Genomic DNA, 115343 nt, shown 5'->3' with positions numbered 1-115343 from the left:
ACAGGATGTTATTTATCACAGCTCATCATTTAATTGTTGATGGTGTTTCCTGGAGAATTTTGTTGAAAGATCTTTATACTACGTACAAAAGTCTGAAGAACAATAGCCCGGTAAAATTCCCCGCTAAAACAGCAACTGCCAGAGAGTGGTACGATGCTTTGCTGCGTTATCCGCATGTTGAAGGCAATGCGGCGGAACTGGCATTCTGGCAATCAGTGGCCAATGTTCCATTTTCACTTCCCCTGGATAAGCGTCCGGCAGACTGGCGCACGATGAATGCCGCAAGTGAAAAACGTACGATAGATAAAGCAGGCACGCGGGCGTTATTGAAGCTCGCACACCAGGTATATAAATCGGACATAACCATCCTGTTAAATGCGGCTTTAGCGCTGTCTGTCAGGGACTGGACGGGAAAGAATGTATGTGTTATCGAGCAGGAAAATCATGGGAGATATCTCGATGGTCTGAATATCTCCAGGACTGTTGGCTGGTTTACTTCTATGTATCCCCAGCAATTGCAACTCCATGAGGGGGCCCTTGAAGCTGTTATATGGGAGGTCAGGGAACAGATGACCCATGTTCCCGGCAATGGGCTGGGATACGGTATTTTCAGGTACCTGCATCAGACCCTGCAGGTTAGCAGGGAGAAATTGTCTGAAATCAGGTTTAACTACCTCGGACAATTTGACCAGGAATTCGACAATGATCTGTTTGCTTATTCCGATGACGCCAGGGGAAGTAACACAGACCCGGACAATGTGATGACAGCTAAGCTGGAACTCAATGTTATTGTATTAAAGAATGCACTGGAAATAGATATACAATATAATCGTTTAGCCCATGAAAAGGCTACCATTCAGTCATTTGCAGACAACCTGGTGAAATGGCTGCTGCATATGATGGCATATAATAAATTCCGGGAAGAGTTACCAGTTACTTCCTTTTCCCTGGGCGCCCGGGCGGATGGACTTGACGACGATGAGCTGTCAGTTCTTTTTAATTAATACTTACCGGTTATTTCTTCAAAAATATTACCCACTTAAATCTTATTCCCTTGAAAAAGAAGCTTGAGAAATCAAATGTGCAGGAGATCAGCGAGCTTAGTATGGTCCAGAAAGGCATGTTGTATCATTATTTGAAGGAAGCAGATTATAATCTTTACAATGTCCAGATATCCTTTGCGGTATCGGGACCGCTCGATATGAACATCCTGAGACGGGCATTCTCCCTGGTACAATCGGAGAATGATGTATTGAGATCTGTGTTCAGATGGGAGGAAATAAAGGCTCCTATACAGGTAATTCTGAAGTCCTGTGATCTCGACATTAAATATTACGACTACTCAAAAGAGAGCCCTGAGACAGCTGCGGGTATAATCATGCGGGAGCTGTTGAACGATCAGCAGAAGAAATTTGATCTGACAGCATTACCCCTGCGGGTTAGTGTATTTCAGAAAGCAGCGGAGGATTTCATCATTGTCATCACACATCATCATATTTTGTACGATGGATGGAGTACGGCAATAGTGATAAAAGATTTGCTCCGGTATTATAATAGCCTTAATAAAGGGGCTACGCCTGAACAAACTGATAAACCTGCCTTTGGCGCTGTTTATGCGGATAGCTGGCAACGGGTGGATCACGAGGCGTCGGAAAATTACTGGAAGAACTACCTGGAGGGATATGAAATTGGACACCCTTTGTCGGACGCTGCTAACCAGGGAGAACTGTCGCAGGATGTCAGCAAGCTGAGGATCAATAAAAACCTGGATGGCCTTGATGAATTTGTGAAAAAGAATAAAGTTACCAAAGCGGCAGTTATTTATACCGCTTATGGTCTGCTGCTGCAACAGTATGGTAATACAAATGATGTGGTGTTTGGAACGACCGTATCTAACAGGAACCCCTTTGTGCAGGGAAGCCAGGCGATAGTGGGAAATTTTATCAATTCTATTCCAATCAGGGTTCATATTGATGAGCGGATAACGCTCGGAGAGCTGGTAAAAAGTGTGAATACGGGATTGATAGAGAGAAGTCAATTTCATCATTCATCTTTGCATGAAATTAACCAGGCAGTTGGCATCACCGCAAATGAGAGCCTGTTTCAGTCGAGTATCGGCTTTGAAAATTATCCGGTTGATCAGCATATTCTCGACAGCGTAGATGGATTAAATATCAAGCTGCATGGCTATTATGAGAATACAAACCTGCCGCTGTCTATCCAGGTATTTACCGATGAGGCATTGGTGATCGACTTCAACTATAAGAGCAGTATTTTTTCAGCGGACTATATAGAGAGATTTTCAGGCTACTTCATTCATCTTATCGGGGATGTGCTAACTTACCCGGATAGGCTTGTCAGTGAGGTATTGCTGTTAAACGCGGCTGAAAAGGATGTCATCCTGTATGCCTTTAACGATACAAAGTCCGGTATACCACCTTATCAGTCTGTTATTGAAATGTTTGAGCGGCAGGTGGCTGCTTACCCGGATAATATTGCGGTAGTTTTTGGAGAAACCAGGCTTTCCTATGCCGCATTAAATAAACGGGCCAATCAGGTGGCGGCCGCGGTACTAAATAGTCATCCGGGCCTGGATATCATCGGTTTGCGGGTAGAACCCTCCGTTGAAATGATGATCGGCATGCTCGGGATATTAAAAACCGGGGCTGCCTTTTTGCCTGTCAACCCTGAAACATCCGTATCCAGGCTGAAGAAAATTTGTGAGGAAGCAGGCTGCCGGTTAATATTAACGCAGCAACAACTGTTGGTTGATGTTCCTGTTGGAATTGATCAGCTGACACTGGATCATCCGGACCTGGATAACAGTTCCCCGGAAAACCCGTTAGTGACCATTACGCCTGGTGATCTGCTGTATGTGATATATACTTCAGGAACCAGTGGCATACCTAAGGGCGTGATGATTTCAAATGAGAATGTGATTAATTATGCCACCTGGATCAACAAATTCGCAAAGATAAACCATACCGATAAAACTGCATTGGTAACATCATTTGCATTTGATCTGGGTTATACAGGAATATTTTCCTCCATATTGTCCGGTGCGGAATTGCATATATTGCCTGCGGAAGTTTACATGCAGCCCGCCTTTTTTCTACGGTACCTCCGGGAAAACCATATTACTTACCTGAAGCTGACGCCTTCCCTGTACGGCGCTGTAACAGATCATCCTGATTTTAAAACCGCAACCGGCTTAAGGCTGGTGATACTGGGCGGAGAAAAGATCAGGGTGCGGGCAATAGAACAAACATCCGTACTGCATCCATCCATAGAAATTATCAATCACTACGGACCAACTGAAACAACTATTGGCGCTGTAGCGAGATATGTTCACCGCGATCAGCTGCTGGACTTTAAGAAAGCGCCCACTATTGGAAAACCAATCAGCAATGCCCGGTGCTATATATTGAATCAACACCTTATGCCTGTTCCTATCGGCATGAAAGGAGATTTGTATATCGCAGGAGCAGGCGTGGGCATTGGATATCTGGGGCAACAGGACTTAACTGATGAGCGGTTTATCGCTAATCCTTTTGAAAGCGGTGCCAGAATGTATATGACAGGAGATATTGCCCGGTGGCTGCCGGATGGGAATATTGAATTTTTAGGAAGAAAGGATCACCAGGTAAAAGTAAGAGGATACCGGATAGAGCTGTCAGAAATTGAAACGGCGATGCTGTCGCTTGATGGTGTGGACCAGGTATTGGTAAAGGCCGAAACGCAGGATGACGATACTGTTTTGGTTGCCTATTATCTCTCTGAAAGTCTGTTGAGCGAAGTGGCCATCAAAGATTTTCTTGCTGATGTGTTGCCGGACTATATGATTCCTGCGTTTATTGTTCATCTGACAGCATGGCCTTTAACTGCGAATGGCAAAATCAACATGAATGCCTTGCCTGTGCCGTCTGTAAATCAACTTGGTTATACTGCTCCCGCCACAGAAACAGAAGAAAAATTGATTGAGATCTGGTCTGATATTCTGAAGCGGAATAGGGAGGAGATTGGTATCGATCGTACGTTCACGGAGCTTGGCGGTCACTCCCTGCACATTATAGTGCTGGCGAGCAGGGTTTATAAGGTATTTCAGGTATCTGTTTCCATAAAAGACTTCTTCCAACACCAGACAGTAAGGAGCCTGGCGTTATTACTGGCACAGTCGGAAACCCGTAAGCATATAGATATTCAAAAGGCGCCAGTGCAGGAATATTATAAGCTTTCATCCGGGCAAAACCGCCTTTATTTCTTATATCAGTATGATAAGCATTCCATTGCTTACAACGGTGGTATTGTGATGATGCTGGAGGGGGCCCTCGACAAACCGAGGATTGAACAGTCATTAAAAGCGCTCGTATCCCGTCATGAAATTTTACGGACCGGTTTTTTTGTAAGAGATGGAGAGCCGGTGCAGCGTGTGTTTCCGGATGTAGCGATGAATTGTGTATATTATAAAGCACGGTTTCCGGATGTGGAGGAGGTGGTAAAAGACTTCATTAAACCATTTGATCTTGAAAATCCACCATTGATCAGGGTGGGTATTATTGAGTTGTCAGAGAAGGAGCATATCCTGATGGTAGATACCCATCATATTGTTAGTGACGGTGTTTCCCAGCAGGTGCTTTTTGATGAGTTTATGTCCTTGTATAACGGGGTGCACCTTCCCGAACTAAAACGTCAGTATAAAGATTTTGCAGTTTGGCAGGCCGGCGAAGTGCAACAGCGCCAGATGCGTACCCAGCGGGACTTCTGGTTGAAGGAGTTTTCAGAACCGCCTCAGCAGCTGGATTTGCCGGCAGATTTTCCAAGACCTGTAATTAACAGCTTTAACGGACATGCGGTTGATTTTTCTATCCCCGTCCGGGAAACACAGCAATTAAAATCAATAGCAGAAAAGGCCGGCGCTACCATGTATATGGCAGTAATGTCCGTCTTTAACATCTTTTTGTGCAAACTAACGGGGGAAGAGGATATTGTTATCGGAACAGGGGTAGCCGGGCGACAGCATGCAGACCTGGAAACGATGGTAGGTATGTTTGTTAATTCATTACCTATACGGAATCATCCTGCAGGCGGCAAATCTTTCAACGGATTTTTGCTGGAAGTGAAAAACAAGATGTTGTCCTGCTTTGATCACCAGGACTATCCATATGAACAGTTAATTGATGATCTCAGTATTGAAAGAAAGACGAACCGCAATCCCTTGTTTGATGTGGCACTTTCTTACGAGAACTACAGAGAAAAGGAGCTGGTACTCCCTGGTCTGAAGATTTCTGTTTTTAAAACAGCACATGCTATCTCAAAATTCGATATTACCCTACGGGCATACGAGAAAGACAATCAGCTATTCTTAAGTTTTGAGTACGCGACAGATCTGTTTAAGGAAGCCACCATAAAAAGGTTTGTGCAATTTTTCACAAATGTAGTATCGGCGGTTACCTCCAATAGCAGCATCAGTATCGCTACGATCCAACTGATTAATCCTGTTGAGCAGCATCAGATCCTGCACGAATTCAACAGTATTGCACCTGCCGGCACACCGGCGGCTACCGTGCTGGAACGGTTTAAGCAACAGGCAGCACAGCATCCGGATGCCGTGGCCATCCGGGATGAAGTAGCTAACCCGATGGAGCTATGGCCTTCTACGGCAGAGTATTTTATTTATGACGACATGTTGTATCATGCGATGACGAACGATATAAGACGAAATGCATGGTATGAAAAGGAGATCAGAAGACATGTGAAAGGAAAGGTGGTGGTGGAAATAGGAACAGGCCCCAATGCTATATTGTCGAGGTTATGCATAGAAGCTGGTGCAGAGAAAGTGTATGCAATAGAAATACTGGAAGAAACCTATAATAAAGCAAAACAGTTTTTAAAGGATGCCGGATTGGATCAAAAAATTCACCTGATTCACGGGGATGCCATGCTGGTGAATTTACCCGAGAAAGCTGATATATGTTTGTCGGAGTTGGTAGGCCCTATAGGGGGCTGCGAAGGCGCCGCCGTAGTGTTGAATAATGCCAGGCGTTTTCTGAAGGAAGACGGTATTATGATCCCCGGCAGAAATCTGACCAGGATTGCACCGGTTAGCTTACCCGGATATTTTATTGATACACCCGGTTTTTCTGATGTTTCTGCTCCTTATGTCCGTAAAACATTTGATTACATTGGCAGAACTGCAGATATAAGGCTTTGTTTGAAGAACTTTTCAAAGGAATATCTTTTATCCGGCGCTGAAACATTTGAGGACCTGGATTTTAACGAAGGAGCGGTAAAACCGGAAGATAGCCATGCTGTGAAATTTTATATCCGGAGGGAGGATACTATACAGGGATTCCTGGTATGGTTAACGATGCCGGGCGCAAATGGGGAAGTACTGGATACACTTGAATATGAGTATTGCTGGCTGCCGGTATTCGTGCCTGTTTTTTACCCCGGGCTTCCGGTTGGCAAGGGCGATATGATTGAGATGGTGATTGACAGGCGGCTGAATGATAACGGAGTTAATCCCGACTTTAGCATCAAAGGTTGTCTGACCAGGACCTCCGGTGAGAAAATTGATTTTGATACTGACTTGCCTCATTTCCCGCAACGTTTCCGTAGTGAACCATTCTACCATAAAATCTTTAATGAAGAGGGCGCCGTTGCAACAACAGGCAACCGGAAGCTGTATGAAAGCATGACCTATAAACGGCTGGATGAGAGGTCTGATCAGGTGGCCGGGGTACTGATGGAGAAAGGGGTATCGCGTGGTGACATTGTAGGCATCCTGCAGGAATGCTCTGCTGCTACAATTGCCAATATACTGGGCGTGATGAAGGTCGCAGCCGTTTACCTGCCGCTGGATCCGCGTTGGCCGGCGGGGAGGATCTGGTCAATCCTGGAAGAGAGTAAACCGGGCTATTGCATTACTGACAGGCCATACCGTGACTTTCTATCCGGAGGCACAGGAGTTATAACAGGCCAGGAACGCCTGCCAGACAGCTTCCTGCCGGATTTTTTATTACAGGATGATTTGTTCATCGAAGGAGATCTGTTTTCCGGTACGCCTGGCCAGGAAGTGCAGGAAAGGGATAATGCTTATATTATTTATACATCCGGATCTACCGGCAGGCCGAAAGGCGTGCTCCTGGGGCATAAAGGTCTGTCTAACCTGGCAACTGTTTTTACAAACGTATTGGCACTCGCTCGCGAAACCAGGTTGCTACAGTTTTCGTCCCTGGGATTTGACGCGTCGGTTGCGGAAATTTTCCCGGTGCTATCTTCCGGAGCTACATTAGTCATCTTCAAAAGATCTGATACTTTTTCTACAGATGTTCTGTATTCAGTGCTGAAAGAACAGGCTATTAATGTTGTTACGCTTCCTCCTTCTGTTTTAAGGGTGCTGCCCGCTGAGGGCCTTCACCAGCTGAGGGCCATCGTTTCTGCAGGAGAGGCATGTGACAGGAAGATTGCATTGCAATGGACCCCTGGGCGGACTTTCCTGAATGCATACGGACCTACGGAATATACAGTTTGTACTTCCGTTCTTGCTATGAAAAATGAGGCGCCGGCGCAGATTACTATTGGAAAGCCGATAGCAAATACCAGGATATTGATCCTTGGATTGAATAATGAATTGCAACCTGTTGGCGTACCGGGAGAACTTTGCATTTCCGGGTATGGACTGGCAAAGGGGTATCTGCATAATGAAAATCTCACGTCGCAGAAGTTTGTGCCAAATCCTTTTTATCCCGGTGAAATGATGTATAGAACAGGGGATTTTGGGATGTGGGATGCTGACGGTAATATCGAATTTCTGGGCAGAACAGATGACCAGGTAAAATTGCGTGGCTTCAGAATAGAACTGGGTGAAATTGAAAACTGCCTGCTGGAACACGAAGAGATTCAGGGAGCAGCGGTGATCATCAGGGACGGGAACGGAACAAAATCACTGATCGCCTATTACGTATCAGCGTCATCCGTTCCCGTAGCTTCGTTGCGTGCTTTCCTGCAACAGCACCTGCCGGATTACATGATCCCTGCCCTGTTTGTACAACTGGAATCTATGCCTTTGACTTCGAGCGGAAAGATCAACAGGCGTGGTTTACCTGATCCTGAAATATCTTCAGCCGGAGAGTTCGTGTCAGCTATTACACCGGAAGAAAAACTGTTATCAGAAATATGGTTAAGTGTACTGGGAATCACAAGGGTAAGTGTAACGGAGAACTTCTTTTCAATGGGAGGTGATTCTATCAAATCCATACAAATCATGTCCCGGCTTCGTTCGGCAGGATATGAAACAACGATCAGGGATATCTTCGACAGTCAGACCATCAGGGGATTATCGTTAAAGCTGAGACGTTTATCAACCACCTCTTCCCAAACAGCAGTAACGGGAGACGTTGGACTGACGCCCATCCAGCAATGGTTCTTCCAGAATCCATTTGAACAACGGCATCATTTTAACCAGTCGGTAGTGCTTCACTTCCCCGGCAGGATCGGGACAAACCGTGTGCTTGACATATTCAGGAAGCTGACTGATCATCACGACGCTTTACGCATGGTGTTTGAAGAACAGGGAGGAACAATTGTTCAGCGTAATCTGGGTATTGGTGTGCCGGTGTCCCTGGAAGTAATTGAACTATATAAAAAAGACGACTGGCAGGCGGATTTCATATTACATTGTAATGTCCTTCAGTCAGGTATCAACCTGGCCACAGGCCCGCTGTTGAAGCTTGGATTGTTTTATACGCCGGACGGCAGCCGTCTGGTGGTGATTGTTCATCATCTGGTCATTGATGGTGTTTCCTGGCGGATCCTGTTCGAGGATATTGAAACGCTATATCGTCAAACCGCGCAGGGAGAAACACTATTGCTACCATTGAAGACGGATGCTTTTCAGCAATGGTCTGCTACTTTGTTGCGGTATGCAGAAAGTGATGCCTTCCGTTCGGCCAGTGTGTACTGGTCCCGGATCGATGAGCAGCCTGTCTTCCGGCTGCAGCGGGACCACCCTGTTGGGCCGGGGAGACGCACTTCCTTACGCCGTGAAGCCTTTACCTTAGACAGTAATACTACTGTAAAGTTACTTCAACATGCACAGCACATGCAGGTGAATGATATGTTGTTAGCCGGTCTTTACCTGAGTATGCGCAGGCAGTATGCGATGCCGGTATTACGTGTTGACATGGAAGGACATGGCCGTTCAGATATTGGCGATATGGTCAATGTAAGCCGCACCATAGGCTGGTTTACGACTATTTACCCCGTAGTGCTAACAAGCGATAGCGATGACCTGGGCGTATTGATCCGCGATATCCGGCAAACGCTCAGTAGTGTTCCAAACGGAGGCATCGACTACCTGCTCATGCAACAGCGCAGTTCAGCTCCGGAAAGGCAGGACAAGTACACCGGGATCAGCTTTAACTACCTGGGACAATTCGACAGCGACACCATGGGCAGATCTTATGGTATCTCTTCAGATCCGCACGGAGAAACCATCTCGCCGGAAGAAATACGGTTGTATGATTGGGACATCATCGCGATGATCAGCTCTGGTCAGTTGCAGGTACAGCTGAATTATAGCACGTCACAGTATCGTCCGGATACAATAGCCGCGTTCATGGATGTATACAGGGAGTGTTTGAGTGAAGTCATTGATTACTGCACCTCGGGAAAGAAGGTGTTACTGAGCCCTTCTGATCTCACCTGGAAAAGCATCCCGGTAAGTTTGCTGGATGAGTTACAGGAACAACAGGAGGTGGAAGACATATACCCGCTGTCTCCCACACAGGAGGGACTTTTATTTCACGCTTTGCTGGATAAAGAGTCCGATCATTACTTTGAACAGATGCTTATCCATATGGATGGCGAACTGGATATTGCAGCGGTTGAATCGGCCATGAATGTGCTGGTCGCACGTTATGCTGTACTGCGGACGCGGTTTGTGCATGATCGTTACCATCGCCCGCTGCAAGTAGTATTAAAGAGTGGAAAAATCGACTTCCAATATCACGACGTTCGTGAAGAATGCCTGGAATCAGGCAGAAAGCAGGTGCTGGAAGCTTACCGGCATCTTGACAGGCGCCAACCCTTCCTGTTAGAGGAAGGCAGGTTAATGCGGCTGACAGTTCTCCAAACGGGGCACAGGGAGTATGAGCTTTTATGGAGTCATCACCACATACTGATGGATGGTTGGTGTATTGGTATTATCGTCAGGGATTTTAAAGAAGTTTATACCAGGATGTTGTCAGGTGAATCCATCTCAATGGGTATGGTAACGCCATATTCCCGGTATATAGAGTGGTTAGAGAGGAGAAACAAAAATGAATCGGCCGCCTATTGGAAGGAGTATCTCCGGGGATATACCCAACAGGCAGATTTGCCTGGGAAAGCGTTGCGTATTTCAGAGAATTCATCCTATACTATCGTTACACATCAGGCGCCTATCAGTGCGGAGCTGACAAGATCCATTGAATCACTTTCCGCAAAAATAGGGGTAACCATTAATACCATATTTAAAGTAGCCTGGGGAGTAATGCTCGGTCGCTATTGTAATTTGGACGATGTTGTATTTGGTACGGTCGTATCCGGCCGCCCCGGTGAAATTGCCGGCGTGGAATCTATGGTCGGTTTATTTATTAATACTGTGCCGGTACGAATCATACTGGATAATGCAGCGGTAGTGGAAGAACTACTAAAAGATACACAGCAGCAGGACCTGGTGGCGAATTTGCACCATTATTACCCGTTGTCAGAAATACAGGGCGCAAATGAATTGGGCAGCCGTTTGTTCACCCACATTATGGCCTTCGAAAATTACCCGCTTGATGAAGACGTGAAAAATATCAGTGATGGACTCAGCATCACAGCGGTAGAAACATACGAGAAAACGAACTATGACCTTTGGGTAACGATATATCCCGGCAAAGACATCCTGCTGAAAATCAGTTATAATAGTAACGCATATGCTGATGAGATGATCAGAAATATGTTGCACCATTTACAACAGGTACTTAGCCGGATGGTAGCTGCGCCTGCATTAACCCTATCCGGAATCGAGCTGCTTTCTGAATTGGAGAAAGCAGCACTGGTAGATAGCCTGGACTATACCAACAGCCACTACCCTGCAGATAAAACGATACTTGACCTGTTTGATGAACAGGTAACAAAATGGCCGGGGAATACAGCCGTACAATATGAAGGCGTCGCTATTACCTATGCACAGCTGGATGAACAGGCCGGTCAGGTGGCCGCGCAGCTAACGGCACGTGGAGTGAAACCGGATGCCGTAGTAGGTCTTTTGATGGACCGTTCGATAGAGATGGTAGTAGGCATGCTGGGTATCCTGAAAGCCGGTGGCGCCTATTTGCCGGTTGATATTACCTATCCGGAAGAAAGGAGGAATTATCTGCTGGATAATAGTCAGACCCGGTTGGTACTGACAACAAATGAATTTGCCGGCCTGGTAAAGCCTGGTATACCGGTGGCACTGATAGAAGACAGGGAGCCGTTCAACGGTGTTTTGCCTGACAAGCCGTTACCATCGAACTTATGTTATGTAATTTATACCTCAGGAACAACAGGTAATCCCAAAGGAGTGATGGTAGAACATCGTAATGTAGTGCGGTTGCTCTGCAACGACGATTTCCAGTTTTCCTTTGGTCCCGCAGATATTTGGACGATGTTCCATAGCCATTGCTTTGATTTCAGTGTATGGGAGATTTTTGGGGCATTGTTAACAGGAGGTAAGGTGATTATCGTTCCGAAGATGACAGCCCGTGATACGGGTTTGTATCTTAAATTATTGCGGGAAGAAGGGGTAACGGTGTTGAATCAGACGCCCAGTGCTTTTTATAATCTTTTGCAATTGTCTGTAACGGGTCTGTCTTTACGCTATGTTATTTTCGGGGGAGAAGCACTGAGCCCGGGGAAATTGCATTCGTGGCGGGAGATGTATCCTGGTGTTAAGCTGATTAACATGTACGGGATTACAGAAACGACGGTGCATGTTACCTATAAAGAGATCACAGAAAAAGAGATCGGCAGTAATATCAGCAACATCGGCAAACCTATCCCTACTTTATCAGTTTACCTGCTGGATGAGCATCAGCGGCTGGTTCCGGCAGGCATTACCGGAGAGTTATACGTAGGCGGATCTGGCGTTTCGCGGGGGTACCTGGGTAACGAAGCGTTAACATCTGCAAAGTTTGTCCAGGATCCGTATAAAACCGGTGGTCGGCTTTACCGCACCGGCGACCTTGGCCGTCAGCTGCCGGGTGGTGAAATTGAATACCTTGGCAGGAAAGACCACCAGGTACAGTTACGGGGTTTCCGTATAGAGCTGGGCGAAATAGCGTATGCCTTATCAGGTAACAGCCGTATTGGCGAAGTGGTGGTGGAAGCCCGTGAAAAGGAAGATGACAAATACCTGGTGGCCTATTATACTGCTGAGGAGGAAATAAGCAGTACCGCATTGCACACCTACCTGTTGGAGAAAATACCGGACTACATGGTCCCTTCTTACTTTGTTTACCTGGATCACTTCCCGCTAACCTCGAACGGCAAGCTTGACAAAGCAGCGTTACCCGTGCCGGGGGCTGGAAAACAGGATGGCAGTACTTCACCCGAAACAGAAAGTGAGAAAATAATGCTGGATGCGTGGGAAGAAGTACTTGGTACGCGTGCCATCTCTTTAACAGATAATTTCTTTGCTATAGGGGGCGATTCCATCAAGGCGATAAGGCTGCTGCCTGCCATCAGGAAACGGGCCGCCACGGGTATCGGGTTAATCGACATATTTGAATGTCCTACAATCTCCCTGTTGGCTAAACGGTTGGAAACAAAGCAGCAGGAGCCTCTTGCTGTTGCTGCTGCCAGCCAGGTTATGCAGGAGCTGGATGAGCTGAATGCCAGGTTTATGGACCGTGAAAATGTAGCGGAAGTTTTTCCGATGAGTGATATCGAAAAAGGAATGATCTATCATTCTCTGTCTGCCAGTGAAGGCGCTTTGTATCATGATCAGAGTACATTCAATGTTCGCTATATCTCATTCAATACGGATTTGTTTCAGCGTGCCTTGCAGTTGATGGTTGAAAAGCATGGAGTGCTCCGGGCTGCCTTCAATATGAGTGATTATGAAGTGCCGTTGCATGTTGTGTACAAACACATTGATGCAGCTATCCGTTTCTCTGATATCTCACACCTGGAAAAAAATGAGCAGCAATCCACTGTAATTGAATTTATGGCGTCCGACAGGCAGGCGCCCTTCAATTATGAACAACCTCCTCTCTGGAGAATGAATATTTTCAGGTTGTCTTCCGAAAATTATTTCCTGGTATGGGTATGTCACCATTCGATTATGGATGGATGGAGTGTTGCCTCATTCATGACGGAACTCAATAACACTTATCTGAAATTATTGGCGGACCGCTCATTCCGCCCGGCAGCCATCAACGTTTCCTATAAACATTATGTGATACAGGAACTGCTTGCCAAACGTAATAAGGCGATATCCCAGTACTGGCAGGAGGAATTGCATGACGTCGCCAAACAGGAACTGGCGGATACAGGGCATGTAAAACGGCATAGTGTAGGACAGGAACAGCAACGGCTTTCAGGCGAGCTATATGAAAGACTGACCTTCTTTTCCAGGGATAAAGGGATTGGTATAAAAACAATCCTGGTGTCGGCTTACCTGGCCGTCCTGAAGATGTTTACTTATAACGACGAGGTAATTGTAGGGCTGGTATCCAGCAACCGGCCCGCGGAAGAAGGCGGAGACCAGGTACTGGGCTGCTTCCTGAATACAGTGCCTTACAGGTTCAGGTTCCCCAATGAGCTTTCCTGGAACGGATTGCTGCAGCTGGTCGATAAAAAGATGACTGATGTTGGCAGGTATCAGCAGTTGTCATTATTTGATATACTTAAACTCATTGACCGCGCAGGATTTAATGAAAACCCGCTATTTGATTCGATCTTCAATTATGTGGATTTCCATATTTACAATGAGGCTTTATACGAGACTGACAGGAATGCTCCCGCAGCGATATCCGCCGACCTGGATATCAAATCTTATGCAGTTACAAATACCGATCTCGATTTTAACATCAGTACCAGGAATGGGAATTTTGAAATCAGCATAAACTACTCGACACAGAAATTCAAACAAACCTTTATTCAACGGTTCATTCAATATTTTGAAAGCGCACTGAATAATATTGTAACGTCTCCCCAGTCCCTGGTAATTACAGGCAACCTGATGAATCAAACGGAAACAGACCAGTTGCTGGTTGAATTCAATGATTCCGCTGTTGACATTGATCAGGAAGAAAATATTATTTCACTGTTCGAAAAACAGGTCGCAAAAACGCCGGATAATATTGCAGTCACATCTGGTAACATAGCCGTGACATACCTTGAACTAATGCACAAAGCCCGTCGGATCGGACTGTGCCTGAATAAAGAGCATGGTATTGGCGTAAATCAGGTGGTAGGGGTACTGATGCAAAAATCGGAACGCCTGGTGTTTACTATCATGGGAATTCTACGGTCGGGCGCCTGCTATCTTCCGATTGATCCAAAAACACCTGTTGAAAGGATCAGGTTTATGGCCAGGGATAGCAAAATGAAAGTACTGATTACTGATATTCCGGAAGAAGGCGTATATAGCATAACTGATACAAACATTTTGCGGTATGATGCACTGGAACAAAGCATAAAGGATGTTTCTGTGACCGGGACTTTCCCACGGGCTTCTGCCGACGATCTGTTTTACGTGATTTATACTTCGGGGTCTACCGGAAACCCGAAAGGTGCCGCCATTAAAAATATTTCGTTCCTAAATCTGGTGAACTGGTATGTGAGGGCGCTGGATACAACCACAACGGATAACTTTCTGCTGATAGCCCCAATCGCTTTTGACCTGGCACAGAAGAACTTTTTCGCACCTTTAGTAACAGGAGCGAGGTTGACTTTGGCGGAGGAGATACAGCATGATTATCTTAAAATGTCAGCTACAATAGCGGCTGAAAAAGTAACCGTGGTAAATTGTGCGCCTGCAGCCTTTTATCCTTTACTGGAAGAATGTGCTCCCGATGAATATGATCGCCTCAAACACATCAGATATGTTGTATTAGGAGGAGAGAATATCAATATGGGTGCTTTTGCCGGCTGGATAAAATCCGGCCACTTCCAGGCAAAGGTCATGAACTCTTACGGCCCTACCGAATGTACGGATGTAGTGTCCTACTATGTAGTGGAAGATTATGATGTACAGAAGAATCACATTATACCGATCGGGAAGCCGGTAGACAATACCCTGTTATACATACTGGATAGTCGTCAACAGTTGCAACCGCCTGGCGTAAAAGGAGAAATTTGTATTGCAGGTATCGGTGTGTCAAAAGGATACCTGAATAATAACGATCTGACCAGCACGAAATTTTTACCCGATACCATCAGCGGGTCGGGATTAATGTATAGAACAGGCGATTTTGGCGTGTGGCTGCCTGATGGTAACATCGAGTTCCTGGGCAGAATAGACAACCAGATAAAGTTGCGTGGGTTCAGAATAGAACTGGGTGAAATCGAGAACTGCCTGCTGGAACATGAACAGGTTCAGGGAGCGGCGGTAATTATCAGGGAATTGAATGGAACAAAATCCCTGATTGCGTATTACGTATCGGCTTCACCTGTTCCCGCGGCTTCATTGCGTACTTTCCTGCAGCAACGGCTGCCGGATTATATGATTCCTGCCTTGTTTGTGCAACTGGAATCCATGCCTTTAACTCCGAACGGAAAAATAAACAGGCGTGGTTTGCCTGATCCTGAAGTTTCATCATCAGGAGCTTTTTTACCAGCCGTTACGCCGGAAGAGAAACTGCTGTCAGAAATATGGTTAAGTGTACTGGGCATCGCGCAGGTAAGCGTTACCGACAACTTCTTTTCATTGGGTGGCGATTCTATCAAATCCATACAAATTACCTCGCGTCTTCGTTCCGCAGGATATGAAACAACAATCAGGGATATCTTCAGTAGTCAGACTATCCGTGAGTTGTCGTTGAAACTGAGACGTTTGTCCGCTATCTCTTCTCAGGCAGCGGTATCCGGGAAAGTTGGGTTGACGCCGATCCAGCAATGGTTCTTCGATAGTCCGCTGGAACAAAAGCATCACTTTAACCAGTCGGTGGTGCTTCACTTCCCGGAACAGCTGGCCGCAGACCGGGTGCTTAAAATATTCAGGAAGCTGATGGATCATCATGATGCATTGCGTATGGTGTTTGAAGAACAAGAGGGTACAGTGGTTCAGCGCAACCAGGGTACTGGTATGCCAGTATCACTGGAGGTGGTTGACCTGTACAGGAAAGATGACTGGCAGGCCGATTTCATATCACATTGTAATGCCCTTCAATCGGGTATCAACCTTGTCACGGGCCCATTGTTAAAGCTCGGGCTGTTTCATGTACCGGACGGCAGCCGCCTGGTGTTGATTATTCATCACCTGGTAATCGATGGTGTTTCCTGGCGGATACTGTTCGAGGATATCGAAACATTATATCGTCAGGCTGCGCAGGGGGAGACCTTATCACTACCGTTGAAGACGGACGCCTTTCAGCAATGGTCCGCTGCTTTGTTGCAGTATGCGGAAAGTGAGGTCTTCCGGTCAGCCTGCAGGCATTGGTTCCGGATCGATGAACAACCAGTCTTCCATTTACCTAAAGATTATCCAGGTGGCCGGGGAATACAGGCATCCATACATCGTGAGGTTTTTGCCTTAGACAGCAACATTACCATGAAGCTAATACACCATGCGCAACATTTGCAGGTAAATGATATATTGTTAGCCGCTCTTTACCTGAGTATGCGCCGGCAGTATGCGGCGCCGGTACTACGCATTGACATGGAAGGTCACGGCCGTTCGGATATTGGTGGTACGGTCAATGTGAGCCGCACTATAGGCTGGTTTACGAGTATCTACCCCGTAGTACTAACCAGCAACAGCGATAACCTGGGTGTACTGATCCGCGATATCCGGGAAACACTCAGAAATGTTCCGAACGGAGGAATGGACTATCTGCTCATGCAGCAGTGCAGGCCAGGTCCGGAAGGGCAGGAGAAAGGCGGCGGAATCACGTTTAACTACCTGGGCCAGTTCGATAGTGATATTGCGGGCAGATCTTATAAGATATCTTCGGATCCTCACGGACAAACGATCTCGCCGGAAGATGTGCGATTGTATGATTGGGATATTGTTGCAATGATCAGCTCCGGCCAGTTACAGGTACAGCTGAACTATAGCACATCACAGTACCGTCCGGATACGATAAGCTCGTTCATGAATGCGTACAGGGAATGCTTAGGTGAGATAATTGATTACTGCGGCTCCGGACAAAGGCTATTACTGTGTCCTTCGGAACTTACCTGCAAGAGTATCCCGGCAGGTCTGCTGGACGAACTACAGGAGCAGCAGGAGGTGGAAGATATTTATCCGCTGTCTCCCACACAGGAAGGAATTTTGTTTCACTCGTTATTAAATCCTGATGCAGAGGATTATCATGGTCAAACTGTTATTCATATTGAAGGTGAGCTGGAAATTGCTGCGGTTGAATCGGCCATGAATGTGCTGGTCGCACGTTACGCAGTGCTACGGACACAGTTTTTACATGACCGGTACCATCGCCCGCTGCAGGTAGTACTAAAAGAAAGGAAGATGGACTTCCATTATCACGACGTGCAGGATGAATGCCTGGAATCGGGCAGGGAGCAGGTTGTGGAAGCCTACCGGAACCACGACAGGTTGAAACCTTTCCTGTTGCAGAAAGATATGCTGATGCGACTGACCGTGCTCCAAACTGGTTACAGGAAATATGAATTGATATGGAGTCACCATCATATACTGATGGATGGCTGGTGTATTGGTATTATCGTAAAGGACTTCAACGAAATTTATACGAAGCTGCAATTAAGTGAATGCCTTATCAATGCTGCTGTTAAACCATATTCCCGGTATATAGACTGGCTGGAGAGCAGAGACAGGAACGAATCTGCACATTACTGGAAAACTTACCTGGAAGGATACGATCTGCTGGCATGTTTACCTGAAAAAGAAATTGCTGCCGGTGAAATGGTGCAGGGCAGTCATCTGATCAGTGAGTTAAAGCTGCCACAGGAAGTGGTCGCATCACTGGCGAAGGTTTCGGCCGGATATGGTGTAACAATTAACACCATTATAAGAGTGGCATGGGGTATCCTGCTTGCCCGCTTTAACAATGTAAAAGATGTCGTTTATGGCGCGGTGGTTTCAGGTCGCCCTGCGGAGATTGAAGGGGTGGAAACCATGGTTGGATTATTTATTAATACAGTCCCTGTCAGGCTTAAATTAGACCAGGACTGCAGTTTGAGCGAATTGCTGAAGGTAGCGCAGGAGGACGACCTCCGGAGCGAGCAGTATCACTACCATTCCTTATCAGAACTTCAGTCTTTCAGTAAGTTGGGCAGAAAACTGATAGATCATATCATGGTATTTGAAAATTATCCTGTTGCCAGGCAGCTGGAAGACATGTCAGCTGCAGAGAAGGACGGGAAAGGCTTTGATATCATCTCCGCAGCCTATAATGTCAAAACCAATTATAACCTTATTGTACGCATACTGCCGCAAAATGACTTTACCATACAACTCGATTTTAACCAGCACAGGTACGATCAGGCTACTATTGACCAGGTGCTCAGTGGGCTGGAACATATTATTCACAGTATCGCTACCCGTCCGTTGTCCGCTCTGAGCAGTATCAGTGTGTTCGATGAGGCGGCTGAGGCCGCGATGAAAGCAACGTTTTCAGCTGACATAGAAGTAGCGCATGGCAGGATGACCATACAGGAACGACTCCACACATCATTCCGTCAACATGCCCTGAACGATGCGGTAGTATATAACGGCGTTGCGCATTCCTATGCGGAAATGGAATCAACCATCAACAGAATCGCCAATGCTATTTCGTCGTTGAGGTTAGCGCCCGGTTCATTTGTGGGTGTTTTTTGCCGGAATAAATACCTGCAGGTATGTTCGATGGTAGCACTCTTAAAAGCCAGGCTGGCATTTGTACCACTGGATCCGGCTTTGCCGGATCACCGGCTGGCTGCAATGGTGAACAGTGTGCAAATGAAATTGATCCTCACTGATCAGGAATCAGAGGTGGTAGCGCAGTTACCTTTTGCCGGCTGCCCGGAGTGGCTGTCTGTTACCGGAGAGGAAGCTGAGTGTGCTTCTTCACTGTTTGAGCGGGCAAACGATTATACAATAGAGGATATTATATATGCTTACTTTACCTCCGGCACAACCGGTACCCCTAAAGGAGTGGCGGGCAGGAACGGAAGCCTTTCGCATTTCATCGGTTGGGAAATCAGTACATTGAAAGTAGAGCAGTCCTGCAGGATCAGTCAGTTCACCAGTCCGGGATTCGATGCATCCATGAGAGATATTTTCGTGGCGCTTTGTTCCGGTGGTACGCTTTGTATTCCGGATGAAGACGTCTTTGCCGACGGGGATAGCCTCATTGCCTGGATAGAGCGCGAGCGGATAAACCTGATTCATTGTGTTCCCAGTCTTTTCAAACTGATTAGTACAGGCGATCTGTCCGGACCGGTTTTCCGCCAGCTGGAATGGATATTGCTGGCCGGCGAAAAGATTTTACCCTATGAGTTGAGTGACTGGTATGCCAGGTTTGGAGACAGTATTCAGCTGATCAATCTCTATGGTGCTACAGAAACAACACTGGTAAAAGGATTTTATTTTATCAAACCAGCAGACCACCTTGCTTCCTTCATACCTGTAACTGCTATGCCGGGAGCCCAGTTTATGGTATTGGACGATACATTGAACGTTTGTCCGGAAAAAGTAAGGGGAGAAGTATATATACGTACGCCATATAGAACCGCCGGCTACCTCGCGGATACCGGGATATCCAATGCCCTGTTTATACAAAATCCGTTTGCTGTAAGCAACAATGACCTGATATACAGAACAGGGGATATTGGTCGCCTGCATGAAGATGGCAAACTTGAAATTCTGGGTCGTACAGACCAGCAGATTAAAATACGCGGTATACGTATTGAGCCGGATGACCTGAAACATAATATTCTCCGGTATGATGGCATAACAGATGCAGTGGTCATGGTGAGAAGCGACAATGGTGCAGCGCCTTTTTTATGTGCGTATTATGTTACCGGACAGGAAACAGATAAATCAGACCTGAGAAAATATTTAAGCACCCTATTGCCGGGATATATGCTTCCAGCGTACCTGGTTCAACTGGATCGGTTCCCCCTGTCTTCCAACGGAAAGGTGGACCGCAATGCACTGCCTCCTCCTGAAATACAACAAACAATGGATTTTGCAGCGCCTGCAGATGACGTGGAAAGAGCGCTGGTGATCATATGGGCAGAAGTGCTGAAACTGGATGAGCAACAGATAGGGGTAAGAACAAGCTTTTTTGAGCTTGGAGGACATTCTTTGAAAGCAATTACCATGTTAAACAGGCTGAATAAAACTTTGGGGGTACGGATTGCGCTAAAAGAAGTTTTTGTCAGACAAACCATAGCAGAGCTTGCATCTTATATTGGCACCATACTGCCGGCCGAACATGCGTTCGAAGGCGATGATGACGTAATTGAAATATCGTTATGAGAATAGATGAGTACATTACCCGGTTAAGAAAAGAGAATAACATTGTAATTTCTGTTGCTGATAACGATGTAAAAGTTCGTGGCGATAAGGCGGCCCTTACACAGGAAATTATTGCATCTATCAGGCGCCGGAAGCCAGAGATACTTGACTTTTTCAGTTCAGTACGTTCAGGTGAGGTGGCGCCTCCTGTTCGCATAATGTCCGGTACCGGCTGTTACCGGCTGTCGGCTGTTCAGAAACGGCTTTATTTTCTCCATGAAATGAACAGGACGTCCCTTGCTTACAATATGCCGCAGGGCGTTAGGATTGTGGGTACATTAGATGTGCTGAAGCTGGAGGATAGCTTCAGGCAGCTGATTGACAGGCATGAAGCTTTACGGACACAATTTGACGTGGTGGATGGAGAAATAGTGCAAAGTGTGTTGGCGGCACCCGTTTTTTCCATAGAACACTATAAGCAGGAGCACAACGATATGCAGACAAAGGTACAGGGATTTATCCGGCCCTTCGACCTGAAGCATGCCCCTCTTATCAGGGTGGGGCTTTTTGAATCTGAGGTGGAAAAAATACTGATTGTAGATATTCATCACATCATTTCTGATGGAATATCCAACAGTGTGCTTATGCAGGAATTCCTCTCCCTGTATAATGATCAGCTGCTGCCCGGGGTGAGATTGCAGTATAAAGATTATGCGGAATGGCAACAGAATAAGATAAAGGAAGAGCAAGTACAGCAGCAGCGGGTGTTCTGGAGTAATAAATTTTCGCCCGTTCCCCCGGTGATCGATCTGCCGTACAATTTTTCAAGACCGCTTCATAAGACCTATAAAGGAAGCGCAGTCATTTTTCAGTTAGATGAACTGCAGTCGGCCAGGCTGAGGAGTATAGCCAGGGAGGAGCATACTACTATATTCATGCTGCTGCTGGCTGTGTATAATATTCTGCTCAGTAAACTGACGAACCAGGAAGATATCGTAGTAGGTACTCCAACTTCCGGCAGGTTTCACGAAGACGTGGAAAGGACAATTGGCCCCTTTGTCAATACGATTGCATTGAGAAACTTTCCCCGTGAGGATCGCTCTTTCCGGGACTTCCTGCAGGAGATAAAATCAACAGCAATTGAGGCTTTCGATCACCAGGACTGGGATTATGAAATGCTGGTAAGAGACCTGGAGATAGACAGGAGCAGCGGCCGTAATCCCCTGTTTGATGTTTTTATGGCGGTGCAGAACTTTGAACAACAGGAGTTTTCACTGCCAGGGATGAAATTGTCGAGGCTCAAAGCAACAAAGGAAATTTCCAAATTCGATCTCTCTCTATTAGTGACAGAACACCAGTCCATATTTACTTTTGAGTTTGAGTATGCGGCAGATTTATTTGAAAGGCAGACGATTGAAAGATGGGCAGGCTATTTTCAGCAGATAATCAATGAGGTAGTCAATAATGTCAACATCAGCCTGGCAAACATTGAAATGGTTCCCCCTGATGAGCAGCACCTGCTGCTTCACCGGTTTAATGATACCGCCACAGCCTACCCCAATAAGACCATTACCGCGGTATTTGATGAGCAGGTGAGAAAAACGCCGGATAATATTGCGCTTCGTTTTCATAATGGGAGCAATACTTACCAGGAACTCCAGGAAAGAGTTGACAAAACAGCCCGTTACCTGAGTGAAGTAAAAGGTCTGAAGAAAGGAGAGCTGGTTGGGGTAATGATGGATCGCAATGAGTGGCTGATACCGGCTGTATTTGGTATCCTTAAAGCTGGTGGTGTGTATGTTCCGGTTGATCCGGGCCATCCTGCGCAAAGGATAAAATCTGTTTTAAAAGACGCAGGTATTCACATGGTATTGGCCTGGAACCCTTCCGGCGACATGCAATGCAGCAGTGACTACCAGCTGCTGGATCTGAACAGGGTAATTCCTGAGATACTTTCACAACCGGCCGGATTTGAAAATGCGGGGTTATCAGGTCAGGATCTTGCCTATATTATATTTACATCTGGTTCTACCGGAAAACCCAAAGGGGCGATGATTGAACATCATTCAGTTATCAACCGCCTATACTGGATGCAAAAGGAATACCCGCTCCGGGAAGAGAGTGTGCTGCTACAGAAAACGCCGCTGGTATTTGATGTTTCCGTTTGGGAACTCTTCTGGTGGGCATTTACCGGTGCTTCGCTTTGCCTGCTGGAGCCGGGAGCAGAAAAGGAACCCGCGAAAATAGTTGCCGCCATATCCGAAAATGGCGTGACAACCATACATTTTGTTCCATCTATGTTGAGTGCCTTTCTCCCGGTGCTGGATGCCTCATTCGATTTTACCCGCCTGCATACCCTGAAACAGGTATTTTCAAGTGGGGAGGAGTTGAAGGCCGAACATGTTGGCATGTTCCGGGATTCTTTATTCAGGAATTGTGGCAGCTCACTGATTAATTTATACGGTCCTACAGAGGCAACGGTGGACGTTACGCACTACAACTGCACGATGGAGGAAACATCGAAGCCTGTGCCGATAGGTAAGCCCATTGATAACACCAGGCTATATATACTCAGTGCAAATGGTAAACCTGCACCGGTAGGAGTTGCCGGTGAACTGCACATAGCAGGTGCAGGACTGGCCAGGGGATACCTGAATAATCCGGAGCTGACAGATTCAAAATTTATACAGCACCCTGTTATAAAAGGGGAAAGGATTTATAAAACAGGAGACCTTGCAAGATGGACTCCCGATGGTAATGTGGAGTTTTTGTGCAGGATCGATAACCAGGTAAAGGTGAGGGGGATCAGGATAGAACCCGGGGAAATAGAAAATCAACTGCTTTTGCCAGGTATGCTGAAAGAGGTAGCGGTGACCGTAAAAGAAAGAGGAAACGACAAAATCCTGGTAGCTTATTATACTGCAGGAGATCAGATCAATGAAACCCAGTTAAGAGACTTTTTGAAAGGACAGTTGCCTGGTTATATGATCCCGGGGGCTTTCGTACAGCTGGAACAGATGCCGCTGACAGCCAGCGGCAAATTGGACAGGAAGGCTTTGCCGGATCCTGAATTCCTGCCATCAGAAGGCTATGCGCCGCCGGCGAATGCAATGGAGGAAAAAATGATCGTAGTTTGGGCGGATGTTTTGCACCTGGAGAAAAATAATGTGGGGGTGGAAGACAACTTCTTCGCTATCGGCGGACACTCCATTATCGCCCATCGCTTAATTAACGCCATTAACAGTACATTTTCTTCGGTAGTTACTTTAAGGGATATTTTCGAACATCCCACCGTAAGAGAGCTTACCAGCCTTATTGAGAACCATCATAAAAATCTCCTGCCTGCTTTTATAAGAGCCGGTGAAGAACCTTTTTACCCGGCTTCTGCGGCGCAGCGCCGGTTGTATTATGAACAGGTGTCCCGGAGAGACAGCCTTGCTTATAACATCAACAGTGCCTACAAGCTGGAAGGGGAGGTAGATCCTGACAAATTACAGAAGACGTTTGAATACCTGATCCGGCGACATGAGGCATTGAGAACCTGCTTGTTTATTGCAGATGATATAGTGGTTCAACAAGTGGAAGAAGTGGTAACGTTCAGGATTTCCAGGCTGGACGCAGGGAAGTATAACGATGCCGCCGCTGCGTTGGCTGATTTTGTCAAACCGCATGATTTGTCCAGCCCTCCGCTGCTAAGAGTAGGTCTGTTAGAGGACGAAAGACTGGGGAATATTTTGTTGATTGACATACATCATATTGTGTGTGATGGTATTTCGCTTAACATTTTAATGAATGAATTTAAGTTGGCGTATAAGGGTGAAGAACTGAAACATCTCCCCTACAGGTATATCGACTACGCAGTATGGCAGCACGCTGATGGAGGTGCGCATACGGCTCAAAGGGAATTCTGGAAGAGGCAGTTGTCTGGTGAGCTGCGTGCTCCCGATCTGCCGGTGATGATGAACAGGGATAAAGTGACTGTTTACACCGCCGCCAGCAGCGAGCTGGTACTTGATCATGAACTTTATGCCCGGATCAGGGAATTTACTGCCAGTGCAAACGTATCGGAATTTATGTTCCTGCTCTCCGTGTATTATATCCTGTTAGCAAGGGTGTCGGGTAATACCGATATGATAGTCGGGTCTGACGCAATTGGCAGGAACAGACCTGACTTTCGCGATATAGTCGGCACATTTGTAAATGAGCTGCCACTGAGAGTGCAGGTAGAAAGGGAATTACCATATGACAGATTTTTAGCAGCGGTGAAGGATTGCGTTCTAAATGCATTTGACAACCAGGATTTTCAATTTGATGAGATGTTGTCGCTGATAAAAAGAGATAAACATGAAAAGCTTATTCATATTCATTTTTCCTATGCAAACTTTCTTGACAATGAGGTGGAGTTGGATCAGCTGGCGTTCACTACAATAGACACGAGGAAGGAACGGAGACTAACCCAGTACGAACTCAAAGCGGAAGTATACCCCGATAAGGGAGAAGGTATCCGCATTGTATTTGTGTACAGTAGAGAGTTGTATGAACATGCCACTATTCAGATATTTATGCGGTACTACCAGAATATCCTGGTGAATGTTCTCAATAATCCCCATGGTCGTATCCTGGATATAAATATGAAAAAATCCTGAATGTACCTGTTGCCATTTCTATTTAAACTCACAAAAAATTAAATTCTTCAGCAAATGTGTGGTATCTGCGGATTTATAAATTTTAAACGCCCGGCATCCGGAAATGATCAGGCTATTGTTCAGCACATGAATGCGCAGTTGATCCATAGGGGGCCGGATGCGCAGGACACGCTGGTGTCCGGAAACCTTGCCTTCGGATTTAGCCGGTTAAGTATTATTGGATTGGAAAACGGGATGCAGCCCATTCACAATGAGGACAACTCTGTTGTACTTATATGCAATGGGGAGATATTCAATTACATTGAAATCAGGAAGGAATTGATGGAGAAAGGGCATCGTTTTGCCACCGGTTCCGATGTGGAGGTGATCGTTCATTTGTATGAGGAATACGGCATGGAGTTTCTGAATATGCTCAATGGACAGTTTGCTTTTGCACTTTATGACAAGAAGTCCGGCTCGCTGTTCTGTGCCAGGGATCATATGGGTATTATTCCTTTCTTCTATACAAAAACGGGTAACAGTTTCATTTTCGGATCGGAGATAAAAGCCATTTTAAAACATCCGGATGCTCCACGCCAGGTGGATTTTGTAGGGCTTGACCAGGTATTGACGTTTGCGGGATTAATTAGCCCCAGAACCATGTTCCGGGATATTTACAGCCTGGAGAACGGACACTACCTGGAAATTGGTGCCAGCGGAAGTTTGACAAAACACGAATACTGGGACCTTGTTTATCCTGAACAGCATGCAGACATCCCGGTTCAGCATGAAGCATGGTATATTGACCAGCTGGAGTCGCTGTTCGAGGCTTCCTTAAAATTGCGCTTGCGCTCCGATGTTCCTGTTGGACTCTATCTCAGCGGGGGACTGGATTCTTCCATGATCCTGATGAAGATGCGACACCTGCAGCCTTCGATGCACATAGATGCGTTTTCAATAGATTTCGTGGAATCCGGTTTGTCAGAGTCAATGTACCAGCGGTTGGTGGCGGATCGTGCCAATGCCCGGCTGAGCCAGAAGACTTTTTTTTATGATGATATAAGCCAGCGCCTGAAACATGCGGTGTATCATTGTGAATGTCCTGTAAAGGAAACCTATAATACAGCTTCGCTTTCCTTATCTGAGGCTGCGGGTGGGGCAGGGGTAAAGGTCATATTATCCGGTGAAGGTTCGGATGAATTGTTTGCCGGCTATGTGGGTTACCGTTTTGATAAAATGAGGCAGGAGAACGGAGGTGGAAGCCCTGCTACGATGGCTGAAGAGCGCTTGAGGCATCATGTCTGGAGTGACAGCAATTTTTTTTACGAGCGTGATTTTCTCCAGTTTAACAAAGTGAAGAAGCAATTATATTCCGAAGAACTCAGGGCCATTTTTGACGACATTGACTGTCTTCAGCACCCTGTTGTGAATACAGACCGGATCAGGAACAGGGATGTGCTGCATAAAAGGGCCTACATAGATTATAAGCTGCGGCTGGTGGATCATCTGATCTCAGATCACGGAGACAGGATGGCGCTGGCGAATTCAGTGGAAGTAAGATATCCGTTCCTGGACAAAGACCTGGTGGAGTTTTCTACCAGGATACCCGCTCAATTGAAATTAAAGGATTATACGGAGAAATATATACTGAAGAAGATGGCGGAACGGTTTGTTCCGCAAAAGGTGGTGGACCGGGAGAAATTTGGTTTTGTGGCGCCCGGAAGTCCCTACCTGATACAACGGAATATCGCGTATATCAATGAACTGTTGTCTTTTGAAACAATTAAGAGACAAGGTGTTTTTGATCCGGCAGAAGTGCAGCGTCTTGTCAATATTTACAAACAACCAGGTTTTTATGTCAATGCGCCATTTGAAGATGATTTGTTAATGACCGTTATCTCATTTGGCATTTTGCATGATTTATATTTTTAGTGTCAGTCCAACTTTAAGCGGACTATGAAATCGCCTGTTCATCACCATCAAAATATATAATGCTATGAAAATCGCAGGAAACATCGACACCGTCAGCGTTTTATCTGACGCAGATTTTAATACATTCTACTATAACAGGAAGCCGGTAGTAATCAAAGGTGGCCTGGAAGGCACCACCTGCTTCAGTAAATGGTCAGTTAATTATCTGAAGGAAAAGATCGGATCAGCCACGGTGCGGGTGGCCTATACGGAGAAGGGCAGTTATAACTATGCTATCCGGGAAGTTAAGTGGATCGGTGGCCCTTTCGATGAAGTATCCGATTTATTTACTTTGCCGGCCAGCAAGGGAACCTCTTATTACCTGGCGCAGTTATCAATACCGGGATTTTTTCCAATGCTGATGGATGATCTTGAAATACCTGCATTCATCCGGGATGGAGACATCCTGGATAAGGTAAATTTATGGATGGGAGGAGCCGGTTGCGATTCAGGACTGCACTATGATAACAGTCATAATTTCTTTTACCAGGTTTGCGGTAGAAAAGATATGGTGTTATTTTCTCCGGAAGATACACCGTTATTGTATCCAAGTCAGCTGCCGGGTAAGTGGCATATGAGTGAAGTGGAGCTGCATGATGCAGATGTAGAACAATTTCCGCTCTTTTTACAGGCGCAGCCTTATCATTGCATTGTTGAACCGGGTGATATTATTTATATACCCACAGGCTGGTGGCACAATGTGTTATCACTTGATATGTCCGTCAGCGTTAATTTCTGGTGGCACCGGTTTGACATTCCTATTGGAAAGGGCATTGATATGTTTAGTGTTCCGGAGTTGTCATCTTTTCTGCAACGCTTCCTGCAGAAAGGGGTGGATATAGATCAGCCTGATGCTGAGGGCGAATCATTGTTGATGCGCGCAGTAGATAAAGGGCATGTGAATTTCGTTGATGCCCTGCTTCGTAACGGCGCCAGCCTGGCGTCTGTTAACCGCAAAGGGGAGTCTCCTGTTGAATGTGCGCAGAAGAATGGGCGCAGGGATATCGCAGTACTATTATTGAAACATGCTGAGCAGGAAGCGAATATAAAAAAATTAGAAAAGCATTAAAATATTTTCGAAAACCTGAAGTAAATAATTATATTGTGAAAAGATAGGCAAATACTTTTCATTGAGTCCTTATTTTTGTTTTGTTGTTAACTGTAACTTGTGACAACCTTTAGCGAAGCTATATTTGCCTGAATATTCAACTGAAACCTTATTACTTTATTAACCCGGGACTATGCCAGGCCAAACCTGCCTGAAGCTGTCGCACACGCTTCTCTTTACAGACGCAACATACCATGTTGCTGAAAGTTTGTAAATCTGTTTTCCCATAATAATTTTATCATGATTCTACAAGCGGAATTAAACAAAAGTCTGCGTGCCCATGCAGGCAAAATTGCGATTGAAGTAGACGGGGAGAAAATATCATACTCCAGGTTGTTATCCATCTCTGATAAAATCTCCAGCTTTTTTATACAGCAGGCATGCCCGGCTGACACCATCGTTGCGGTGGTAACCGATAACAGGCTGCTGAATATTTATGCCATGATTGGCATATTCAATGCCAGATGCGTGTATGTTCCTATCGACGCATCGCTTCCCCGGAAAAGAATGCAGGCCGTCCTGGATGAGCTGCAACCTGCTTTTCTGATCACTTCCACCACAGATAACATCGCCGCCACGTTTGGCAGTTATTGTTCCGCCCGGGTTATCCTTGCGGAAGAACTGCTGGCATCCACCACGGACAACATTGGGCAGCCATTGCACTACCCGGATTTTCAGGAAAATGACAGCATATATGTATACTTTACGTCTGGCTCTTCCGGGATACCTAAAGGTATTGTTGGCAGGAACGGCAGCCTGATACAATTTTTGCAGTGGGAAACAGGCACGTTCCAGGTTACTGCAGGCAGCAGGTTCAGTCAGTTCATCAGTCCCTACTTCGATGCATATCTCCGGGATATTCTTGCACCGCTGCTGACAGGTGGTACGATCTGCATTCCGCCTCCTAAACAGGACATTTCATTGCCGGAACAAATGGTTGCCTGGATAAATGATGCCGGTATACAGTATATTCATTGTGTACCCAGTTTGTTCAGGATAATAAGTTCAGCGGCATTATCACCGGATCTTTTCCGGCACCTGAAATATTGTTTGCTGTCGGGAGAAAGAATTAACCCATTGGAATTGCGGGGATGGTATGAGGTGTTTGGCGTCCGCATCCAACTCGTGAATTTGTATGGTCCAACAGAAGCCACCATGATAAAATCCTGCTACCGGATTACGCCAGAAGATGTAAACGCTGCAAGGATTTCAGTGGGTACTGCTATGGACGGTGCAGCACTGTTGATCCTGGATGAGAACCTGGAATCTTGTGATCCGCTTATAGTGGGCGATCTGTACATTGCTTCTGCTTATCTCACAAAAGGATACCTGAATAATCCGGAGTTGACTGCGCAGAAATTCCTGACTTTCAGGTCTGCCGCCGGAGACGAAACTGCCATCTATAAAACAGGAGACAGGGCACGGTTGATGCCCGATGGAAATATAGACCTGATTGGGCGGGAAGACCGCCAGGTGAAAATAAGAGGAATCAGGATTGAACTGGATGAAATTGAGTATATGCTTCTGACAAGCCCCTTTATAAAGGAGGCAGTAGTGACAAAGCATGCAGGAGAAAATATTGATGATACACTGGTTGCCTATATCACCAGGAAAAATTTTCAGGAAGATGCACAACAGCTCTCTGACGCTGCCATGAAACATTTGCAGGAACTGATGCCTGCATCCATGCTGCCCGCGTCTATTGTAGAAATAAGTGAGCTTACGTTGCTACGCAACGGAAAGGTAGACTACCAGGCGCTGCAAAGTAAAATAGTAACCCGGGAAATTTCCGTCCCGGAGAATGAACTGGAAGAAAAAATACTGGAAATATGGAAAGATATTTTAGCAGATAAATCGATATCTGTTAATGAAAATTTTTACCGCATTGGGGGAAATTCATTAAGTATAATGAGATTGTCATCCAGGCTCTTCAAAGAATTTGGTGTCAGGGTTTCTTTAAGTGAGCTGTTTGAAAATCTTACGATAAAGAAACAGGCAACCCTTGTCGGATCACTGATGAAGGATGATGTATTAATTATACCCAAAGCAGATGTAAAGCCGGCCTATCATGCCTCTGCCGCCCAGCGCCGTGTTTATGCCAGTTATCAGCTGGATAGAAAAGTGACGTCCTATAATCTTCCTATGGCCTGGGATGTTTCCCAATCATTCGACCAGGACAGAATTGAACAGGCGCTGCACGCACTTGTGAAAAGACATGATGGCCTGAGAACCGAATTCCATATCAGGGATGGGGAGCTCTATCAGCATCTCCATGATAAAGTAAATTTCTCCCTGGAGCATATTACCACATCTGCTCCCGACCTTCATAATATTATTTTAAAACTTATACTTCCGTTTGAACTGGATAAAGCCCCCCTTTTCCGCTGCACACTTATTCACCAGGAAGGCGGCCGGAAAATACTGGTAATAGATTGTCATCACATCATCTGTGACGGCATCTCAAAGAAAATTCTTCATCACGACTTTTTGAACAGCTATTACGGTAAGCACCTGCCCGAACTGGAAATACAGTATAAGGACTATTCCGAATGGGAGCATAAATTCCGGCTTACGGAAGAATACCTCTCGCACAGGGAGTTTTGGCTGAAGACATTTGAAGACGGTGTACCGAGACTTACGCTTCCTGTAACAAAAGAGATCATCGATGGAGTATCTCATTATGGAGGAAATGTTACGCTCAAAATTGACAATGATCTTTTAAAGCCGTTTACTGATTTTCTGAAAGAACAACATGTAACCGCATTTTCAGGATTTTTTACTGTATATTTTTTGTTCCTCTCCCAGCTCTCCGGCCAGGAAGACATCGTTGTGGGAACCGCTGCTTCCGGCAGAATGCAGGAGGAAACAGAAAATGTGGTAGGCATGTTCGTGAAGATGCTGCCGGTCCGCTACCAGATAAATCCGTATACCCCGTTTAAAGATGCAGTCGCTGAATTACATAATTATATGCTGCAAGCCAACAGCAGGCAGATATATGATCTGGGAGATATTGTAAGAGAGCTGAATAATAACAGGACCAATCCGGTTAAGAGCCTTTTTGATGTGGCTTTCGTTTTCCAGAACTTTGAGGACAGGAAGGACCGGCAGCAAGACGGGTTTGTTATATACCCGTTTGAAAACAACAGCTCCAAATATCCACTGACACTGTATGTATATGACAGCGATCAGTCATTTACTTTCCGTTTCGAATATTCTTCTGACTATTTTACAAGACCCGATATAATATTGCTGGCCCAACAGTTCAAAGCATTGCTGGAGAACGTGGTGGGCAGGCTGGATGAAGATCTTGCCAGTATCATTCAAAGCTCGGATCAGGCAATAGATCTGATGGAGGATGATATATCTTTCAATTTTTAACCCGGTACCCCTCTCTCTTTGCCGCAGTTTATCCTGGCTGCAATGTGCTTTACCCTAAAATGTATCTGGCCATGTCTGAAAATTCTATGTTAAATATTAAAGCTTTAGAGTCCAACAAAAATATATCTGCCAGGAATTACTGGAAGCAGCGATTAAAGAACTTCAGGGCTGAAAACTGCTTCGATGGCGCTACCGACGATCAGCAGCTGCCTTCAGGGAATACCTATGGGGTTTATACAGTGGAAATACCCCGGCATGTCAGCGGGAACCTGAACAGTATTGCCTCGTCAGATAAAGCGAAGCATATTGTGCTGTTGTCTGCGCTGTCAGTACTGATACAAAAATATTCATCGACCGGCCAAGTATTGCTGTTTACCCATACTTATTCGGAAGAAGAGAAACAGGATGCAGGAAAAGGCATCATACCCGTGGGTATTGATATTGCCCCCGACACAGATTTTAGCACGCTGGTCAACGCTGTTAAGGAAAATTTATTCAGCGATTTCCGGCACGCCAGGTATCCGCTGGAAAGAATCCTGGCGGGTAGTCCGGCTATCAAACGCATATCAGGTGTAGGTTTGGGTATGAAAGGTATTGCTTTACCAATCGATGTCAATGGCTGCTCACTGGACCTTTACTTTTCTTTTCATGCAGAAGAAGACCAGAAGCTGGATGTGTGGTATCATCATAGCAGGTTCACTTACAACTTTGTTCAGAATATTACGGCTGTTTTTTTGAGCCTGCTTTCCAGGATTACGCAGAACAGCAGGAATTCCCTGCAAAACATCCCGCTGCTCACTGAACAGGAGCGGTTGCAGGTATTCAATGAGTTGACGGTGTTCGGCAATCATGCTTCCCAGGCAGAGTCAGTCCTGGTACGCACATCTTATCACCAGGAAAGATTATGGTTTATTGATAAATTCGAGAAGGACTACCTGTACAATGGAAGCCCCGTTTATCATAATATTCCTTTAGAGATTGGCCTGAAAGGAACGTTGAATGTTGAATGGCTGGAAGAAAGTATTAATAGCGTAATAAGACATTATTCCGCACTCCGTACCTGTTTTGTTGAGGTGAAAGACATCATCTTCCAGCAACCTGTAAATGATGCCGGTATACAGCTGGAAAAAAGGACCCACCGGCACAAAGGCAGCTCCCTGGAAGCTGAAATTACATCGGAAAGAGACAAGCCTTTTGATCCGGCCACCCCCCCGGTAAGGGCCGTGCTGTTTGAAACAGACACAGATAGCTATAAGCTGCTGCTCATTTTTCATCACCTGGTAGTGGACAGGCACGCTACGTTACAGGTAGCGCGGGATATTTTAGAAAACTACCGCAGAAGATCACAGGGGGAACTTTTCCTGGAAGAAACAGAGAGATTGCGCTATGCACAGTTTTCAGAATGGCAGCGGGGACCCTTATCTAAATTGTATTTTTATCTTTTCCCTTACTGGAAACAACGGTTGGGAACAAGGCTTAAAGCATTGGAGTTACCAACAGACCGTCCACGGTCTGCCGTACATATTTATAAGGGGGCGGCAATTGATGTCAGTTTATCTCAGCACATTTCTTCCCAGGTGCTGCGTTATGCAGAGCAGCGGCTTATTTCACCCCGGCTGATCTTAATGGCGGCTTTTAAAATCTTACTCTATAAATATGTTCAGCACGAAGAAATTGTTATTGGTACCAGTACTGATAGCAGGAACAATGGCGTATTACAGGACGTTGTAGGGCCGTTGGCCAATCTGCTGCCCGTACGTAGCCAGATATTTCCCTCAGATAGTTTCCAGGAATACCTGACAAGGCTTAACAACCAGTTTAATGCGGATCTGTCGCATAGCGATATCCCTTTTGATAAGCTGGTAAGCTATCTGGCTCCTGAAAAAGATATGAGCAGAACAGCATTGTTTGATGTGTTGTTCCAGTATGAAAATAAATCTTACGAAATTCCCCGGATTGACGATCTGCATATCGATTTATTCGAGAACAACTATGGGTATGGCAAGTATGATCTCAGTCTTTTGCTGCTTCAATCAGAAGATGGGGTTGAAGGTAAGATGCTGTATAACTCGGAATACTTCGACCAGGCTTCCGTTGAGTTAATGATGCAACGCTTTTCCAGGTTGTTGGGTAGCTTGCTCCTGCAACCTTCGCGGCAATTATGGGAGATAGATATCCTGGATGATGTGGAAAAGAAGGGCTTGCTGGATAGCCTGGACTATACCAACAGCCACTATCCTGAAGATAAAACGATACTTGACCTGTTTGATGAACAGGTAACAAAATGGCCTGGGAATACAGCCGTACAATATGAAGGCGTCGCTATTACCTATGCACAGCTGGATGAACAGGCCGGTCAGGTGGCCGCGCAGCTAACGGCACGTGGAGTGAAACCGGATGCCGTAGTAGGTCTTTTGATGGACCGTTCGATAGAGATGGTAGTAGGCATGCTGGGTATTCTGAAAGCCGGTGGCGCCTATTTGCCGGTTGATATTACCTATCCGGAAGAAAGGAGGAATTATCTGCTGGATAATAGTCAGACCCGGTTGGTACTGACAACAAATGAATTTGCCGGCCTGGTAAAGCCTAGTATACCGGTGGCACTGATAGAAGACAGGGAGCCGTTCAACGGTGTTTTGCCTGACAAGCCGTTACCATCGAACTTATGTTATGTAATTTATACCTCAGGAACAACAGGTAATCCCAAAGGAGTGATGGTAGAACATCGTAATGTAGTGCGGTTGCTCTGCAACGACGATTTCCAGTTTTCCTTTGGTCCCGCAGATATTTGGACGATGTTCCATAGCCATTGCTTTGATTTCAGTGTATGGGAGATTTTTGGGGCATTGTTAACAGGAGGTAAGGTGATTATCGTTCCGAAGATGACAGCCCGTGATACGGGTTTGTATCTTAAATTATTGCGGGAAGAAGGGGTAACGGTGTTGAATCAGACGCCCAGTGCTTTTTATAATCTTTTGCAATTGTCTGTAACGGGACTGTCTTTACGCTATGTTATTTTCGGGGGAGAAGCACTGAGCCCGGGGAAATTGCATTCGTGGCGGGAGATGTATCCTGGTGTTAAGCTGATTAATATGTACGGGATTACAGAAACGACGGTGCATGTTACCTATAAAGAGATCACAGAAAAAGAGATCGGCAGTAATATCAGCAACATCGGCAAACCTATCCCTACTTTATCAGTTTACCTGCTGGATGAGCATCAGCGGCTGGTTCCGGCAGGCATTACCGGAGAGTTATACGTAGGCGGATCTGGTGTTTCGCGGGGGTACCTGGGTAACGAAGCGTTAACATCTGCAAAGTTTGTCCAGGATCCGTATAAAACCGGTGGTCGGCTTTACCGCACCGGCGACCTTGGCCGTCAGCTGCCGGGTGGTGAAATTGAATACCTTGGCAGGAAAGACCACCAGGTACAGTTACGGGGTTTCCGTATAGAGCTGGGCGAAATAGCGTATGCCTTATCAGGTAACAGCCGTATTGGCGAAGTGGTGGTGGAAGCCCGTGAAAAGGAAGATGACAAATACCTGGTGGCCTATTATACTGCTGATCAGGAGATCAAGGTATCAGAGCTGCGTACGTACCTGTTAGGGAAAATACCGGACTACATGGTCCCTTCTTACTTTGTTTACCTGGATCACTTCCCGCTGACCTCAAACGGAAAACTGGACAGAGCAGCGCTTCCGGAGCCTCATGTATCCGCTACGGATGAGTATATACCACCATCCGGAATAGTAGAAACGAAACTGGTGGAAATATGGGCTGATATATTGAAACTGGATAAAGATTCCATCAGCGTAAATTCCAGCTTCTTCGACCTGGGAGGACATTCGTTGAGGGCAACTGTACTGGTGAACAAAATATTGAGCGAGCTGGGAACAGAGGTGCCACTCAAAGAAATTTTTGAAAGACGTGTGGTTTCCAGCCTGGCGGAGTATATCCGGCAGGTGGGGGCAATGCAGGTGTCCCGTGTGCCCAAAGCAACCCCCAAGCCTTATTATAGCCTCTCGCCGGCACAAAAAGCGATATACTACTTCTCAGAATACGACAAACAGACCCTCGCTTACAACATGCCCAGGGTAGTGGTGATGGAAGGAAACCTGGATAAAGACAAGTTGAAACAGGTAATGGAGCAACTGGTAGCCCGGCATGAGGCATTCCGTACTTCTTTCCAGGTGATAGGGGAAGAGGTGGTGCAGCAGATTGCAGATAGTGCTGTGCTTACCATAACACATCATGTGGCGGCAGAGGAAGATGTCAAACAGCTGGTACAGCAGATCATTGCACGTTTCGACCTTTCCAGCGCACCCTTGTTAAGAGTAGCATTAATTGAAGTGCAACCGGAAAAGCATGTACTGGTAGTAGATACCCATCACCTGGTAATGGATGGCACGTCCTGGGGAATATTTATCAGGGAGTTTAAGACACTGTTTAATAATGGCACACTCGCGCCGTTAACCTTACAGTATAAGGATTATGTGGAATGGCTGGATACCGAGGAGAGAAGGGCCGAAATGGATAAACAGAATGATTTCTGGTACGGGGAGCTTTCCAGGAACATGCCGCAATTAGATTTGCCGGTTGACTTTGAACGGCCGGAGCAAAAGAACAATCATGCAGGAAACGTCAACTTCAGAATTGAAGAGGAACAAACTGGTCATCTCAAGGCAATTGCCGATAAAGAAGGAGCTACCTTGTTCATTGTACTGCTTTCCGTTTACAATATTTTGCTTGAAAAAATTACCAATCAGGAAGATATCATGATCGGTATCCCTGCATCAGGAAGGGATCATAGTGACCTGCAGCATATGTTGGGCATGTTTGTTAAAATACTGCCCTTCAGAAATTTTCCGGCAGAACAACTAAGCTTCCGGCAGTTTATGAATGAGGTGAAGGAAAGGACATTCGCTTTCCTGGAGAATCAGTCCTACGAATATCACCGGTTATTAGACAGATTAAAGATCAGGCGGGCAAGAGCGCACAGCGCATTGTATGATGTCATGTTCGTATTTCAGAATTTTGAAGAAACGAGGTTTGTTATTCCTGATTTAAAAATATCCTCCTACAAAGCCAGCCATCTCGTAGCTGAATTTGATATGTCTTTAACTGCGTTTGAAAATAATGGTGAAATAAGACTGGCTATTGGCTACCAGGATAGCCTGTTTAAACCGGAAACTATCTTGAAATTTGCCGCTTACTTCAAAAAAATAGTAGCAGCGGTGGTAGCAGATCCTGACATTAAAATTTCCGATATTTATGTAGTCAGCGAAGACGAACGGAAAGCACTGTTGGACCGTTTCCAGGGAAATGGAAATAATATACAAACAGAAACGATTCTCTCCCGGTTCGAAAAATCAGTTAGCCGTTTCCAGGGAAAAACCGCTATAAGATACAAGGATATTTCCTGGAGTTATACGGATGTTGACCGCATCTCCAATCAGATCGCATATCACCTTAAAGAAAATGCGGGTGTCGGGAAATCGATGCTGGTTGGTGTAATGATGGAGCGGGATGAATACCTGGTTCCCACTATATTAGGTATTCTCAAAACCGGTGCAGCCTTTGTTCCATTAGATCCCGCTTATCCTCCCGGTATTTCCGATACGCTTATCAGCAAGGCAGGTGTTGGGGTTTTAATAACGGGGAATACCACGTTCGATGTGTCAGCTATAAATGTAAAGGTCCTTAACATACAGCAGGAGTGGAACTCCATATTGGAAAGCAGGGAACTTCCACTGGCTTCCGGTGTAACCGCTGATGATCTGGCATACGTCATGTATAGCCTGGAGTCTTTATCAAATCCTGTTGGATTCATGTTCAGTCACCAGGCACTCTTCAGCGCCCTGGCAGGAATGCAGGATACATACCCTGTACAGGAAACAGGGAGCTACTTATTAAGAACGAATACCAGTGTGCAATCTGCCCTGCAGGAGATATTCAATTGGTGTTTATCAGGAGGATGCTTATCCATTCTTCCTCCGGAAAACGAAAGCGAAATAGATAAGATCATAAGCTGGATAGAAGCTTATGGCATCACACACGTACATTTTGAAGCGCCGGTATTCAGTGCGTTTACTGACGTGTTAACACGCCGGGGGCGGGAGAAAATTAAATCCCTTCAGCATATCTTTCTCACCGGTATGGGCACCTGGGCAGATCCTGTTCGCAAATTCAGCCAGCTGAATACGGGTATCCTGCTGGAAGACATGTTTGGAGTACCGGAGTATGCAATTTTTGCCTGCGGACGTACGCTTCCTGCACCTGGAGCTACAAATGCCAGGATACTATACCAGGCTTTACCGGGAGCTGCTTTATACATCGTTGACAGGAACAACAAGTTACAGGCTGATGGCTTATATGGCAGTTTGTGTATAGGTGGTACCGGCCTGGCCAGTGATTATCTGACGGAAGAAGAACTTTGCCACCAGCTATATTTTCCGCTCCCGGAACTGGAAGTCAGTGTAATCAAAACTCCCTGGCAGGCAAGATACTTAGCAGAGAACGGAATCGAATTTTCCGCAAGGGAAGCCGGGCCGCTAATGCTGAATGGACACCGGGCAGACTTATCAGAAATTGAAGCTGTGATCATGCGGCATGGAGAGGTAACCAATACTGTAGTCATTATTCCCGGGAATCAGCTACCTGGCAAGAGACTGCTGGCATTGGTGGAGCTGCCTGATAAGTCAGCGACGGTAGGAAAGATTAAAAAGTATTTGAGAAGCCAGCTACCCAGGCATATGATGCCTACCGACGTCATAAAATTTGGACATCTGCCATTGACAGCGGCTGGAACAGTGGACCGGGATGCCATTCCTGCATTGCTGGAAAGATCAGCCATTGTGATAGACGAAGCCGCTCAGCCACAAACAGCTGTAGAAAAACAGATTGCACTGATATGGAAGGAATTGATGGGACTGGAACAGGTGACACTAAATGATACCTTTTTTGGTTTGGGTGGACACTCGTTGTTACTGGTGACCAATAACGAAAGAATGAAGAAACAATTTAATGTGGATCTCCCCTTCAGTATATATTTTAATTGTACCCTGAAACAGATTGCCGAAAAAGTTAGCCAAACCTCACCGCACAAAGTAGCAGAATGAGCAAATTCATCGCATCTTTTATCGTGACTGCCTTAAGATCTATACCGGTTTTTGTTTTTTTACTGGTATACTCCGGCCACCTTTGTTTTGCCGGCCCCAGGGCTGATACTATTCCACTATATGCGGTAGACTCCATTGTGGGTAAGCTGATGAAAGACGGCAGCATTCCGGGACTTAGTGTTGCTATTATCTCGGGGAATACAACCGTTTTCAGAAACTATGGGTTTGCTGATTTGGATAAAAAAACACCGGTCACCCCCGCCACATTATTCCAGATAGGTTCATGCAGCAAGGCTTTCACTGCATTGGCTGCACTTAAGCTGCAACAGGCAGGATTGCTCGACCTGGATGCTAATGTCAGGGACTACCTGCCCTGGTTCCAGGTGAGCTACAACGGCAAGCCGGCGCAAATAAAGATCAGGCATTTATTACATCATACGAGTGGGTTGCCCTGGAAAACGATCTCACTTATTCCGGAAAGTGACAGCAGCAATGCCCTGGAAAAGACCATACGGAATATTTCCGGTGTCAAACTGGCGAATAAGCCGGGCCTGTACTTCGAGTACGCCACAGTGAACTATGATATACTGGCTTACATTATTGCGCTGCGCAGCGGAGGTTCCTTTGAGGACTATCTGCAGAAAAATGTATTGGATTCCCTCGGCCTTGCCCAAACTACTATTGGGGCGCCGAAAGACAGCACCTTCATGTCGGCCGGTTATAAGATTGGCTTCTTTAGACCCCGGAGATATGATGCACCTGTGTACAGGGGAAATAATGCGGCGGGATACATCATATCCGATATACGGGATATGGCGAAATGGCTGAAACTGCAAATGGGGCTGCAATCTTCAAATCTTTATCCGCTGATAGCAAAAACACATGAAGGGGACGTGACTGTGCCGATACATGATATGTCTTCCTATGGAATGGGCTGGCAGGTTTCATTGATGGGAGACGGGGCTGTTTATCACGGAGGACTGAATCCTAATTATACTTCTTACGTAGCATTTGATCCCGTGGAGAAAAATGGTGTAATAGTGATGGCTAATTCAAACAGTGGCGCTACGCGTATTATCGGCGCCTCACTGCTGGACCTGGTGTCAAAAGAAATAAGAGACAGGGAATTTACGGTTGCTGATGGTAATGATAAAGCCTATAGTATTGTATGTGCGGCACTGTGTATCTACCTGGTGGTGCTGCTCGGCTTCACGGGAATGGTAATATACCAGATATTCACCGGCACGAGGCGCCTGGAAGGAGCGAACGTCAGGACAGTGGGACGGATGGTACTTTCAATTGTGCTGGCATTACCATTTTTATATGGATTTTATATGTTACCGCACGCCCTGTTAGGGATGAGCTGGCAGCCCGTTATTGTCTGGAGCCCGGTTAGTTTTGTGGCAATGGTAGGTCTTGCGTTATTATCGCTGGTAACAACCTACCTGGCATACTTTATCACATTGCTGTTCCCGCAGCAGAACAAGTACAAACGGGTGATTCCAAAAATATTGCTGGTAAGCATCGTGTCTGGAATGTCTAACATGGTATTAATACTTTTGATTGTATCTGCCATCAACAGTAAGGTAGAATTACAGTACCTGGTGTTTTATTTCCTGTTAACCGTTGCTGTGCATATGTTCGGGAGGAAGTTTGTGCAATCCAGTTTAATTGATCTCTCCAAGGGTATCGGATTTGAATTGCGGATCAAAGTCTTTGAGAAAATATTTTCCACCTCTTACCAAAAATTTGAAAACATGGACAGGGGAAGGGTATACACCTCTGTAAATGATGATGTGGACACCATCGGCAATTCTTCCAATATGGCCATTACGCTGGTGACCAGTGTATTCACTGCTGTGGTGGCCTTCCTGTACCTGGCTACCATGGTTTTCTGGGCAACGCTCATGACATTGATACTTATTGTTGCGCTGGCGACGCTATATTATTTTGTCAGCAAAAGCACCAATAAATATTATGAAGAGGCCCGCGATACCAGGAATATTTTTATGCGACTGACCAATGGCATGATCGACGGGTTTAAAGAGATCTCCCTGCAACGGAAAAAGAAACTGGAGTACTATAAGGATATTACAGATGCAGCGGATAGCTATCGCCAGAAAATATCATTCGCAGCCATGCGTTTCCTCTACGCATCTTTGCTGGGAGAGTCCATGCTGATACTTTTGCTGGGTACGGTGGCATTTATTATCCCGCGGTTGTTTACAGACACAAAGTCAGGTACCATCATGAATTTTGTGATCGTACTTTTATACCTTATCGGACCGGTAAACAGGTTACTGACGGCAGCACCTTCTATATTACAGTTGAGGATTGCCTGGAACAGGATCCAGCAATTTTTATCTGAAATACCGTCTAATCTCGACTTACATGAACTTTGTCCTCCTTTGGAGCCCGAAGTGATGAGCATAAAGGCGCAGGGTTTGAAGTTTGCCTATAACAGTCAGGAGGGCTTCCAGGTAGGGGCCATTGATCTTGAAGTGAAGAGCGGGGAAATACTCTTTATCATTGGAGGAAACGGCAGTGGTAAATCCACGTTGGCTAAACTGCTCACGGGTTTATATGAGCCCTCTGAAGGAACGATCACTATTAATGAAAAAGAGCTTAAAAGCTGTGACCTGAGCGAATACTATTCTGCCGTATTTTCCCCGCTGTACATCTTTGGAAAACTTTACAATATTGACACTGTCAGTAAAAAAAATGAGATTGAAAAATATCTGCGTGTGCTGAATCTCGAAAATATTGTAGGTGTCCTGGACAATAAATACACCACTATTAACCTGTCTGGCGGACAGCGAAAGCGATTGGCGCTGTTGCAATGCTACCTGGAAGATGCCCCCATCTATCTCTTTGATGAGTGGGCAGCAGATCAGGACCCTGCATACCGTAATTTTTTTTACAGAACACTATTGCCACAAATGAGGGAAGCGGGAAAGATCGTTATAGCCATTACTCATGATGACCATTATTTCGATGTGGCGGATAAGATCCTGAAAATGGAACATGGTAAGCTGGAAATTTATAATGACGAACGTTCCTTTACATCGCTCACCATGAAAATAGAGAAATTCTAAACGGCCCCAGGCAATCATTCATCTTATTAATTTTTTATGAGAATATTTGATTTTTCAGCAGCATATGCCCGGAAGTTTTTGAATGCAACGGTGGTATCAATGTTATTGCTCACCGCTTGTTTTCAGTATAGTCTGGGTCAATCACCGGAATACTTTAAAACCGGCGGCAGAAAGGTGAATATACACGCATTTAATGCTGAAGTAAACCGTATGATGGAAGAGGTGGGGATTCCCGGTATATCCCTGGCCGTTATAGAGAATAATAAAGTTACTTTTTACCATACCTATGGTTACAAGCAGTCGGGGCAACCTGAAACCGTAAATGATGAAACGCTTTTTGAGGCTTGTTCACTGTCGAAAAATTTCATGCTGTTCATGGTATACCAGTTGGTGGATCAGCATAAGCTTGACCTGGATAAGCCCATGTATCAGTACCTGGAATACGATCGGCTTAAACATGATCCGCGGTATCGACTGATAACTCCCCGGATGATTCTGGGTCATTGCTCCGGCATTGAGAACTGGAAATCCGATTTTAACCCCGATACCCTCGATATTGTTTCCAACCCGGGTGAGAAATTTGTTTATTCAGGAGAAGGGTTTCATTACCTGGCCCGGGTAATTGAAACCATACTTAAAGAGCCTTACCAGGATATTGAAAAAAGGATGGTTTTATCCCGGTTGGGGCTGGGAAGAACCTTTACCAGTTTTAAAGATACGGTTCCGGGTAATTATTCAAATGGACATGATGTGCTGGAGAGAAAAATTCCAAAATGGAAAAATAAGTCGGTTTTTCCGGCTGGCGGGGTTAACACTACTGCCCTGGACTACGCCCATTTGCTGATAGGCATGTTCAATGGTAAATATTTATCACGGGATCGCATAAACGATATCCTGCACAAAACAACCAGCCTGGATGATTATTTTCCTCCCAACCATTACTTCGGAGGAGGGTATGAAGTTATTTATACGCCAAAAGATACCATCATCGCACACGGAGGCAGCAATCCCGGTTATAAATGTCAGCTTTTCTATTCTGTTGTTCATAAACGGGGCATAATATTTATGACCAACTCTGACCGGGGTAAGCTTATTTCCCAGCGACTCGTGGATATGTCTGTCCGGTTGGATATCAAATCGGAGTTTGCCAAACAATACTATGAACAGTATCCCAGTAATGCGATTACATTGTTGAAAAAGTACAAACAGGCTGGAGGAGATGCAATGATAGCAGATGCCGGAAGATTAAAGAGCGAACAAAAGCTGGGTGTAAATACGTTGAATGAGCTGGGACATATTTTTATCGGAATAGATACTGCCGTAGCCCGGAAGTTACTAACGGAAAATACCATCCTGTACCCGGATGCATCCAGGGCTTTCTACCTGCTTGGCACACTGGATATGAAACAGAAAGATTTTAACGCGGCCTACCAGGATTTTATCAAAGCAAAAGCCCTCCATTCAGAAGAATTTACATTGGATTTTAATTTGAGAAAATGTGAGAAGGAGCTTCAGAAGCAGGCCGTTTATTCCGGCAGCAGCAGCGGAGCCGCTTCAAATGATTAATCCACCGGTAATTTTATTTTCTATGAAGACCAGGACATATGAAGAAATCACAGCGAGGGCCGATGAAGTGAAAACCCGTTTGGCACTCATTAACCACGAGATAGAGAAGGAACTCTCCCGGCCATTTCTCGACAGATGCCAGTTCCGGTCACGGGTACTGGACCAGAATAAAAAGATATGTACAGCAGCTTTAGAACAATTGAACTGGATTTTAAATGCGTGAAGAAATTATTGTAGTTACCTGGGGAGGCATTGGTGATCTGATGCTCTGTACCCCCGCTTTGAAAGCCCTTAAAGAGGAAAATCCCCGCTCAAGGATCATTGTGTACTACCAGCACTTTCATCCCGGACATAAGCAGGTGTTACTGAACAATCCTCATATTGATTCATTAAGGGAATTGCATGTTACATCCATGTGGAGGTATCCCCGTCACTTGTTTGTATATCTTTTTAAAAAGAAAAAGTGGATCAAAGACAGAAAGTATTATCACATGTATCTGAATCATGTTCCGGCTACATGGATATACGAAAAGAATTATAAAGAAGTAGCGGCTGATGTTTTCGATGTGAAACTGAATGGAGATCGTAAGATACAGCTGTTTTTCACAGCAACGGAGGAACAGCAGGCCCGGGAGCGGATCAGGCTTTTTAAAAACGTTGTTTTTATTCATACCTATTCCAAATGCTCCGTTAATCATTTATGGGATATTAAAAAATGGAACCGCCTGGTAAAAGAGTTACCGGAGTTGACGTTTATCCAGATTGGGATGCCAAATGAACCAACCGTGGAAGGAGCCATTGACTGGAGGGATAAATTATCGCTTCGTGAAACACTTTGCCAGCTTAAATATGCGACTTCATTTGTAGGGGTGGAATCAAGCTTTGCGCATGCAACCAATGCTTTCAACTTACCCGGTGTGGTATTGTTTGGCGATACCAGTCCTTTACACTGGGGACATGAAAACAATATTAATATTTATAAAGGCGTGGCTTGTTCTCCCTGCTTTCACTATTTGTGGGGCCGGTCATGCCCGCTTGGTAATGATTGTATGAAGCTAATTGAAGTGGAAGAGGTAAAGGAAGCCCTGATCAGGCAGGTGAGTGCCAGCAGTGCCGGTTTCCCGCAGGAAGCACCGGCTGGGGAACTGATCGGGAAATTAATTTCATAATATTTATTGTAACAGATATGAAGCCCGGACGAAACAAGGTAATTGGTATAGTAGGCGGAATGGGGCCTGAGGCAGGGCTTGCCCTTTTTAAGAGCATTTTGCTGATGACACCCGCAACGCTTGACCAGGAACATTTGCCGGTTATATTGATGTCATTTCCTGATGCTATCGGCGACAGGACTCAATACCTGGACGGATATATCTCAGTAAACCCTGCATACAGTATTGTTAAGATGATCCGGAAACTGGAGGCGGCCGGTGCGGAGGTGGTGGGCCTGGCTTGCAATACGGTGTATTCGCCTGCCATATTTGATGTAATTTCCGGCAGGATACAACACCCCGGCAGTAGTATTGCTTTGCTTAATATGCCTTTTGAAACCTGCCGGCATATTAAGGATAACCTGTTGGGCGTACGGCGTATCGGGCTTATGACCACCAACGGCACTTACAGATCCGGTATTTATAAAACCGTCCTGGAAACAATGGGGTTTGAAGTGGTGATACCGGATGCACGCTTTCAGAATGATATTATCCACAGAATGATATATGATCCCCGCGATGGTATCAAAGCTTGTCCCGGTAATATAACAAACCAGGTAAAGCAATGGAGCGGGCAGGCACTCAGTTATTTCAAACAGCAACAGGTGGATGCCATTATCCTGGGGTGTACTGACTTATCCCTGGTATTTACAGAAAGTACGGTAGATGAGATGATTATAGTTGATTCCACGGCATCTTTTGCCCGGGCCCTTATCAGGGAGGCATTGGCTGAGAATCCGTTTACAGGAGCCGGTAAACAGGAAATCTGACCGAAGCATGCCCTGTATTTTAAGCCATAAAAAAGTAATTTTTGAACGCTGCAACTTTTTAGGTTTTATTGGTGTCTACTGGGGGAAGATCATCTTATTAAACGAACTGACATGCATCCTAAAACTTTGGTATTTCTTTTACCGGTAGCGCTTTTTATAACAATAGCGGTGGTGATAGTGGCTTATTTCAACTATAAGTTGAAAAAACATATTATAGATTCAGGTATAACAGATGCCGCCGCAGTAGAGTCCCTCAGGCAGCTGTCTGCCTCCCGCCGGGAGGCACTTAAATGGGCGCTGGTACTTTTTTTTGGAGGGCTGGGCCTGGTGGTGATCGGGTTCCTTTCTTTTGCTGATGCCGAATCCCCGGTACCCTATGGTATCGAGGCTATTTTCATTGCATTGGGTTTTGGGCTTTATTATCTTATCGTACAAAAGGACAGTTAATTTGTTCATCATCAGTTCTAAACTCAAAGCCATGAATAAATTAACCCGGAAAACCTGTTTGTTCTTTACTGTATGTTGCTTGTTTGTGCTACCCGTATTTGGTCAGGCTCCCCTGAATGATTCAACTATCACTGGTATTGTGGTTGATTCTGCTACAGGATCACCTCTTGCTTATATCACCATCGGATTAAAAAATGATACCGGTATTATTAAGGCCGCAGTGACAAAGGAAGACGGTTCTTTTATATTTTCTGATTTGAAACCGGTCAGTTATTCATTAACGGTAATGGCTATGGGTTTCCGTAAGCAAACGCTCCAGGTGAACCTCGCTGCGGCAAACGGACATGCCGGGCTCGGTAAAATAAGTATTGTAAGAGCATCAAGTACCCTGAAAGAAGTAAAGGTGACAGGGGAGAAACCCATCATTACCCAGCAAATTGACGGTATTTCTTACGACTTGCAGGCCGATCCGGACAGTAAGGGCAGTAGTGTGCTGGAGATGATGCGGAAAGTACCGCATATTTCGCTGGATGCTGATGATAATATTTTGCTGAACGGAGACGCAGGGTACAAAATTCTGATCAACGGTAAACCTTCCAGTATGGCTGAAAGAAATCCGAAAGCCATTCTGCGATCCATGCCAGCCTCCACTATTCAAAGGATTGAAGTGATTACAACGCCTTCCTCAAAATATGACGGTGAAGGCTTTGCCGGAATCATTAATATCATCACCAACAAACGCCCGGCGGATGGATATAAAGGCACCATCAACCTCAACGGGCGCGCCCCGGTGGGCGGCCCCGGAATGGGCGGCTCCCTTTCCCTGAAAAGTGGGAAATGGGGCTTATCAGCTTCCGGCGCTGCGGGCATCTATAATTCCCCGGAAACGAAAACTACGATAAACAGATCGGCGACCGGCGCCAAAAAAGACCATCTGCTTCAGAACGGAACACAGAAATCCAATAGCAGCAATGGTTATATTGGAGCGGAAATCAGTTATGAAGCGGACAGTCTCAACCTGGTATCGGTGCAGCTGAATATCAATGGCAACAAGGATAAGGATAATAATAAGCAACAATCCGTGCTGACGGCAAGTGATGGCTATCTGCAAGGTTACGATATAGCCGGAAAGGGAGACACACATGGTGACGGAAAAGATATTTCCCTGAATTATCAGCTTGGATTCAAAAGAAATAAAAAAGACCTGCTGACATTCTCTTACCGTTATTTTACATATGACTCGAGGCAGCATACAGATGTATCAGTATTAGATACCATTAACTACCCGTTATCAGATTATAAACAATCGAACAGGCAAAGTGCCTCAGAGCAAACAGCGCAGGTGGATTACGTGTTCACGATAGGTAAAGTGGCTGTTGAGTCAGGGGTGAAAGCTATTTTCAGAAAAAACGAGGGGGATTTTCAAACAAGCATATTTGACCATTTAACAGGTGATTTTAATCAGGACACCAGCCTCGGTAACGTACTCCGCAACCGGCAGAATATACTGGCCGCTTACAACACATATGAGTATGGAATTAATGGCTGGTCCTTTAAAGGAGGGGTGCGGATTGAACAAACTACTATCGATGCAGACTTTATTTCCAATGCCTCAAATGTTAAGCAGAATTACTTTAATGTGATGCCTGCAATTTCCATAGGCAAAAAGTTAAGCAAGAAAAGTATGATGACGCTGGGATTCAGGCAGCGGATAAAGCGCCCGGGTGTTAATCAGCTCAATCCTTTTATAGACCGTTCTAATCCTAATGTGGAACATACCGGTAATCCGGAGCTCAGCCCGGCGTTGCTCAACGGCGTTCAGCTGGGTTACACTTATTCCGGTAAAGTGGTCATTGTAACAGGCGTGGACTATGCCTATTTTAATAAACTGGCGATACCGGTATCATTTCTTATTCCCGAAACAAATGTAGTGCGGACAAGATTTGAAAACGCCGGCAGCGGTAAAGGATTAAGCGGAAGCCTGAATATCAGCTATCCTGCAACGAAGCGATTGAGCTTAACCCTGAATAATAATTTTGTTTATATATGGACAAAAAGTGTTTCCAAAGGAGCCAATATTGATAATCAGGGTTTCATGTACACTATTGCCGGCTCAGCAGGCTATAAGTTTGATAAGGGATGGCGCGTAAGCGGTAATGTAAATGTGATCAGTCCGAAAGTGACCTTTCAGGGAACTTCTAATTCCGTTGTTACATCTTCATTTGGCTTAACAAAATCCCTGCTGAATGATAAACTGTCCCTGTCAGCCGCGCTCATCAACCCTTTCGGCAAATTCCGGAACGATATCAGAAGCACTTTTGGGAATGATTTTGAACAAAATATTACCAGACGGTTGTATTTCAGGGCAATTAGTTTTAACTTAAATTATAATTTCGGAAAACTCAGAGAAACGATCAGGAAGAATAAGCGTGGAATTAAGAATGATGATGTATCCAATGAAGACTTTAATCAATAACATCCATATGATGATACCCATAACCACCAAAGCTGAATTCCAGAGAAATTATGGTTGATGAAAAAGAACTGGTTCCTGTTATCTTAAAGGGCGATTTACACGCATTTGAGATACTGGTGAAGGAATATCAGCGGCTTGTATTTTTTATAGCAGGTAAAATAGTAACAGACAGGGAAGAAGTAGAAGATGTCTGCCAGGAAGTATTCATCAAGGTGTACCGTCATCTGGGTAGCTTTAAATTTCAGTCGAAACTGTCAACCTGGATAGCCCGCATTGCCTGGGTTACCGCTGTTAACCATAATAGAAAACAACGACGGGAACACAGACAAAAAACCACAGAAATAGAAACCATTGAACACGCCAGCGAAAACCCGGAAGTACTTTTAGATAGAAAAGATGTAGCAGCTTATCTGAATCAGTTAATAGATCAAATGCCGGAACAGTATCGGACAGTGATCGTATTATATCATCTGAACGAATTTTCTTATGAAGAGATTACGCAGATAACAGGAATGCCATTGGGAACGATAAAGAGTTATCTTTTCAGAGCAAGGAAGCTGTTGAAAGATAAATTAACGGGTAGTTTAAAAAAGGATATAGTATGAGCAATACAAACGATGAAAGTATCCAGAGAATGCTGGAAGAAAAGGGGGAGAGGGCCGGTGAACAGGCGCTTTACAATGATCCCCGATTCAGTGTGGATGTAAAGCTGTACCAGTTATTATTTGATGAATTGAAAAAACTGCCTGAAGCTGATCCTCCACCGGATTTTGCCCGGAATGTCACAGCCGCATTAGCCGCTTCCGGTAAGAAAGTGAAGGCTGGAAGGGAAGAACTTGTTATTGTAGTTTCCCTCTCCGTTATTGGGGTATTGCTGGCTGTAGGCATGATAGGATGGATAGGTGTGGATACGATCCCATTGGCCTCCGTTGCTTCGCCCGGTATGTTGTTTATTTCCGTATTTGTATTGAGCTGTTTTCTGATCATGCAATCGCTTGAGAGCAAGTTGTTGAAGAAGAAGTACCGTTAAAATCACGTATTTACTAAAAATTGTTGCCACCTAAAAGACCATTATTGAATAAGCGCGATTTAGTATAAGTAAAAAGTACCGTTAGTTAATCCATCTGCTATATTTGATTAGCCCACCTATATTCCATCATCAAAAATGGGGATTGACTCAATTTGCCGGTAGCATTATTCTTTGCCAGCATATTCATTTACTCAGCATAAAATATACCCTATGCGCGAATTAGCACTTCAGCAAACTGTATGCAGTTGGTATGTCGTTTATACATACCCGCACTATGAGAAGCGAATTCTCAATCAATCCAAAAAGATAGGTATCCACTGTTTTTTGCCTACAAAAAAAGTTGTCAAGCAATGGAGCGACAGGAGAAAGATTGTAGATGAACCGCTTTTTCCGAATTACGTTTTTGTATATGTGGAAGAACAGGCAAGGTTCAGGTTGTTGGATATTACGGGAGTGTCACGTTACGTGGCCTTCGATGGAAAGCCTGTTGTTGTATCGGAAGAAGAGATGAACACCATTAAAAAACTAATGATTGAACCGGAGGTGACGGTAGAGCGGGAACTGCAAAGTGGCAGTAAGGTGTTGATCACAGAAGGACCTTTCATCGGAATAGAAGGTGTTATTTTTCAGAAGAAAGGAAAAACAAGATTTGGGGTGAGAATTCCGGTGCTCAACCACTCCATTTCTGTGGAAATACCAGCCTCCTCATTCAGCAGGATCTGATGGCATGTAATACTCAAATTTTTACCATTTATGAAGAGAAAAATAATAGTGCTGTATCATCGTCAGCCATATGAAGAGGTGATGGTTAATGGCAGCACCATTTACAGACGGGATGCTGGTAAACCAAATGGTATTATTCCCCTGCTGAAGGGATTTTTTTCTGTAGTGCCTGACGGTATGTGGATTGCCGGAAGTGAATTCGCGGATAACCTGTCCGTTCCGGTTTATGAAAGGATTGATATGCCGGAAGCCGGGGCGGCTTGTACGCTTAAACGGGTGCCTATTACAAAAGAAGAGCTTAATTGCTTCTATCATAAAACATCGAAGGAAGGATTTTGGCCCATATTGCATTCATTCCACGAAAACTTTGACTGCCAGAAGATCAATTGGGAAAATTTTGTAATGATCAACAAAAGGTTTGCTGAGGCTGCATTGGCAGAAGCTGATAGCAATACCACTGTCTGGATCCACGATTATAATTTGTGGCTTGCTCCATACTTTATAAGAAAGAAGGCGCCGGATGTGAAAATTGCTTTTTTTCTCCATACGCCTTTCCCCGGACCGGATATCTTCAATGTTATATCATGGAGGGAAAAAATCATAGAAAGCCTGTTATGCTGTAATCATATTGTTTTCTCTATCCCCAGGTACATCGAGAATTTTATAGCGGTTGCCAAATCAGTGACCAATATTTCGATTAAGCAACGTAAGAAGGTAACACCTTATTTTTCACAATCCGGTAACGCCCTGAGCGAGCCTGTGGTAACGTCGAAAGTGTTGTTTGATAACAGAACTGTTCAGCTGGATGCTATTCCGGTGGGTACCAGCTGCGCCCGTATTGACCAGCTACTTAAAGACCGGCGCATAAAGAGCAGGATATCAGCTATCAGGAGCCAGTTCAAAGACAGGATACTGATTTTCGCGGCTTCAAGAATGGATTATGTAAAAGGAATGGACAAACTGTTGGAATGTTACAGCCGTTTGCTGGACAGGCGGCCGGAATTAAAGGGCAAAGTGGTGCTCTCCCTCGTAGCGGTACAACCGGCAGCCGGCATAACCGCTTATGATCAGTTTCAGGTAAAGATCAGGCAACTGGTGGCCCGGATTATCGACGCCCATGGCGCCGCAGATTGGACCCCGGTTATTTATTCGGAAGCAGCCCTTTCTTTTGAGGAAATGGTGAGTTGGTTTTCCGCTACAGATATCATGTGGGTATCCTCGTTGCGGGATGGCACTAACCTCGTGTGCAAAGAGTTCCTGGCCGTAAAAAAAGGCGGGAAAGGCGTACTCGTCTTGTCTGAGTTTGTTGGCGCTGCTGTTGAGCTTCATGAAGCAGTACTTACAAATCCTTACTCTTACAACAGCATGGACAATGCGATAGATCAGGCATTGGAGATGTCAGTACAGGATCAGGAAGCGAGGAATCGTAAACTTTACCTGAAAGTCCGGCATTCGGATGTGCGACGTTGGTCGAAACGCCTGACGGATCTTGGTGGAAAAAAATTGAACAATCACCAGTCTTTCGCTTTGAAAACAAGTTAAATATAGCATCATGAACAAAAAGGCGCCCAGCATCAGTATTATTATTCCAACGTACAACAGGGCATATCTGTTAGACTACACATTAATGAGTATCAATGCCCAGACACTGGATAAATCCCTGTTTGAAGTGATCGTAGTGGATGACGGGTCCTCGGATAACACCAGGGAGACTGTCGGTAAATACGAGGGCAATTTTCCTTTGAAGTACCTGTTCCAGGAGGATGACGGCTACCGGGTAGCAACGGCCAGAAACCTGGGAATTGCCAATGCAGAAGGAGAGATCCTGTTGTTTATTGATTCGGGCATTGTACTGGACCCCGGCTGTATCAGCGCACACCTGGCATCTCACGCAGACCAGAACCTGGTCGTGATCGGCTATGTGTTGGGTATTGAAGAAGTATATGATCCCGGTGAAACACTTCTGAAAGAGATTGATCTGCTGAACCCCAGGGATACAATCAACAGGTTTATTGCCGGAGATAAATACCTGGATATCAGGGAGTCTGTTTACGCTGCCTGTGGCGATGATATTATGGCCCTGCAGGCGCCATGGGCTATGTTCTGGACTGGAAATTTATCCGTGAGATCGGCGGAATTGCAACGGACGGGTGTGTTTGATACGGCTTATGATCAACGATGGGGCGTGGAAGACATCGATCTGGGTTACCGTATCTATAAGAATAATGTTCGCTTTGTACTGAACAGGAAAGCGGCTTCACTGCATTGCCCGCATTTCAGCGACACAACGGAGAAACTGCGTCAGGAGCATCACAACAAGTTGTATTTCCTCCAAAAGCACAACATTCCGGAAGCGGAAGTGTTTATGTCGTGTACCGCAAGAGACCTCAATTTTGAACTGAAACAACGCAGGGCAGGTATTCCCCTGACCTAATCCAGGTTATTTAAGAAGCTTTTAATATCGGTTTGGCTATCGCCGGTCATCATCTCCAGTATCTCTTCAAATTGCGCTGCCAGGAGTTCAATAAGTGTCCGGTTGAAAAATTGAAGATGATAAGACCATTTCAGCACCACGGTATTCTTGTATTCAAACGCCTGGCAAACTAAGGGTGATTCTGCCCAAACATTGCTGCTAAAGGCGGGTTCCTTATAATTATACAGGGAATTATTCTGCATTTCCTTTGGCAGAAAGTTAAAGAACAGGAAGTTGCCTGTAGTAAGCTCAAGAGGATTCAGTTTTTCTGAGCTGAATATAATATGAGAGGTGGCTTCCTGGTAACGGCGGCCTGTTTGGTTCATCAATGCAGAAATGCTTTCATCAGGATGGATGTCGGTAAAAATAAGGAGCTTACCCAATAAATTGCCTATGATATTCGCAGTAATAGCTTCCTGCCGGCAGGCATGATGACATTGTATCAGTATTTGCCGGTTATTGGTCAGCTTTGCACCCAGCAGGTTAATGGCAGTAAGCAGGATATTCAACATGCTGGATTTTTCATTATAGCGAAGTTGCTGTAGCTGTTCATAGAGATGTTCGCTGATGGCAACGGTATATGCTTCTCCCGTGGGGTTCGCGATAAGGTCTGTGCCTGTCAGTCCCTTCCATGGAAAAGTCCGTTCGGCTGGCGGAGGCGACAGCAGGTTCCTGTGAATGATATCATAGTCTGAATGCCAGCTTTTTGTTTCCAGTTTTGATTCCCAGTAACTGATTACGTTGTCGTGATGTTCATTGTAGAATGCTGTTTTGGAAAGTATATAGGCGCCGAGCTGTTCAGATGGTATTTCATTATGTGTTGCCTGGTTGTTGGCATGTTTGAGGTACAATTGCTGCAGGTCATTTTTGATGATGTTGACAGACCACTGGTCCGAAATGATGTGATGGACGATAATGTGTAGCCTGTAAAGACCGGCTTCTTTTTTACAGGCTATTCCCCGGATCAGAGGTCCGTTTTCCAGGTCCTTCATTTCCCTGATAACCATTTCAGAAAGCGTATGCAGAGAGGAAGGCGTATATTCATCCACATACATCAGTTCAAATTTGCCGGAAAGTTCTTCTACCTGTTGTATAACCTGGTTTTCAATCACCCGGAAGGTGGTGCGCAGACTTTCATGTTTTTGTATTAACGAAGAGAATGCGGATTTCAGCGTGCCGATATCGATGCCGGCCAGATCAGTTTCAATTCTCATGATAGTGGGTGGAACACCGGGCTTCAGGTTATAATTATATTTCCAGTCTTCCAGCTGCCTTGGGGATAGAGGGTATTGTTTCATGGTGTGTTGATTGAAACCTATGGGTCTGTTTTTTAAACAAGTAATATCTCCGAAATCTAATAAAAAAATATGTCAAATAAATACCTGGAGCATCTTATTCCGGAATTCAAAGTGAAGGTTGAAGCATTGATCGGGAAATGCCTCGACAGAAATGTGGTAATGCGCCCTTTCGAAGGTATCCGTAATCCCATTGTCCAGGCAAAGTACTGGAGGCAGTCAAGATCTGATGAGGAAGTCAGTAACAGGTTGAAAGAACTGGAAAAGGAGGGAGCATACTTTCTCGCAAGCTGCATCGCTGTGGTGGGACCACAAGCCGGAAGAAAGTTAACCAACGCAATACCGGGCTTGTCGTGGCACCAATGGGGAGAAGCCGTGGATTGTGTATGGATAGTAGATAACAAAGCGGTATGGGATGTTGACGGGCTGATTGACAATGTGAATGGTTACCATGTTTATGCAGAGGAAGCGAGGGCCCTGGGGTTGGAGTCCGGGTTGTTCTGGCCGGGGTTCGTTGATGCCGTTCATGTTCAGTTACGGACTGCTGCCAGTCCGCAGGAACTCTTTTCCCTTCAATACATAAATCAGTTCATGGAACAGTGTTATTCCAGGTTGGTGGATAATGTTAAACTAAAAGATCATTAATTATTTCATCGTATTTCAGTCATATGTCAGGAACGCAGTTATTTGTTATACACTTTGCCGGCGGCAGCTCCTATTCGTTCAAGCCTATTCTCTCTTTGCTGGAAGATATAGATATTATTCCCGTAGAATTGCCAGGTAGAGGCAAGCGGATGGCTGAACCCCTTCTGGTTGATTTTGAAGCTGCTGCCCTTGATCTTTTTAATAAGGTACTGGACAGCGTAGAGTATCCCGGTTTCCTGTTATATGGGCATAGTATGGGCGCCTCTCTCGCATTTAAAGTATGCAGTATGCTGGAAGAGGTAGGAGAATCGCCCGGGCATCTTATTGTAAGCGGCAATGCCGGCCCGGGGGTAAAAGCCCGGCAAACTAAAAGCCTGCTGGCGGATAAGGATTTCATAGAAGCGATCAGAAAGATGGGAGGGATACCGGCAGAGTTGCTCGATAACAGGGATTTCCTGCATTTTATATTACCCATTTTGAGAGCAGACTTCCATTTATCTGAGAATTGCCAGCTAAACAGGATTCCACCTGTTAATACACCTATCTGGGCTATCATGGGGGACGAAGAGGAGAATGCCGGGAATATCACCAACTGGAAAGCGTTTACCAGGGCGGAGTTTAAGGATAGTATTTTGCCCGGTGGGCACTTCTTTATCGATCAGCATCCTGAGAAAATGGCGGAAATAATCACAGACTGTATTAAATCATCCTCTTCTATTTCAAAATAAAAGAGTCTACAACTTATCAAATCGTATGAGTAAACCAATTTATGTACTTGGTACAAACCTTTCACACGATGGGTCAGCCTGCCTGCTAAAGGACGGGGAGATTTGTGTTGCTATTGAAAAGGAGAGGATAACAAGGAAGAAGCATGACGGAATGAATGACACCGCTGCCATTCAATACTGTTTGAATGCGGCAGGCATCACCATAAATGAGGTGGACCTGGTTGTTCAGAATGCGCTTTATGGCGGAAGCTTCGATTATGGTAACGGAAGCTTCAAAGGTCCCAGGATTTTTACGGACGACGTAAAAGTTCCTGTTGTCACCATTTCTCATCACCTGGCGCATGCCTATAGTACCATTGGCACCAATCCGTTTGAGGGAGATTTTAATGTACTGGTGATAGATGGATCGGGAAGTCCTTTCTGTGAATGCATAGACCTGGAAGGAGCATTCATTCCTGACAGTGAAAAAATTCATGCAGATGTATCCCACTTGTACTTTGAGAAAGATAGCTTTTATACCTATCAGAACGGGTGCCTTACTCCTGTCATAAAAGATTTTTCCCCTTACGGGGTTTTCTATAAAAATGCGCCGGTAGAACCCTACACCATGCATTCTCTGGGAAGTGCCTATCAGGCTATCAGTCACTATTGCTTCAGGAATATGAGTGACGTCGGAAAGCTGATGGGACTTGCGCCATACGGGAAACCAGGTGTGATAAAAGAGGACATATTTCACCTGCGGGACGGACGGATTTTTATTAACTATGATTTGATGAAGTCACTGAACAGACCGGCCGGTACGCATAGTGAATTTAAAAGAAACTTCACCTACTATGCCAATATTGCGTATAAAATGCAGGAGGAGATAGAAAGGGCAATTTTATACCTGGTGGAAGACCGGCTAAACAGGGGAGTGGGAAACAAATTATGCTATGCCGGCGGAGTAGCATTGAATGCGGTAGCCAATAACCTTATTTTAAAAAATACCAGTGTCAGTGATTTGTATATTCAGCCTGCCGCCGGTGACAACGGTATTGCTATCGGGTGTGCTTATTATGGCTGGCTGGAAGTAATGAAAAGGGAGCGGAAAATAAAAGCATCCAGGTCTACCTGCTTTGGCCAAACCTATTCGCAGGAAGAAGTAAAGAAAGCCATCTATTCCTATTCCAATACGCATCACCGGGATAATATCAGGACGCGCATCGACAACTTTTTCCGTTTGATAAAACAACATGCTGCTACCGGGAAGGCGAAGGGAGCGGTAAGCCTGATTGAATTCAATATCAGTGATTACTGCAGGTACCAGCTGAAGGTCAGTGACAGCGGGGTTTATATAGAAGTGGATGGTGAAGGCCGTGCGGATTGCATTGTAAACATTGATGCGCATCAGTTGGGGGCTGTGATTATGGATCCTTTATATTCCGGTATTTTACTGGACGCAGGCAATGTACGGGTATCCCACCCTCCGTCTATTGGCCTCCTGGGTAAAGTGGTGGACCTGGGAAAAGTATTTGGCAACAAAGAGCTTTTTAACGGAACGCTCCACAGAAGTATTATAGAGCAGGTTATTTACAGTGATAATTATATCAAGCAGGCAGCACAACTGCTGGCAGCAGGGAAGGTGATTGGCTGGTTTCAGGGAGGGGCTGAATTTGGGCCGCGCGCACTGGGCAGACGCAGCATATTAGCCGATCCCCGGAATAGTGGCGTACGGGATTATATTAATACGGAGATCAAGTTCAGGGAAGACTTCCGTCCTTTTGCTCCTGCTGTATTGCGTGAAGATGTAGGAACATATTTTATTACCGACCGGGAGAGTCCTTATATGATCCTGGTAGATGATGTAAAGCCGGAATGGCATCAGCAAATACAAAGTATTGTGCATCGCAATAATACTTCCAGAATACAAACCGTAACAGCAGATTGGTCACCTGAGTTTTATCAGCTCCTGGTTGAATTTAAAGCACTAACCGGTATTTCACTGCTGCTGAATACATCCCTGAACAAACGGGGAATGCCTATTGTGGAAACGCCGGCAGAGGCCATTGACTTCTTTTATTCCTGTAAGTTGGATCACCTGGTAATCGGCAATTATATTATTGGAAAAGAGCTGCAACCAGCTAACAATGGTTCGGCTAATCATTTATTGGCAGTAAACAGCAGCGTTTCGGAATAGTATGATCTGCTGTATTAAAATCTAAAATATGCTGGAGAACGAGCTTGTTAAACAAAGAGCACTCTCTGAATATGGTCCGTGGAAAATATCATTCTGCATTATCTGTATGAACAGATTATACCATTTAAAGGAAACATTGTTAAAGAATCTTACTAATAATACCGGGTATCCGGGGCTGGAAGTATTGTTGCTTGATTATAACTCGGGCGACGATATGGAGCAATGGGTAAAAAACAATTTATCGGACTATATAGAAAGGGGAGCATTAGTTTACTATAAAACATTTGATCCTTCGGAGTTCAATCATAGCCATGCCAAAAACATGGCGTTCAAACTTGCTTCCGGTGATATTGTTTGCAACATAAATGCGGACAATTTTACAGGAAACAGGTTTGTATATTATATAGACGAGGTTTTCAGGACGAATAAAAAGGTGTTTATGAGACCTTTGAGATTACATCCTGGTGTAGCGGGCGTTGTATGTGTGAACAAGGCCGACTTCCTGCATGTAGGTGGTTTCGATGAAAGGATGTCTGTTTACGGATGGGAAGATGTAGACTTCAGAAACCGTCTCAGGCTTGCGGGCGTAGAGGAATGGAAGATCAGGGAGAAATTTTACCTTGATGCCATTGATCATGAAGAGAAGTATGACAGGCGGAAACTCCTTTCCAGGATAAAAGCTGCTTATGTAAGTGAGGCCGATCCAGTTAATGCGTTTACCACAAAGGTGTTGATATTATTTGAGGATTACAGATTCAAATATGGTACCGTGATAAATAATAAAAGGAAAGGTGGGAAATTCGAGTATCTGTTTGATCTCGAAGAAATTTATTGGACAGAAGGGTATTGGAAAAAGGATGGCCGCGATCTGAAGTTGCTGGATGAAGCCCGCGATGTTGTATATGATGCAACTGTATATGATGACCGCAATATACGATTACCTGGTAATAATGCCGGAAGTGTGTTGTTGTACCACGTGGCAAACGAGTATGTACTGAATATGATAAGCTATTTTGAGATGGATTATCGAAATCGTACCATTATGATTAATAATATGGAAAGTAAGGTAGTTGCGGTGAATAATGGGAGGTTTGGACAAGGAAGTGTTTTTAAAAACTTCAATTACGAAGTGAAGATAGATATGGGGTAAATAATTTAAAAAGACAATTGATTTCATGAAACAGGTCTTGAACTTTTTGAGGACGGAGAGTGGAGTTATGTTTGAGATATCGAAATGTCGTTGGTAAGACCCGGTGAATATACCAGATTTTTGATCATCATTAAAGTAAAATAATGGAAAACAATTTTTTGGACAACATACCTTCAGGTCCGGCAACGACCATAGACACCGCCATTTCCGGTGCGAACAGATCATACCTTAATGACGGAACCAGGCTAATGCCTCTCGTAATCAGTTCTTTGCAGCCTAAGGGAGATCTTGTAAGCTGGATGAACGCCAATAAGGAAGTTTTTGAAACAGATCTGGTAAAACACGGAGGTATACTGTTCAGAGGTTTTAACATCAGCACTTCTTTGGACTTTAAAGAATTCATGAATTGTTTTAATACCGATCCGCTTCCTTATTTGTTCAGGTCTTCCCCAAGAAAAGAACTTTCATCTGATATCAGGAATATTTACCTGTCTACAACGTATCCACAGGAGAGACCCATTAACATGCATAATGAAACTTCATACAGTCGCGTATGGGGAAGAAAGATCGTTTTCTGTTGTCTTGTGCCTGCTGAAAAGGGCGGGGAGACGCCTCTGGCAGATTCTCGACTTGTACTGTCCGATATTCCTCCGGAGCTGCTGACCAGGTTCCGGGAAACAGGGGTGAAGTATCGCCGGAATTTGTCGGAGGGACTTGGAATGCCCTGGCAGGAAGTGTTTCAAACAACCGACAAGGAGGTGGTTTTAGGTATATGTAAAAGAAATGACATTACCTGCGTTTTTAGGGGCAGGAATGATGCTGTTATAGAATGGGTGAAACCTGCCGTTTACCGTCATCCTGTTTCCGGAGAGGAACTGTGGTTCAATCATGTGCTTTTCTTTAATAAATATGCCCGTTACGAGGAAGTAGGGCTTGATGGTGATAGTTATCTGCCGGAAGATTATCTCAGCTCTGATACCTTTTTCGGGGATGGTTCAGATATCAGCTATAACCAGTATCGGAGTATATGGGAAGCGTATGAAAAAAATAAAGTAGTATTTTCTTATCAGCAGGGAGATATCATTTTTCTGGATAACATGCTTACCTCACATGGGAGAAATCCGTATTCTGGCGAAAGGATAATAGCTACTGCCATCATTGAAGCCATGTATGATGACGGATACTCAGCTGTATCTTTTAGCGTGTAGTATTCTCTTTCGCCGGCTTAATACGCCGTGCTGCGTTTTTCATGTTCAGTTCCTGAAGGCAGGGTTTTCCAGTGTTGACTAGATAGCTATTCAAATGACGCACTTCTTTCAATACTCCCCATAATACTGATACTGCTGCCTTTGGCCAGCTCAGGACTTACCTTCCCAATCTTTTGAGCTATAAATCTAAACGAGAGTATGTTGACCTGGTGCGTTGGATTATCAAAGGTTGACTTAGATATCACATGACGCCCTTCAGAATGAATGCTGATCGTATCCGGCATATGCTCTTCGTAGGTAGTAATATTCGGCTCCTCCTGTTTTTTTACCTTCAGGGTTCTTGCGATGGCCAGGTAATTTACGCCGGTCAGTTCTTTCCAGGTTATTTCATAATCCTTATTTAAATTCCCTGTTTCTGTATAACTGATGTTTTGACCATTCACCAGGTCAAGGGCATCCACCTCGGCCAGGAATGATTTTTTACCATCCGGAAGCACTATTTCAAAATTGAATTGATTGTTTTTGGGATTAGCACTATCCTTTAAATAATAGGTGCTGGATGTGTAATAGAGCCCTTGTCTGACCGTGTACTTTACTTCCGCGCCGTTCACATAGATTTTGATGGAATCTTTTTTAATGGTCTTTCCTTCTTCATCGAACAAACTGACCACCACCTGGTTTTCGATCTTGCTATGTAAACGTTGTGTGATATTGATTTCTGCGCGAATGAGCGAGAGGCTGTTTACGGGGCCTTTAGACAATTTTGATTCATCGCACGACAGCGCAGCGATCAGCATGCAGCATATAGGGAATAGTTTTTTCAATTTTTCCATGATTGTGCCGTGTTATTGTTAAAATAATCGCTTTTGTACCGGTAGCGGCAGCGCTGATTATTAAAGTTGGTAAATTAGGGTACGAGTTTGGCCAATGGCTAAAAATGTAATAAACGCTCACCGCTATCAAACACAGATTCTACACGACATTACGAAGATATAAGTTCCCCCGGTGGATCACTGGATTTTAGAAAAGCCCGTCTCTACATAGTAGAAGCGGGTTTTTTGTTTTTACGCTGTAATTCATTCTATAAAGCCGGAGAGACCGTTGTTTTCTTAATGTTATCAGGTATTGCCGGAGACCGGTGGCTTTTCCCCAACGACTTCTCATCATAATTCCTGTCGATAGGAAACCTTATCCACGATCAGCCATTTCCAGCTTTATTTTACAACTTCACTCACTAAAATGACGGGAACGACATTGGTGTAGTTTATAAAATCTGCACGAATCGCATCTCTGTTTGGCGCAATAGCCGCCTGATATTCACTTAAGCTTTTTACATAGAATATACCAATAGCCATAAAAGGTAAAGGTTGATTAGGAATACCGCTGGAAAGCCCTTTTTCAATAGTATATTTCACCAGATTTGCTCCTAAAAAGCCAGCCACCATGGGCATATGCTTAGTTTCATAATACTCCATATTGAAAGTTTTACCCTCGGCATATGGATACATGACGGATACCTTTATTAAGCCTTTTTCAGTAGCAGTAATGTCGTGATTTTGAGATTTTCCAGATGGCATATCCTGACTAAATGAAACAAAACAGGTGGTTAAAAGAAAAAACGATAGAATTAGTTTAAGCTTCATGATCAGTGAACTTTAAGTTACAAAATATTAAGTTGTCAATTACTTCCGTTTGTGGCAACTAGCGGGGGAATTAAACATAACGGGGGTTTGCCAGGAACAGAACTATCATTGTCAATTTACGATTTTTGCTGATGCAGGTATAGTTTTTTGGTTGAGGCAGGGAAAATTCCACTCCTGAATTGCATTTTTATAGCTTGAATTTTTGATTATTTTTACATTTCAACTAAAATCGGGGTGCAAACTTGTCGCGGAAATCTTTTTATAATGAGTTTCAGCTTTTGCGGGGACTGACTTCGGGGGATACATTGCATTATTCTTATATCTTTAAAGAGTATTACAATGCGCTTTGCCATTACGCCGAATCTATTATCGGGGAGCCCGGGCATGCGGAAGACATTGTGCAGGACGTTTTTGAAAAATTATGGCAGAAGCCATATGCCTTCGAGGATCTCCGGCATCTGAAGGATTTCCTGTACAAGGCTACACGTAATGCTGCCCTTAATTTCCTGAAAGGGGCGCAGCATAGCAAGGAACGCCAGGCCAAATTTCTCCATGAGCAGGAAGAGGAGGCGTCAGTAGAGGACCAGGACATCATCCGCATGGAGGTTTTCAGGATGATTTACCGCGAGATGAGCAACCTGCCTGAGCAATGCGGGAAGATCGTCCGCATGAGTTATATTGAAGGGCTGAAAAACGAACAGATCGCCGAAATCCTCTCCATTTCACTTCAGACAGTTAAAAACCAGAAAACCAGGGGCATGAAGCTGCTGAGAATGCGCCTGTCGCCGGCTGTCATTGCCTTATTCTTATTGTTTTCCTCCCACTCATAATTTTTTTTTGGTTCCTTTAGTACGATCGGAATACCATGTTGTAATAAGATAAACACATTAGACATGGGGTCTTCTTCAAACGATCCATTCATCACTGCAACGCTTATTTTCCGTTCGCAACAGGGCATGCTTACGGCCGATGAGCAGGATAAGCTGGATGCGTGGATCGCTGCCAGCGACGAAAACCGGCAGTTATGGGTGGAGTTGAACAATCCGGATGTACAGCAGCAAAACGTGCGCGCTATGGCCCGGTTTGATGAAACCGCTGCGCTGGAACGTTTTCTTTCCAATAAACCTGCAAAATCAAATATACGCCGGATGCGGTTCCTTCATACATGGAAATGGGCGGCTGCGGTGCTTGTATTGGCGTTAGGCGTATCCACTTATTACCTGCTGACACCTGGTGCGCAAAATGGGGACCATTTTGGCGGGAAATCCGCCCTGCACGACATCCCACCGGGTAAAAACGGCGCCATCCTGACACTTGCAGATGGTACACAACTGGTGCTAGACAGTTTGGGCGAAGGAAAAATCGCTACGCAGAACGGAACACAAATTTCACTGAACAATAACGAGCTTAAATACGATGCTACCGCCGCTACAGACGATGCGGCCCGTAATACCATTACCACACCTAAAGGTCGCCAGTACCACGTCGTTCTTCCTGATGGAACGGAAGTGTGGCTGAATGCAGCGTCTTCTATACAATATCCGGTCGCTTTCAAGGGACGGGAGCGAAGGGTGAAAATCAGCGGGGAGGTTTATCTTGAAGTCGCCGCAAAGAGCTGGCAGCCTTTTATCATAGAAACCGATCAGATGAAACTGGAAGTACTGGGTACTTCATTTAATGTGAACACGTACAATGACGAAAAAACAATCCGCACAACACTGTTGACCGGTGCCGTGAAAATAACACCTATGCATACCACTCAGCCCAAAGTGCTGGTGCCGGGCCAAACAGCAGTTTTAAGCAAACCGGATGCATCGGAGGGAGCTACGCTGACCATAACGGAAACGCCTGATCCGGATAAAATTATCGCATGGAAAAACGGCCTGTTTAATTTTGACGGCCTGGATTTATACAGTGTCATGCGCCAGCTGGAAAGATGGTACAATATAGATGTACAATACATTGGAAAACCGGATAATGTAATCTTCAAAGGGAAAATGCACCGCAATACCAACTTGTCTGATGTATTAAAAGTGTTGGAAACAATGGATGTGAATTTCGAACTGAAGGGAAATATTTTGTATGTAAGATAGCAAGTAATAAAAGAGGTTGCTTAAACGAAAACCGGAAGTGCTTGCGACACTCCCGGTAGATGTTCAAGTAATGTAATCATCACAATCAGGTTAAAGACTGCTTATTTATTCACTTAAACATTCCGCCCTTTATGAAAAGGACGGACGATGCAAAGCTATGCTAATTATTTCTTATTGCATACGGGTTCCCTATGGATGGAAACGTGGCTCAACCAAATCTCTGTTAGTCATGAAGCTAACATTCATTCTCCTTACCGCTGCCCTGTTGCAGGTATCTGCCAGAGGCCTTTCACAGACTATCAACTTTAACGGTAAAAACGTTGCACTGGAAAAAGTTTTTGCAGCTGTAGAGTCGCAAACCGATTATGTTTTCCTGTACAAGGCTACCGCCTTATCAGTGGCAAAACCGGTCACCATCAGTGCCAGGGGAGTTGACCTGGGGGCCTTTCTCAACAAGGTATTCGAGAACCAGTCACTGACCTACAAGATCATCGACAAAAACATCCTGGTATCCCAGAAGGAGTTCAAACAGGCCGCAGCCAGCCAACCCGTTGATACGGTGCAGAAACAGGAAATGATAAATGTCTTTGTCTATTCTTCCGGTTTTACACCGTTGGTCAGCGCTACTATCAGCAATCTTACCGACAAACGGAACTACCTGACCGCAGGAAACGGATCAGTCCAGGTGCCGGTAAAATTGGGCGATCAGATGAGGATTAGCTATATCGGGTATGTGGACCATCTGTTTAAAATAACGGAACCGGTTTTTAATGTCAAATCGTACAGCACGGAGCTGATACTTTCCGAAAACAAACTGGATGAAGTGCAGATCACTGTTCTGGGTACTACCAATAAAAGAATCGGCACCGCCAATATCGCCACGGTGAAAGCCAGCGAAATTGAAAGGCAACCTGTGGTAAATGTGCTGGATGCGATCGCAGGTCGTGTTCCCGGCCTCCGGATCAGCCAATCGGCCAACACGGCAGGAGTCAGGAAAGTAGAGTTACGCGGACGGAATGTGCTGAACGAAAACATGTTTACAGACCCGCTGTATGTTGTTGACGGATTACCGATTGGTACTTTATCCGTTAATCCATTCGGTACAAGTGCACCTGTTAGTGGCGGCTATTCAACTTCCGAAAGCCCTTTATATATGATCAATCCCCTGGACATAGAAAGCGTGGACGTGCTGAAAGATGCGGATGCTACTGCATTGTACGGCTCCAGAGGTGCAAACGGCGTGATCCTCATCACTACCAAAAAGGGAAAACCGGGCCCCACAAGGTTTAATGTAAGCTACTCCAAAGTATTTTCCGGCGTGCAGCGTTACATGAATATGATGAATACTGAACAGTACCTGGCGGCGAGAAGGGAAGCTATGCTGAATGACGCATCTTTTCCTACTAAGGATAATGCCCCGGATCTCACGATCTGGGACCAGAAAGCGTATACCGACTGGCAACGCCTCTTCTTCAAAAATGAACAGTCCAATGATGTGCAGTTGAGCGTGGAAGGTGGGCTGCTGCAGAATACGTACCGTGTGAGCATAGGATATACTTCCACAACGGAAATGTACAACCAGGGCAGGGGAAACAATCGTTTAACCGTGGGAGTGTCTTTCAACCACCGCAGCCCGAACGGTAAACTGATGGTGGAACTTTCTTCCAACAATACCTATTCCAACAATGAAACTGCTGCTACGTTAGACTTTTTCTCGCTGGCGCCCAATGCTCCGGGGATGTATGATGATAAAGGGCAATATAATTTTGTTCCGTACAGGAACCAGTTTGGGTCCATTTATCCATTCAGGGATATTAAAAACTGGAGTGAGAATCAAACGCTGAAAAGTCAGACCAATGTTGGGTTTACTTACGAAATATTCAAGGACCTCACGGCGGGCGTTCGTGTTAGCGGGGAATTTTTCTCCAATAAATCCGGCTATTATATGCCTAAAGCAGGGAAAGATCCCATGTTTTCTCCCTTGAGCATGGCCCTGTATGGGATCGGTTCGGGAAAGAGCCTGCTGATAAGGCCGAATATCAACTATGTTAAACTGTTTGGTGGCGCCAGGGTATCTGTTTCCCTGGCTGCAGACTACAGTTACGCGGATCAGGATGCAGTGTCGGTGATAGGGATGATGTTTTCTAACGATAACCTCCTTAAAAGCTACTCGAATGCCCAGGTTGTGCAAACCACGAATAATTATGCCCAGCTGAAAGTTGCGTCGCTGCTGGCATCAGTTGCCTTCGACTGGGAAAATAAGTATATCGTTAGTTTAAACGGCAGAAGGGATGGCTCTTCACGTTTCGGCGACGGAACGCGTTTCGGGAACTTTGGATCTGCAGGGGTTTCATGGATTTTATCTAATGAAGAATGGTTTAAACAGGCTAACATGGATTGGCTGTCGTTTGCCAAAATCAGATCTACCTATGGCGTTATGGGGAATGCCAATGTAGGCGATTACCAATACCTCTCGCGTTGGTCGAACATTCCACCGAATTCTATGGAAAAATTGCCGGACTACGATGATCAGACTATTTATACGCTCATCCAACCCGTTAACCAGAAATACAGCTGGTCCAGCGCCAGCAAGTTTGAAGTGGGCGCCAGGGTGGGATTTCTCGACAGCAGATTAAATATTGAAGGTAACTTCTACATCAACAGGGACGGAAAGCAGTTGACAAGCATTACCACGCCGGCGTTCACGGGTTTTGCTTCTGTGGTGGGTAACTGGCCCGCTGTTATCCAGAACAAAGGGGTGGAACTGATGTTGGATGGAACCATCCTGAACACGAATACCTGGGGCCTGACCGCACGTTTCCAGGTAAGTAAGAACAGTAATACGCTGGTGGCTTTTGAAGGATTGGAAGATTCTCCCTATAAGGATATGTACCGGATCGGAACCTCCGTAACTGCTAAAGCCTACTCACACTATATCGGCATCAACCCGATGAAAGGAACACCGGTCTTTGAAGATTATAATGGGGATGGGCTCCCACCTGCCGGGATGTCAAGTACGAATTACCCGGACCTGGCGATGGACGATCACTACCGGGTGATTGACCTGAACCCCAAATATTTCGGAGGGGCGGGCTTCCGCGTAGACTTCAAGCGGGTATTGTCGCTGGATGCACAATTCAGTTTCGAAAATTCCCTGGTCGCAGATCAGTTGAATAACGTCGGGTATGGTGGTGCGGCTAACTCCGTGTTGTATGAGGAAATCGAAAACAGGCACTGGAAGCAGCCGGGCGACAAAGCACTTTATGCAAAGTATTCCATCACGAATAGCGGCGCATTCTTCGGATCGGATGCCTTCTATGCCAAAGGCGCTTTTATCAGCCTGGACAATCTTAGTCTGTCGTACATGCTGCCGGCAGCATGGTTAAAGAAGGTAGGCATGAAGCAGGGAACGATCTCCGTGAATTCATCAAAGATTTTCAAACTCACGCAATACAGATTGTCGGATGTTGAATTGGGAACTACGCCGCAAATCAGAAGGATTGCCGCTAACATGAGATTAAGCTTCTAAAATTAATTGTATGAAAAGAATTGCTTTCAATATAAGTGCAGCCGGTGTTTTATTGTCAGGATTGCTGGTAACAGGTTGCAATAAAATGCTGGATATAAAGGACCCGGTAAATTCGATCACTACCAACCAGGTTTTCCAGACCGACGATCAGGCGTCTATTGCACTCAATGGTTTATATTCTTATCTGATCAACGGAGGAGAACTTGAAGCCAGTTCGATTGGGCAGCCGGGTAATGATTTATACAGTGCCGGAGCAATTACGCTGGCCGCCGGACATTCGGCGGATGAATTATATCATCCTTCGCTCAGCGGGGAAGACCTGTACTATGTGGAAACAGCCGCCAGGATTACATTGCTGAAGCTGGGCTATTCCACGAAATTATGGAAGTCGGCCTATAAGGGAATTTTCAATGCCAATGCGCTGATAGAAGGTGTGAAAGCCTCTACGTCAAAAGAGTTTACTGAAGCCTACCGGAAACGGGTGCTGGGCGAAGCGCTGGCCGTAAGGGCAATGGGATATTTCTACCTGGTAAACCTGTTCGAAAAAATACCCCTCGCCTTATCCATCGATTATAATGATACTCAAAAACTCCCTTCTGCCAGCCCTGACGTTGTTTACCAGCAAATCATCAATGACCTGGAAGAGGCGTCGGGGTATCTTTCTGAAAATTACGACGGCAACAACACCGAACGTATACGGATCAATAAATGGTATGTTAAGGGAATGCTGGCAAGAAGCTACCTGTTTACCAAAAATTATGAAAAAGCCTGGCAGTATGCTAACGATGTGATTAGCCAGACGGGTTTATTTCAACTGGAAAGTCTGAACAACGTGTTCAGCAGATCCAGCCGGGAAGTTATTTTCCAGTTGAAGCAGATCAACATTTCGCAGATCCGGGGCAATGCCACGCCTGAAGGGTTTGCTCTGACTGGCCGGTACCTCACGCCGCAGCTGCTGAATGCTTTTGAAGCGGGCGATAACCGAAAAACGGCATGGACAGCGGTTATCCCCGGCGGTACATATACACCTGCAGGTTTTGCTCCGGCCAAGTATAAGATCAATGCCAACAACAAAGTGTTTGGAGGCGACAGGTCCGAATATTATGTAGTGATGCGGCTCGCGGAAATGTACCTGATAAGGGCGGAAGCGAATATGTTGCGGGGCGCGGCCAATAAAAATTCGGTGATCGATGATCTGAACGCTATCAGGAAACGTGCCGGATTGAACAATCTGCCTTATACTTTAACCGATCAGCAGGTAACGGATGCCATTGCTCGCGAAAGGCGCATAGAGCTGTTTGCTGAATGGGGACATCGCTGGCTGGACCTGAAAAGGACGAATAAGGCTACAGCCGTTTTTTCGGAGATAGCTTACAAACAGCCGTGGAGCCAGCATCAGCTACTATATCCAATTCCTCCGGACGAAATCCGCCTGGACAACCAGCTCTCCCAGAATATCGGCTACTAGTAAAAAGTGATCACCATTAAATCAATAAAGATGTTTCAATTCAGCTATAAAAAATGTTTCAAAGCGATCGTGTTAGCCGGAAGTATACTGATGTTGGGTACTTCCTGTAAGAAGGAATTACGGGAAGAAATATTTCCGGCTTCTTTGACCATTGTGAATGGAGTTAACGACACTACCTCCTTTCTGACCGCCTATTTTGGAGATTCCCGACCTAAATTCTACGGGAGGCTGACTTATATCAGTAATGGCAACTCTTTTGATTACGCTACCAATAAAATGGACCAACCGGTTACGCTGTTCAGAAATAATGATACACTTCAGCCTGATAAACCCTTTCTCAAAACCAGCCTGAAACTGGAGCCGGGCGGGATTTTCACGCATTTTGTGTATGGTAGTCCAACGCAGGTGAAACAAAAAACGGTAAAGGAACAGCTGCCTCCCCGTAGCGTGAGTGACAGTGTGGCTCACCTTCGGATTATCAATCTCTTTGATAACAGAGCGATCGATGTGGTACAGCTGGAGCCGGTAGCGGGAGTTATGGTCACCAATCTCGCGTATGAACAACTGTCGGATTTTATAAAGGTCCCTGTTAACGCATCTGTACAGAACTTCCGTTTTGAAGTGAAAGATCATGCAACAGGCGCCACACTGGCCACCATGTACGAAGTAAATATTCCTCCGGGTTCTACCACGCTGAATACCCAATGGCTGTTTAAGGCACGTACCATGTTGGTAACCGGAACATGGACCGCTGAGGGTGTTTTTGCAGCCAGGGTAAGAAGTATCGGTCATTTTTAATCCAAGTTTTTAATCATAAGTAACATTATATGCAGCCTATATTAAAGGTGGAGAACCTATCGCATAAGTATGCCAGTTCCTGGGCCATACGCGAAATAAATTTTGAGATCAATGATACCGGTGTTATCGGATTGCTGGGTTCGAACGGAGCAGGCAAGTCTACCACTATGAATATCATCTGCGGCACCTTGCTGCAAACGGAAGGGAATGTTTCCATCAATGGGTTGAACATCAAAGATGATCCTATTGAATATAAAAAGCAGATCGGGTTTTTACCACAGCAGGCACCTCTGTATCTGGACTTCACTGTGCAGGAGTACCTGGAGTATTCCGCGCAGCTGAGGTTGATGGATAGGCGCCTGATTAAAAGCGCTGTGGACGAAGTACTGGAGAAAACGTCCATTACACAGATGAGGTCACGCCTTATAAAGAATTTGTCGGGCGGATACCGCCAGCGGGTAGGTATCGCGCAATCCATCATCAACAAACCGAAAGTGGTGATCCTCGACGAGCCCACCAATGGTCTTGATCCCAACCAGATCATCGAAGCAAGGAAACTGATTAAAGAAATTGCGCAGGACCGTGCGGTATTATTATCGTCGCATGTATTGTCCGAAATTAACCTGCTCGCCAGAGAGATCATCATGATCGAATCAGGACAGGTGGTGTTTTCTGATACCCTCGATGCTTTCAACAACATTCTCCAGCCCAATACCATGATGGTCAGAATGCTCCATATGCCTCCGCCGGAAGAATTGATGGAGATGGAAGATGTACAGAAAGTAGAGTTGCTGCCGGATAACAAATGCCGGATCTATTTCCAGCCTAACGACGATCTGGCTGAAAGAATCGTGAGGAAGAGTGCGGAGAAAAACTGGAGGCTCACTTCTATTCACATCGAATCTTCCGGTATGGACAATGTATTCAAACAATTATCATCAAATTCTTCTTCAACATTACACTAATGAGAGTAGTTTTTAATATAGCGCGGGCGGAATTACGATATTTCTTCTTTTCGCCGATCGCATGGTTTGTATTGATTTTATTCCTGATGTCCAGTGCGGGCATCATCATGGGAAATCTGGCAGATACTGCGCTGCAGCAGGACACCTTGCTTGAGTTGCAGGGAAGTGCTTTCAGTGGTTTTCTCAATTTGCCGCTAACCCGGGTGGTGATCGGCAAAGGGCTCGATACGGTGATGATGATCTTCTTTTTGTTCATTCCGTTGTTGACCATGGGTGTGATTAACCGTGAATATGCTGCCGGAACCATTAAGTTGCTTCATTCATCGCCTTTGAAAACACGCCAGATCATCCTGGGTAAGTTTTTGGGTGTATACAGTTTTGTATGCCTGATGATCCTGATTTTCCTGGCGGAGGTGATCATACTGACCTTTTCTATTAAGAATGTAGAGTTCCTGCACATTATGGCGATGGTGCTGGGTTTCTTTTTACTTGCGGCGATGTATGTGGCGGTAGGTATGTATATCTCCAGTTTAACCTCCTATCCGATTGTTGCGGGGATCGGAACATTTGTGGTGCTGATCATGTTCACCATGCTGGGTATGCTGTTCCAGGGAACGGATTACGTGCGGGATGTCACCTATTTCCTTTCCAGCTCGGGAAGAGTAGAGAGTTTTCTGTCTGGCATGATTACCACGAAGGACCTTGTCTACTTCTTCAGCATTATTTCCCTTTTTATCATATTCACCATCATCAAAACGAAATCTGTTACCGAGTCAAAGTCGTGGCGTGTATCGGCAGGCAGGTACCTGACGGCGTTTGCGATAACGGTTGTTATACTCGTTGTTACCTCCCGGCACGGACTGATCGGCTATTGGGATGTGACGAGAGGCAAGATAAATACACTGCATGAAAACACCCAGGGAGTATTGAAACAGCTGGACGGATCGCCACTGAAGGTAACGTTATACACTAACCTGTTGGGGTATAACCTGGGCAGTGGCTTGCCCACTGCGCGCAATGCCTATCTGTGGAACTTCTGGGCCAGGTACCGCCGCTTTTATAATAATATGGAGTTTAAATACGTGTATTATTACGATGTAAACAAGGGGGACAGTTCGATATTCCAGTCATACCCGGGCAAATCGTTGGATGAAATCGCGGAGAAGTATGCGGAAATGTATAAAACCGATCTCGCTATCTATAAAAAACCAGCAGAAATCAGGAAGCTCATCGACCTGGAATCGGAAGCGAAAGGCTTATTGATGGAGGTGGAGTATAAAGGGAAAAAGACGATCCTGAGAACATACCCGGACCCGGAGGTATTTCCGTATGAGAAGCATGTTTCCGGCAGCCTGTTGCGTTTAGTGAATGATACAACGCCCACGTTTAAATTTCTTACCGGGCACTATGAACGTTCACCTCTTAAGTTCGGCGAACGGGAATATGGGAACCATGCTGTCAATAAAGCTTCCAGGAGCGCGATGATTAATATGGGGTTGAATTTCGACACCATCCCGGCGGTGGGCCCCGGCAGGTTTAAGCCCAATGATGTACTGGTGGTTTCTGATCCGAAGTCAATATTGGATAATGCCATTATCGACAGCGTTAAACGGTATATCGACAGGGGAGGAAATGCCATGTTCTATTCCGAACCAGGCAAGCAGTTTATCATGAACCCTATTCTGAATCATGTGGGGGTAAATGCGGATGAAGGCACTATTGTACAGGTGAACCCGCAGGATATGCCGCACAAGTTTTTAGGATTGATTGCTAAGAAAGGCTCGGACATGGCGGATGAGCAACCGTTTTTCTACCTGAGGAACGGTATCATCAAGGCCTGCTATACCGCCATCATTGGCGCCAGTGTATTAAGCTATTCTGATACTACAGGATTTAAGGTAGAACAGATTACCACTTTACATAACAATGCAAATACCTGGGTAGAAAGAGGCTTGTTGGTAGTGGACTCTGCAGCGCCGGTGTTCAGCGTCGCGGAAGGGGATTACAGGAAGGAAGCGCCTTATCCGGTGGGCCTGCAGCTTACCCGCAAAATCGGCAACAAATTGCAGAAGATCATTATTTCCAGCGATGCGGACATGATGTCTGCGGCGAGAGGAGATGGAAGGGATTATGGCAATGCGTTTTACAGCTACACAGTTGATAACAAATACCCGGTTTACCATAATTTCAAAGTGCCTACGGATATATGGCTGACGATCAAAAAGGCCCCGGCGCAAACATTGAAGATGGTGCTTCAATATGTTATACCTTCCCTGATCCTGGTGGCAGGTATCATCATACTGATAAGAAGAAAACGCAAATAGCGTATACTTTAATTGTTTCATAAAAAGTATAATTATGTATTTGCAGACAGATATGCAGACGATGGATGATCTGCGCTTGTTTTCGAAAGCAGACACACAAGGTATTTACGATATTTATAATCATTCATTTACCCGTGGCGGACAAACCATTATGGAAGCGATGTTCAGGAAACCACTGAACAACAGGGAAGCGATCATTAAACGGATCAACATCATTACTGCTTTCGTGAGAATGAAGGCCAGCTTTCCTTTCGATGGCGCCATGCTGGACCAGGCAGAGAAATACATTTCTTTTGACGATAACCCGGATGGCGGAACAAAAGTATCGCTCAGCGAAAAGGAAGTACAGAATGGGATTATTTCCATCATCGATCTTTTCCATGCCCTCAGACAGTACCTGGAGTCGGCGGACATGGCAGGGGTGAAAGAGCTGGAAGAAGAACGGTTGGCGGCTATCGGGGTGTTGAATGATCCGGCTTTTACACCGGTGTTTAACGAAAAACCGAATGCCAGGATTTCATTCGCCGCGGTTACGGCTTTTGATGTGTTGATCCGTAGCAAGGAGAAAAGGAAAGTGCTGCAACTGCTGCATTTTATTTATCATATCGATGTGTATGTTTCAGTGGCGCAGGTTACCCTGAAACATAACATGGTATTCCCTGTGGTGCATCCGAAAGGCACCAGCATTTTAAAAGTGGATGGTGTATACCATCCGCTTTTAAAAAATGCGGTCGCTAACAATCTGCATATGGCGCCTTCCTGTAACCTGGTTTTTCTTACGGGAGCCAATATGGCCGGGAAGTCCACCTTCCTGCGTTCGTTCAGTACCGCCGTTTACATCGCGCATATGGGCTTTCCGGTAGCCGCGGCCGCAATGGAGTTTTCTGTGATGGACGGTGTATATACAACGATCAACCTGCCTGATAACCTGGGCATCGGGGCCAGCCATTTCTATGCAGAAGTGTTGCGTGTGAAGAAAATAGGGCAGGAACTCAGTGAAGGAAAATCACTGTTTGTATTGTTCGACGAATTGTTCCGGGGGACAAATGTGAAGGATGCGATGGAAGGAACCCTGGCCATTTGTAATGCGTTTACCAACCGGAAAGACAGTAAGTTCATCATCTCCTCCCATATTATCGAAGCGGCAGACGAGTTGCGGAAAAAAGAAAGCACCGCGTTTTATTTTCTTCCCACCGTGATGAGAGGTACTATACCTGAATACACGTATACCCTGCAGGAAGGCGTTACCAATGATAAGCATGGAATGATTATCATTAATAACGAAGGTATACTGGACATTCTTAAGCAGGGAAACAAAGGCGGAAAAAAATTAAATAAGCAATTATGAGTTTTAAAATAGATCGCCAATCGATAGGGGAGCTGAACCTCATGGGAAAATTCCGCCAGGGATCAGTATACTTTTTATTCAATAAAGTGAGAACACGGATCGGGGAGAAACTGATGGATGAGATGTTTTCCCATCCGCTGAATGATGCCAACGCGATCAACCGGCGGGTAGCGATTTTTGAGTTTTTCGAAGAGAAAGGTGTCGCATTTCCTTTTGAGGCCGACCAGGTTGCCCTGATGCGGGAATATATTGACACTACGGCAGGAAAATCACAATGGGCGGTGGCGGTGGACATGCAACTGCAAAAGTTACTGGCGGGCCTCACGAAAGACGGCCGTTTCAAAAACACGCTGCTGCAGTTGCAGGCAACGATCGTAACGCTGAAGAAGTGTTTTGGACTGCTGGAGTTACTGAAGCGCGAAAACAGTCCGTTGCAGGACCGTGTGGAAGGCTTATTGGCCTTCATGCACCAAAAGGACATCCGCAGAATCCTGGACAGCGACATCTACAAGCCAATGTCAACCCGAACGGTATCCGAATATGATTTCCTGTTGCGCAACAGGCACAACGAAGCTATGAAGGACGTGTTGCGGTTCATTGCGGAAACAGATGTATACATCGCGGTCAGCAATGTATCCCGCGAGCGGCATTTTTGTTACGCAACGGCAGTGGAGAAAGCCGAAAATCTGTTCCATGCCCGGGGGCTCAGGCATCCCTGTATTTCAAAAGCGGTGGGCAACGACATACAAATGATGGAGGGCAGTAATGTCCTGTTCCTTACGGGAGCCAATATGGCGGGTAAATCTACCTGGATGAAATCTATCGGTATCGGCATGTACATGGCGCATATCGGTTTCCCGGTCGCCGCCTCCGAAATGGTGTTTTCAGTACGCGAAGGCATCTTCTCCAGCATCAACGTGGCCGATAACATAGCGATGGGGTACAGCCATTTCTACGCGGAAGTAGTAAGGGTAAAGGATGCCGCGCTGGCCGCAGCTACCGGTGAACACCTGCTGCTGATGTTCGATGAATTGTTTAAGGGCACCAATGTGAAAGATGCCTTTGATGGTACCCTGGCGGTTACGGAAGGGTTCTCCGAATACAACAATTGCCTGTTTATCGTATCCACCCATATCATCGAAGTGGGGGAAGCGCTGAAAGGCTTGCCCAATGTACAGTTTCGATTTATGCCTACTGTACTGGAAGGGAATGTGCCCAGGTACACCTACACTTTACACGAAGGCATTACTGAAGACCGGCAGGGGATGATGATCATCGAAAACGAGGGAATCATTGCGCTTATCAATAAAATGTAGCCTGGGAGAAACACTCGCCTGATCATATCAACTATTTAAAAAATTACAAATAGCATGAAGCAAATTTTTGCATCAGGGATACTTATGTCCCTGCTCTCCACATCTGCTCTGGCCCAGGTACAACCTTTTACCGGATTTACCAGGCAGGATTTGAAAGATGATTTTAAATACGCCGTTGAGCTATTGAAGAGGCAGCATCCGAATCCTTATAAGTTCACGGATACTGTTACGTTTAGCCGTAAAATGGATTCCCTGATGAACCGGCTGGATAAAGATCCGTCGCTGTTAAGCGCTTTACGGTATTCTCCTGTACAGTTATTCAATGATGTGCACCTGAAACTGGATTATGATGAGGAACGTGTGGTGGACGTATTTTATGGTATTAATCACTTTCCGCTGGCCATCACTACTTTTAAAGACAGGATCATTGTTAATGCCAAAGGAGAAACTATTCCTTTCGGTGCTGAGATACTCAGTATTAATAAAATGCCTGCCGCAAAGCTGCTCAGCGAAATCGGCTACGCCACTTATAGCGATGGCTTCATCAGAACGGGTGCTGATCGCACCGCAACAAGCCTTAGTTTGTTCATCAGCCTCGTTTTTCCGGAAGCCACCAGCTATGAAGTAGTATATAAAGAGTATGGAGCTAAAAATTCCACTACGGTACAGCTGAAAGCAGTAGACGCCAAAACAGGTTACCATAACCGGAGCCTGGGAGAGCTGCCCTTTAATTCTTTCCTGAGGCGCGCCTACATAACGAAGGAATACCAGGATAAAGAATCTACCGCTATCCTGACCGTTCTTACATTTATGCTACAGGAAAATGCTATGTACAAGGAGCTGAGCGATTTTTTTGCGGAAGTAAAGAAGCGCAATATCAGCAACGTTATCATAGATATCCGGTCGAACGGCGGAGGCAACCCGAATATGTCTGCTCTGCTGTATTCCTTTGTGGCATTACGTCCGTTCGACAATGTTTTCAATTACCGGACAAAGAACATACAGATGCATGATCCCGAAAACCTGTTGAATGGTTACGGAACCAAAATGGGAGAAGAGGAAGTAAAGCAGACCGAGAACTTTCTGAAACAACGGTTCGATTACGACAGCGCGGCAGGGTTTTACTATGGCAACGCGCGCCTGACAGAAGGCTCCATTTCCAACTATCCGCCCGATAAGAATAACTTTAAAGGTAACGTGTATGTGCTGATCAGCGGCGGCACGGTAAGCGCGGCCACCTACTTTGCTGCACTGGTTAAGAATAACAAGCGTGGTGTGCTGGTAGGTACCGAAACCGGTAGCGGGGAAGCATCCACTACAGCGGCATGGTTCAATACCTATATGCTGCCTAAAACGAAGAGCAAGTTAACCATTCCGATGAGCGAAGTATATTTTATGAAGGCTAAGCAGGATAACGGACGTGGCTGTCAGCCCGACAAAGAGCTGACTTTTGAAGGGTTTCAGCAATATATCCGTGCAGGCAAAGATCCGGAGATCCAATACACATTGGATATAATCCGGGGCGGTAAGCAATAGTATCCGGCATGAATAAATATGCAAGTTTCATAGCTTTTTTTAGTAAATACCTGATCGTAAATGATTGAAAGATGGCCGTACTGGCCTTTTAAATAAATACAATTCAAAGGTATTAGCACCCGGAATTGAAATCAATTGACAAATACAATAGGCAGTTGTATAATTTATGTATAGAAAGAAATAGGCTGTGGATTTTTCAGCGTAGTGTATCACTTCTGCAAAACTGAAAATGATCCTTGCGGGGATCACTATTATTGTTTTGGAGGATCGGGATAAATATTTATTTTTACCATTATGGGACAATTAAGAATAGGGTTAGGTATCTGTAAGCCCGTTCCCAACACTGATCATTTTTCACATGTACACGGCCACTTGCAAATTGTGATCGACGGGAAAGTAGTACCTGCTATGGGCTATTTTGGAGAGGAGGATGTGTGCCTGAATGCGTGGTTCAATGTGTTGGGCACGATAGTCCGCAACTTCGAATCAGGAGAAGATACTGAATACACCTACGACGAGGGGGAACAGGGGCAACCAGCCTTTCAATTTGTGTTGATCAAACCGAACGAGATTGCCTTTTCCATTGTTGCTTCGCGTATCTCAGATGGTGGCGGCATCAAAAAATGGCACAACAAAACCTTTCCACTTTCGGATCTGAAAAAAGAGTATCAGAAAATTGCCGAACAGTTTTTGAAAGAAGTGGCTGCCAAAGCGCCGGCGCAGTTGCCACACTGGAAGAAGATTATTGGGAAGGTATAGGGTGGTAAAAATCCAGGTGGAAATGTACTGTTATCAATAAGTGGAGGGATAAATAATCCCGTGAGTTCAACCAGAACCAAAGCAAATCTGGTTAATGGGTATGCTTTCAACGGGAATGTATATGTACCCTTGTTTACCAATGAAGGAAATGGGAATTTGACTGGCCACACGGCGCATTTCTTTACTATCGGTTTTAATGTTGGCGGGGAGTATTTTGCCGGGACACTACCCCATAAACTGATTTCTGTTATGGGCAAGTAAGAGGGGTGTAAATCAATTGATTCACCCCCCTTTCTTATTTAAAAACCATACATACCACCCGAAACGGAAATAACGCCTGCACTACTGGCACCTTCTGTTTCCGTAGCACCCGGCAAAATAGAATTGATACGAATGTTTTTTGCACCCAGTTCTTTCGATAAAGAAATCGTTATGGCATCTAATGCCGCTTTGGTGGCAGAGTATAACGAGACTGCCGCCATCGGCATTTTGCTTGCGCCCGAACTGATATTGATGATATTGCCACCCTTATCGCCAAATAGTTTCAAAGAGGCCTGGATAGCAAGTACAGCCCCCAGAACATTGATGTTGAAATGCTGATGAAAAGTTGCTGCCGATGCCTGTTCAATAGGTAAGTATTGCTGATGGGCCGCATTGTTTACCAAAATATCCAACGTACCGAAGGCCTTTTTTGTTTCTTCAAAGAGCCTGTTTACATCGGCTTCTTTTGATACATCGGCCTGTACCGAAATGGCTATGCCTCCATTGTCGGTTATGGATTTCACCACTTTATCCGCTCCTTCTTTGCTTGAAGCATAATTTACAACCACCTTTGCGCCTTCCGCGGCAAAGTATTTTGCAATAGATGCGCCTATCCCTTTTGATGCACCTGTAACTATCGCTACTTTATTTTTTAATTTGCTCATTATTTCTATTATTTAATGTTTGAGCGACAAAGCTAGATTACTAAAGTTACTTTTAGTAACCTCGTGCTTAGGAATAACAGTAACACCGGTGTAACAAAGTAACATTATAGCGTGTCGGCAAAAGATTTCCAAAAGGAATACAAGAAAGAAATGAGAGCTGTCCAGTACGTCAATGGACGTACTGAAGGGAATGGAGAATTCGGATCGTCTCCTCTATTTGCTGTTACGGGAAAAGAAGGGTTTCCGATAATATTTATTCTTTGTTGGGGGCTTCCTGCAATTGCAGAAAATTATAATTCACCACTACCCGGTTTATAAGTGGGTGTGAGGCACTTGTTCATCGCATCACTGCACCGGGTAATCCTTGTTGTTATACATCAAAATCACTTTTATCATATCATCAAATGTCAGCTCTCCGCTTTCTATCTTATTCAGCAAATCGATATTTTCACTAATTAAAGTTCTCATCTGCTCTTTAAACTTCTTTCTTTTAATTGAAAATTTCTCCGTGCCTTTCTTTACAAAAAAGCGGTCCGATTTAGCCAGGTTCATTGGGCCCCAATTAAACTTCAATTCAAATAACTGAATCCTGCCATCTATTACCCTGGGAATCAAAACATCAACCATTCCCCCTAATGCAGGATAGCCACCAAACTTTTCCATATAGATAGAATCACCCTGGAAGTAATCATATTTACGCGATTGAAATGTTTTTATCCTACCAGACCCTGGGCCCGGCACATAATAAACGGTTTGCCCATTCTGAGTGATTTGTTTATCAAAAGAAAAATATCCGACCAGGGTATCAGTGCGATTAACCATAGTACCAAATATATAATCAGTCTGTCCGTAAATTGACTGTGATTGGCTGTTGACGAAAAACAATATCAATAGTAAAGTAAATGTAATACGCTTCATCTTTTGTTTCGGTGATAGTTTGTAAAGTACAAAGAAAATCTATTTACATTCATAAACGGATAAATCTTTATGGTGGATAATTTTACAAAAAGTCTTTTATCCTGATAACTGTCGGATACAAAACCAGCCACTACGGCTGGTTTTGTGTTTTTTTACGCTATAAAAGCGGGTAAGGGCTTTGGTAAGATATTTAGCTCTATAAAGAATTATCTTTTTACAAGTCAATTGCCCTGCTATTGATAAGGCGTAACCGCTCAACTACCTCTCACGATAATTCCTGTCGATAGGAGACCTTATCCATGATCAGCCATTTCCCGTCTAACTTTATCAGGTTAAACCGGTCAATGAACCGGAAGGTGGCAAAACTCAATTGCACGTGTGCCGACCCGGTATCTCCATCCCAGGTATATGAAAGGAGTTCGGGTTGGCATTCCTGTAATGTTGCCTGGGCAACCAGGTCCAGGTATTGCGGCAATGTCCACTGAACTAACTTTCCTTCTATGATGGTCCTGATGTATGCCTCGGGGTGAAACGCCGCCCGGAGCCTTTCAATGTCCAGTACCGGACGTCCTTGAAGATAATTATTAAGAGTAAGCAGGATGAGCTGTTTTTCTTCTTCTATACCGATTTTGTTTGCCAGGGTTTCCATGTTTTTTGCCGCAAATTTATTTGTTTTTTCTTTAATCCTCCAAATGTATGTTCGGTACCAAGTAATGACATCCCTTTATGAAAACAGGTATTATTGTCTGTTTTGAGAAAAGAAGCAGGTATTTATACCTGTTTTTGAGAAGCCCGGGTATCAGCTCCATTTTTTGTAATTACATTACAGCATCTTTGTTATGCACTATTAACCAAATCCTATAAAAAACACTTAAAATGAAGCAGCACCTCTTTTCTCTTCTCCTATTGCTGGGGCTCGCCGTGGGATGCAAAAATCAGCCGTCCGCCGGCACAGCCCAACCGGGAACCGCCACCAAAAATGATTGCAACCAGATTACAGACAGTGTAGGCCGTGTACTGGTGAACCTTGTAACGGCCCGTCAGCGTATTCAATCATACGACAGTCTTTGCCGCCTCCACTGGAAAGGCGCCGAGCCGATAGAAGCCTATACCATCCGTGCGGTGGACCTCCTGGCTGCCATGGGCCTGCCACCGGAACTCGCCGATTCATCTATATGCAGGTTCAAACATATCCGGGTATACCTGGGGTTTCAGGACAAGGTAGGGTTCAAGCTGTACGTTGTACCGGTAGATAATGCCTGCATGAAAGGCAAGGACCCTGCCAAGTGGAACGCGGGTACTGACGTAATACTCGACAAAGACGCAAACCCCATCCTCGCAAATATCGATTCAACGGGCATCGCTGCTTACGACAAGTACGTACTGGATCTCAACGCTCCATGTCCGAATACCTGCCCGGAGCCGGGTCCCCTTAAAGAACACCGTTGATATATGAGCTTTTCAGAAACGATCATACTGCTATCACATGTACCTATTTTATTCACAGTAACGTATGCTGCTGTGTACTATAGCAAATTGCCCCGGGAGTTGAAAGTGTTCTCATGGTTTATTTTCCTGTCGGGTATCATCCAGTTTATTTCCCTGGCTTTCTGGTTCGCCAGCAAAAACAACATGCCGTTGCTGCATATATATGTGGCGGCAGGATTCCTTTGCCTGGCATGGTTCTATAATACATTGCTCAACGGATTCATAGATGCAAAAATAATATGGAGCATTGCCATATTATTCCTGCTCTTTACAATAATCAACACCCTGTTCATTCAGCCCATTCACACTTTCAACTCTATCGCATTAACGGTGGAGGCCATTCTCATTGTGATCCTGGCATTATTCACCTACCGTTTTTTTCTGAGTGATATTGTAAAAGAAACCAGCGGCCGGAACATCAAAAGCTTTAACTGGATCAATTCTGGATTGTTCATCTACTATTCTTCCAGCATACTGATATTTTATTTTGGTGCTGTTATCACGGCTTTTAGCAGGAGTTTGAATTTGTACGCCTGGATATTTCATTCATTCTTTTCCATTGTCATGTACACTTGTTTTTTTATTGGCTTATGGAAGCGATCAAAGACCTGAGTTTTTTAAATGCATTGCTGCCACTGGCGGTTATTGTGTTCATCATCGGTACCGGGGTAGTGTTCCTGAACCTGCATTTCCAAAAGAATTTGTCGATGCAGAAGCTCAGGCAGGAGGCGTTGAAGAGTATCTACCAACACGACCTGCTTCGCTCGAATATTCAGGCGCAGGAAGAAGAGCGCAAGCGTATTGCGCAAGACCTGCACGATGAACTGGGCGCGGTGATGTCTATTATGCGCATGCATCTTATGGTACTTGAACAACAAAGTGCTGATGGCACGAAGCAATTGCAGGAGTCCTTGCAGTATGTTCGTCAACTGTCGGAAACGGCGCTGGGAAGTGTGAGAAGTATCAGCCATCGCCTGATGCCGCCGCAGCTGGAATCTTTCGGGCTGAAGGCCGCGCTTGAGTCGGTAACAGAGCAGGTCAACAAGGCCGGTGAAATAAAGATCGAACTGGGTTGTGAAGCCCGCATGGACGACCTGCCCTGGCTGGTAAACCTCGGCCTGTTCCGCATCATCATGGAAATGATCAACAATACGCTTAAGCACGCCGGGGCCAGATCGATAAGAATAGATCTTTTACGGCATGGTCAGGAACTGGTATGTTATTATACGGACGATGGGAGAGGACTGCCGGATGGTAATGCCGGCAAGGGGCTGGGGCTTAAAAATATTGAAGGCCGGGTGAATGCACTCGGCGGAAAACTGGAAATGGGCAACCAGGAATCAGGCGGATACTACGCCATTGTCCGATTAACATTATCTGTATAATACTTACTGTATGAAAAAAGAGATCAACATAGGATTGGTGGAAGACCAGGTTCTTTTCAGAGAAGGCATGAAAGCCATTATCAACACCTGGCAGGATATGAAGGTGATATTTGAATCTGCGGATGGTTACTCCGTGCCGGATAAATTACGCCAGGCCGCTGTTCTCCCGGACGTAATGCTGGTCGACCTCTCACTGCCGCCGGATGGCGACAAGGAATACAGCGGTCAACATGTTACCCAGGCGCTCGCAGATACCTATCCTGAAATGAAGATCCTTATCCTGTCGGTCCATGATGATGAGAATTTCATTAACCAGTTGATCCAATGCGGCGCGCATGGTTACCTGGTGAAAGACAGTGCGCCACAGGAAGTACAGGAAGCCATTATCGCCGTGCATACTAAGGGATCTTATATCAATGAGCGCGCGTTGAAGGCGTTGCAGCTAAGAACGGTGAGAACTGTCAGGAGCAAGCCGCAGAACCTGTCCATCACTAAAAGAGAGGAAGAGATATTGCAGCTGGTATGCAGGCAATATACCGCGGAGGAGATTGCGCAGGAACTTTTTATTAGTGTAAAAACAGTTAATGGCCACCGGAATAACCTGCTGCAGAAAACGGGTTCACGTAATGTTACCGGCCTGGTGTTATATGCGATCCGGAATAACATTGTATCGTTGAAATAATATTGTCATTTACGTTCATGATGGGTATTCAACCTTCATATTTGTGAAACTCAGTTACTATTAAATAATATCCATCCGGGTCCCGGAGCGAAAATTCTTTTCTTAATGAGTTTGGATTTAAGTGAATATCCTCTTCAATAGCACTACCTGTTTTTTCAACGTTAGCCCGTATAGCCTCCATATTTTTTGTCCTGAAGTAAAGTATTAACCCATTTCCCGGAGGGATGGCTGGATTAGTCATTGTAGGATGATGATGTTCTCCCCATTTGTGAAGACAGAGTACAATTTCATCATTTTCCGATACTAAAACAGCAAACTCATTTCCACCGTGTATTCTTCTAAAATCAAATACCTGTTGATACCACACTGAGCTGGCTTCAACATCTTTTACTGCTATTATCGGGTCAATTTTTGTCATTGTTTTTTGGGTATTATCTTTTGTTAACTTATGCGTATTTCCAGCCTAAAAGTAGCGATTACCTATTGATTTCTGAATGGTGTTATTTTCTTTTACAATGATTTTAAGATATAAATTAATCAGAAGAACTATTAGAAGGTGCTAATGCTTCACCTATAGCGACAACAGCGACTTGCTTTGCTTCTCCATAAAAAAATTCTTCCTGTAAAATATCAGCAGGCAAGCTGCGTTACTTATAGATATATTTATTGTAATTTTGACAATTATACAATTGGAAAACCGATGAACGCTACAAGACTAAGCACTGTTGGAGGAATATTTTTATTTTTCATGGCAACAGCATGTAGAAAAGAAATGACCAATGCAACAGAAAAGGTGGCATTGAACAATCACGACACTGTTTTTGTGCACCCGGGATTATTACATAAACAGTCGGATTTTGACCGCATGAAAAGTAAAGTGGGTGCAGGAGCGGAGCCCTGGCTATCAGGCTGGAATAAGCTGATCACCAATTCACACAGTGCGCTCAGTTGGCAACCCAATCCGGCGGATACAGTCTACCGGGGCAGTGACGGCATCCATCGTGAAAACTACGGTCAGCTGTATAACGATATTGCTGCGGCCTATGCTACAGCATTAAGGTGGAAGATCTCGGGAGATAAAGAATATGCCGACAAGTCGATACAAATCATGAACGCATGGTCGGCGAGACTAAAGAGAATCGGTGGTAACAACGACGCGAACCTGGCCGCGGGATTGTATGGCTATCAGTTTGCCAATGCAGCGGAAATTATGAGAACCTACGAGGGGTGGGCGCCGGCGGACTTCTCCCGGTTCCAGAAAATGATGCTGAATGTTTTTTATCCTATGAATCATGCTTTCCTGGCGAGAAAGGAGAGGTGTATGAGCCATTTCTATGCAAACTGGGACCTATGTGTGATGAATTCCATCCTGGCTACGGGCGTATTGTGCGACGACCGGGACATTTATAACGAAGCGATCAGCTATTTTAAATATGGTGCAGGTAACGGTGCCATTGCAAATGCCATTTACTTTATTCACCCGGATGGTCTGGGACAGTGGCAGGAAAGCGGTCGTGATCAGGGCCACACCACTCTTGGCATAGGCTTGATGGGCACCTTCTGCGAAATGGCCTGGAATCAGGGCGACGATATGTATGGTTACGACAATAACCGCTTTTTAAAAGGTGCAGAGTATGTAGCTGCGTACAATCTCGGCGACTCCGTTTCCTTTAAACCTTATACCAATTGCGTTGGCGTGGTGCAGAATGTCATCAGCAGTGGCAGCCGGGGAAATACCCGCCCTGTTTGGGAGCTGGTGTATAATCATTATGTAAACCGTAAAGGACTGGCTGCTCCAAATTGCGCGCGGTTTGCCCAAAAAGTACGGCCAGAGGGCGGTGGTGGAAATTACGGACCTAACAGTGGTGGGTACGATCAACTTGGTTATGGAACATTAACCTGTACACTGAAATAAGAATTTATCCGGTTAAAAGCAGAAAATTGCGCATAAATTTCTAATATTGCGCTCTTATGCAAAAGCCGGAATACCCATTAGTTCGATGCCTATACAAATGAAATTATATTCAAAATCAGTAGTTGCCTTGCTGCTCCTGCTGAACATATACTTACATGCCAATGGCAGCACTTTCCCGGATACTACAGGTGTCTTAATTATCAATAAGGAAGATGTTCTGCCGGATGGCGCCAGGAAGATTGGTAAGATAAAAGTAACCGATGGTGTTTTTAAAGTCGACTGCGGATATGAGCAAACATTGGAGCAGGCGAAATCCCAGGCCATAAAAGCAGGGGGCAATATCATTAAGATCAGGGAGATAAAGCCTCCTGATGTGTTTAATTCCTGCTACCGCTTATCGGGAGAGGTTTATTACCATCCTGATATCGCTGGCGTGATGACTGGCCGAATAAAGGCTTTCGATTCAATGATGCGCATATTGCTTCCGGAAACCGTTACCTACGCTTTATTGTACGTATATCGCCCGGATATGGGGTCGTCCATTCCATATAATGTATTTTTGGATGATTCAATAATATGCCGCATAAGAAACAGTTCCAGGTATCTTATTAAAGTTAATAAAGCCGGTCTTGCCAGAATATCGGCACGAACAGAATCACGCGATGAGGTGTCAATAAACATCCAGCCGGGAAAAGCATACTTCGTGAAATGTTCAATTGCTCCTGGTGGTTTTATTGGTCGGCCCAAACTCAGTATTATTGAAGCTTATGAAGGGTTCCAGGAGTTTAATTCGGTGAAGGAAAAGCCTAAAGAGGAAAAAATAGATGCGGTATATTAGCAATCAAGGTGGCAGGTATGTTTAAGTTTTTTTGCACCGGAGGTTAAAGCCATCTGAGGCTAATTAAGGCATGTCTGCAGATCTTATTCAATTATTCCGGGAATTACGGCTGTAGTATAAGGAGAATACACCTCCCATCCCAGTTTTTCATATAGTGCTTTGCCCGCTATCGTGGCCACGAGTATTCCTTTCTTTATTCCACGCGCTGTTCCCAGCGCTTCCAGTGTTTTCATCACTACACTTGCAAGCCCTTTTCTCCGGTGATCCGAATGGGTTTCAATCCTGTCATATATGGCGAAGCCGTCAACGAAAACCACGCGGCCAACTGCCGCCTCTGCATGCTCAGGTGTGAATATTCTAACAATAGGAACTGTTGCTTCCTTATTGATATCAAGGATGTAACCCTTTGGTAATGCTGTTCCGGGTGATGTCATTGGATCGTTACAGGTCATCATAAAAGCGGGAGCCTGAATAACCCAACGCGGAGGTAGTAATCCGTTCACAATTTCTGGCTTGGCGCAGACTTTGAGAAAAACCCAGGGATCAACAATTGTTTCTGCCAGATATTTCAATTGGTCTGTTGGGCTGGGAAAAACATAACGCATGGCTTGCTGAGGCCAACCAACGTTTACGAAGAGTACACCATTTTCCCGGTCTGGTGCAGGTAATTCCCGTGCGGCTGACCAGCCTTTAAGCCATGTTTCTACCATATAAGGGTTGGCAGGATGATTTGTCATTAAAAGTGAGTGTCTGTTGAAATAAAGGTAGTGAACTTTTGCCTTTGAGATACAGGGACCACGATACGAAGCCACTAGTCACTGAAAATTTCAGTCAGTACAATCCGCATAACCAGGTAACCGCAGACGAATCCGTAACTTAAGAAAAGCACAATAATAGCACCGGAGAATACCGCAGCAAATGCCTCGTTATTTACTACTCCGGGTACCATCATTCCTTTCGCCATTTTTTTTGACACGCTTTCAATAAAGCCCGGTATTTTTGATAACTCAACCAACCCAGCCCCCACGATTACTTTGGTTAGCCAATCCGATATTTGTGTGAGATTAGTGTTGGCCTGTACAATTTTTTCAGCCTTTTTATTGTCCTTCAAAGCCTGTTGCTGCGTATCAGCAGCAGACGGGCCGCTGGTGATAATAGTAGGTACGCCAAAAATAAAACCGGTAACTATGCCTACCATTAAAAAGGCAAATGCCCAGAGAAATGCCGGCGCAAGATAGATTTTGCCAGTCAGGTTGGCATAGAACAGCGGCAAAAGCAGGATTATAAAGGCAATAAGTAACCAGAATGTAGTCCAGAAAAACCTTTGATTCGTTCCAAGAGCAGTAATGATTTTTTGCCAGAGTGGCCGGTTCGTTTTAGGCTGGAGAGCAGGGCTTTCCATATTGGGTGCTTCCATAAGTTTTGGGGTTTATTTGTGAATGGGATTATCTTAATAAAGATAAGAAATTGGTGTGTTTTGTAATAGTAAATTATAATCTGAAATTTATAGAATCCCCAATTCTCAGCAAGGCTAAGAACTAACATTTGCTCTTTAAAAATGACAATAAAATACAATCGATAAAGTTATAGAATACGTAATTAAAAAATATCGACGTGTTTAGCAGAAATCACTTCGTATATTTGAGTATTGCCCGCAACCCTATTGGCCCCAGGATTCAATCGTGTATCGAAATATGAAGAATAGTATTATTGATATTTTGCAGCAATGGAGGAATGAAAAGATAAAACTGAATCCTGCCGCATCTCCTGGCTTAATTGCTGAGGTAGAAATGGCAATGGATTTTTCATTTCCCGGAGAGTTTAAAGAATTATATACCCAGGTTAATGGATTTGCAGATTATGACTGGAGAGAAAACATGTTCTCAATCTGGCCACTTGAAAGAATCCTCGAAGAGTACAACGGCAGTGATGATAAAAATTTCATAGCATTCTCTGATTTCCTTATTAATAGTCATAATATTGGATTTGTGAGAAGTCAGCCTGCGGTTTTTAAAAGATATGGAACCACTGAGTATACCTTTGTTTCAGACTCTTTCATAGAGTCAGTTAAATTGATAAACGCTAATTCTGATCTGATTTATTGATGAATAGCAAGATATGAGAAAACAAGTACTTTTTATACAAGGCGGGGGCGACGGTGGTTACGAAGCAGACGCAAAGTTGGTTGCATCCCTGCAACAGGCATTAGGGGAGGATTATCAGGTAATCTATCCCCAAATGCAAACGGATGATGCTGCTCCCGATTTTGGTTGGATAAAGCAAATAGGTGAAGCAATTGATAATCTCAGAGATGATGTTATTTTGGTGGCACATTCATTAGGTGCATCATTGTTGCTGAAATACCTCGCTGAAAATGAAAGCCCGAAAAGGGCAGCCGGAATTTTCCTGGTATCCACGCCATTTTGGAGCGGTAAAGCGGAATGGGTACAGGGATTAAAACTTCAGGAGGATTTCTCTGAAGATCTTCCAGAAAATAGTCGTATCTTCTTTTACCATTGCCGGGACGATGAAGAGATCCCGTTTAACCATTTTACATCATACAGGCATAAAATCCCGGGGGCAACTTTTCGTGAAATTGAAAGCGGAGGGCATCAACTGGGAAACGATCTTAACCTGGTAGCAACAGACATCAAAAATCTATAAATTCGCCGGTCTATTTATGAAAATCAAAGCATTTGGAATTAAAGAGAAAGGTGGAAAAGCGGAGCCATTTTACTATGAAAGAAATGTTGGCGCCAATGAGGTGAGGGTTAAAATTATTTATTGCGCTATTGCAAGAGGGGATGTTCAATTTATAAGTGATGATTGGGGCGATACAAAATTTCCACTAGTTCCGGGACATGAAATTGTGGGAATTGTGGAAGAAACCGGCGGAAATGTAACCGGCTTAAAAGTGGGCGATCGCGTTGGAATCGGCTATCAGCAGGAGGCTTGTTTTGAGTGTGAGTTTTGCAAAGCAGGTACCGAACAATTTTGTACGCAGCAGAAAGTAATTGGTGTGCATTGCTATGGTGGTTTGGCTGAGTACATTGTGGTCGATAACAGGTTTGCATTCAAACTACCGCCGGCACTGCACCAGGTAGGTTCAGTTCCTTTGCTCTCGTCCGGCCTCACCGTGTATTCAGGAATTATGAAAGCACAGCTGCCTGCCAATTCCGTTGTTGGCGTTCTGGGAGCTGGTGGCCTGGGTCACCTGGCGATCCAGTTTTTAAATAAGATGGGACATCAGGTTTACGCATTTTCTCATTCCCCCGAAAAAAAGGAGATGATTAATCAGTTGGGCGCTGAATTTGTGCTTACCTCAAACCCCGCTAATCTTACAGCGATTAATAAGAAATTTGATTTTATTATCTCTACATTAAATGTACCGTATGACCTGGAGGGTTTTCTGAAAATCCTCAAACCACAGGGGAAATTTTGTATAGTGGCTACTCCTTTGGAGAAGCAACCCATTAACCTTGGCTTGCTATATGATTATGCTCAACGAACTATTTACGGAAATTATGTGGGTAGTCGCAGGAACATGATAGATATGCTTGATTTTGCCGCAAAGCATAATATCGAGAGCGCAATAGATGTTATGCCATTCTCCCAGGTGAATGAAGCAATAGAAAAGGTAAGAACAGGAAAAGGTGGGATTCGGTTAGTATTGGAAAACTAAAATGAAGATGAATTCACAGGAAAAAGTATTAAGCTGTTATAATCAGGTGGCTGGCGACTATGCAGCTGAGCGTTGGGATGAACTCTCAAAAAAGCATTTTGACCGGTTGTTGTTGAAGGAGTTTGCATTTGTTAATAAGGACAAAGGCCCATGCGCCGACTTTGGCTGTGGCCCCGGACAAACAACAAAATTTCTGTACGACAATGGTATAAAAGATATCACCGGCGTTGATTTGTCGCCGGAGATGGTTAGTGCTGCCAGCGGGCTTTCTCCTCAGATCAAATTTGAAACCGGCGACTTGTTGAATATCGCTTATCCTTCAGGATCTCTCGGAAGTGCGCTTGCCTTCTATGCGATAGTGCATTTCACTAATGATGAGGTGAAGAAGTGTTTTGAAGAAATAAACAGGGTGTTGAAAACAGGGGGAGATTTTTTATTTTCTTTTCATGTGGGAGATGAGATCGTTCATTTTGACAAAGCTCATGACAAAGAAATTGATGTTGATTTATTCTTCTTTAAAACAGATGACATAATAGCACTACTTGATGAAACTGGTTTTAGTATAGTTGATGCCATAGAGCGGCGTCCGTATGAGGATGTGGAATACCCAAGCAGGAGGGCCTATGTATGGGCCACAAAAAAATGAAGGGAAAGCGGAGCGTGTGTGAATAAAGTTAAAACGAATAGGTTTCTCATCACCTGGATTACCACCAATGAAAACATTCTTTAAAGAGATATTTGAATACAATTACAACATCAACCAAAAATTGGGAGATGCTTATAATACAAACACAGACAAAATTTCTGACAAAGCGCAAAAGCTTTATAGCCACATCCTGAATGCTCATCAGATTTGGAATAACAGAATTGAAGCCAGGCGCTCTGCTTTTGGAGTTTGGGAGAATCATGCTATTCACGAATTCAGGGATATTGATAAAGCAAACCATGAACATACGTTCTTTATAATCGACACGCTTGACCTGAACAGTACCGTCAACTACACAAAAGGAGGAAAGACTTTTAACAAAAAGATCTGTGAATTATTGTTTCACGTTATTAATCATTCCACTTATCATAGGGGCCAAATTGCAACTGAGTTTAAACAAAACGGGCTGGACCCTTTAGCAACGGATTATATTCTCTATGAAAAAAAGTAATGCAAACAAAAGCCGCATAGATCTTACGATTTATGCGGCTTCGTCTTTTACATTGGTATTATCTGGCGGCCATAAGCCGGATCATGCATCCGGTATTTCAGGTTCTACCAGCTTAGCCAGCTTCTCCAAAGATTCCTGCCAGCCTAAATAGCACATTTCTACAGGTATAGCAGACGGAATTCCTTCCTGCGTAATTTTTATTTCTGTGCCCGCAATCGTTTTGCGAAGCCATACACTGGTGATCATTTCTCCCGGCAGGTTTGGATCGTCAAATTTATCAGTGTACTTCAAAAACTCGTTTGGTTTGATTTCCAGGTAGACACCGCCAAATGAATGGCTATTTCCGGTGGAGAAATTCTGGAATGACATCTTAAAAGTACCACCTGTCTCTGCTTTCATCTGGTGGACGGTGCACAGAAATCCATAAGGAGGCAGCCATGAAGCGATTGCCAGGGCGTCAGTAAATGCGCGGAATACTTTTTCAGGAGATGTTTTAAGCATCCTGTGGAGTGAAACAGTGTTGTTTGCCATAAGATATATTTTGTCCCTACTCATCTGGCTTTTCGGTTCCGCCCGTTTTTTGTGTGGTCGCTGCTCCACTGTGTTGATTGATTATCTTATAACAAAGATGGAAATAAAATCAGATTTGGGCAGGGGGCGTATACGACAATACCAAGGGTTGTTTGCGACCCGGCCGGGAACTCAAACATCTCCCTGAAATGTGCAACCCGGGAGTGAGCTATCCAGACAAGTAAAATGAGCCATGAAGGAAAGCCACTATCGCGTGCGAAAGCTGATCTTTGTGCCGTTAATCAATAAAATAGCAACAATGACAACAATTACAAAGATAGCCCTGGGCAAAAACGGCCCACTCGTTTCTAAACTCGGATTAGGCTGTATGCGCATGTCGCCCGTTTGGGGAGGCCCGAAGAATGATGAAAACGAAAGTATTGCTACCATTCAGGAGGCATTGGACAGCGGTATTAACTTTCTGAATACTGGAGACTTCTACGGCAGCGGCCACAATGAACTGCTTGTAGGCAAAGCCATCAAAGGCAGGCGGGACGATGCCTTTATAAGCGTGAAATTTGGCGCCATCTTTTATGGCAATCAAATGCTTGGATTGGACCTGCGTCCTATAGCCATCAAAAACTTCATCAATTACTCCCTGGTACGTTTAGGCATAGATACGATTGATCTTTACCAGCCGTGCAGACTCGATAACAGCGTTCCCGTGGAAGATGTGATTGGTACTGTTGCCGACCTGATCAAAGAGGGTAAAGTACGCCACCTGGGCGTTTCTGAAATAACCGCGGATCAGTTACGCAAGGTGAATAGTATCCACCCGGTAACAGCACTGGAAATAGGCTATTCACTGGCAGACCGCCAGATAGAAAGTGACCTGCTTCCTACCGCCAAAGAGCTGGGTATAGGGGTGGTAGCATTTGCCAACACCGCCGAAGGACTACTCACCGGTGAAATGAAAGCGCCTCTTCCGGCTAATGCCTATCATCATCACTTCTCACGGTTTCAGGGAGATAACCTGGTAAAGAACCTCGAAAAAGTGGAAATATTAAAACAAATGGCAAAAGAGAAAGGGTACACACCAACACAACTGGCAATCGCCTGGGTGAATGCGCAGGGAGATCACATTATGCCATTGGTAAGCATGAGCCGGAGATCACGACTGCCGGAAAACATAGCTGCAATGGAGATTGCGTTTACTCCTGATGAAATGAATACGCTTAATACGCATTTTTCAGCGGGCGCCATACTTGGAGGAACCTACCTGCAGCGATAAGGGAATGGCGCATAAGCCCCGTCTGTTTTATATCTTTACATCATGACGAACCCAACTGAAATAATTCCCGGCGTCCTTTTTTACTCTTATTTCTCGGCCATGAGAAAGGAGAAGGTAGCATTCCTGGAGGATAATATGCTGATAATGCAGGTTTCGGGCCGTTTTACCCTGGAAACTGCCAGTCAGAAGATCTCAATGGGGCGCGGCGAAATGTTGCTGATACAAAAGTATCAATTGGGGGAAATTACCAAGATGCCTTTGGAGGGTGAGGATTATCAAACCATTGTTATCTGTCTGAAAGAAGACTTGCTCAGGAAGATCGCCCTGGAGGAGCAGATAGAGACAGACCAGAAATACACCGGTCCATCCAGCATTCTTATTCCCGGAAACGATTTTTTGCATGCCTTCTTCCAGTCTGTGCTTCCGTATGTTCGCCATCCGGAAGAAAAAGTAACCAGTGCGGTAGGCATGCTTAAAGTAAAAGAGGCGGTATACCTTCTCCTGAATACCATGCCGGGGCTCAGTAAATTATTATTCGACTTTTCGGAGCCTCATAAGATAGATCTGGAAAAATTTATGCTTGGCAATTTTCATTACAACGTTCCCGTTGAAAAATTTGCACGGCTCACGGGAAGAAGTCTTGCCGGCTTCAAACGTGATTTCCAGAAAACATTCGGGATGGCGCCCCGGCAATGGTTATTAGAAAGACGGCTGGAGGAAGCCCGGCATCTTATTGAAAAGAAGAACAAAAAGCCATCTGCCATTTACCTGGACTTAGGCTTTGAAAGCCTCTCTCATTTCTCGCATTCTTTTAAGAAGAAATTCGGTAAGACGCCCACTGAATGGGTAATTTAGAGAGGACGGATGGTGGAAGCTTTTTAGAACCTGCACGCAGTGCAGGTTTTTTTATTGCTACAGCTTTGCCAGTTTGGTTCTGAGCTGCTGGTATCGTGCGGTAAATATTTCCGGTGGCAGCTTCATCTCCAGTAACAATAATATTTTATGGTACTGCCGGGGTAAAAACACGCTGCGGGCTATCACCATCCGCCGGTCGGCGTAATAGACGGTGATTTGTAGGTCCTGTCTTCTGCCTACTTCCGCCATATCTGTTTTGGTAATGGTTTGCCAGTTTACTTCATGCGGCTTCCAGCCACCTTTTAACACCAGCGCAGCATCTGAAATGATCAGTTGTAACCGGGTATAGGCAAACATTGACCAGGCGAGGAATAAAAATATAAAAGTGAGAAAGATGAACATCGGGGATGTATTGATCTGGGAAATGGAAAAACCCGCCAGTACCAGCATAAGCACACTCATAACATAACACATGATCCTGAAAAATTGAGGTACACGGAAAGTCTCCGTGGTATATATCATCCGCATAGCGATTCGTTATTAAGACCCGCGTGTAATATAATATTTTGCACCCATTTGTTGTTTGCCGGATACAATAAGGGAGAATCGGGAACCGGCCACAATAAATAGAAACCACCGCCCCCTGGTGGTTTACCCGCTGCAATTATTCCTCAAAATACTACGAATATGGATCGTAACCAGCCAAATATGCCTTCGGCTTCTGTGGAATTGGCCTTGCCGGCTAATTTTAAGGCAGATTTAAAAACCATAACATGAAACAGTTAGAAAAATTGGTTACCAAAAAGGTAGCATTACCGGAAACTGTAAAAGGCGGCAGAGCAATGGCTCTTGAATACTTTCTTGACGACCAGGAAAGAACCACGGAAAACTACGCTTCGTGGAACGGCCAGCATTATGTAACCGACACCCGGAATGATCCAAACAAGTAGCCCCCAAAACGTAAACCTCTAAAAATTAAAAACAATGGACAAGTTAACAAAACTGAATGCAAAGAAAGTAGAATCTCTGGAAACAATTAAAGGAGGCAGACTCGCCCTTGACGCGATAACCGATCTGTCTGATTCTGGCGAAAGCGCAGGTACCACTATTCACACGCCCACCCATTATTCAGGTCCGGATGTTTACCTGTGCGATCACAAACGTGACTAGTAATCAACCTCTCCTTCCGCCATTATTATGACCGGAAACTACAGGACTGCCGGTATTACCGGTAGTCCTTACTACCAGTAATCAACTGTACGCCATGTCCAAACAGATCCTCATATTAAGTCAATCGCACCTGGAGGGCACCACTGATCATGTTTGCCAGTGGATGAACCATTTGCGGATACCCTACCTGCGGGTGAATGGGGAGGACTTCTTCCATTTTCAAAACCTGGATGATCTGCCAGGCAACAACGAAGTAGCTGCTGTCTGGTACCGGAGAAAGATCAGCAGCTTCCCTGTAAAATACAGTCTTAAACAAACGGACTTTAATACCCAGTACACGTTGAAACGTTTCCTGGTAGATGAATTTAACGGCCTTCATTCCCTCTTGTTTTACACTATTGACCGCCATAAGTGGCTCAATGACCCCATCTCAGAAGATAACCTGAACAAATTGCACGTATTGAGCCTTGCCCGCCAATGCGGAATTAGCACCCCTTTCACAGAAGTGGTGACCACCAAAGCGGCAATTATGCATTTGCTGGATAAAGGCAAAGAACTAATCGTAAAGCCTGTCAGCGAATGCATTTTTCTTGAAGATGCGGAGGGAGGACAGTACAAGATGCTCACCAAAACCATTAACAACGCCAATCTGCATCTGGTACCTGAAAAATTCTTTCCCTCGCTGGTACAGGAAAAAATTATAAAAAAGTTTGAGATACGCACGTTTTACCTGGATGGAGCGTGCTACTCTATGGCTATCTTTTCCCAGAATAACCGGAAAACAAAAGATGACTTCCGGAACTATGACAACCAGCGGCCCAACAGAACAGTCCCCTATAAACTACCGGCTGACCTGGAACAGCAACTGGACCAGCTGATGAAATCACTGCGTTTCAGGACAGGCTCCATTGACCTGATGGTAGACATGCAGGGGAACTATCACTTCCTCGAAATTAACCCGGAAGGCCAGTTCGGCATGGTATCTTATCCCTGCAACTATTACCTGGAAAAGAAATTAGCAGAACTGCTGCATAAAAATAGCTCCCATGAAAAAGAAATTCACCAGTAAACTGAAAGAGAAGAAGGGATTACCGCTGTCGCTGTATTTCCTGGAGAAAAATAACCAACAACACACCAGCTCCATTCTCAAATTTGAAAAAGCCCCGAAAATAAACTCCGACGGGTTCGAGCTTTTCAATTTTTATAAAGTGATCTCCAAATTCTGATAATGGAATATTTAAATCTATACGCAAACTGCCGGCTCGTAAAAGGAGCCAGTATGTCGCTGCTCTGCGATCTGCAGATGCGCAGGTTTTATCATATCCCAAACGATACCGCCGATGTGCTCCTCTTCCTGCAACAGCATTCCATCTCCGAATGCATGACCCACTACGGGGAAGATAACCGTAAAACCATTAAGGGCTACATTGATTTCATACTCAATAAAGAACTGGGTTTTACAGATAGCCAACTGTTGCCGGAACTAACTCCACTGGACCTCAGCTGGGACAGGTATTCAGATATCACCAATGTGATTATTGAGTACAATGAAGAGATCAACTACACGGGCTCTTTTTTCCGCGAACTGTTCGACCTGCATGTGCAGGGGCTGGAGATCAGGTGTTACCGTAAAACAACGCTGGATAAGATCCGTGAATTACTGGAGGTGTTCAACGGCACCACGCTGAAGTTTATTAAACTGGTGCTGGCATATGATGATACGCTGGACCTGCAGACACTGGATAAACTGGTGAAGCAATACCCGCGGGTAAAAGCGCTGCTGATACATTCCTCGCCGGCTGATAACCCGGAGAAAATATTTGAAGGCTCTGTGCCGGTGATATTTGTAAGCGGTAGTATCAATTCCTGCCTGGCTTGTGGCGAAATCCGATCAAGCTATTTCATTTCCAATATGGAGCTGTTCACGGAGAGCCAGCATTATAATACCTGCCTGAACAGAAAACTGAGCATAGATCTGAACGGGTATATCAGGAATTGCCCTTCCCTGCCGGACAATTTCGGGCATGTAATGGACACATCGGTACAGGAAGTGTTGGATAATAAGGCATTTCATAAGTATGCGAAAATCCGTAAAGACGAAATCGCAGGTTGTAAAGATTGTGAATTCAGACATGTATGTACTGATTGCAGGGCATACCTGGAAAACCCGCAGGATATTTATTCCAAACCGCTTAAATGCGGGTACGATCCGTATAACAGTACCTGGGAAGACTGGACGCAGAATCCAGTGAAGCATGCTGCCATAGCCGGGTACGGGTTGGGAGAGATAATAAATTAATATGAAACTGAAAACATTCCCTTTTTATATGCAGCCGGACGGGAAGGATTGCGGTCCTACCTGTATCAAGATCATCAGCAAACATTACGGCAGGTTAACGGATATTCAAACCATCCGGTCGCTGGCGGAAACCACGCGGGAGGGAAGTTCTTTGCTTGGATTGTCTGCTGCTGCCGAGGGGATGGGTTTTAAGTCGCTGGCGGTAAAAATAGATTTCATTACCCTGATGGAAGAGGCGCCGTTGCCCTGTATTTGTCATTGGGGACAACAGCATTTCATTGTTGTTTACAAAATAAAAAAATCAGGACCGGATACAATCGTGTATGTTTCCGATCCTGCTTACGGGCTGATAAAATATACCAAACAGGAATTTATTGATGGCTGGGTAGGAAAAGGAAAGCAGGAACGGGATGAAGAAGGGATTGCCCTGCTGCTGGAAACCAGTCCCGCATTTTATGAAGCAGATGCAGCAACCCCGCGCAGCAGGAAGGATTTCTCCTTCCTGTTCAGCTATTTCTTCCGGTACAAAAAACTCATCGCTCAGCTGGCAATCGGTCTGCTTGCCGGGAGCCTGCTTTCCCTGATTTTTCCCTTTCTTACGCAAAGCATCGTAGACATAGGCATCCAGAACCATGACCTCAACTTTATTTACCTGGTGCTACTGGCGCAGGTGATGCTGTTTACCGGCAGAATGGGAATAGAGATCGTACGCAGCTGGATCCTGTTGCATCTCTCCAGCCGGATCAATATTTCAATTGTGTCTGACTTCTTCATAAAACTCATGAAATTGCCTATCAGCTATTTTGATACGCGTATGACCGGCGACATCATGCAGCGTATCAATGACCATCAGCGGATAGAACAATTGCTTACCAATTCCTCCCTGAGTACCCTGTTTTCCCTGGTGAACCTGGTTATTTTCAGCGTGGTACTGCTGCTGTACGACTACCGGTTATTCCTGATCTACCTGTTGGGCGCTTGTTTGTCGGTAGGATGGATTTCTTTTTTTCTTAAGAAGAGAAAGGAACTTGACTATAAACGTTTTTCGCAGGTATCGCAGGAGCAGAGCAAGGTGATTGAACTGGTGAATGGTATGCAGGAAATCAAGATGCATAATGCAGAGAAGCAAATGCGCTGGGGATGGGAATTCATGCAGGTGAAACTGTTTAAGATCCAGATCAGGTCCCTGTCGCTGGAACAGTGGCAAACCGTAGGCTCGAATTTTATTAACCAGATGAAAGACATCTTTGTCAGTTTTCTTGCAGCAAAACTGGTACTCGATGGCAACCTTACGCTGGGAATGATGCTGGCAGTACAATATATCATTGGCCAGCTGAATGGCCCGCTGATACAGCTGATGGACTTTGTAAAACAAACGCAGGATGCAAAAATATCGCTGGAAAGGCTGGGAGAGATCCATGATAAGGACGATGAAGAGCGCGCAGATGTACAAACAGTAGTGGATATACCAGAACAGGACATCGCGCTGGATAATGTTTCATTCCGCTATGTGGGTGCGGGCGCGCCGGTGTTTGAACACCTCAGCCTGCGTATTCCTCACCGCAAAACTACTGCTATCGTGGGAGCCAGCGGCAGCGGTAAAACAACCCTGCTGAAGCTGCTGATGAAATTCTATGAGCCCGGTGAAGGTGAAATTAAAATCGGGAACGTACAGCTGCAGCATATTTCAGCGCGGTACTGGCGCGATCAATGTGGGGTGGTGATGCAGGAAGGATATGTATTCAATGATACCATCGCAAAAAATATCGCCATAGGCATTGACGATATTAACCGGCAGCAGCTCAGGAAGGCCGTGGATGTGGCGTGTATCAGGGATTTTGTTGAAAGCCTGCCATTAAGCTACAACTCCAAGATCGGCAATGAAGGAATTGGTATCAGCGGTGGGCAGAAACAGCGGCTCTTTATTGCCAGGGCAGTATACAAATCGCCGGAGTATATATTTTTTGATGAGGCCACCAGTGCGCTGGATGCAAACACAGAAAAGGCGATCATGGGCAACCTGGAACAATTCCTGAAAGGGAAAACGGCTGTGATAATCGCCCACCGGTTGTCGACCGTGAAAAATGCAGATAAAATCATTGTGCTTGATAAAGGAAAAGTAGTGGAAGAAGGAAGTCATGATGAACTGGTATCGCTCCGGAAAGAGTATTATAGGCTTGTAAAAAATCAATTGGAACTTGGAAACTAAGAAAGATATATTAGACACTATTCACCTGCATTCAGAGGGGGTGCAGGACATTCTTACGCAGCCGCCGCATTGGATGGTACGCTGGGGGAATACCACCATATTTCTTATACTCCTCCTCATTTTACTGATGAGTTGCCTGATAAAATATCCGGAGTTTGTTCCTTCCACTGTTATCATTTCATCCCGGAATCCGCCGGAGAAGCTGGAAGCCAGGATCAATACCAAAGTAGAGGAAATATTTGTGACCGATCATCAGGCTGTTTCCCGGGGCCAGATCCTTATGGTACTGCAATCCACGGCCGATTACCGGGATGTGATCCGGTTGAGGAGCATTATTGATTCGCTGGGAAATAAGGCCGTGGCGTATTTCCCCCTCGGTGAAACAGCAGGGTTCAAACTCGGGGAGATCCAGGCAGATTATAATGCCTTTGCCAGGGCATTGACAGAAGAACAGCTTTATGCCAGGCTGCAGCCTTATTCGCCGGACTATGCTGCGGCCGACAAAAGCCTCACGGAATCACGCAGCCGGATACGTACGCTGCTGCAACAAAAAAGCCTGGAGCAAACGAAGTATGAACTATCCAAAAGGGAGTTCGACAGGTACCAGGAACTTTTTAAAGAAAGGGTCGTTTCCGCGTCGGAACTGAACCAGGAAAAAATGAAATTTTTGCAGGCAGAGCAGAACCTGGAGAATATCAATATTACTATATCCCAGCTGCAGGAAGGTATACTTGGTATTGAAAAAACCAGGAGCGGGGTTACGATCAATGCACAAAAAGACAAGATCAATTTAACCTCGCAGACGGGGCAGCTTTTCGAGCAATTGAGAAAATCACTCAACGCCTGGGAACAGAACTACCTGCTCACCTCCTCTGTGGCCGGTGTAGTGGGCTTCCAGCAGTTTCTGGGAAAGAACCAGTTTGTAAAAACGGGGGATATCCTGTTGTCCGTTATGCCGGATGATAAAGATGTGCTGATCGGCGGGTTACGGGTACCTGCCACTAATTCCGGCAAGGTGAAGGTGGGACAGAAAGTGTTGTTTAAGCTGGATAACTATCCGTACCAGGAGTTTGGTATGGTGGAAGGCCGGGTGAAGAATATTGCCAATGCACCGGATAAAGATGGTAATTATTATGTGAATGTCATTCTCCCAAACGGGCTTCAAACATCTTTTCACAAAATACTTCCCTTTGATAAAGAACTCAAAGGAAATGCGGAAATAGTTACGCAGGACCTGCGGCTGATAGAAAGATTCTTTTACCAGATGAGAAAGCTGCTGCGGTTTGAATAAACACCGGGTTATTATTCCTGGTAAAAGGTTTTAAATTTTTGCAGCTGCTTATCATATACAACCGCTAGTTTTACGTCTTCCCCGGTTGCTATAATGCCGTCAACAGCCGATGCTTCAGGCGAATCATTGTTCATGATAATCTTAGCCCCCTTTCTGAAAGCGCTTATTTTTATTTTGTCTGAATAGTTTTCAGAGAAAACCACGTACTTCTCCCCACTCATTATATTAGTGCTGATGATTAACAGGCGGCTGCTCTGCTTTTCACTGTTATCTATTACAATGGCCATATCTTCCTGGCCATCTGCATCAAAATCTCCGTAACAGGTGTCTTGTTCAGGGTGATCGGCGTCCGGCTGGTAAATGGCTGTTGTTACCTGCAGGCTGTCGTTTACCGGTATGCTGTCAGATACCAGGTAACAGGCTAAGCCTCCTGTTATTACTATAACCGCAATGAGGGGCAGGTATTTTTGCCCGGATTTACTTTTGTTTAGCGAAGTTGGGTGATTATATTCCATCATACAACAAGTATAGGCAGCATACCGGGAGATACAATCCGGTGATTGGTATTCGTTGCGTGCGGGTCTATATCTGCAATATTTTATTCCTTATCTGAAATGGAAATGGATGCAAATATCGGGTGATACGTTACGGATATGGGATGAAAGCCACAGGATCTCTACCCGGCCGGGTGGAGAAGAATTTTAATTATATATTTAGGAGATAATCATTATAAAACCAGGGAATAAAAAGAGAACAGTTTTTATCTTTATGATTTTTTGCGTCGCTAAATCTATTTCATTGATGAATGTAAGAACCGCATTGGCGGTTTTCCCGCTTCTGCCCCTGCTTTTTATGGCCTCGTGTAAGGATCGGGAAAAGCCCCGGAAAGATCAGGAAAAGACCTTTAGTGCAACACCCCGGCAAGATTATTTGTCCCTGGTTATTTCCATGGATACCTTATCGTATGACGGAATAAGAAAAGCTGTTTACAGGGAAGATAGTCTGCTCCGGCATACTCCTGACAGCAATGCTAACCCGTTCTTTCACTATTTCAGGGGAAGGCGCTACAGCATGGAAAGGCAACAGGACAGCGCAATAGCCGAGTACAAAAAAATGGTTGACACAAAGGATGATGTGGAAGTGGAATTGCTGAAAACTTACGCCATCCTGGATAATACCACCAATAACGGCACAATGGTGGAAGGAGCATTAATGAACAGCATCCTTGCCGGCCTGCAAAAGGCGGAAAGCTCTCATAGCAGGCTAACCTACCGTTTTTACGATCTGATGGCCAAAGCCTATTACCAGAACTACAATGGAAAAGAATCGTTGGAGTATGCGGAGCGCTATTATAAGAATCATCCTTACAAATCGCACCCGGTAATCCGGCAGCGGTATTACGATATTTCTTTTATGCTGGCCTCCAGTGCGAATGATTACGACAAGATGATGTTGTACAATGTAAAGGCGCGTAACCTTGCGAAAAGCATCGGCGATAGCATGGCAATTGCGCGGTCTTACGATAACTTATCGCAGGTGTATGAGCGGCAGGGACAATATGAGAAAACCCTTGAATGTAGCAGGATCTTTATTGATTACCTGAGGAGAACCAATAACCTGCAGCCAACTGCGTATAATAATTTAGCTGTCAGCTTTCTCCGTAATAACCAGTTGGATTCAGCTATCTACTATTATAAGGAGGCTATTGCGCTTGCCAAAAAGGACAAAAATAGGAAAGAAGGCCCCAGTTACTACAAGGGACTTATTGAAGCCTATAAAAAGAAAGGCGCATACGAAGAGGCCATGAAGGCCGCGGATTACGCCTTTTCCGTAGAAATAGATAATATTAAGCAGATAGAAGCAGTTAAAGTTGCCGAGATACAGGCAAAGTATGAAACAGAGAAAAAAGACCGGAACATTGCGGAGCTGAGCAGCCGGAATGCGTTGAATGAAAAGGTGATCCGCCAGCAAAGATGGACGCTGGGATTGGCATCGCTGGTATTCATCGGCATACTTTTATTCTTCTATATTATACACCGGCAGTACCGGTTGAAGGAAAGAAACAAATTGCTGCAGCTGGAGAACAGCCGCCTGAACATCGAGCAAAAATTACTACAGGCCCAGCTGAACCCGCATTTTATATTTAACTCCATTGCCAACCTGCAAAGTCTTGTTGCGTCCGGCGATACAAAAGAATCTGTCCGTTACCTGTCGGCATTTTCGGGGCTGTTACGCAGTGTGCTGGAACAGAGCAGGAAGGATTTTATCAGCCTGGAAGAAGAAGTTACCTCTTTAAAGAATTATCTTCAGTTACAACAGATGCGCTTTGCGGGGATTTTCGATTACGAGGTAACAGTAGCGGAGGATCTTTATCCTGAAGATATACTGATCCCTCCGATGTTGGTGCAGCCTTTTGTTGAAAATGCCATAGAGCATGGATTCAGAAATATCCAATACAAAGGCATATTAAAAGTATCATTCAGGACCGAAAACAACCAGCTGTTTATCCTGGTAGATGATAATGGTACCGGCATTACCCGTAAGGAGGAGGGGCAGCAAAAGAAAAGGTCGCTTGCCGGAATTATCCTCAAAGAGAGACTGGAGGCCCTTTTCAAGTCCGGCGGGCAGGAAGCGGATTTTGAAATTGAAAATAAAGTGAATAACGGAACGCATGGCGTTACCGTACGTATTGTAATACCGGAAATCAGAGATTAAACCAGAAAACAACCATACATGAAGCTTTATATACTTGAAGATGAAGCGCTCATATTGAAACACCTCTTACAGGTTGTTCAAAGCATTCCTTTTGTACAGGTGGTGGGAAATTCACCTGAAGTAGCCCAGGCAGCCAGGGAAATACCCGCATTGAAACCAGACATTATTTTAGCAGACATCCGGCTGAAAGACGGTGACAGCTTCCGGCTATTTCATGAAATAGGGAATGAAGGCTTCCAGGTTATATTCCTTACCGCTTATGATCAGTATGCCATACAGGCGCTCAATATGGGTGCTTTCGGATACCTGCTGAAACCAATAGACGAAGCCGCTTTAACGGACATGCTGAACAAATGTTTTCACCAGCGGAAACGGGAGCATTTTGATCAGCAACAGCTGGAAATAGCCCGGCAACATTATATGGCCCAGGGTGGAACAATCGCCAGACGGATTGCATTGAAAAGCCTTGAATATATAGAAATCGTTTCTATAGAAGATATTATGTATTGTAGGAGCGATAAGGGTTACACGACCTTTTACCTGAAGAACAAACGTGAAATACTGGTGTCAAAAGGACTGAAAGACTATGAGAGTTTACTGTTGCCCTCCGGCTTTTTGAGGTGCCATCAATCTTACCTGGTTAATTTCCACTACGTGGAAAAGTATTACCGGGAAGGTTATCTGAAAATGCAGAACAACGAGCAGGTACCCGTTTCCAGCCGGAAAAAGGAAGAAGTGCTTAATTACCTGGAGAATATCTCCTGACCCCCCGGGCAGTTATAGTTTTTTTTTCCTTAAAACCACGTTCTCATTGTCGTCATCATCTTCTTCCAGTATTAATTCCCAGTTTATTTTCTCAGCAATCTCAGTTAGCAAATTGACATACAAAACTTCATTTTCCGGCTTGGATTTCGATCCAACCACCGCAATTAAATTAACCCGTTCACTGTTAAAGTTTTCATGTCTGCCATAGCTGCCATCGTCTGAATTGACGGCAAGAACGCTGATCCATGGAAAGCCTTCTATGTTACTGAATTGCTGGTTACCGGTGCGTTTTAATTTTCCCGTATTATCCAGAATGTTAAGTACATCACTGGTTAATACGCGCTGGCTATAAGTTTCGTTACCCCGTATCTCGTAGTACCAATAAAGGTGCGACCACATGATTTGTTTATTTATAAGTTAGTTTACTTACCATTACGGCTTTGCAAGAAAACGGAATGATATTTACGAATTTATGATATAGCCCCCTAATTTATTCTTTTAGTATATTTATATCAATAGGCTTGTGTTTACAAAGATAGAAAGTACTGTACAACTAATAATGAGTGCAGGAATTCAGGGAAACTGGTTCCATTATAAATAATTATAGTTATGAAGATAAAAACTACCCTATTCATATTATCAATTGCATCTGGTGTATTATTTCAATCTTGTCATAAAAAAAGTAACCAGGGGCCGGACGATCCACCCGCAGGAAAGCCTGCAGTTACCAGGATAGAAGATGTGCTAAACGGTAAGGACCAAAGCCTGATCAATATCCTGAATAAAGTAAGAGGCAGTGTGGGTAAAAGAGGACCTGCCTCCAAAACGATATGGAGTAGAAAAAATGATTATGGTGTAGGATTGTATATCAGTGCTAATCATATCTATAATATATCTGGCTGGAGTTCCCGGAATGCGCAGTTTTTCAATTTATTCTCTGAGAATCCTGGCATTTTTGAAACCTCGCAAATTCCACCAGCGAATGGAAACATAACATTGGGAAATACGTTGATCGCCGATTTTCCCTTAATGCACTTTGATATTTCTCCCAATGCTACCAATACAACTATATTACCGTCAGAAGATTTTTATTTAGGCGTTATCGACAATCAACGAATTGAACAGGGACCATTACCTCAATATCCCACCCTTGTTCAAACTGCCGCATCACTGCAAATGTATGACGCTGATAACCGTACAAAAGCAATTCAAACCTGGGCTACTCCCGTTGCAGGTGAAAAGGCCATTGCAGTTGGATATCCCCAGGATAACGGTAATTATCCCAACGGAGCAGTTGCCTATGGAAAAATATTATCGGATACTGAAGCGGCGGATATTATTCAGAAATTGAAGGCTGCCGGAGATGCCGAAGGAGAGGTGCCGTATAACCCGGATGTCGAATTTTTTGTAGAAGCGCAGGGGATAGCTGGTATGAGTGGGGGCGGAGCGTTCAATTCAGAAGGACAGTTGTTGGGTATTATGGTAAGAGCGAGTGACAAGGAAAAAGCGCCTAAAATCATCCGGGTGGTAAAAGTAGTTTACATCAAATCCAGGATGGTGGAGTTTTATAATGGATTGCCGGAAACAAGCAAGAGCAAAGTAAAACCATTTATTAGTGGTGAGTTATAAGTAATATTCATATCCTTCCATTCTGAAAATGTTATCCCGGAACATGGATACTGTTGCAGCATCAAAGCTCAGCCAGACATTTGGCTACAAAATAAGGGAATTAAGCTACAGCTGAATGCTTAACCTGCTTAGGTTTGCAGTGTATTTCGCTCCGCTGTGAATTTGCTTTGGCAATCCGGGATAAGCGGAATGATTATCTTTTTATTTTTAATAATGGACTTTTATGAGAACCGTTTTAATAACCGGTGCTAACTTGAATGCAGCCCCGCCTACGTTTTAGAGATTCAGGCATAACTTTTAAGATCATCTTACAAAGGTCACAAAGCGTGATACAATCCAGAAGAATGTATCACGCTTTGTGTTTCACGGATTATTGTAGTACATGACTTATAGAGAATAATACATTACTAATGAGACGCCGCTTTCAACCCAACAATAGAACCTATCAATGTTATTATAAAGAACATTCTCCAGAAATGAGCAGGTTCATTAAAAATAAGGATTCCCATCAGGGCGGTGCCTACTGCCCCGATACCTGTCCATACCGCATAGGCGGTTCCCAGGGGCAGGCTTTGGGTAGCTTTCATCAGTAAAAGCATACTGGCCACTAATGAAAACACGAAAGCGCTATACCACAAATACATGGCGGTGCCGGTTGATTCCTTTGCTTTTCCGAGGCTGGAAGTAAATGCTACTTCAAACAAGCCTGCGATAATTAAAATAATCCAGTTCATAGTGATTGATTTTAGAATAGCAAGTTCGCACGTATCGGGCACTAAAAATTTTACAAATGATAAAAATTAAGTAATCTATTTCAATCCGGACCTGATCCTGCTTAAGCTAACCTGCGTCATGCCGAGGTAAGAAGCAATGTGGCCAAGCTGTACCCGTTGCAGTATTTCAGGGTCGGTTAACATCAGTTCTTTATAGCGCTCCAAAGCCGTTCTGCATTGTCTGAAAATAAGCCGTTCTTCAATTTTGATCAATTCCTGCTCGGCAAATTTACGTCCCCAGTTAGCGATATGGATATCTTCATTGAACAGCTTACGCAGATGCTCCGTATTTAGTTCGTACAAATCACAGGGTTCCAGCAGTTCTATGGTTTCATAGCCTTTTTCGTTCTGAACATAGTTCTTCATGGATATAACCGCGTCGCCTTCTTTTCCAAACCAAAAGGTTATATCTTCATCGCCCGGATTGGCAAATGCCCGCACCATACCTTTCCGTATGAAATATATTTTGGAAGATATCCTGTTCACTTTAAATAAAACGTGCGCTTTGGGGAAAGTTGTTTCGTAAATGTTTTCCTTCAGCAAAGCTTTTGATTTCTCCGGTAGCGGATATATATTGTCAATTATATTGTCGATGTTCATAATTCATTTACTTGCTTATCAAAAAAGTACTAATAAGATGTAACACCTCGTCAAAATTTGTTTCCAGTACCATATGGCTGCCATCGATAATATACGTCTGGGCGCGGGGTAAGTCCTTCTGATAACAATAAGCTTCCTCCACACCAAAAAATACATCATATTTTCCCCATATAATTAAAGCAGGAGGCTGGTGAACACGGAAAAATTCCTGGAAGACCGGGAACATGCTGATGTTATTCCCGAAATCACAATTCAGCTCAAACTGCATATCAATATTACCGGGGCGCTTCATAAGCTCCCAATCGAGTCTCCATAATTCAGGGCTGATACTGGATAGTAGCGCTTCGGGCACCCCCGCAGTATATTGCATTTTTACGCCTTCCTCACTCAGGAAGGCAGCAACTTTTTCTTTCTTTTCAGGGGTGGGGTTTTGCCAGTAGTCTATGGTTTCATCCCATTGCGGGCCAATACCCTCATCATATGTATTGCCGTTTTGTACAATTATCCGTTCTATCTTTTCAGGGTGGTTTACGCATAGCCGCAAGCCAATAGGGCAGCCATAATCGTGAAGATAGATGGTGAACGACTTCAGGCCGATCACGTCTGTAAACTTATTAATATATGCAGATATATTACCAAATGAATATTCAAAAAGATCTTTATCCGGGAATGCGCTGAATCCAAATCCGGGGTAGTCAGGAGCCACCAGGTGAAACCTGTCTGACAGGGCTATCATCAGATTTTTAAACATTACAGATGAGGTCGGGAACCCGTGCAAAAGCAACAGGGAAGGGTGTTTCCTGTCGCCGGCCTCCCGGTAGAAAATATCGATACCGTCAACTTTAATGGATCTGTTAAGAATCTGCCTGCTCATATTTGGAATATTTGTAGATCAGAAATGGAGCTTACTACCAAAGATAACCGATAATAGCCTCTTTAAGAATTGGCATCTGCCGCGGTATCTTTTCTCCTAAATATTATCTTTTCATGTACAGATACAAAAACTCGATTTATTTTTATATTCTTGTGTACCATACCAATCACATGACTCAGTACCGGCAACAAACTGATGCAGATTTGATAATGTTCCTGCGCGAGGACAAGGGCGATGCTTTTACTGAAATTTACGACCGCTACTGGAAGAAATTGCTGGCCATTGCATATCATCATTGCAGGGATAAAGTAATTGCAGAAGAAATAGTGCAGGAAGTTTTTATCGGCCTTTGGAACAGGCGGAAGGAGCTTTATATCGATAACGTAAATGCCTATCTCGCTACCGCAGTGAGATTATCTGTGTTTAAACAATACGTGCGGCAGAAGCGGAGGGATGAGATAAAAGAACAGGCCGCCGATCCCATCATTACCACCTGGGATGAAGAAAAGATCTACACCAGGTTCCTGCAGCAACATATTAATGGAATAGTAGAAGTTTTACCGGAGAAATGCCGCCTGGTGTTTAAACTAAGCCGGGAAGAAGGACTAAGTATACCGGAAGTAGCCCAAAGAATGGGCATTGCCGAGAAAACGGCCGAAGCGCATCTTACCAAAGCATTGAAAGTACTGAAGGTTAAGTTGAATCGCCCCTATTTATGGGTGATCATAATCGTTAAAATGTTACTTTCTTAATTTCTTCAAAAAAATTCCTCCGCTCACTAAGGGTAAAGATCAACCTCATGGTACATCTCTGTGTAACTGTAATATCCATATTATGCCGGGCAAGGTAGCGCATAAAAAATATTTCCCCCGCTAAGGGTAAAGCTGAAGTTATGGTACATATCTGCATAAGGATAAAATTTATACGTTGAAGGACAATATATATCACCTGATCGAAAAATACCTTGCCGGCACCATTACACCGGCAGAAGAGGCGCAGTTAATGGCCTGGTACCAGGATCATAATCAAACCGATGTTGAATGGCCGTCAGAAAATGCGGATGAAGAAGAACAGGTACGTTTGCGTATGCTCCTGCGTATGAATCAGCAAATCAATACCCCTGTAACCAGATCCGGCACTACCAGGCGCCTTTGGTACCTGTCTGCTGCTGCATCTGTACTGCTTATCGTGGGATTTGCCACCTATTTTTACTACACTCAGATTCACCGTTCAACCCGCCCGGCTGTTATAGCCCGGGATGTTAAAGACATTGGTCCCGGAGGAAACAAAGCGATACTGACCTTGGCTAACGGTGATAAGGTAGTGCTGGAAGAGGCCAAAAACGGGCTTATATCCCAGCAGGGTAACACCTCGGTGAATAAGACCGGCAGCGGCAGCCTGCTTTATAATAAGGAGGCCGGTAGCACCGCTGCCTCCATCGTTTACAATACCCTGAGCACGCCCTATGGCGGCCAGTACCAGATGACTTTGCAGGATGGCACCAAAGTGTGGCTCAACGCAGGTTCCTCACTGCGTTTCCCTGCATCCTTTCCCGGAAATGAAAGGAATGTAATACTTACCGGTGAGGCATATTTCGAAGTGGCTAAAGACAACGCCCGGCCATTTTTTGTAACGGTAAATGCCGGATCAGGAGCGCCTATGACCGTAAGGGTATTGGGAACGCATTTTAATATTAATGCCTATCCTGATGAACAACACAATATTGTTACGCTGCTTGAAGGCGCTGTAAAAGTAGGTTGCGGCCAGGCAAATGCCTTGCTGGCGCCTGGTAAGGAGGCAATATTAAACAGGACTTCCGGCAAAATCAATATAAAAGACGGAGATACAGAAGGTGCTGTTGCATGGAAAAACGGCTACTTCTTATTTGAAAATGAAAAAATAGAAAGCATCATGCGGCAGATCAGCCGCTGGTATGATGTAGAAGTCAGCTATCAGGGCGATGTTTCAGGAAAAGCTATTGGCGGTAGTTTATCGCGGTCAAAGAATGTTTCCGAAGTATTAAATATGCTGGAATTAACAGGTACCGTACACTTTAAAATAAACGGAAGGAGGATCACAGTTATGCCATAAAAATCATCTGCAAAAGCAGGGGCAATAAAAAACCGGGAGCGTTCCAGCGCCCCCGGATAGTTTGAGCTTACCCTGCGAAAAACAAATTTCGAAAGCTATTGTAGTCACAGTTTCTGATTATTAAACCCAAACAATCAAATGTAATGAAATTTTACATACCTGACGTGTGCCCAAAAAAAGCCGGCGCCACGTATAAAAAATTCCTGTTGATTATGAAACTTACCTTTGTTTTAATGATCGCAGCGTTAATGGAAGTCAGCGCCTCCGGTTATGCCCAAAAGGTTACGTTATCAGCCAAACAGATCACTCTCCGGGAAGTATTCCGTCAGATCCGCAAGCAAACGGGTTATAATGTTGTGTGGAATGTTGAAATTTTAAAAGATGCACAGCCGGTAGCCTTACAGGTAACCAATGCCACTGTGGAAGAAGTACTGCGGAAAAGTTTCGCCAGTCAGCCCTATACCTATTCAATTCATGAAAACACAATCGTGGTAACGCGTAAACCCGAACTAACAGTGGTTAACATGACCATCAAAGGACGCGTTACCGATACCGAGAATCACCCGATACCCGGCGTTGCCGTAAGGCTGAAAGACTCCCAGATCGGAACTGCCACGCAAGCTGATGGTACCTATACGCTCAGTGTGCCTGATGGAGGCGGCGTGTTGTCATTCAAATACCTGGGTTACACCCCCAAAGAAGTACCGATCAATGGGCAGACTGTTATCAATGTGCAGCTCGAACAATCCACCTCACAGCTTACCGAGGTAGTAGTTGCTTATGGCAAACAAAGTTCGCGCGAAATTATAGGCTCGGTAGCAAAGCTATCTGCCACTGATATTAAAGATCAGCCAACGGGTACTTTCGCGGAAAGGTTACAAGGCAAGTTGCCGGGCGCCCAGGTAGCGCAAACTACCGGCCGGCCAGGGCAGGGGATGGACCTGCGCGTACGCGGCGCCGCATCATTTACCTCCAGCGTGCGCCCATTGGTAGTGGTAGACGGACAGCCTATGCCGGCTAACCCCGATAACATCAACAACATTAACCCCGACGAAATCGAGTCGTTTACTATTCTGAAAGATGCCGCCTCCACCGCTTTATACGGTTCACGCGCCGCCAACGGTGTGATAATCATTACTACCAAAAGAGGGAAATCCGGCGCTACGCAAATAAATTTCAATTCCTATTACGGCACCGCCTCAATGATGCGTGAACTGATCCCGCCGGTTATGAACGCCACGCAACTGGCTACTTACATGAAAGGTTTTTATGAAGATAAGATCAAATACGAAGGCTACACCGGCGGTATACCTGCGGTATATCAGAACCCTGAACAATATGGCGAAGGTACGGACTGGTTCAGCGTGCTGACCAGGAATGCGCCTGTGCAGAACTATAGCCTGTCTATCAATGCAGGTAACGATAAGGCTGCCTACAGTATCGTGGCTGGCTATTTTGACCAGCAGGGTATCCTTGTAAATACCGGCTATAAGCGTTTTTCATTGCGCGTGAATGGTGATTTCAACCCTGGCAAGCGGGTGAAGGTGGGCTTTGGTGTTGCACCTTCTCTGCAACTGGAGCATAACAACAGGCAGGGGGACGGCTTTAACGTGGATGGCCAGCGTGCTATTTTTGCATCTGCCTCCATGATGCCTACAATGGGCTCTCCTTATAACCCGGATGGTTCGCTGGCCCTGGGTATTTCAGGGTTTACCAACCAGTTTGTATGGGCCAACCCGCTGAGGCAACTGCTCGAAGTGAAAGATGACGCTAACAGGTTGCGCGTATTGGCCAATTTGTTTGCAGAAGTAAAAATTACCGATCATCTCACCTTCCGCACATCTGGTAGCGCCGACCTTGGGAACATGACCCGCAACAGGTTTATTCCATCTACTTCAATAGGCGGCTTTAACGCAATACCTATGGAAAATCCGCCGCCAGGCAATAACACTGCTTTGGGGGAATCAATAGTTAATAATGATTACTCCTGGCTGAATGAAAATACATTGAACTACCGGCGGCAATTTGGTAAAGATCATTCACTGGATTTACTGGGTGGTTTTACCGTACAGCGGTCTACAGGTTTTGCAAGCGATATGGTTGGCCGCGATTTTCCGGATAACAGCGTTTCTTATTTAAGTGCTGCTACCCGTTTTACTACCAATACTTCCAGCTTTAATGCCTGGACAATGGCATCGCTCCTGGGTCGTTTAAACTACAGCTATAAAGAACGCTACCTTTTGCAGGCTACCATCCGGAGAGACGGGTCGTCACGTTTCGGGGACAATAACAAATGGGGTACCTTCCCTTCTATTGGTGCAGGCTGGATAGTGAGTGATGAGTCCTTCCTCAAAAATGTGCCGAACCTGAGTTTACTGAAACTAAGAGCCACCTTCGGTTTAACCGGTATGAATGAGATAGGTAACTATACCACCGTACCAGGTATTAGTAATGCCAATTATACTTTTTCAGGCGGCCTGGCTCCTGGAAAAGTACAAACCAGTTTGGGTAACCCGAACCTGGCCTGGGAACGTAACCAGCAATTTGATGTAGGTTTTGATCTGGGTCTGTTTGACAACCGGATTAATTTCTCTTATGATTATTATAATAAGCTGACGACTGGATTGTTATTCGTACTACCTGTTCCGCAATCTTCGGGTTTTTCAACCGTGCAGGATAACCTGGGAGATATCAGCCAATGGGGACATGAGTTTATTGTAAGCACTAAAAACCTGGTTGGAAAACTTAAATGGAACACAGATTTTAATATCTCTTTTAACAGAAATCTTGTTAAAAGAATTGGGTTAAATAATATTTCCTTTGCCGACAACCCGACAAGGACATTATCTGAATTCACCGACTACCGGACACTTGTTGGTAAGCCTATCGGCCAGTTTTATGGATATATATTTGACGGCATCTTCAAAAATCAGGCGGAAGCCGACGCCGGACCTAAATATTATGGAACCGGCACCACTACGCTCTCCCAGGCAGGAACAGTGAGGTTTAAAGATTTAAACGGCGATGGCAAGATCACTTTCCCGGATGATCAGACTGTGATCGGAGATCCTAATCCCAAATTTATATTTGGTTTAAGCAACACCTTTCAGTACCAAAACTTTGATCTGAATATCGCTATATCAGGTACTTACGGCAACAAGCTGAAAAATGGTATGCAGGAAAGTACGTACAACCTGGACGGCGTGTTTAATGGTCCGCCGGAATTACTCGATCGCTGGCGCTCCGAGGCCAATCCGGGTAATGGAAAAGTGGCGCGCACTCTGGCTAACACCACAGCTGCATACCGTACCGATAATACGCTGTTTGTTTATGATGCCTCCCATCTCACAATCAACAATATCACACTCGGGTATATGCTGAGAAAATTCAGGACACCTGTTATCAAAAGCTTAAGAGTGTATGCATCAGCACAAAATGTATACATCTTCACCAGTTACCCGGGCAACCCCGAAGTAAGCGCAGGCGGGCTGGCACTTGTAACGCAGCAGGGGCAGGATCTTGGTGCTTATCCACTGCAAAGAACATTTACGTTTGGCTTGAATCTCGGTCTTTAAAAATCAGTAAAAATGAAAAAGATTTCCTGTTTAATATTAGTGATACTGAGTTTGGTGGAGATATCCTGTAAGAAATTTCTCTCCGAAGTCAATCCCAACAATGTAACATTGGGCAACTACTTCAAAACCCAGAACGATTATGACCTGGCCGTGAACGGCGCCTATAGCCAGTTACGCGGGCTTTATAATAACAGAAGCGCCTGGGTAATGGGCGAAATGCGTTCAGATAACACGCACTACGATTATAAATCATCTGACCAGGCAGTAGCCACCGTAAACCGTTATGCCGTAGCAGATTTTCTGGATGATAAATATAATAACCAGACACCTCCAAAGTGGAATTTAGGTTTTAACGCCATATCAGCAGCAAATGTGATCATAGATCATATTGATGATATTAAGTTGTCTGATGCCAATCGCAATGCTATCCTGGGCCAGGCGAAGTTTATCCGTGCCCTGGTATATTTCGACCTGGTGCGTTTTTATGGCGGAATACCTATCTATAAGCGTGCGCCGCTTAGCCGTGAAGAGACTTATATCCCGCGCTCTTCCGTGCAGGAAGTGTATGACCTGATCGTTGCTGATGCTACCGATGCAGCCGCCAAACTGAGCGCCACCACTTTTCCGCAAACCGGGCGCGCTACAAAGGGTGCAGCGCTCACCCTGTTGGGCGACGTATATCTTACCCTGAAAAAATATGACCTCGCTGAAGGTGCTTTAAAACAGGTAACTGCAATGGGCTATGCGTTGTTTTCAAGTTATGGCGATGCATTTCAGCTGAATAATAAAAACGGTAAGGAATCTATATTTGAGATCCAGTTCAACACCGGGCTGGCCGTGCCACAGGCTAACGTAGAGGCATCTGTTTACAATTTTTTACCGCGTATGGTTAACACTACCGTGGTCACTGGCGTAAACTTTAACAGCGTTACCACGGTAGGTGGCTTTAATACGCCTACACAGGACCTGATCAGCGCATATGAATCGGGCGATCAGCGCCTCGATGCCTCCATCGCTATAGCAGAAGGTACATTTAATGCCACCGATGATTTTACAGCTACTGCGGTTAAATCAGCCGTTGATTATGTTGCGCCGGCAGGCAAAGTAGGACGGCCGTTTCCAAAAAAATACCTGCATACGCATACGATCGGTAATCAAACCAATGATAACTGGCCGGTTTACCGCTATTCAGAAGTTCTATTGCTGCTGGCGGAAAGCCTGAATCAACAGGGCAAATCAGGTGAAGCATTGCCTTATCTGAACGCAGTAAGAGAACGCGCCTTTGGGGATGCGTTGCACAATATCACCAGCACCAACCAGGCAGCATTGCAAACAGCTATTTTAAAAGAAAGAAGAGTGGAACTGGCCTTTGAAAATAAACGCTGGCTCGACCTGGTGCGGACAGGCAACGCTATCACCGTGATGAATGCCTTTGGTGTTCAACAAAAGGCAAAGTATAGTTATCTGCAGGCAGGAAGTTATAATGTTACCCAGAACCGGCTGCTGTTTCCGATACCTAATGCAGAAGTATTACTGAACGATAAACTTACTCAGAACCCAGGTTACTAACTAAAACTCACAGTCATGAAAAACATTATGATGAAGGCGGGTAAATCCTGCCTGCGATCTACCTGTGTGAATTGGAAAGCAATTGTATTCGCTTTACTCGTAGTTTCCTGTTCCCGGCGGACAGATCAGATGCAAGTCGAGGATCAATCGCCGGAAAAGGTGCAACCCAAAACAGAACTGGCCACCTGTTGCTGGGTGGCGATTACCAATGAAGTTCCAAACACCATTGAGGTGTATGATCCCGCGGATGCTGCCTGGACTACGCCTAAATGGACCTGGAAACCCACCACTGCACTGTCGTACAATGCCACCAGTGAAATACCTCTCTGGACGGCGCCTACAGACATCAAGGTGAGGAACAATACCGTATTTGCAGGTACCGCGCAGGTGATTACCGCCACTTCCTACAGGTTGGCCACCATAGCCCGTTACACAGGTACGGGTACTAAAGGGCAGAAGCTGTGGGTAATGGGTTTTAATGACACCACCAGCCTGCATGCAATGGAAA

At 44.9% G+C, this 115343-nt stretch carries 79 protein-coding genes (2 of these 79 cut by a window edge); 63 read left to right on the top strand and 16 right to left on the bottom strand.

Features of this window, described 5'->3' with window-relative positions; all coding sequences use genetic code 11:
• The 19 genes from PV783_RS22560 to PV783_RS22470 form a co-directional block, all read left to right on the top strand.
• Nucleotides 1-1004 carry the final stretch of an amino acid adenylation domain-containing protein gene (locus tag PV783_RS22560; RefSeq protein WP_420989666.1) on the top strand. Its footprint begins 5479 nt before the window's first position, so only the last 1004 of its 6483 coding nucleotides appear in the window; its start codon lies beyond the left edge, outside the window; its stop codon occupies nucleotides 1002-1004.
• A gap of 50 nt (nucleotides 1005-1054) precedes the next feature.
• Entirely contained in the window at nucleotides 1055-20680 is a 19626-nt protein-coding gene (locus tag PV783_RS22555) for an amino acid adenylation domain-containing protein (RefSeq protein ID WP_420989665.1), read from the top strand.
• Entirely contained in the window at nucleotides 20677-25305 is a 4629-nt protein-coding gene (locus PV783_RS22550; protein ID WP_420989664.1) for an amino acid adenylation domain-containing protein, read from the top strand. The genes PV783_RS22555 and PV783_RS22550 overlap by 4 nt, the downstream gene beginning before the upstream one ends.
• A 54-nt stretch (nucleotides 25306-25359) precedes the next feature.
• On the top strand, nucleotides 25360-27216 hold the full coding sequence (gene asnB, locus PV783_RS22545) for an asparagine synthase (glutamine-hydrolyzing) (RefSeq protein ID WP_420989663.1): 1857 nt from the start codon (nucleotides 25360-25362) through the stop codon (nucleotides 27214-27216).
• A 64-nt stretch (nucleotides 27217-27280) separates the two neighbouring features.
• Entirely contained in the window at nucleotides 27281-28324 is a 1044-nt protein-coding gene (locus PV783_RS22540; RefSeq protein WP_420989662.1) for a cupin-like domain-containing protein, read from the top strand.
• A gap of 279 nt (nucleotides 28325-28603) precedes the next feature.
• Nucleotides 28604-31741 carry an amino acid adenylation domain-containing protein gene (locus PV783_RS22535; RefSeq protein WP_420989661.1) on the top strand — a complete coding sequence of 1046 codons (3138 nt, stop codon included), beginning with the start codon at nucleotides 28604-28606 and terminating at the stop codon, nucleotides 31739-31741.
• 71 nt (nucleotides 31742-31812) lie between these two features.
• Nucleotides 31813-38859, top strand: a complete 7047-nt coding sequence (locus tag PV783_RS22530; RefSeq protein WP_420989660.1) for an amino acid adenylation domain-containing protein — start codon at nucleotides 31813-31815, stop codon at nucleotides 38857-38859.
• Entirely contained in the window at nucleotides 38856-41954 is a 3099-nt protein-coding gene (locus tag PV783_RS22525) for a cyclic peptide export ABC transporter (RefSeq protein WP_420989659.1), read from the top strand. Before PV783_RS22530 ends, PV783_RS22525 begins: the two co-directional genes overlap by 4 nt.
• 36 nt (nucleotides 41955-41990) lie before the next feature.
• On the top strand, nucleotides 41991-43520 hold the full coding sequence (locus tag PV783_RS22520; RefSeq protein ID WP_420989658.1) for a serine hydrolase: 1530 nt from the start codon (nucleotides 41991-41993) through the stop codon (nucleotides 43518-43520).
• Between the two features lie 22 nt (nucleotides 43521-43542).
• Nucleotides 43543-43743, top strand: coding sequence for a hypothetical protein (locus PV783_RS22515; RefSeq protein WP_079473693.1), 201 nt, complete (start codon nucleotides 43543-43545; stop codon nucleotides 43741-43743).
• Complete coding sequence (locus PV783_RS22510; protein ID WP_079473692.1) at nucleotides 43736-44689, top strand: glycosyltransferase family 9 protein; 954 nt, start codon at nucleotides 43736-43738, stop codon at nucleotides 44687-44689. Before PV783_RS22515 ends, PV783_RS22510 begins: the two co-directional genes overlap by 8 nt.
• 17 nt (nucleotides 44690-44706) lie before the next feature.
• Complete coding sequence (locus tag PV783_RS22505) at nucleotides 44707-45498, top strand: aspartate/glutamate racemase family protein (protein ID WP_079473691.1); 792 nt, start codon at nucleotides 44707-44709, stop codon at nucleotides 45496-45498.
• Nucleotides 45499-45609: 111 nt separating this feature from the next.
• The gene (locus PV783_RS22500; protein ID WP_420989657.1) at nucleotides 45610-45945 is read left to right on the top strand and encodes a DUF6249 domain-containing protein; all 336 of its coding nucleotides are present in this window, start codon (nucleotides 45610-45612) and stop codon (nucleotides 45943-45945) included.
• Nucleotides 45946-45976: 31 nt separating this feature from the next.
• The gene (locus PV783_RS22495) at nucleotides 45977-48421 is read left to right on the top strand and encodes an outer membrane beta-barrel protein (protein ID WP_420989656.1); all 2445 of its coding nucleotides are present in this window, start codon (nucleotides 45977-45979) and stop codon (nucleotides 48419-48421) included.
• A gap of 50 nt (nucleotides 48422-48471) precedes the next feature.
• Nucleotides 48472-49026 carry an RNA polymerase sigma factor gene (locus PV783_RS22490; protein WP_420989655.1) on the top strand — a complete coding sequence of 185 codons (555 nt, stop codon included), beginning with the start codon at nucleotides 48472-48474 and terminating at the stop codon, nucleotides 49024-49026.
• The gene (locus PV783_RS22485) at nucleotides 49023-49451 is read left to right on the top strand and encodes a hypothetical protein (RefSeq protein WP_420989654.1); all 429 of its coding nucleotides are present in this window, start codon (nucleotides 49023-49025) and stop codon (nucleotides 49449-49451) included. Before PV783_RS22490 ends, PV783_RS22485 begins: the two co-directional genes overlap by 4 nt.
• Before the next feature lie 210 nt (nucleotides 49452-49661).
• A complete protein-coding gene (locus tag PV783_RS22480; RefSeq protein WP_079473686.1) occupies nucleotides 49662-50174 on the top strand; it encodes a UpxY family transcription antiterminator in 513 nt (170 codons plus the stop codon).
• A 30-nt stretch (nucleotides 50175-50204) separates the two neighbouring features.
• Entirely contained in the window at nucleotides 50205-51716 is a 1512-nt protein-coding gene (gene ggpS / locus PV783_RS22475; protein ID WP_420989653.1) for a glucosylglycerol-phosphate synthase, read from the top strand.
• 10 nt (nucleotides 51717-51726) lie between these two features.
• The gene (locus tag PV783_RS22470; protein ID WP_079473684.1) at nucleotides 51727-52608 is read left to right on the top strand and encodes a glycosyltransferase; all 882 of its coding nucleotides are present in this window, start codon (nucleotides 51727-51729) and stop codon (nucleotides 52606-52608) included.
• Here PV783_RS22470 and PV783_RS22465 read toward each other — a convergent pair.
• On the bottom strand, nucleotides 52605-53945 hold the full coding sequence (locus PV783_RS22465) for a condensation domain-containing protein (RefSeq protein ID WP_420989652.1): 1341 nt from the start codon (nucleotides 53943-53945) through the stop codon (nucleotides 52605-52607). The two genes, PV783_RS22470 and PV783_RS22465, sit on opposite strands and share 4 nt — an antisense overlap.
• A gap of 69 nt (nucleotides 53946-54014) precedes the next feature.
• Between PV783_RS22465 and PV783_RS22460 the strand changes: the two genes are divergently transcribed.
• The 5 genes from PV783_RS22460 (at nucleotide 54015) to PV783_RS22440 (ending at nucleotide 59849) form a co-directional block, all read left to right on the top strand.
• The gene (locus PV783_RS22460) at nucleotides 54015-54587 is read left to right on the top strand and encodes a M15 family metallopeptidase (RefSeq protein WP_420989651.1); all 573 of its coding nucleotides are present in this window, start codon (nucleotides 54015-54017) and stop codon (nucleotides 54585-54587) included.
• Nucleotides 54588-54610: 23 nt separating this feature from the next.
• Complete coding sequence (locus PV783_RS22455) at nucleotides 54611-55315, top strand: thioesterase II family protein (protein ID WP_420989650.1); 705 nt, start codon at nucleotides 54611-54613, stop codon at nucleotides 55313-55315.
• A 25-nt stretch (nucleotides 55316-55340) separates the two neighbouring features.
• On the top strand, nucleotides 55341-57491 hold the full coding sequence (locus tag PV783_RS22450; protein WP_420989649.1) for a carbamoyltransferase: 2151 nt from the start codon (nucleotides 55341-55343) through the stop codon (nucleotides 57489-57491).
• Between the two features lie 28 nt (nucleotides 57492-57519).
• Nucleotides 57520-58641, top strand: a complete 1122-nt coding sequence (locus tag PV783_RS22445; RefSeq protein WP_420989648.1) for a glycosyltransferase family 2 protein — start codon at nucleotides 57520-57522, stop codon at nucleotides 58639-58641.
• Between the two features lie 143 nt (nucleotides 58642-58784).
• Nucleotides 58785-59849: a TauD/TfdA family dioxygenase gene (locus tag PV783_RS22440; protein WP_420989647.1), complete on the top strand. Its 1065-nt coding sequence runs from the start codon at nucleotides 58785-58787 to the stop codon at nucleotides 59847-59849.
• An 86-nt stretch (nucleotides 59850-59935) separates the two neighbouring features.
• Here the strand turns inward: PV783_RS22440 and PV783_RS22435 are convergent, their stop codons facing one another.
• The gene (locus PV783_RS22435) at nucleotides 59936-60682 is read right to left on the bottom strand and encodes a hypothetical protein (RefSeq protein WP_420989646.1); all 747 of its coding nucleotides are present in this window, start codon (nucleotides 60680-60682) and stop codon (nucleotides 59936-59938) included.
• A 381-nt stretch (nucleotides 60683-61063) separates the two neighbouring features.
• Complete coding sequence (locus PV783_RS22430) at nucleotides 61064-61492, bottom strand: EthD family reductase (protein WP_079473675.1); 429 nt, start codon at nucleotides 61490-61492, stop codon at nucleotides 61064-61066.
• A 242-nt stretch (nucleotides 61493-61734) separates the two neighbouring features.
• Here PV783_RS22430 and PV783_RS22425 point away from each other — a divergent pair, with 242 nt between their 5' ends.
• The 11 genes from PV783_RS22425 to PV783_RS22375 all read left to right on the top strand — a co-directional run bounded on the left by PV783_RS22425 (nucleotide 61735) and on the right by PV783_RS22375 (nucleotide 77628).
• Complete coding sequence (locus PV783_RS22425; RefSeq protein ID WP_420989645.1) at nucleotides 61735-62322, top strand: RNA polymerase sigma factor; 588 nt, start codon at nucleotides 61735-61737, stop codon at nucleotides 62320-62322.
• Nucleotides 62323-62385: 63 nt separating this feature from the next.
• Nucleotides 62386-63585: a FecR family protein gene (locus PV783_RS22420; RefSeq protein ID WP_420989644.1), complete on the top strand. Its 1200-nt coding sequence runs from the start codon at nucleotides 62386-62388 to the stop codon at nucleotides 63583-63585.
• Between the two features lie 229 nt (nucleotides 63586-63814).
• Nucleotides 63815-67114 carry a SusC/RagA family TonB-linked outer membrane protein gene (locus PV783_RS22415; protein WP_420989643.1) on the top strand — a complete coding sequence of 1100 codons (3300 nt, stop codon included), beginning with the start codon at nucleotides 63815-63817 and terminating at the stop codon, nucleotides 67112-67114.
• A 10-nt stretch (nucleotides 67115-67124) separates the two neighbouring features.
• The gene (locus PV783_RS22410; RefSeq protein ID WP_420989642.1) at nucleotides 67125-68582 is read left to right on the top strand and encodes a RagB/SusD family nutrient uptake outer membrane protein; all 1458 of its coding nucleotides are present in this window, start codon (nucleotides 67125-67127) and stop codon (nucleotides 68580-68582) included.
• A 30-nt stretch (nucleotides 68583-68612) separates the two neighbouring features.
• On the top strand, nucleotides 68613-69380 hold the full coding sequence (locus tag PV783_RS22405) for a hypothetical protein (RefSeq protein ID WP_420989641.1): 768 nt from the start codon (nucleotides 68613-68615) through the stop codon (nucleotides 69378-69380).
• A gap of 29 nt (nucleotides 69381-69409) precedes the next feature.
• Nucleotides 69410-70345, top strand: a complete 936-nt coding sequence (locus tag PV783_RS22400) for an ABC transporter ATP-binding protein (RefSeq protein ID WP_420989640.1) — start codon at nucleotides 69410-69412, stop codon at nucleotides 70343-70345.
• Complete coding sequence (locus PV783_RS22395; RefSeq protein ID WP_420989639.1) at nucleotides 70345-72669, top strand: ABC transporter permease subunit; 2325 nt, start codon at nucleotides 70345-70347, stop codon at nucleotides 72667-72669. The genes PV783_RS22400 and PV783_RS22395 overlap by 1 nt, the downstream gene beginning before the upstream one ends.
• Before the next feature lie 34 nt (nucleotides 72670-72703).
• The gene (locus PV783_RS22390) at nucleotides 72704-74017 is read left to right on the top strand and encodes a MutS-related protein (RefSeq protein ID WP_420989638.1); all 1314 of its coding nucleotides are present in this window, start codon (nucleotides 72704-72706) and stop codon (nucleotides 74015-74017) included.
• Nucleotides 74014-75333: a MutS-related protein gene (locus PV783_RS22385; RefSeq protein WP_420989637.1), complete on the top strand. Its 1320-nt coding sequence runs from the start codon at nucleotides 74014-74016 to the stop codon at nucleotides 75331-75333. The genes PV783_RS22390 and PV783_RS22385 overlap by 4 nt, the downstream gene beginning before the upstream one ends.
• A 54-nt stretch (nucleotides 75334-75387) precedes the next feature.
• Nucleotides 75388-76869, top strand: a complete 1482-nt coding sequence (locus tag PV783_RS22380; protein WP_420989636.1) for a S41 family peptidase — start codon at nucleotides 75388-75390, stop codon at nucleotides 76867-76869.
• A gap of 294 nt (nucleotides 76870-77163) precedes the next feature.
• Nucleotides 77164-77628, top strand: coding sequence for a hypothetical protein (locus PV783_RS22375; RefSeq protein WP_420989635.1), 465 nt, complete (start codon nucleotides 77164-77166; stop codon nucleotides 77626-77628).
• A 299-nt stretch (nucleotides 77629-77927) separates the two neighbouring features.
• On the opposite strand, the gene PV783_RS22370 is transcribed toward PV783_RS22375, so the two are convergent.
• The 3 genes from PV783_RS22370 to PV783_RS22360 all read right to left on the bottom strand — a co-directional run bounded on the left by PV783_RS22370 (nucleotide 77928) and on the right by PV783_RS22360 (nucleotide 80121).
• Nucleotides 77928-78554 (bottom strand): SDR family NAD(P)-dependent oxidoreductase, encoded by a 627-nt coding sequence (locus tag PV783_RS22370; protein WP_420989634.1) that lies wholly within the window; start codon nucleotides 78552-78554, stop codon nucleotides 77928-77930.
• 345 nt (nucleotides 78555-78899) lie between these two features.
• On the bottom strand, nucleotides 78900-79472 hold the full coding sequence (locus PV783_RS22365; protein WP_420989633.1) for a hypothetical protein: 573 nt from the start codon (nucleotides 79470-79472) through the stop codon (nucleotides 78900-78902).
• Between the two features lie 265 nt (nucleotides 79473-79737).
• Nucleotides 79738-80121 carry a nuclear transport factor 2 family protein gene (locus tag PV783_RS22360; RefSeq protein ID WP_420989632.1) on the bottom strand — a complete coding sequence of 128 codons (384 nt, stop codon included), beginning with the start codon at nucleotides 80119-80121 and terminating at the stop codon, nucleotides 79738-79740.
• Nucleotides 80122-80348: 227 nt separating this feature from the next.
• On the opposite strand from PV783_RS22360, the gene PV783_RS22355 reads away from it, so the two are divergent.
• The 4 genes from PV783_RS22355 to PV783_RS22340 are packed head-to-tail and all read left to right on the top strand — an operon-like array spanning nucleotide 80349 to nucleotide 83027.
• Nucleotides 80349-80921 carry a hypothetical protein gene (locus PV783_RS22355; protein WP_420989631.1) on the top strand — a complete coding sequence of 191 codons (573 nt, stop codon included), beginning with the start codon at nucleotides 80349-80351 and terminating at the stop codon, nucleotides 80919-80921.
• 3 nt (nucleotides 80922-80924) lie between these two features.
• Nucleotides 80925-81572: a hypothetical protein gene (locus PV783_RS22350; protein ID WP_420989630.1), complete on the top strand. Its 648-nt coding sequence runs from the start codon at nucleotides 80925-80927 to the stop codon at nucleotides 81570-81572.
• On the top strand, nucleotides 81551-82345 hold the full coding sequence (locus tag PV783_RS22345) for a sensor histidine kinase (protein ID WP_420989629.1): 795 nt from the start codon (nucleotides 81551-81553) through the stop codon (nucleotides 82343-82345). Before PV783_RS22350 ends, PV783_RS22345 begins: the two co-directional genes overlap by 22 nt.
• Nucleotides 82346-82355: 10 nt before the next feature.
• On the top strand, nucleotides 82356-83027 hold the full coding sequence (locus PV783_RS22340) for a response regulator (protein ID WP_420989628.1): 672 nt from the start codon (nucleotides 82356-82358) through the stop codon (nucleotides 83025-83027).
• 28 nt (nucleotides 83028-83055) lie between these two features.
• On the opposite strand, the gene PV783_RS22335 is transcribed toward PV783_RS22340, so the two are convergent.
• A complete protein-coding gene (locus PV783_RS22335; RefSeq protein ID WP_420989627.1) occupies nucleotides 83056-83445 on the bottom strand; it encodes a VOC family protein in 390 nt (129 codons plus the stop codon).
• A 330-nt stretch (nucleotides 83446-83775) separates the two neighbouring features.
• Between PV783_RS22335 and PV783_RS22330 the strand changes: the two genes are divergently transcribed.
• Together PV783_RS22330 and PV783_RS22325 are read left to right on the top strand one after the other, a co-directional pair.
• Nucleotides 83776-84942, top strand: a complete 1167-nt coding sequence (locus tag PV783_RS22330; RefSeq protein ID WP_420989626.1) for an alginate lyase family protein — start codon at nucleotides 83776-83778, stop codon at nucleotides 84940-84942.
• A 97-nt stretch (nucleotides 84943-85039) separates the two neighbouring features.
• The gene (locus PV783_RS22325) at nucleotides 85040-85780 is read left to right on the top strand and encodes a hypothetical protein (protein ID WP_420989625.1); all 741 of its coding nucleotides are present in this window, start codon (nucleotides 85040-85042) and stop codon (nucleotides 85778-85780) included.
• 83 nt (nucleotides 85781-85863) lie between these two features.
• On the opposite strand, the gene PV783_RS22320 is transcribed toward PV783_RS22325, so the two are convergent.
• Together PV783_RS22320 and PV783_RS22315 are read right to left on the bottom strand one after the other, a co-directional pair.
• Nucleotides 85864-86517, bottom strand: coding sequence for a GNAT family N-acetyltransferase (locus tag PV783_RS22320; protein WP_420989624.1), 654 nt, complete (start codon nucleotides 86515-86517; stop codon nucleotides 85864-85866).
• Between the two features lie 74 nt (nucleotides 86518-86591).
• Nucleotides 86592-87197, bottom strand: a complete 606-nt coding sequence (locus tag PV783_RS22315; RefSeq protein ID WP_420989623.1) for a hypothetical protein — start codon at nucleotides 87195-87197, stop codon at nucleotides 86592-86594.
• 277 nt (nucleotides 87198-87474) lie between these two features.
• On the opposite strand from PV783_RS22315, the gene PV783_RS22310 reads away from it, so the two are divergent.
• From PV783_RS22310 to PV783_RS22290, 5 genes are all read left to right on the top strand, one after another.
• Complete coding sequence (locus PV783_RS22310; RefSeq protein WP_420989622.1) at nucleotides 87475-87885, top strand: SMI1/KNR4 family protein; 411 nt, start codon at nucleotides 87475-87477, stop codon at nucleotides 87883-87885.
• A 13-nt stretch (nucleotides 87886-87898) separates the two neighbouring features.
• Nucleotides 87899-88444, top strand: a complete 546-nt coding sequence (locus PV783_RS22305) for an alpha/beta fold hydrolase (protein ID WP_420989621.1) — start codon at nucleotides 87899-87901, stop codon at nucleotides 88442-88444.
• Between the two features lie 16 nt (nucleotides 88445-88460).
• Entirely contained in the window at nucleotides 88461-89462 is a 1002-nt protein-coding gene (locus PV783_RS22300; RefSeq protein WP_420989620.1) for an NAD(P)-dependent alcohol dehydrogenase, read from the top strand.
• A gap of 7 nt (nucleotides 89463-89469) precedes the next feature.
• Complete coding sequence (locus PV783_RS22295) at nucleotides 89470-90108, top strand: class I SAM-dependent methyltransferase (RefSeq protein ID WP_420989619.1); 639 nt, start codon at nucleotides 89470-89472, stop codon at nucleotides 90106-90108.
• A gap of 67 nt (nucleotides 90109-90175) precedes the next feature.
• Entirely contained in the window at nucleotides 90176-90619 is a 444-nt protein-coding gene (locus PV783_RS22290; RefSeq protein WP_420989618.1) for a DinB family protein, read from the top strand.
• A gap of 81 nt (nucleotides 90620-90700) precedes the next feature.
• Here PV783_RS22290 and PV783_RS22285 read toward each other — a convergent pair whose 3' ends face one another.
• Complete coding sequence (locus PV783_RS22285) at nucleotides 90701-91150, bottom strand: SRPBCC family protein (RefSeq protein WP_079472622.1); 450 nt, start codon at nucleotides 91148-91150, stop codon at nucleotides 90701-90703.
• Between the two features lie 298 nt (nucleotides 91151-91448).
• Here PV783_RS22285 and PV783_RS22280 point away from each other — a divergent pair, with 298 nt between their 5' ends.
• Nucleotides 91449-92420 (top strand): aldo/keto reductase, encoded by a 972-nt coding sequence (locus PV783_RS22280; RefSeq protein WP_420989617.1) that lies wholly within the window; start codon nucleotides 91449-91451, stop codon nucleotides 92418-92420.
• A gap of 42 nt (nucleotides 92421-92462) precedes the next feature.
• On the top strand, nucleotides 92463-93275 hold the full coding sequence (locus PV783_RS22275; RefSeq protein ID WP_079472624.1) for a helix-turn-helix domain-containing protein: 813 nt from the start codon (nucleotides 92463-92465) through the stop codon (nucleotides 93273-93275).
• Nucleotides 93276-93332: 57 nt separating this feature from the next.
• Here the strand turns inward: PV783_RS22275 and PV783_RS22270 are convergent, their stop codons facing one another.
• Entirely contained in the window at nucleotides 93333-93737 is a 405-nt protein-coding gene (locus PV783_RS22270) for a hypothetical protein (RefSeq protein WP_420989616.1), read from the bottom strand.
• A 311-nt stretch (nucleotides 93738-94048) separates the two neighbouring features.
• On the opposite strand from PV783_RS22270, the gene PV783_RS22265 reads away from it, so the two are divergent.
• The 7 genes from PV783_RS22265 (at nucleotide 94049) to PV783_RS22235 (ending at nucleotide 100244) form a co-directional block, all read left to right on the top strand.
• Nucleotides 94049-94225 (top strand): hypothetical protein, encoded by a 177-nt coding sequence (locus PV783_RS22265; protein WP_159454443.1) that lies wholly within the window; start codon nucleotides 94049-94051, stop codon nucleotides 94223-94225.
• A 34-nt stretch (nucleotides 94226-94259) separates the two neighbouring features.
• Nucleotides 94260-94445 carry a hypothetical protein gene (locus PV783_RS22260; RefSeq protein ID WP_079472626.1) on the top strand — a complete coding sequence of 62 codons (186 nt, stop codon included), beginning with the start codon at nucleotides 94260-94262 and terminating at the stop codon, nucleotides 94443-94445.
• Between the two features lie 94 nt (nucleotides 94446-94539).
• The gene (gene gwsG, locus PV783_RS22255) at nucleotides 94540-95514 is read left to right on the top strand and encodes a grasp-with-spasm system ATP-grasp peptide maturase (RefSeq protein WP_111579235.1); all 975 of its coding nucleotides are present in this window, start codon (nucleotides 94540-94542) and stop codon (nucleotides 95512-95514) included.
• Nucleotides 95492-95671, top strand: a complete 180-nt coding sequence (locus PV783_RS22250; protein WP_079472628.1) for a hypothetical protein — start codon at nucleotides 95492-95494, stop codon at nucleotides 95669-95671. Before gwsG ends, PV783_RS22250 begins: the two co-directional genes overlap by 23 nt.
• 2 nt (nucleotides 95672-95673) lie before the next feature.
• Complete coding sequence (gene gwsS, locus PV783_RS22245) at nucleotides 95674-96744, top strand: grasp-with-spasm system SPASM domain peptide maturase (RefSeq protein ID WP_420989615.1); 1071 nt, start codon at nucleotides 95674-95676, stop codon at nucleotides 96742-96744.
• A 1-nt stretch (nucleotide 96745) separates the two neighbouring features.
• Entirely contained in the window at nucleotides 96746-98953 is a 2208-nt protein-coding gene (locus PV783_RS22240) for a peptidase domain-containing ABC transporter (protein ID WP_235016033.1), read from the top strand.
• Nucleotides 98943-100244, top strand: a complete 1302-nt coding sequence (locus PV783_RS22235; protein WP_420989614.1) for an HlyD family secretion protein — start codon at nucleotides 98943-98945, stop codon at nucleotides 100242-100244. Before PV783_RS22240 ends, PV783_RS22235 begins: the two co-directional genes overlap by 11 nt.
• An 11-nt stretch (nucleotides 100245-100255) precedes the next feature.
• Here the strand turns inward: PV783_RS22235 and PV783_RS22230 are convergent, their stop codons facing one another.
• Nucleotides 100256-100762, bottom strand: a complete 507-nt coding sequence (locus PV783_RS22230; RefSeq protein WP_079472631.1) for a hypothetical protein — start codon at nucleotides 100760-100762, stop codon at nucleotides 100256-100258.
• Between the two features lie 283 nt (nucleotides 100763-101045).
• Here PV783_RS22230 and PV783_RS22225 point away from each other — a divergent pair, with 283 nt between their 5' ends.
• Both PV783_RS22225 and PV783_RS22220 read left to right on the top strand, forming a co-directional pair.
• The gene (locus tag PV783_RS22225; protein ID WP_420989613.1) at nucleotides 101046-102959 is read left to right on the top strand and encodes a tetratricopeptide repeat-containing sensor histidine kinase; all 1914 of its coding nucleotides are present in this window, start codon (nucleotides 101046-101048) and stop codon (nucleotides 102957-102959) included.
• An 18-nt stretch (nucleotides 102960-102977) separates the two neighbouring features.
• Complete coding sequence (locus PV783_RS22220; protein ID WP_079472633.1) at nucleotides 102978-103724, top strand: LytR/AlgR family response regulator transcription factor; 747 nt, start codon at nucleotides 102978-102980, stop codon at nucleotides 103722-103724.
• Nucleotides 103725-103736: 12 nt separating this feature from the next.
• Here the strand turns inward: PV783_RS22220 and PV783_RS22215 are convergent, their stop codons facing one another.
• Complete coding sequence (locus PV783_RS22215; protein WP_420989612.1) at nucleotides 103737-104123, bottom strand: hypothetical protein; 387 nt, start codon at nucleotides 104121-104123, stop codon at nucleotides 103737-103739.
• Nucleotides 104124-104522: 399 nt separating this feature from the next.
• Between PV783_RS22215 and PV783_RS22210 the strand changes: the two genes are divergently transcribed.
• Complete coding sequence (locus PV783_RS22210) at nucleotides 104523-105353, top strand: trypsin-like peptidase domain-containing protein (protein ID WP_420989611.1); 831 nt, start codon at nucleotides 104523-104525, stop codon at nucleotides 105351-105353.
• A gap of 407 nt (nucleotides 105354-105760) precedes the next feature.
• On the opposite strand, the gene PV783_RS22205 is transcribed toward PV783_RS22210, so the two are convergent.
• The 3 genes from PV783_RS22205 to PV783_RS22195 all read right to left on the bottom strand — a co-directional run bounded on the left by PV783_RS22205 (nucleotide 105761) and on the right by PV783_RS22195 (nucleotide 107600).
• On the bottom strand, nucleotides 105761-106087 hold the full coding sequence (locus PV783_RS22205) for a DMT family transporter (RefSeq protein ID WP_079472636.1): 327 nt from the start codon (nucleotides 106085-106087) through the stop codon (nucleotides 105761-105763).
• Nucleotides 106088-106162: 75 nt separating this feature from the next.
• Entirely contained in the window at nucleotides 106163-106726 is a 564-nt protein-coding gene (locus PV783_RS22200) for a Crp/Fnr family transcriptional regulator (protein WP_420989610.1), read from the bottom strand.
• 7 nt (nucleotides 106727-106733) lie between these two features.
• The gene (locus tag PV783_RS22195) at nucleotides 106734-107600 is read right to left on the bottom strand and encodes an alpha/beta fold hydrolase (protein WP_420989609.1); all 867 of its coding nucleotides are present in this window, start codon (nucleotides 107598-107600) and stop codon (nucleotides 106734-106736) included.
• Nucleotides 107601-107770: 170 nt separating this feature from the next.
• On the opposite strand from PV783_RS22195, the gene PV783_RS22190 reads away from it, so the two are divergent.
• The 5 genes from PV783_RS22190 to PV783_RS22170 form a co-directional block, all read left to right on the top strand.
• On the top strand, nucleotides 107771-108352 hold the full coding sequence (locus PV783_RS22190) for an RNA polymerase sigma-70 factor (protein ID WP_159454444.1): 582 nt from the start codon (nucleotides 107771-107773) through the stop codon (nucleotides 108350-108352).
• Nucleotides 108353-108527: 175 nt separating this feature from the next.
• Nucleotides 108528-109691, top strand: coding sequence for a FecR family protein (locus tag PV783_RS22185; protein WP_079472640.1), 1164 nt, complete (start codon nucleotides 108528-108530; stop codon nucleotides 109689-109691).
• Between the two features lie 212 nt (nucleotides 109692-109903).
• Nucleotides 109904-113266 (top strand): TonB-dependent receptor, encoded by a 3363-nt coding sequence (locus tag PV783_RS22180; RefSeq protein ID WP_420989608.1) that lies wholly within the window; start codon nucleotides 109904-109906, stop codon nucleotides 113264-113266.
• A 12-nt stretch (nucleotides 113267-113278) separates the two neighbouring features.
• A complete protein-coding gene (locus PV783_RS22175) occupies nucleotides 113279-114835 on the top strand; it encodes a RagB/SusD family nutrient uptake outer membrane protein (RefSeq protein WP_420989607.1) in 1557 nt (518 codons plus the stop codon).
• Nucleotides 114836-114850: 15 nt separating this feature from the next.
• Nucleotides 114851-115343 carry the beginning of a hypothetical protein gene (locus PV783_RS22170; RefSeq protein WP_420989606.1) on the top strand. It continues 617 nt past the right edge of the window, so 493 of the gene's 1110 nt are visible here — the first part of the coding sequence; its start codon is at nucleotides 114851-114853; its stop codon lies off the right edge, out of view.

Origin of the sequence: Chitinophaga sp. CC14 (assembly GCF_048957795.1) — a bacterium.
Taxonomy (GTDB): domain Bacteria; phylum Bacteroidota; class Bacteroidia; order Chitinophagales; family Chitinophagaceae; genus Chitinophaga; species Chitinophaga ginsengisegetis.
Note: the sequence above shows the minus strand (reverse complement) of the source record. Positions and strands in the feature narration are given on the sequence as shown.

What these genes read in the sequence shown, in the direction of transcription:
- PV783_RS22550 (WP_420989664.1), top strand. Translation starts at nt 20,677, where the DNA reads ATGAGAATAGATGAGTACATTACCCGGTTAAGAAAAGAGAATAACATT.
- asnB (WP_420989663.1), top strand. Translation starts at nt 25,360, where the DNA reads ATGTGTGGTATCTGCGGATTTATAAATTTTAAACGCCCGGCATCCGGA.
- PV783_RS22540 (WP_420989662.1), top strand. Translation starts at nt 27,281, where the DNA reads ATGAAAATCGCAGGAAACATCGACACCGTCAGCGTTTTATCTGACGCA.
- PV783_RS22535 (WP_420989661.1), top strand. Translation starts at nt 28,604, where the DNA reads ATGATTCTACAAGCGGAATTAAACAAAAGTCTGCGTGCCCATGCAGGC.
- PV783_RS22530 (WP_420989660.1), top strand. Translation starts at nt 31,813, where the DNA reads ATGTCTGAAAATTCTATGTTAAATATTAAAGCTTTAGAGTCCAACAAA.
- PV783_RS22525 (WP_420989659.1), top strand. Translation starts at nt 38,856, where the DNA reads ATGAGCAAATTCATCGCATCTTTTATCGTGACTGCCTTAAGATCTATA.
- PV783_RS22520 (WP_420989658.1), top strand. Translation starts at nt 41,991, where the DNA reads ATGAGAATATTTGATTTTTCAGCAGCATATGCCCGGAAGTTTTTGAAT.
- PV783_RS22515 (WP_079473693.1), top strand. Translation starts at nt 43,543, where the DNA reads ATGAAGACCAGGACATATGAAGAAATCACAGCGAGGGCCGATGAAGTG.
- PV783_RS22510 (WP_079473692.1), top strand. Translation starts at nt 43,736, where the DNA reads ATGCGTGAAGAAATTATTGTAGTTACCTGGGGAGGCATTGGTGATCTG.
- PV783_RS22505 (WP_079473691.1), top strand. Translation starts at nt 44,707, where the DNA reads ATGAAGCCCGGACGAAACAAGGTAATTGGTATAGTAGGCGGAATGGGG.
- PV783_RS22500 (WP_420989657.1), top strand. Translation starts at nt 45,610, where the DNA reads ATGCATCCTAAAACTTTGGTATTTCTTTTACCGGTAGCGCTTTTTATA.
- PV783_RS22495 (WP_420989656.1), top strand. Translation starts at nt 45,977, where the DNA reads ATGAATAAATTAACCCGGAAAACCTGTTTGTTCTTTACTGTATGTTGC.
- PV783_RS22490 (WP_420989655.1), top strand. Translation starts at nt 48,472, where the DNA reads ATGGTTGATGAAAAAGAACTGGTTCCTGTTATCTTAAAGGGCGATTTA.
- PV783_RS22485 (WP_420989654.1), top strand. Translation starts at nt 49,023, where the DNA reads ATGAGCAATACAAACGATGAAAGTATCCAGAGAATGCTGGAAGAAAAG.
- PV783_RS22480 (WP_079473686.1), top strand. Translation starts at nt 49,662, where the DNA reads ATGCGCGAATTAGCACTTCAGCAAACTGTATGCAGTTGGTATGTCGTT.
- ggpS (WP_420989653.1), top strand. Translation starts at nt 50,205, where the DNA reads ATGAAGAGAAAAATAATAGTGCTGTATCATCGTCAGCCATATGAAGAG.
- PV783_RS22470 (WP_079473684.1), top strand. Translation starts at nt 51,727, where the DNA reads ATGAACAAAAAGGCGCCCAGCATCAGTATTATTATTCCAACGTACAAC.
- PV783_RS22465 (WP_420989652.1), bottom strand. Translation starts at nt 53,945, where the DNA reads ATGAAACAATACCCTCTATCCCCAAGGCAGCTGGAAGACTGGAAATAT.
- PV783_RS22460 (WP_420989651.1), top strand. Translation starts at nt 54,015, where the DNA reads ATGTCAAATAAATACCTGGAGCATCTTATTCCGGAATTCAAAGTGAAG.
- PV783_RS22455 (WP_420989650.1), top strand. Translation starts at nt 54,611, where the DNA reads ATGTCAGGAACGCAGTTATTTGTTATACACTTTGCCGGCGGCAGCTCC.
- PV783_RS22450 (WP_420989649.1), top strand. Translation starts at nt 55,341, where the DNA reads ATGAGTAAACCAATTTATGTACTTGGTACAAACCTTTCACACGATGGG.
- PV783_RS22445 (WP_420989648.1), top strand. Translation starts at nt 57,520, where the DNA reads ATGCTGGAGAACGAGCTTGTTAAACAAAGAGCACTCTCTGAATATGGT.
- PV783_RS22440 (WP_420989647.1), top strand. Translation starts at nt 58,785, where the DNA reads ATGGAAAACAATTTTTTGGACAACATACCTTCAGGTCCGGCAACGACC.
- PV783_RS22435 (WP_420989646.1), bottom strand. Translation starts at nt 60,682, where the DNA reads ATGGAAAAATTGAAAAAACTATTCCCTATATGCTGCATGCTGATCGCT.
- PV783_RS22430 (WP_079473675.1), bottom strand. Translation starts at nt 61,492, where the DNA reads ATGAAGCTTAAACTAATTCTATCGTTTTTTCTTTTAACCACCTGTTTT.
- PV783_RS22420 (WP_420989644.1), top strand. Translation starts at nt 62,386, where the DNA reads ATGGGGTCTTCTTCAAACGATCCATTCATCACTGCAACGCTTATTTTC.
- PV783_RS22415 (WP_420989643.1), top strand. Translation starts at nt 63,815, where the DNA reads ATGAAGCTAACATTCATTCTCCTTACCGCTGCCCTGTTGCAGGTATCT.
- PV783_RS22410 (WP_420989642.1), top strand. Translation starts at nt 67,125, where the DNA reads ATGAAAAGAATTGCTTTCAATATAAGTGCAGCCGGTGTTTTATTGTCA.
- PV783_RS22405 (WP_420989641.1), top strand. Translation starts at nt 68,613, where the DNA reads ATGTTTCAATTCAGCTATAAAAAATGTTTCAAAGCGATCGTGTTAGCC.
- PV783_RS22400 (WP_420989640.1), top strand. Translation starts at nt 69,410, where the DNA reads ATGCAGCCTATATTAAAGGTGGAGAACCTATCGCATAAGTATGCCAGT.
- PV783_RS22395 (WP_420989639.1), top strand. Translation starts at nt 70,345, where the DNA reads ATGAGAGTAGTTTTTAATATAGCGCGGGCGGAATTACGATATTTCTTC.
- PV783_RS22390 (WP_420989638.1), top strand. Translation starts at nt 72,704, where the DNA reads ATGTATTTGCAGACAGATATGCAGACGATGGATGATCTGCGCTTGTTT.
- PV783_RS22385 (WP_420989637.1), top strand. Translation starts at nt 74,014, where the DNA reads ATGAGTTTTAAAATAGATCGCCAATCGATAGGGGAGCTGAACCTCATG.
- PV783_RS22380 (WP_420989636.1), top strand. Translation starts at nt 75,388, where the DNA reads ATGAAGCAAATTTTTGCATCAGGGATACTTATGTCCCTGCTCTCCACA.
- PV783_RS22375 (WP_420989635.1), top strand. Translation starts at nt 77,164, where the DNA reads ATGGGACAATTAAGAATAGGGTTAGGTATCTGTAAGCCCGTTCCCAAC.
- PV783_RS22370 (WP_420989634.1), bottom strand. Translation starts at nt 78,554, where the DNA reads ATGAGCAAATTAAAAAATAAAGTAGCGATAGTTACAGGTGCATCAAAA.
- PV783_RS22365 (WP_420989633.1), bottom strand. Translation starts at nt 79,472, where the DNA reads ATGAAGCGTATTACATTTACTTTACTATTGATATTGTTTTTCGTCAAC.
- PV783_RS22360 (WP_420989632.1), bottom strand. Translation starts at nt 80,121, where the DNA reads ATGGAAACCCTGGCAAACAAAATCGGTATAGAAGAAGAAAAACAGCTC.
- PV783_RS22355 (WP_420989631.1), top strand. Translation starts at nt 80,349, where the DNA reads ATGAAGCAGCACCTCTTTTCTCTTCTCCTATTGCTGGGGCTCGCCGTG.
- PV783_RS22350 (WP_420989630.1), top strand. Translation starts at nt 80,925, where the DNA reads ATGAGCTTTTCAGAAACGATCATACTGCTATCACATGTACCTATTTTA.
- PV783_RS22345 (WP_420989629.1), top strand. Translation starts at nt 81,551, where the DNA reads ATGGAAGCGATCAAAGACCTGAGTTTTTTAAATGCATTGCTGCCACTG.
- PV783_RS22340 (WP_420989628.1), top strand. Translation starts at nt 82,356, where the DNA reads ATGAAAAAAGAGATCAACATAGGATTGGTGGAAGACCAGGTTCTTTTC.
- PV783_RS22335 (WP_420989627.1), bottom strand. Translation starts at nt 83,445, where the DNA reads ATGACAAAAATTGACCCGATAATAGCAGTAAAAGATGTTGAAGCCAGC.
- PV783_RS22330 (WP_420989626.1), top strand. Translation starts at nt 83,776, where the DNA reads ATGGCAACAGCATGTAGAAAAGAAATGACCAATGCAACAGAAAAGGTG.
- PV783_RS22325 (WP_420989625.1), top strand. Translation starts at nt 85,040, where the DNA reads ATGAAATTATATTCAAAATCAGTAGTTGCCTTGCTGCTCCTGCTGAAC.
- PV783_RS22320 (WP_420989624.1), bottom strand. Translation starts at nt 86,517, where the DNA reads ATGACAAATCATCCTGCCAACCCTTATATGGTAGAAACATGGCTTAAA.
- PV783_RS22315 (WP_420989623.1), bottom strand. Translation starts at nt 87,197, where the DNA reads ATGGAAGCACCCAATATGGAAAGCCCTGCTCTCCAGCCTAAAACGAAC.
- PV783_RS22310 (WP_420989622.1), top strand. Translation starts at nt 87,475, where the DNA reads ATGAAGAATAGTATTATTGATATTTTGCAGCAATGGAGGAATGAAAAG.
- PV783_RS22305 (WP_420989621.1), top strand. Translation starts at nt 87,899, where the DNA reads ATGAGAAAACAAGTACTTTTTATACAAGGCGGGGGCGACGGTGGTTAC.
- PV783_RS22300 (WP_420989620.1), top strand. Translation starts at nt 88,461, where the DNA reads ATGAAAATCAAAGCATTTGGAATTAAAGAGAAAGGTGGAAAAGCGGAG.
- PV783_RS22295 (WP_420989619.1), top strand. Translation starts at nt 89,470, where the DNA reads ATGAATTCACAGGAAAAAGTATTAAGCTGTTATAATCAGGTGGCTGGC.
- PV783_RS22290 (WP_420989618.1), top strand. Translation starts at nt 90,176, where the DNA reads ATGAAAACATTCTTTAAAGAGATATTTGAATACAATTACAACATCAAC.
- PV783_RS22285 (WP_079472622.1), bottom strand. Translation starts at nt 91,150, where the DNA reads ATGGCAAACAACACTGTTTCACTCCACAGGATGCTTAAAACATCTCCT.
- PV783_RS22280 (WP_420989617.1), top strand. Translation starts at nt 91,449, where the DNA reads ATGACAACAATTACAAAGATAGCCCTGGGCAAAAACGGCCCACTCGTT.
- PV783_RS22275 (WP_079472624.1), top strand. Translation starts at nt 92,463, where the DNA reads ATGACGAACCCAACTGAAATAATTCCCGGCGTCCTTTTTTACTCTTAT.
- PV783_RS22270 (WP_420989616.1), bottom strand. Translation starts at nt 93,737, where the DNA reads ATGAGTGTGCTTATGCTGGTACTGGCGGGTTTTTCCATTTCCCAGATC.
- PV783_RS22265 (WP_159454443.1), top strand. Translation starts at nt 94,049, where the DNA reads ATGAAACAGTTAGAAAAATTGGTTACCAAAAAGGTAGCATTACCGGAA.
- PV783_RS22260 (WP_079472626.1), top strand. Translation starts at nt 94,260, where the DNA reads ATGGACAAGTTAACAAAACTGAATGCAAAGAAAGTAGAATCTCTGGAA.
- gwsG (WP_111579235.1), top strand. Translation starts at nt 94,540, where the DNA reads ATGTCCAAACAGATCCTCATATTAAGTCAATCGCACCTGGAGGGCACC.
- PV783_RS22250 (WP_079472628.1), top strand. Translation starts at nt 95,492, where the DNA reads ATGAAAAAGAAATTCACCAGTAAACTGAAAGAGAAGAAGGGATTACCG.
- gwsS (WP_420989615.1), top strand. Translation starts at nt 95,674, where the DNA reads ATGGAATATTTAAATCTATACGCAAACTGCCGGCTCGTAAAAGGAGCC.
- PV783_RS22240 (WP_235016033.1), top strand. Translation starts at nt 96,746, where the DNA reads ATGAAACTGAAAACATTCCCTTTTTATATGCAGCCGGACGGGAAGGAT.
- PV783_RS22230 (WP_079472631.1), bottom strand. Translation starts at nt 100,762, where the DNA reads ATGATGGAATATAATCACCCAACTTCGCTAAACAAAAGTAAATCCGGG.
- PV783_RS22225 (WP_420989613.1), top strand. Translation starts at nt 101,046, where the DNA reads ATGAATGTAAGAACCGCATTGGCGGTTTTCCCGCTTCTGCCCCTGCTT.
- PV783_RS22220 (WP_079472633.1), top strand. Translation starts at nt 102,978, where the DNA reads ATGAAGCTTTATATACTTGAAGATGAAGCGCTCATATTGAAACACCTC.
- PV783_RS22215 (WP_420989612.1), bottom strand. Translation starts at nt 104,123, where the DNA reads ATGTGGTCGCACCTTTATTGGTACTACGAGATACGGGGTAACGAAACT.
- PV783_RS22205 (WP_079472636.1), bottom strand. Translation starts at nt 106,087, where the DNA reads ATGAACTGGATTATTTTAATTATCGCAGGCTTGTTTGAAGTAGCATTT.
- PV783_RS22200 (WP_420989610.1), bottom strand. Translation starts at nt 106,726, where the DNA reads ATGAACATCGACAATATAATTGACAATATATATCCGCTACCGGAGAAA.
- PV783_RS22195 (WP_420989609.1), bottom strand. Translation starts at nt 107,600, where the DNA reads ATGAGCAGGCAGATTCTTAACAGATCCATTAAAGTTGACGGTATCGAT.
- PV783_RS22190 (WP_159454444.1), top strand. Translation starts at nt 107,771, where the DNA reads ATGACTCAGTACCGGCAACAAACTGATGCAGATTTGATAATGTTCCTG.
- PV783_RS22180 (WP_420989608.1), top strand. Translation starts at nt 109,904, where the DNA reads ATGAAACTTACCTTTGTTTTAATGATCGCAGCGTTAATGGAAGTCAGC.
- PV783_RS22175 (WP_420989607.1), top strand. Translation starts at nt 113,279, where the DNA reads ATGAAAAAGATTTCCTGTTTAATATTAGTGATACTGAGTTTGGTGGAG.